The organism is Natronincola ferrireducens (genome assembly GCF_900100845.1).
GTDB classification, from domain to species: Bacteria; Bacillota; Clostridia; order Peptostreptococcales; family Natronincolaceae; genus Natronincola_B; species Natronincola_B ferrireducens.
Window position 1 is genome coordinate 1 of sequence record NZ_FNFP01000008.1, and the last position, 85,303, is coordinate 85,303.

General features: G+C 35.5%; 79 protein-coding genes, 1 pseudogene and 1 riboswitch. Of the genes and pseudogenes, 9 read left to right on the forward strand and 71 right to left on the reverse strand.

Features of this window, described 5'->3' with window-relative positions; genetic code table 11:
• Window positions 1-728: IS1634 family transposase (locus BLS22_RS12520; protein ID WP_330386521.1), on the reverse strand; the 728-nt coding region annotated here is incomplete at its 3' end.
• Window positions 729-1,264: 536 nt separating this feature from the next.
• Here BLS22_RS12520 and BLS22_RS12525 point away from each other — a divergent pair.
• Window positions 1,265-2,401, forward strand: a complete 1,137-nt coding sequence (locus BLS22_RS12525; RefSeq protein WP_090554241.1) for a DNA cytosine methyltransferase — start codon at window positions 1,265-1,267, stop codon at window positions 2,399-2,401.
• Between the two features lie 68 nt (window positions 2,402-2,469).
• Here BLS22_RS12525 and BLS22_RS12530 read toward each other — a convergent pair whose 3' ends face one another.
• Window positions 2,470-4,080 (reverse strand): AlwI family type II restriction endonuclease, encoded by a 1,611-nt coding sequence (locus tag BLS22_RS12530; RefSeq protein WP_090554245.1) that lies wholly within the window; start codon window positions 4,078-4,080, stop codon window positions 2,470-2,472.
• A gap of 2 nt (window positions 4,081-4,082) precedes the next feature.
• Window positions 4,083-4,553 carry a hypothetical protein gene (locus tag BLS22_RS12535; protein ID WP_090554247.1) on the reverse strand — a complete coding sequence of 157 codons (471 nt, stop codon included), beginning with the start codon at window positions 4,551-4,553 and terminating at the stop codon, window positions 4,083-4,085.
• Between the two features lie 377 nt (window positions 4,554-4,930).
• Between BLS22_RS12535 and BLS22_RS12540 the strand changes: the two genes are divergently transcribed.
• Window positions 4,931-6,124, forward strand: a complete 1,194-nt coding sequence (locus BLS22_RS12540) for a hypothetical protein (RefSeq protein WP_090554250.1) — start codon at window positions 4,931-4,933, stop codon at window positions 6,122-6,124.
• A gap of 22 nt (window positions 6,125-6,146) precedes the next feature.
• Here the strand turns inward: BLS22_RS12540 and BLS22_RS12545 are convergent, their stop codons facing one another.
• The 19 genes from BLS22_RS12545 to BLS22_RS12625 form a co-directional block, all read right to left on the reverse strand.
• The gene (locus tag BLS22_RS12545) at window positions 6,147-7,214 is read right to left on the reverse strand and encodes a DNA cytosine methyltransferase (protein WP_176762178.1); all 1,068 of its coding nucleotides are present in this window, start codon (window positions 7,212-7,214) and stop codon (window positions 6,147-6,149) included.
• 63 nt (window positions 7,215-7,277) lie between these two features.
• Entirely contained in the window at window positions 7,278-7,796 is a 519-nt protein-coding gene (locus BLS22_RS12550) for a DNA cytosine methyltransferase (RefSeq protein ID WP_090554255.1), read from the reverse strand.
• Between the two features lie 933 nt (window positions 7,797-8,729).
• Window positions 8,730-9,428: a hypothetical protein gene (locus tag BLS22_RS12555; protein WP_090554257.1), complete on the reverse strand. Its 699-nt coding sequence runs from the start codon at window positions 9,426-9,428 to the stop codon at window positions 8,730-8,732.
• 2 nt (window positions 9,429-9,430) lie between these two features.
• On the reverse strand, window positions 9,431-9,835 hold the full coding sequence (locus BLS22_RS12560) for a hypothetical protein (protein WP_090554260.1): 405 nt from the start codon (window positions 9,833-9,835) through the stop codon (window positions 9,431-9,433).
• Window positions 9,832-10,680, reverse strand: a complete 849-nt coding sequence (locus BLS22_RS12565; RefSeq protein WP_090554263.1) for a ParA family protein — start codon at window positions 10,678-10,680, stop codon at window positions 9,832-9,834. Before BLS22_RS12565 ends, BLS22_RS12560 begins: the two co-directional genes overlap by 4 nt.
• Window positions 10,681-10,828: 148 nt before the next feature.
• Entirely contained in the window at window positions 10,829-11,086 is a 258-nt protein-coding gene (locus BLS22_RS12570) for a helix-turn-helix domain-containing protein (protein ID WP_090554266.1), read from the reverse strand.
• Window position 11,087: 1 nt separating this feature from the next.
• The gene (locus BLS22_RS12575; RefSeq protein ID WP_090554269.1) at window positions 11,088-11,381 is read right to left on the reverse strand and encodes a VRR-NUC domain-containing protein; all 294 of its coding nucleotides are present in this window, start codon (window positions 11,379-11,381) and stop codon (window positions 11,088-11,090) included.
• Complete coding sequence (locus BLS22_RS12580; protein ID WP_090554271.1) at window positions 11,381-11,566, reverse strand: hypothetical protein; 186 nt, start codon at window positions 11,564-11,566, stop codon at window positions 11,381-11,383. The genes BLS22_RS12575 and BLS22_RS12580 overlap by 1 nt, the downstream gene beginning before the upstream one ends.
• Before the next feature lie 29 nt (window positions 11,567-11,595).
• Window positions 11,596-12,063 carry a hypothetical protein gene (locus tag BLS22_RS12585; protein ID WP_090554274.1) on the reverse strand — a complete coding sequence of 156 codons (468 nt, stop codon included), beginning with the start codon at window positions 12,061-12,063 and terminating at the stop codon, window positions 11,596-11,598.
• A 284-nt stretch (window positions 12,064-12,347) separates the two neighbouring features.
• Window positions 12,348-15,155 (reverse strand): DUF927 domain-containing protein, encoded by a 2,808-nt coding sequence (locus tag BLS22_RS12590; protein WP_244269551.1) that lies wholly within the window; start codon window positions 15,153-15,155, stop codon window positions 12,348-12,350.
• 56 nt (window positions 15,156-15,211) lie between these two features.
• Window positions 15,212-15,955, reverse strand: coding sequence for a hypothetical protein (locus BLS22_RS12595; protein ID WP_090554276.1), 744 nt, complete (start codon window positions 15,953-15,955; stop codon window positions 15,212-15,214).
• Window position 15,956: 1 nt separating this feature from the next.
• Window positions 15,957-16,112 carry a hypothetical protein gene (locus BLS22_RS15195; protein WP_176762179.1) on the reverse strand — a complete coding sequence of 52 codons (156 nt, stop codon included), beginning with the start codon at window positions 16,110-16,112 and terminating at the stop codon, window positions 15,957-15,959.
• Window positions 16,113-16,127: 15 nt separating this feature from the next.
• On the reverse strand, window positions 16,128-16,535 hold the full coding sequence (locus BLS22_RS12600) for a gp33 family protein (RefSeq protein ID WP_090554279.1): 408 nt from the start codon (window positions 16,533-16,535) through the stop codon (window positions 16,128-16,130).
• Entirely contained in the window at window positions 16,507-16,722 is a 216-nt protein-coding gene (locus BLS22_RS12605) for a hypothetical protein (protein WP_090554284.1), read from the reverse strand. Before BLS22_RS12605 ends, BLS22_RS12600 begins: the two co-directional genes overlap by 29 nt.
• Window positions 16,715-17,995 carry a DEAD/DEAH box helicase gene (locus BLS22_RS12610; protein WP_090554286.1) on the reverse strand — a complete coding sequence of 427 codons (1,281 nt, stop codon included), beginning with the start codon at window positions 17,993-17,995 and terminating at the stop codon, window positions 16,715-16,717. Before BLS22_RS12610 ends, BLS22_RS12605 begins: the two co-directional genes overlap by 8 nt.
• Window positions 17,996-18,044: 49 nt before the next feature.
• Window positions 18,045-18,386 (reverse strand): hypothetical protein, encoded by a 342-nt coding sequence (locus BLS22_RS12615; protein ID WP_090554289.1) that lies wholly within the window; start codon window positions 18,384-18,386, stop codon window positions 18,045-18,047.
• On the reverse strand, window positions 18,383-18,529 hold the full coding sequence (locus BLS22_RS15200) for a hypothetical protein (protein ID WP_176762180.1): 147 nt from the start codon (window positions 18,527-18,529) through the stop codon (window positions 18,383-18,385). The genes BLS22_RS12615 and BLS22_RS15200 overlap by 4 nt, the downstream gene beginning before the upstream one ends.
• 23 nt (window positions 18,530-18,552) lie before the next feature.
• The gene (locus tag BLS22_RS12620; RefSeq protein ID WP_090554293.1) at window positions 18,553-18,765 is read right to left on the reverse strand and encodes a helix-turn-helix domain-containing protein; all 213 of its coding nucleotides are present in this window, start codon (window positions 18,763-18,765) and stop codon (window positions 18,553-18,555) included.
• A 66-nt stretch (window positions 18,766-18,831) separates the two neighbouring features.
• The gene (locus BLS22_RS12625) at window positions 18,832-19,041 is read right to left on the reverse strand and encodes a helix-turn-helix transcriptional regulator (protein WP_090554296.1); all 210 of its coding nucleotides are present in this window, start codon (window positions 19,039-19,041) and stop codon (window positions 18,832-18,834) included.
• A gap of 206 nt (window positions 19,042-19,247) precedes the next feature.
• Here BLS22_RS12625 and BLS22_RS12630 point away from each other — a divergent pair, with 206 nt between their 5' ends.
• From BLS22_RS12630 to BLS22_RS12640, 3 genes are all read left to right on the forward strand, one after another.
• Window positions 19,248-19,640, forward strand: coding sequence for a helix-turn-helix domain-containing protein (locus BLS22_RS12630; RefSeq protein WP_090554299.1), 393 nt, complete (start codon window positions 19,248-19,250; stop codon window positions 19,638-19,640).
• A gap of 19 nt (window positions 19,641-19,659) precedes the next feature.
• The gene (locus tag BLS22_RS12635; RefSeq protein WP_244269552.1) at window positions 19,660-20,124 is read left to right on the forward strand and encodes an ImmA/IrrE family metallo-endopeptidase; all 465 of its coding nucleotides are present in this window, start codon (window positions 19,660-19,662) and stop codon (window positions 20,122-20,124) included.
• 83 nt (window positions 20,125-20,207) lie between these two features.
• The gene (locus BLS22_RS12640) at window positions 20,208-21,347 is read left to right on the forward strand and encodes a tyrosine-type recombinase/integrase (RefSeq protein WP_330386522.1); all 1,140 of its coding nucleotides are present in this window, start codon (window positions 20,208-20,210) and stop codon (window positions 21,345-21,347) included.
• Window positions 21,348-21,427: 80 nt separating this feature from the next.
• Here BLS22_RS12640 and rlmD read toward each other — a convergent pair whose 3' ends face one another.
• The gene (gene rlmD, locus BLS22_RS12645; RefSeq protein WP_090554305.1) at window positions 21,428-22,780 is read right to left on the reverse strand and encodes a 23S rRNA (uracil(1939)-C(5))-methyltransferase RlmD; all 1,353 of its coding nucleotides are present in this window, start codon (window positions 22,778-22,780) and stop codon (window positions 21,428-21,430) included.
• A gap of 186 nt (window positions 22,781-22,966) precedes the next feature.
• Between rlmD and BLS22_RS12650 the strand changes: the two genes are divergently transcribed.
• Window positions 22,967-24,283, forward strand: coding sequence for a GerMN domain-containing protein (locus BLS22_RS12650; RefSeq protein ID WP_090554308.1), 1,317 nt, complete (start codon window positions 22,967-22,969; stop codon window positions 24,281-24,283).
• A 185-nt stretch (window positions 24,284-24,468) separates the two neighbouring features.
• Here BLS22_RS12650 and BLS22_RS12655 read toward each other — a convergent pair whose 3' ends face one another.
• From BLS22_RS12655 to BLS22_RS15535, 26 genes are all read right to left on the reverse strand, one after another.
• Window positions 24,469-24,864, reverse strand: coding sequence for an FxsA family protein (locus BLS22_RS12655; protein ID WP_090554311.1), 396 nt, complete (start codon window positions 24,862-24,864; stop codon window positions 24,469-24,471).
• A 12-nt stretch (window positions 24,865-24,876) separates the two neighbouring features.
• Window positions 24,877-25,290: an acyl-CoA thioesterase gene (locus BLS22_RS12660; RefSeq protein ID WP_244269553.1), complete on the reverse strand. Its 414-nt coding sequence runs from the start codon at window positions 25,288-25,290 to the stop codon at window positions 24,877-24,879.
• A 112-nt stretch (window positions 25,291-25,402) separates the two neighbouring features.
• A complete protein-coding gene (locus BLS22_RS12665; RefSeq protein ID WP_090554314.1) occupies window positions 25,403-26,110 on the reverse strand; it encodes an ABC transporter ATP-binding protein in 708 nt (235 codons plus the stop codon).
• Window positions 26,104-26,880, reverse strand: coding sequence for an ABC transporter ATP-binding protein (locus BLS22_RS12670; RefSeq protein WP_176762181.1), 777 nt, complete (start codon window positions 26,878-26,880; stop codon window positions 26,104-26,106). Before BLS22_RS12670 ends, BLS22_RS12665 begins: the two co-directional genes overlap by 7 nt.
• Window positions 26,877-27,773 (reverse strand): branched-chain amino acid ABC transporter permease, encoded by an 897-nt coding sequence (locus tag BLS22_RS12675; protein WP_090554317.1) that lies wholly within the window; start codon window positions 27,771-27,773, stop codon window positions 26,877-26,879. Before BLS22_RS12675 ends, BLS22_RS12670 begins: the two co-directional genes overlap by 4 nt.
• An 11-nt stretch (window positions 27,774-27,784) precedes the next feature.
• On the reverse strand, window positions 27,785-28,663 hold the full coding sequence (locus BLS22_RS12680; protein ID WP_090554320.1) for a branched-chain amino acid ABC transporter permease: 879 nt from the start codon (window positions 28,661-28,663) through the stop codon (window positions 27,785-27,787).
• Between the two features lie 111 nt (window positions 28,664-28,774).
• A complete protein-coding gene (locus BLS22_RS12685; protein WP_090554323.1) occupies window positions 28,775-29,980 on the reverse strand; it encodes an ABC transporter substrate-binding protein in 1,206 nt (401 codons plus the stop codon).
• A 406-nt stretch (window positions 29,981-30,386) separates the two neighbouring features.
• A complete protein-coding gene (gene pyk, locus BLS22_RS12690) occupies window positions 30,387-32,144 on the reverse strand; it encodes a pyruvate kinase (RefSeq protein WP_090554326.1) in 1,758 nt (585 codons plus the stop codon).
• A 15-nt stretch (window positions 32,145-32,159) separates the two neighbouring features.
• Window positions 32,160-33,119 (reverse strand): 6-phosphofructokinase, encoded by a 960-nt coding sequence (gene pfkA / locus BLS22_RS12695; protein ID WP_090554329.1) that lies wholly within the window; start codon window positions 33,117-33,119, stop codon window positions 32,160-32,162.
• A gap of 103 nt (window positions 33,120-33,222) precedes the next feature.
• Entirely contained in the window at window positions 33,223-33,414 is a 192-nt protein-coding gene (locus tag BLS22_RS12700; RefSeq protein ID WP_090554331.1) for a hypothetical protein, read from the reverse strand.
• Between the two features lie 126 nt (window positions 33,415-33,540).
• Window positions 33,541-37,041 carry a DNA polymerase III subunit alpha gene (locus BLS22_RS12705; protein WP_090554335.1) on the reverse strand — a complete coding sequence of 1,167 codons (3,501 nt, stop codon included), beginning with the start codon at window positions 37,039-37,041 and terminating at the stop codon, window positions 33,541-33,543.
• Window positions 37,042-37,227: 186 nt separating this feature from the next.
• The gene (locus BLS22_RS12710; protein ID WP_090554433.1) at window positions 37,228-37,965 is read right to left on the reverse strand and encodes a nucleoside phosphorylase; all 738 of its coding nucleotides are present in this window, start codon (window positions 37,963-37,965) and stop codon (window positions 37,228-37,230) included.
• A gap of 16 nt (window positions 37,966-37,981) precedes the next feature.
• Complete coding sequence (locus tag BLS22_RS12715) at window positions 37,982-39,316, reverse strand: dihydrolipoyl dehydrogenase family protein (protein ID WP_090554337.1); 1,335 nt, start codon at window positions 39,314-39,316, stop codon at window positions 37,982-37,984.
• Entirely contained in the window at window positions 39,313-40,251 is a 939-nt protein-coding gene (locus tag BLS22_RS12720) for an ABC transporter permease (RefSeq protein ID WP_090554339.1), read from the reverse strand. Before BLS22_RS12720 ends, BLS22_RS12715 begins: the two co-directional genes overlap by 4 nt.
• Complete coding sequence (locus BLS22_RS12725; RefSeq protein WP_090554341.1) at window positions 40,232-41,329, reverse strand: ABC transporter permease; 1,098 nt, start codon at window positions 41,327-41,329, stop codon at window positions 40,232-40,234. Before BLS22_RS12725 ends, BLS22_RS12720 begins: the two co-directional genes overlap by 20 nt.
• Window positions 41,330-41,333: 4 nt before the next feature.
• Window positions 41,334-42,875: an ABC transporter ATP-binding protein gene (locus BLS22_RS12730; RefSeq protein ID WP_090554344.1), complete on the reverse strand. Its 1,542-nt coding sequence runs from the start codon at window positions 42,873-42,875 to the stop codon at window positions 41,334-41,336.
• 144 nt (window positions 42,876-43,019) lie between these two features.
• Window positions 43,020-44,063, reverse strand: a complete 1,044-nt coding sequence (locus BLS22_RS12735) for a BMP family lipoprotein (RefSeq protein ID WP_090554347.1) — start codon at window positions 44,061-44,063, stop codon at window positions 43,020-43,022.
• Between the two features lie 97 nt (window positions 44,064-44,160).
• The gene (locus BLS22_RS12740; protein WP_090554348.1) at window positions 44,161-44,847 is read right to left on the reverse strand and encodes a Crp/Fnr family transcriptional regulator; all 687 of its coding nucleotides are present in this window, start codon (window positions 44,845-44,847) and stop codon (window positions 44,161-44,163) included.
• Window positions 44,848-45,078: 231 nt separating this feature from the next.
• Entirely contained in the window at window positions 45,079-45,882 is an 804-nt protein-coding gene (locus tag BLS22_RS12745; RefSeq protein ID WP_090554350.1) for an XdhC family protein, read from the reverse strand.
• 12 nt (window positions 45,883-45,894) lie between these two features.
• Entirely contained in the window at window positions 45,895-46,704 is an 810-nt protein-coding gene (gene yqeB / locus BLS22_RS12750; RefSeq protein WP_090554352.1) for a selenium-dependent molybdenum cofactor biosynthesis protein YqeB, read from the reverse strand.
• Window positions 46,679-47,302, reverse strand: a complete 624-nt coding sequence (gene mocA, locus BLS22_RS12755; RefSeq protein WP_090554354.1) for a molybdenum cofactor cytidylyltransferase — start codon at window positions 47,300-47,302, stop codon at window positions 46,679-46,681. Before mocA ends, yqeB begins: the two co-directional genes overlap by 26 nt.
• A complete protein-coding gene (gene yqeC, locus BLS22_RS12760) occupies window positions 47,284-48,054 on the reverse strand; it encodes a selenium cofactor biosynthesis protein YqeC (RefSeq protein WP_090554356.1) in 771 nt (256 codons plus the stop codon). Before yqeC ends, mocA begins: the two co-directional genes overlap by 19 nt.
• A gap of 7 nt (window positions 48,055-48,061) precedes the next feature.
• Entirely contained in the window at window positions 48,062-49,081 is a 1,020-nt protein-coding gene (locus BLS22_RS12765) for a molybdopterin-binding protein (RefSeq protein WP_090554358.1), read from the reverse strand.
• A 51-nt stretch (window positions 49,082-49,132) separates the two neighbouring features.
• Window positions 49,133-50,659 (reverse strand): HAL/PAL/TAL family ammonia-lyase, encoded by a 1,527-nt coding sequence (locus tag BLS22_RS12770; RefSeq protein WP_090554360.1) that lies wholly within the window; start codon window positions 50,657-50,659, stop codon window positions 49,133-49,135.
• Window positions 50,660-50,930: 271 nt separating this feature from the next.
• Window positions 50,931-51,092 (reverse strand): hypothetical protein, encoded by a 162-nt coding sequence (locus tag BLS22_RS15205; protein ID WP_176762182.1) that lies wholly within the window; start codon window positions 51,090-51,092, stop codon window positions 50,931-50,933.
• On the reverse strand, window positions 51,092-51,217 hold the full coding sequence (locus BLS22_RS15535; protein ID WP_143011290.1) for a glycine betaine ABC transporter substrate-binding protein: 126 nt from the start codon (window positions 51,215-51,217) through the stop codon (window positions 51,092-51,094). Before BLS22_RS15535 ends, BLS22_RS15205 begins: the two co-directional genes overlap by 1 nt.
• A gap of 120 nt (window positions 51,218-51,337) precedes the next feature.
• On the opposite strand from BLS22_RS15535, the gene BLS22_RS15210 reads away from it, so the two are divergent.
• Window positions 51,338-51,502: a hypothetical protein gene (locus BLS22_RS15210; protein ID WP_176762183.1), complete on the forward strand. Its 165-nt coding sequence runs from the start codon at window positions 51,338-51,340 to the stop codon at window positions 51,500-51,502.
• 57 nt (window positions 51,503-51,559) lie between these two features.
• Here the strand turns inward: BLS22_RS15210 and BLS22_RS12775 are convergent, their stop codons facing one another.
• The 12 genes from BLS22_RS12775 to whiA all read right to left on the reverse strand — a co-directional run bounded on the left by BLS22_RS12775 (window position 51,560) and on the right by whiA (window position 72,323).
• The gene (locus tag BLS22_RS12775; RefSeq protein WP_176762184.1) at window positions 51,560-53,173 is read right to left on the reverse strand and encodes a BCCT family transporter; all 1,614 of its coding nucleotides are present in this window, start codon (window positions 53,171-53,173) and stop codon (window positions 51,560-51,562) included.
• 230 nt (window positions 53,174-53,403) lie between these two features.
• Window positions 53,404-56,469, reverse strand: coding sequence for a tetratricopeptide repeat protein (locus BLS22_RS12780; RefSeq protein ID WP_090554365.1), 3,066 nt, complete (start codon window positions 56,467-56,469; stop codon window positions 53,404-53,406).
• 44 nt (window positions 56,470-56,513) lie between these two features.
• Window positions 56,514-59,576 carry an ATP-binding protein gene (locus BLS22_RS12785; RefSeq protein ID WP_090554367.1) on the reverse strand — a complete coding sequence of 1,021 codons (3,063 nt, stop codon included), beginning with the start codon at window positions 59,574-59,576 and terminating at the stop codon, window positions 56,514-56,516.
• A 217-nt stretch (window positions 59,577-59,793) separates the two neighbouring features.
• On the reverse strand, window positions 59,794-60,630 hold the full coding sequence (locus BLS22_RS12790) for a methyl-accepting chemotaxis protein (protein ID WP_090554370.1): 837 nt from the start codon (window positions 60,628-60,630) through the stop codon (window positions 59,794-59,796).
• A gap of 606 nt (window positions 60,631-61,236) precedes the next feature.
• Entirely contained in the window at window positions 61,237-62,547 is a 1,311-nt protein-coding gene (locus BLS22_RS12795) for a YjiH family protein (protein ID WP_090554373.1), read from the reverse strand.
• 701 nt (window positions 62,548-63,248) lie between these two features.
• Complete coding sequence (locus tag BLS22_RS12800) at window positions 63,249-63,866, reverse strand: cyclodeaminase/cyclohydrolase family protein (protein ID WP_090554376.1); 618 nt, start codon at window positions 63,864-63,866, stop codon at window positions 63,249-63,251.
• Window positions 63,867-63,889: 23 nt separating this feature from the next.
• Window positions 63,890-65,566 carry a formate--tetrahydrofolate ligase gene (locus tag BLS22_RS12805; RefSeq protein WP_090554379.1) on the reverse strand — a complete coding sequence of 559 codons (1,677 nt, stop codon included), beginning with the start codon at window positions 65,564-65,566 and terminating at the stop codon, window positions 63,890-63,892.
• Window positions 65,567-65,584: 18 nt separating this feature from the next.
• Complete coding sequence (gene hutI / locus BLS22_RS12810; RefSeq protein WP_330386523.1) at window positions 65,585-66,847, reverse strand: imidazolonepropionase; 1,263 nt, start codon at window positions 66,845-66,847, stop codon at window positions 65,585-65,587.
• Between the two features lie 5 nt (window positions 66,848-66,852).
• Window positions 66,853-67,758, reverse strand: a complete 906-nt coding sequence (gene ftcD / locus BLS22_RS12815; RefSeq protein ID WP_090554381.1) for a glutamate formimidoyltransferase — start codon at window positions 67,756-67,758, stop codon at window positions 66,853-66,855.
• A 174-nt stretch (window positions 67,759-67,932) separates the two neighbouring features.
• Window positions 67,933-69,966: a urocanate hydratase gene (locus BLS22_RS12820; protein WP_090554384.1), complete on the reverse strand. Its 2,034-nt coding sequence runs from the start codon at window positions 69,964-69,966 to the stop codon at window positions 67,933-67,935.
• Between the two features lie 154 nt (window positions 69,967-70,120).
• Window positions 70,121-71,188, reverse strand: a complete 1,068-nt coding sequence (locus BLS22_RS12825; protein WP_176762185.1) for an HD-GYP domain-containing protein — start codon at window positions 71,186-71,188, stop codon at window positions 70,121-70,123.
• 169 nt (window positions 71,189-71,357) lie between these two features.
• Complete coding sequence (whiA, locus tag BLS22_RS12830) at window positions 71,358-72,323, reverse strand: DNA-binding protein WhiA (protein WP_090554389.1); 966 nt, start codon at window positions 72,321-72,323, stop codon at window positions 71,358-71,360.
• A gap of 125 nt (window positions 72,324-72,448) precedes the next feature.
• On the opposite strand from whiA, the gene BLS22_RS12835 reads away from it, so the two are divergent.
• Complete coding sequence (locus BLS22_RS12835; RefSeq protein ID WP_090554392.1) at window positions 72,449-72,613, forward strand: DUF1540 domain-containing protein; 165 nt, start codon at window positions 72,449-72,451, stop codon at window positions 72,611-72,613.
• Between the two features lie 30 nt (window positions 72,614-72,643).
• On the opposite strand, the gene BLS22_RS12840 is transcribed toward BLS22_RS12835, so the two are convergent.
• From BLS22_RS12840 to fdhD, 8 genes are all read right to left on the reverse strand, one after another.
• Window positions 72,644-73,066, reverse strand: a complete 423-nt coding sequence (locus tag BLS22_RS12840) for an NUDIX hydrolase (protein WP_090554394.1) — start codon at window positions 73,064-73,066, stop codon at window positions 72,644-72,646.
• 382 nt (window positions 73,067-73,448) lie between these two features.
• Window positions 73,449-74,765 carry a gluconeogenesis factor YvcK family protein gene (locus tag BLS22_RS12845; RefSeq protein WP_090554399.1) on the reverse strand — a complete coding sequence of 439 codons (1,317 nt, stop codon included), beginning with the start codon at window positions 74,763-74,765 and terminating at the stop codon, window positions 73,449-73,451.
• Complete coding sequence (gene rapZ, locus BLS22_RS12850) at window positions 74,766-75,638, reverse strand: RNase adapter RapZ (protein WP_090554402.1); 873 nt, start codon at window positions 75,636-75,638, stop codon at window positions 74,766-74,768.
• A 37-nt stretch (window positions 75,639-75,675) separates the two neighbouring features.
• Window positions 75,676-76,590, reverse strand: coding sequence for a UDP-N-acetylmuramate dehydrogenase (gene murB, locus BLS22_RS12855; protein ID WP_090554405.1), 915 nt, complete (start codon window positions 76,588-76,590; stop codon window positions 75,676-75,678).
• 100 nt (window positions 76,591-76,690) lie between these two features.
• The gene (locus tag BLS22_RS12860) at window positions 76,691-78,043 is read right to left on the reverse strand and encodes an ABC transporter substrate-binding protein (protein WP_090554408.1); all 1,353 of its coding nucleotides are present in this window, start codon (window positions 78,041-78,043) and stop codon (window positions 76,691-76,693) included.
• Window positions 78,044-78,316: 273 nt separating this feature from the next.
• A complete protein-coding gene (locus BLS22_RS12865) occupies window positions 78,317-78,706 on the reverse strand; it encodes an MOSC domain-containing protein (RefSeq protein ID WP_090554410.1) in 390 nt (129 codons plus the stop codon).
• Between the two features lie 5 nt (window positions 78,707-78,711).
• Window positions 78,712-79,674, reverse strand: a complete 963-nt coding sequence (gene moaA / locus BLS22_RS12870; protein WP_090554413.1) for a GTP 3',8-cyclase MoaA — start codon at window positions 79,672-79,674, stop codon at window positions 78,712-78,714.
• 61 nt (window positions 79,675-79,735) lie between these two features.
• Window positions 79,736-79,855: riboswitch (molybdenum cofactor riboswitch) on the reverse strand.
• Between the two features lie 32 nt (window positions 79,856-79,887).
• Window positions 79,888-80,676, reverse strand: a complete 789-nt coding sequence (gene fdhD / locus BLS22_RS12875) for a formate dehydrogenase accessory sulfurtransferase FdhD (RefSeq protein ID WP_090554415.1) — start codon at window positions 80,674-80,676, stop codon at window positions 79,888-79,890.
• Window positions 80,677-81,111: 435 nt separating this feature from the next.
• Here fdhD and BLS22_RS12880 point away from each other — a divergent pair.
• A pseudogene (locus BLS22_RS12880) lies at window positions 81,112-81,636 on the forward strand (ferritin-like domain-containing protein); the annotation flags it as partial.
• Window positions 81,637-81,679: 43 nt separating this feature from the next.
• On the opposite strand, the gene fdhF reads toward BLS22_RS12880, so the two are convergent.
• Both fdhF and BLS22_RS12890 read right to left on the reverse strand, forming a co-directional pair.
• Window positions 81,680-84,355, reverse strand: coding sequence for a formate dehydrogenase subunit alpha (gene fdhF, locus BLS22_RS12885; protein WP_090554421.1), 2,676 nt, complete (start codon window positions 84,353-84,355; stop codon window positions 81,680-81,682).
• A gap of 50 nt (window positions 84,356-84,405) precedes the next feature.
• Window positions 84,406-85,303: NADH-ubiquinone oxidoreductase-F iron-sulfur binding region domain-containing protein (locus tag BLS22_RS12890; RefSeq protein ID WP_143011291.1), on the reverse strand; the 898-nt coding region annotated here is incomplete at its 5' end.

Below are 85,303 nucleotides of genomic sequence, written 5' to 3' on the forward strand. Positions count from 1 at the left end.
ATGCTAAATGCCAGTGGAATGCCATCACCATCCATAAAGAGTCCCATTTGAACGATAGGATTCGGTTTGTGTTCCTTAGAATAGCCATACTGCTTTAGACCTTGTTCTTCCTCAATCTCAAAGAAATAATTTGTACAGTCATAATAAAGAATGCCTGAATTCCTCTTAGACAGTTTTTGACTGCTTTTATAGAGCTCAGCTTGAATAAAGTCCGTTTCCTTTGTAATAACTTCAAGTGCCCTATAAATGTGCTGAATATCAAAATCAGGCTTTTCTAGGAACCTAGAAGACAGGTTATAGGTGGAAAGTTTAGAACTTGGAAAAATAACTCTACCGTATAAAAGTCTTGAAAGGATTGAATCAAGATTAAAGCTATATCTATGGCGATTAGAAATCTCCTTGCAAATTTTATGTAACCCTAGCTCATGATAAATTTTTTGAAGAAATAGATAGCCCCCATTAAAAGAACGTTGCTTTTCTTTTTCAATAAGTTTTGTAGGCGAGTATTGAACCATAATTTTACTATTTTCTTCTTTTTCCTTTTCATTAAGTTCTGAAATATATTTTTTAGCCCACTCCATAGGATCTTCTCCATTTAAATTTTCTAAGAGTTCATCGTATGTACCAAGTTTTTCAACAATTTTAGATGTGCGTTTGCCATTAACAAAAATAGATTTGATGACATACAGAGATCGAGCATTTTTGGATTTAGAAACCATAAGCCTCAAATAAAACACCTCCCAATACTTATATTATAACACAATACCATAAAATACTCACTATAAAAATATAAAATTTCACAAAAAAATAAGCCCCATCATGGCTTTCAGAGATTTTTTCTTTATGAAACTGTCAAAGACCCGTAAAGTATAGTAACCTACAAGAAATTAGGGATTTAATAGAAGACATCCAAAGAATAAGAAAATATATGAATAAAGATAAAGGGTAGAACTCTTAGCTAAAGATATATCCTTTATTTTTTTGATCTTGCTTTCAATTCTTATCAATTAATAAGTCCTTATAGTTGTGTGCACTTGTAAAATGTATTATAATTAAAAATTGCAAACAAACCTAAATTTTATTATATATAGTAATTCTATTATAAAATTATGTAATTCTTGAACATTTGTTCGTACAATGTTATAATTTTAATATATTAATATATTATAGTGATTAAAAAGTCTTTTAAATGCAATACTTTTGAAATGATAATTTATCTATTATCCTTTTATTATTAATAAAAGGTAATGTAAGGAGAATACTTATGATTTTTAGAAAAGGTGAACTTTTTAATGGTCCTGGAGGTTTTGCACTAGGCGCACAGTGGGCAAAAGTATTAGATAGTAAGGATCTATCTTATGGTGTTTCTCATACTTGGTCAAACGATATTTGTCCTGATGCTAGTAAAACTTATATTCAAAACATATGCCCTCACCAACCAGATTCTGTTATAACTGGAGACGTTAGAACTATTGATACCTCTAAACTAGATGCTATTGATGCTTTTATCTTTGGATTTCCTTGTAACGACTTCAGTAATGTAGGTAAAAAGAAGGGGGTAAATGGCACCTATGGTCCTCTATATACATATGGTATTAAAGTTTTAGAACAATTTAAACCTTTGTGGTTTATTGCAGAAAATGTTGGTGGATTAAAAAGTTCTAACGATGGAAAAGCATTTGCCACAATCCTGGAGGATATGATTGGTGCTGGTTATAATATTACACCACATCTTTATAACTTTGCTGATTATGGGGTCCCACAAACAAGACAACGTATTATTATAGTGGGAATAAGAAATGACTTGGACTGTGTATTTAAAGTTCCTAAACCTACCCATGGTATTAATGGTATTTATCCTTATAAAACTTCTTATGAAGCTATTATGGATCCTCCAATTCCTTCTGAGGCCCCTAACCATGAATTTACTCATCACACTAAGAAAGTAGTTGAAATGTTGGAACATATTCCACCAGGAGAAAATGCATGGTATGAAGGTATTCCAGAGCATTTGAGACTGAATGTAAAGGGAGCTAGAATGAGTCAAATATATAGACGTCTACACCCAGAACAGCCTGCTTATACTGTGACTGGTAGTGGCGGTGGTGGTACCCATGTATATCATTGGGAAGAACCTAGAGCTTTGACTAACAGGGAAAGAGCGAGACTGCAAACATTCCCTGATAACTTTGAGTTTTACGGTGGTAAAGAAAAAGTGCGGCAACAAATTGGTATGGCTGTACCTCCCCAATTTGCTAAAATTATCGTAGAATCGGTATTAAAGACATTTGCTGGAATCTCCTATGAATCTGTTGAGCCTAAATGGAGTTTAGATGAATTATTATCAACAAAGCACACTAAAGTTTTAGAAGAAGTGGCTGTCGCAGCACATTCTGCATAATATGGTGAAAATAATATTAAAAGATCATTAATATTTAATACTTAATGATCTTTTTTGCTTTCTATAGGTTAAGTTATAGCATTTAGCATCTCACCAAACGTTGAATATCCAGTATTATTTACTGCATTTATAAATAATTCTACACGTTCCTCTTTTGGGATATCTTCCTCAATACAGTAATCAAGAAAAGCTAATAGGACAGATGCCGTTATAATAATTCCCTTGATCTCCCTATCAGGAATCACCCTTTGAGTCAATTCACTTATTTTACCTAAGTTTTTTTCACCGCTGAAGTCCGCTGCCGTAACATAACCAAAGAATTGTATTTGTCTATTATCATACCCTTCATAATTTGGAATGTATTCCGATGCCATATGGGATGCTAATCCAGCAGATAATGGAAATTTTTTCTTATAGTTTTTAGCATCTATTAAACCACATTCTTTTTCTCCATACTTTAATACTATTTCAATTTCAGTATCTGCTATATCCTTCACATTAGGCCTCATTTCAACATCAAACCCAATTAATCTAAAGATATCTCCTGTTTTATCTTCAAACTTAAGATTATCCTTTTCATTTAAATATGCTTCTACAAATTCAGGATTTAAAGTATTTATAGAATGCGCATTAATATCAAAAGCTATTTTTCTTGCTTCATGTGGGGGGAATTCATTTTTTAGAACATCTGTAATTTCTTCAACAGACATGGCTTGCAAGTTTGGAATAGATTTTAATATGTTTTTTACTATCATATCAGTTTTTTTCCTATTGGAAGCAGGTTTTATCTCACCAAAGCTACTTGCTTTATAGCGGCTAATATCTAGCCCATTACTTTCTGCCATTCTTTGGAGGGAGATTAAATATCTTTTGTTAAAAGGATACCTTTCATCAAACATTTCAACTTCTTCTTTTACTTTACTACTGTTAACTGGTTGTACCCGTAAAGCTTCGCCTCTAATATATTCTGCTAACCCAGTATAATCACATAACATCATAAACGTATGGGCTACATCGGAGTGGGCATTTTGGTAGTCCCTAGCACCACTATCGCTTCTTTCTCTATGATCGTAAACTTCTGCAACTTCTCGTATAATTAAGTCTTTATGTGACGTGTCCGTTCCTCTATATTGAAGAATTTTTTCAGTAATGGTAGGCAGTTCACTATCTCTTTTAGCAGTCAAGGCAAAACAGGCTATTTCCTCTTTGGTGATATAATAATCCAACTCCTTTTGATTAACTAACTTAATCAGAAACCTTGCTGGCCTAATACTAAAATTACTTTCAAACTTTGGTCTAAAGCCAGGTTCTAAAAAGTAAGCATTAGGGATTTGAAGGGTCAAAATTTGCTTTTTTGTGTTTTCAAAAACCTCTACTCCGTTTATTAAACTAGCTCCTACTTTCGTGGGAACTAAATATCCATCATCATTAACATAGCAATATGCAAAGGTCTTAAGCATTGCTACCCACGTTCTTCCGCCTGAACCATCGTTACTTATATTTTCTCTTTTAAGTCCATGTTCACTTAATACTTTTTCATAATGCTTATGCACTTCTCTATTCCTAGCCCATTTATCGGCAAAATTGTTCGTTGCTTCCTGGAGGGCTACAAGGGCTGCTTTATGGAATTTGGGGTCACGTTCAGGCCTAGTAATAAACCAAATTTTTCTTTCTGCCATGATTATGCCTCCTTTATATAGTCTAAAATTTCACTAAATATCTCCATTTCTTCTTGAGTAAGAGCCTTTGATTTCTTTAATTCCTTCACATAAATTTTAATTCCCATAAAGAATTCTTTATTATTATTGACTACATATTCTAATTCATCATCTGCTATCTGAACGGCAATTTCCACAACCTCTCTCATTTCATCATCTAACATTGAATCAAATTTAATAGGTTCTTTTTCTTCACGTTCTATAATTTTCATAATAGAAAACCAATATCTTAAGAACGTTGACATTCTAAGATCTTCTGCTTCAGAAAAAGTTTTATTAAAGGTAGTTGGTCCCCGAGCTGCTTCTTCACTTACTTTGGATCGAGGTATTTTTCTTTCCTGTAGTTCTTTGTCTAATTTATCCATTAACTTAAAGGTTAAGATTTTGTGTAATAGTTTTTGTATTAATTTAACTTTAGAAATATTATTTTGCAAAATTTAATGACCTCCTTTATGCCAAGGTATCTAGTTTGTGCAATACTAATTCTACTTAAAATAATAATCGATATAGTAAATTGAATTCTATACTTATAAGTATAGAATCTATTTTTATTTTATTTTATTGAATATTCATCTAATAATTCTTAATTTGAATAATAAAAATGCCTTTAAGCATCTCAGCTATTTACTGCAGCTTATTTAAAAATAAGTTCAACCGATAACAGACCTAGGATAATTTCAAACTTCAAGCAAATAATAATGATACATCTATAAAGCTTTAAATGTTTTCCCAAATTTTTCAACTAGATTGCGAATGTTTGTTCTGATAATATTCTATTGAACTACTTATAGTTGCAGAGAGGCAGGTATATATGACTCAATCAAAGGAAATAACAAAAATCTCCAAACAATTAAATGATTATCAATTTGAAACCTTTATGGCAGATATAATGCTAAAGTATTATTTACAAAGCTCACAATATGAATTTGAGGATGGCCGCTGTATACTAATTACACAAATAAATAATGATGGAGGAATAGATGCAGTTTTAGAATTTAAAAAGCCTAATGCTGAATCTACCTATATGATTTTGCAAATTAGTAAATCTAACAAAACAAGAAGAAGTTTAGAAAAGTTTAATTCTACTAAATCTATAGATTTATATAGGGATTTAATTTTAACTAAAAACGTTAAAAGAGTTGTAGTTACATTAAAACCCTCGGAAATATTTAACACTAATGTGGAGTGTATCTCCGGAAATAAACTTAGTGATATAATTCTCAAGATTTGTACGGATTTTAATTTACTTAATAATGAAGGCCTGCTTCAAGAGGAATTTATTGAGTATATACAAGAAAAAACAGAGTTTTGGAGCATTGCTAATAAGTTTAGAGTTAATAAAGATTACAAAGGTTTATTAACCATTGAAAGCAAGCTTAATTCAGCAAGTTGGAGCTTTGAAAATTATAAAAATTATTATATAGATAAGGAATTTATAGAACTTATTCTTCATCAGGCTTCCGAACGTAGAATAATTGAAAGTGGTTTAGAGAAGGACACAAAAAACTTAGAAATAGAAATGTTTTTAGACAAAATACACTTGAGAAGTAGCCTTAAATTAAAACAAAATGATTACTTTCACTTGAGGAAATTATTATTAGATTTAGTTGAAATAGTTTATGAAGAAAATTTTAAACTTACAAAGTTAAATCATAATTATAAGTTGATAATCGATCCTACTTCTACCTATATGGCGATAAAGCTAGTAAATAGAACCTATCAAAGCAATTTTAAGGTAGTTGGATATTTCAATTATTTATTTAGTCGCCACAGGGACTCTTATCATTTTAATTTCTTATGTAATTGGGATAAAACATTACAAGCTCTATCAAAAAATGAAGTTAAAATTATAAGTGCCACAGAAAATGTAGTATCAGATAACTTGCATTTCAGAGGTAAAACTTACCTAATTAAACCAGCGATTACTGAGGCTACAGTTAAAGCAATTAAAAAGCTAATAGACCTATCGGTCCAAGAAGCATTAAGTACTAAAAAAAGCTCGTAATAAATATCGAGCTTTTTTGTTATTACTTAATAAGTTTATCTAATAAGCACTCTCCTATTGTTTTTGCCAGTAAAGGAGGTACTGCATCTCCTATTTGTGTAGTAATAGACTCTTTATCTCCTATGAACAAAAATTTATCATCAAATGACTGTAATCTTGCTGCCTCTCTTGGTGAAAAACAACGGTTTCTTACAGGATGAATGGGGGAGTTTGATATATTAAGACGAGTTGTTATAGTGCTTGCTGGCTCATTATACATAGCCCTTACATATGCATTTGAAAATTTAGAGCTCTTTTTTGTATAACGTTCTCCTTGTTTTAAATTTTTTATTATTTCTAATATTGTCTGTGTATGAATAGGAGTTTTATGATTATATAGTTTAGTACTCCCTTGCCTCATTAGCTTCTGATATTCACTTAATTCATTTTGGTTTGCTTCTCTATAGTCAGCTTCTTGACATGAACTTTCGTATGCTAAGTCACTAATGGCATCTTTAATTGATATTTTATGTTTTTGTTTATATTTATCTAAGCTTATATGTGTAGCTAATTTATTTCCAATAAAGAAAGTTCTTTCTCTATTTTGAGGTATTCCAAAATCAACAGCATTTAGTTTTATTTGTTGTATTGTATAACCTTGGCTTTCCAAAATAAAATAAAAATAATCAGTAAAAAATGTTTTAGAAGAGGTAAAAAAGCTTGGAACATTTTCCATTACAAAAAATATCGGATCAATCGATACTACTAGTCTAACAAATTCTTTTGCCAAAGTATCTGGTATAACATTTCTATCTGAGTTTTGTTTGCTGTGATTTTTACATGGAGGACTGCCTAATAATACATGTACTTTATTATTACCTATTATTTTTTGCATTTTATTATAAGTTACATCGAAAATATCGTGCTTTAAATCATTAATAGATAATTTCTTAATTGAACAATTATTAAGCCTCGATAGATTATAATGGTATGTTTCAAGTTTATTTATATCACTATCTACACCTAATATAATATCAAATCCGGCTTTGTGAAAACCATATGAAAATCCTCCGGCACTACAAAATAAATCCACAACATTATATTTACTCATAAGGAACTCTCCCCATATTATAGGTGTTGTTACTGATGTAATCATTTATAACTACTTATTTATCTAGCTATTTGTAAATATTTTATCGAATAATAGTTTCATATCTTTTTCTTTTGTTATCTTTTCTGGTATAAGTGTTTTAAAATTAACTTTATCAGTATTAATACCAATAATTAAATGCTGTGGTTGTTCAGCAAAATCTAGCATTACTTCATATATCTCATAATTGAATGGCTTTACCATGAGTTCAAATTCCTCATAATGCCTTGAGTATATGTATTGGGAATTATCTGTTATTAAAAAAGCTTTAGGCACAATATTACCAATAAATCTTACTATATGAGGAAATATATTGTAGGAAGATGTGCAATAAAAATCCGTGAAATAACTTATATTTTCAAAAGTTACTATGTCGCAAACTATAATATCTGTCTCAGTAAAGGATTTTTTCGTATGTCTTGGATAATGGGTATATACTTTTTCAAACACAGGTTCAGTAAGAGATAGTATTTGAAAGTCCTTTTTTTCTTCAAAATATTTTATTAATTTGTCTTTTTTGATGGATAAGTCTAAAATTTTCATAGCAACTACCTCGTACATAATATATTTTTATAATATATATTAAATACACTTTGAAATTATGCTCAATATAAGGGGTTGGATGCTAGGTATCAGCAATAGATTTAATGTTATAACTCCCTCTCTCCACAGCCTACCTCCCCCCCAGCAAAAAATAAAAGAAGAGGTAGCCTGTTCCGATTACAGGTCCACCTCTAGGGTCCTCTCCCCCAACTACCGCCCCATAGCAATAGGATTCAAGTGAAGTCTATCTCCCAGGTTAATCCTATCCCTATGGCCCTTTCCCTAAATGTACATTTAAGAAATAGTTGCTCCTATAGGGCAATTCCTCCGAGGTCAGCAACTACCGCTCCACTTTCCTGAAATCGACATTTAGTGAATAGTTGGGCGATACCGGGGCAGAGCTTCGAAGTCTTTTGCTGAAGTATGTTTATGAGGTCTTATCTTAGTGATGCTTCCAGGTCTTTTGAGAGATATTCTTTGGAGTCTGGTATCCTTTATTTTATCTTCTACCGCAGACTTTCCTACTTTTAGACCAATCCATCGGACGGGAAGACTGTTTCCAAAGATACTGCTAGTTGACAAATTCTTTAAGCAAGAGAAGAAAACCACTTCACTTGCAACCCCTCGGGTCCTGCAATGCTATTACCTACGTCCATAGATTGCAAACTTTGGGAGTCTTTGTGTAGATCCTGCTTAAAAAATTTGTCTTTTAAATAAATTCTCTGTTGGTCTTTATCTTATAGGCTGTCAAGCTATTCTTAGATCTTCATAAGTAGCTAGCTGTAGGTCTATTGAAGGTATGTATTTGAGGTTATTTATACTCTAGGTTTACAACCTTCCTCCCGCTCTATCTTATAAAATAATAATGCAACAAAACCATTATTAGGATTTTGTTGCAAGCTCTTTGCTACCTTTTTCTTCTAGAGAAGATATTTAATATTTTACACCGTACTTTTGGTAGTATATTTCTTTCAGGGTGCTCTTAGAGCAAAAAAAATGAATTAGTTGCTTTTCCTCTGGGACAAACTTTTCTTCATAAATATCCTCAAACATAAATATAAAAATATAATTTATATATTTAATCAAATTACAGAAGTCAGTTACACTCTTATTTAATGCCTTATAATTATCGATGTTATAATTTCTGATTCCTTCATTAAAACTCATAAATTTTTCACCTTGTGAATGCACATATCCACATGATTCTTTATACAAATGTAATATTTTTCTGAAAGAACCGTCCAATACACTATTATTCTTTACATCTTCAATCTTAAGTATATCTTCAAAAGATTGTAAAGTATATTGGCTGTCTATTTTCCACTCTTTCTTGCAAATTTTAATGAAGTTATCAATTATGTTTCTGTACAGCATATACAATATTTTAACATCTTTATATACTGTGGTGTATATAATCTGAATAAAAGTCGATACTATTTCATCTAGATTATTATAATCAATGCCTTCTTTCTGAAAATTAATTTTCCATATATAAAAGATGTATGAAGCTTTATGTATAGACTTTAGATACCCCTCAATTAAAGGATCAGATATTTTTTCTTTATAATCATAATTCAGTAAGAAATCATGCACTTGAGCAAAATCCTCTTGTATTTCTTTTTTTGCTAACATCTTTACCCCCTATTTAAATCTAACAGTTTTATGGCGTCATGCCATGATAAGTTGTCAGGATTATAATTATCATTATTAAGCTTGGATATCACTTCATATAATTTATTAATAATTGCTTTGAGACTTTCTGAGTCGTCTATCTCCGATACATATCGTATTGTACGCCCTAGTATTAGTGCCCTGTTTTTGTTTACATAATCTGGATACTTTATATTAAATACTTTGTCTAAAAATTCAACTATATCCTTATTTCTTTTAAAAAGTTTTTTACATAAAATCAACTGCGTAAGGCCTGAAATCATCGCATTGTAAAATATCGTATAGTTATTTTCATCACAATTAAATACATTAAATTTTTCATCAAACTCATTTAGTGAATAAAACACTTCTTCAATATTCTTGTTCACTGTTTGCTCCCCCCCACTTCATTATTATAAGCATTTAAAAATTCTGTTGTTAAATCCACTATATTTTTCCTAAAATCTTCCCCCATATCATATAGACAAGTATTATTTTCTGCGTGTTCTGGTACTTTTATAGAATGCTTCATATAATTATCAAAAGTATAAAGTTTATACTTTTCTCTAATTTCATTCATTTTAGCACTTCCATGGTTTGTCCTCTCTTGCGCTAAAGTGAAAATCATTCCTAAACACTTAATCTTATGTGGCAATTCCTCGTTATATTCCTTTATAGCGTTTTGAAATAAACTTATTCCCAAAACTGATAAGAAATCTGGTTTTACTGGCATTAAGTAGAAATTACTAGCGTAAAATGCAGCCAATGTATATATTGATTGAGTTGGTGGACAATCAATAAAGATAAAATCAAAATTCTCTTTGGAACCATTCTTTTCAATATATTTTGTTAGCTTGTGCTCTCTTCCAGTAGCGCTACTTTTCTCTACGTTAACCATTCTCAAATCACCTGGAATTAACGATAAATTATCATTAATGTCATATTCTAATCCACTTAATTCCTGAATATCTGTTTCAACAACGCCATCTACAAGGCTAGGTTTTAAATTTCTTTCTTGAAAAATCTTATGTATAGTTTGATTCTGTCCGTATACATCTTCTATATATTTATGTTGAGGTAATAAATATTGGGTTGCATTAAATTGCGGATCTATATCTATTAATAAAACTTTTTTATTAAAATGCATAGATAAGCAATGTGCAATATTCACACAAAGAGTAGACTTTCCCACTCCACCCTTCATATTCATAAACGAAATTACATTTTTCTTCATGCCGATTCCCCTTTTAAGCACTGAATTTTATTTAATTACTACGTTTATTTATTCTACATAATATTCCACATTCCTCCAATAACACAAAAAAAGCTTTAAGTCCTTATAGTATGTCACTAGACTTAAAACTTTTCTCCCCACCCTCAATTTATTCTATTCCCTGTCCCCCAAACCTCTTCATCCTCCGATAAACCCCACTATCACTCATGTGAAACCTTTTAGCAATTTCTCTATAGGTCCACTTTTGCTTATAAAGCCTTTTCATCTCCATAGCCTCTAGCTCCTTAAGTTCCTTAGGACTTAGCTCCAACAATCCGTACTTATATAAAATAAGGTCTGGCAATACTTCTTCTGGAGACAGAATAGCTTCAAGGAGGGCCATATAGTTGTAATTCAGATCATCCATCCTACCCCTCCTCTGTAGGTACTTGCTGGATCACCCTTTTCACATCTTCTACACCATATACTACAGCTGTGACGCCTCCTGCCTTAGCAATATCTCTTAGCACTTTTTCCTGTAGTTTGGTAGCCTTTCCCCTAGGTCTTTTTATTTCTAAAGCTATAAAGTTTCCTTTATAGCAAAGGATAATGTCAGGGATCCCTGCCACCTGATACATCCCTCCGTGGGTTTTAAAAAACCATACCTCCGGAAGCTGCTTTAAATACTGAATGATCTTCTCTTGGATTACCTTTTCCTTCATTAATAGCCCCCTTCCACTGCTTGATAGCTTGTCCTTTTGTCGTATGCTAGGCTTTCTTCTATCTTCTCGTCCTTGGATTTTCCGTATGTTCGTGTAATCCCCATGGCCTGTAAGGCCTTGTCTGGGCTATATCTCTTTGTGATTGATAAATAAAGTGCTAAATAATTCTCCATCATTGGTTGCATCTCGTATCCCCCTCGTTTTCTTATGATCTCTATCCCCAATGGCTCTTTTCCTTGGTTTCCTTGAATCCTAGTTGCTTATGTTCCCCTACCTCTTTTCTCTTGCAATTTTGATAGATAGTATCTAGGAGAACATGATTTAAGGTCTTGGCCTTGTTTAATGCCTCCTTGTCCTTGGTTTCAAAGTAGTCATAGATGGCTGCCAGCATTTCTTCCATAAACTCCTCTATAATACTGTTATTTATATCAACAAAGCTTTCATAAAGGTACAGGGTAGCAGTACTATTTAAGGCCAGCAGGTCTAGGACCATGGATTCTCCCTCTGTCATTTGCTTTGCTTGCTGTAGCTTCCCTTCTTCCTCCAGCTCTTCCTTCAGAGCTTTAATTTTCTTTTCCAGCTTTATAATCTCATCCTTCCACTTTATCTTTGTTTGAGCTGGAAGGGTATCAGCCCTTTCCTTTCGCCTTAATAGCTGCTGAAGTTTTTCTTTTTTATCCATTTTCCCCTCCAGTTCTACTTGGGTACCAATATACTTTGGCAACCTTTTCTATTTTAAAGTGTTGAAATTACTAGGTTTTTATTTTAATTACCAGTTACACCTGTATTTTGGAAATAGTCATCTATTATTTTTGTTATGTTGATTGTAAAGGGACTTTACAGCTATATATATACTATATATATAGGTAACTATGGTAATAGTGGTAATGCAATAGACAAGCCCTTGCAAATGCTATATTATTTTGTTACATCTAAGGTTACAATTTAAAATGTCTGTGTAACAGTTTAAAAGGGCGGAGTTTCTTCTAAATTAGCCATTTCAGATAAATCAAAGCTCACCATTCTGCAGGCCTTCCCCTCTATTTTCTTTACTACTGATCGCCGTTTTGTTCCGTCCTTTTCATAGGTGACATCAATATAGCCTCGGTCTCCAAAGCCCTGCATGATTTTTCTGTAAGAATAGCCCTGCTTGTCTAGGGCCTCCTGCAGGATTTGCGGGAAGACGTAAAACCGATTGTCCTCCATCACTCCGTAGCTCTCCCTCTTGGGATTGCCTTTGAATTGTTCTATATTAGAAATCAACCATCCCTGTATAAATTCGTAGGCCTTCTCCACCATATCGGTATTGATCATATCTTCAAGGTTAGATAAAATTTCATTCCCCATTGCTATGGAGGTATCAGCTTCATCAAATAACCATTTGCTAATCAATTCCTCAGCCAAAATCACCACAGCAACAGAGGATACATGACTGCCTATCTTTTTATGATTTTCATTCATAGCCATCAGTGTTTCTTGTATCTCCTTATGTCTATCCTGCAATTGGTGAGGCTTCAGGTCCTCCATCAGTTTTCCTATAAAGAAGGGTCCTGCCACACCGTAGTTTATGGTGACGATATTATGCATACTTCTGGCGTTATCCTCCTCTTCAAAAGGACTGCCATGGATCTCTAAGGCTCTAGTGTGAACTCCCGTTTGGGATCCCATGGTGGTTAAGGGTTCCTCTCCCGTTGTTAGAACAATACTTCTCCATGATCTTTGATTTTCAAGTCCTCCTGTTTTGGTGCCCCTCACCTTGCTATAACCCATGGAGAGCATATAAACCAAAGTTTCTATGTACTCTTGCTTGCCTCCAGCAACCTGTCTTTCATCAATGCCTAAGGGTAAGTCATTGAAGAAGCTGGCCAGTCTCTCTAACCCTACGTTGGTGGCATTAAAGCTGGTCATTAGCTCATCAGGATTACCCCATACGCTTAGGGCTGCCTTGAGGGCTGCCGTCTTGCCTCCCCTGGAATCCCCCCAATTATGTACAAAGAAGATCCGATGGTTTAGGAGCTTTAATAAGGGTGCTGCAAAGCTACTGGCTAGGATAAAGCGAAAGATGGTGTTTTTTCTAAAGGGTTTTATGGTTTTTACCCAATCCTGTAGCTCCCCTTTTTTACTATAGGCCTCCACCCATTTCCTCTCACTTCTCTCCACATCCAGTACCAAATCCCCTTCCTTCCCTGGAAGAAAGTCCTCACCATGCCAGCCCAGTTGGTTCACCGACTGTTGGGTTTCAATGATATCAAAATTCTCGGCCTCTAGGTTTTCTAGAAACCTTACTAGAAACTTGGCATTTTCTGAAGTGACAGTGACACCTACATCCGCCAGCTTAATGATGGTTCTTGCTTGGAATATGGTGCTTCTCTGCTCCCTTACAAAGTGCCACTTTTTATCTCTATAGAAGGCGATTTCCACCTTTTCCTCCTCCATCCCTAGGGCCTTAATTCTTCTGGCAATCAAGATGGGAGTTCTGCAAACTAAATAGGGTAGCCCTGTTTTAGAGTGAATCATTTCAACGCCCTTTTCTGTCACCCTCCATCCTGCAGGTTGTCTGAGCTTTACCGGGGCGTTAGGAATAAGGTTTTCCTCCTCCTCTTGTAGTTTCGCAAGAAAAATCTCCTCTGGATTCTCCATAACTCTTTTCCAGTTTTCTTGAAAGCTAGCAGGGTCTTTTATATGGAGGTCTGATGGGTCCTTTACTCCTTGAGAGGTGCATTGGATTTTATAAACCCTACCTCGAAAGTGTTTTTCTTCAAGGGTTTTACAAATCTTATCTAAGAAGGTATCCCCTCCAACATCCCCCTCATGGTGGATATATACATCCAGTCCTTGTAATTTCTCTACCCAATCCCTATGGAAGGTGGTGGCCCCTGGGACCCCTAAGGCCTCATCTATGCCATGATGCCATAGGGTGTGACAGTCACTTTCACCCTCCATAAGAAAGACCCTGCCAACCCTCCTAACCTTGCCTAGCTGCCATAAACCATAGAGGCTTACCTTACTACCCCTAGCCCAAGAAAACCGTGTAGGGCTGTCTCTATGGTATCTCTGGCGATTGGAGAGGACCTTGCCTTCCTCATCTTTATAGGGAATAGTGATACCTATTTTTCCGTCTCTTATCCCTAGAGATCTTATAAACTCCTCTGGTAGTTTCTTTTCTCTACAATAGTCCTTGACTGTATATTTCGTTGTTTTCTTATTAGAAAAAGTGTTGGTAGTTACAGGCTCTGAATGGTGGTGGTCCTGTTTATTGTCTTGGTGTTTGTTTGGGTAATTGTCATTGTAGTGGTTTTGGTGAAGCCCTTGGCTTTCCTCCTTCCTCTTTTTGCTTTTATCCTTGGGGAGTTGGTTGGCTTTTCCTCCTTGATTTGCCTTGATTGCCTTGGTGAGGAGAAACTTCTCTCTTTCCTCCTCTTGCTCCCATCCCTGGCCTCTAGCAATAGTGGATTTTCTTCCTTTTCCCTCATCCTTCTTTCCTCTCTTTTTTCTCTTTCCTTCATCCTCTTCATAAATCCCTTCCTCCTTAAGTAACAGCCTATAGGCCTCTTTATTATCAATCCCATGGAGCTTTGCTATAAAGGTAATGACATTTCCCTTCTCACCACAGGCTAAACAATTATATACTCCGGTTTTGATATTGGCACCGAAGCTGGGCTTTGTATCATCATGAAATGGGCATAGCCCTACCAGATTATCACCACTGATTTTTCCTTTTTTGATGTGTCCCTCGTAGAATTTTTTATAATCTATTTTCTCCTCCAAGTTCATCTCTTACCTTGCCTCCCCTACTGCTTTTTCTATTGGGGGCTATAGCCCCCACCCTTCTACAAGGGAAGATTTTCATCCTCTTCTTCTACCTCAATAATGTAGTCATCCATCACCTTAATTTGTCTGGTGATTCTCTTAATTCCCTCAGCAAAAGCTGCCATCTGCTGGGCTGTCTCCTTTTCTAAGACCTCAGCTACAGCAAATTGTACCTGGCTATAGGTAATACCACTGCTACTTTGGGCCTTCTTTAAAGTAATCCTTGTGACCACACTGTAGGATCTATGGCCCTTGGTGATGATACGCTTTGCCATGTAGTTACTGAGATTCTTTAGGCTAGTGGGCGGCAGGGTTAATAAAATTGGTAGCACCTCACCACTTCTTAGGAGATAAATTCTATGCATGTTTTTACAGGCCTTACCCCTACCGTCTTCATCACTACCAAATTGGTTCAGGGGACAGGTTTTACAATCCCCGCCGGGAGTACTTTCTCCCCTTTTTCCATCCATGCTGGAGCAATTGGGAGGATTATTACCTCCACTGTATTTTTCCTGCCAGTAACCATTGACGGGATGATGGTCCACCATCACACCCACAAGCTCCTGTACTAGCTGGGGCTGATCGTCATCCTCACCGGGGATCTCGAAGGCTAGGCCTCCACCGGAGGGAATCTTTGCCCTGTCAAAGAAAATTTCCAATCCCTCCATATCCTCCACCATTGCTTCTTTTATTGCCTCCTCTATTATTGGAGCTTGAAATTCTACCTTTGCTACAGCCTTTTTAGCTCCAGATTTCTTTGCCATATTACTTCTCCTCCTCTTCTTTAAAATACATATAAAGTCTGTCCTCTTCTTCCTGATACTCAATACTGCTAAGGTAATACTTTGGATTATCTGAATCATAGAGTCTATGTTCTTTGCTATAGCTCTTTAAAATTTCCATGAGTTCTCCTATCTTCATCCCAACTACTCCCTCCTATTTTCCCTTCCGCATCCCTAAAGAAGTTTTTTCATAGGTATTGACTAACCCCTCCAGCCATTGTGGCAGTTCATCCTCATTCTCCTCCACCTGCTCCCTTACAAAGGCTGCTAGGCTATTGGCGTTCACTGTTTCATAGACTAAATCTCCGTAACCCTCTTCCTTTAAGGCTGAGAATAGGGCTTCCTTTCTTTCGGGTATGGCACTGGCATAGAGTTTGGTGTTTAAGTAATACATCATGCCTCCCCGGTTAAAGCTTTGCATCTCTTCTTCAATCATGACTTGGGACAGACTTTCCTCTACTGCTTCGATTTTACTGCTAACCTCCTTACGTTCCTCATCCACCTGTTTTTTCCACTCCTTTAGGTCCTTTAAGCTATCTGCCAATTGAAATAGATCCTTCATCTCCCTCTACTCCTTCCCTTGTGATTTTGTTGTTTTCTTCCCCTTCTGCCTCCAGTAGCTTAGCTAAGTGATCCATACATCGGTTTACCTGTAATATAGCTATATCTCGATAGGCCTCCTCTGCATAGTTGAAATTTTGCCAGGCTTGCTCCAGGGCCTCCTGGGCTTCTTTAATCCCTTTATTCAAAATACTCCCTCCAATTGTCCACCACTTCCTTGGCGATGTTTTTCTTTTTCTCTAGGGCTGCCATAATCCTTTCATCCACCGTATTAGGTGCCATCAGATGAATATAGGTGCAGGTGTTCCTCTGGCCAATTCGATGGATCCGTGCCTTGGCTTGGGCGTAGTTGGCATAGTTAAAGTCTAGGCTATAGAAGACGGCTGTATCGGCTGCATGGAGGGTAATTCCCAAGCCTGCCGTTTGGATCTGGGCGATGAAGACTCTGCATTCTTCCTCCTCTTGGAATCGCCTTACCTCCTCCCCTCGGTCCTTTACTACTCCAGTAATGCAGCTATACTCCAGTCCCATCTTCTCCAGCATTTTTCCTATGGCTTTAATCTCCGGCAGGAACCGTGCAAAGATCACCAGCTTTTTCCCTGCAGCCATCAAATCCTCCACAATTTCCTTTAAAACCTCCAGCTTGGCAGTGGATATCTCCTTGGTTATCCCCTCATCTGTGTGGATATAGCCTCCCGTCAGCTGGCTGAGTCTCAATAGTCTTGTTAGAACGTTTTGGGCGGTGATCTCACCCTTTTCCAGTTGTATGTAGCTGTCTTTGACTAGCTTTTTATAAAGGCTTTCTGCCTTTGGCTCCAGCTGGCAGTACCTGATTTCATCGGTGGTTTCTGGAAGATCTAAGGCCTCATCCTTCGTCACCCTGAGGGCAACGCCATGGGCCTTTCTAATAAGTTCATCCATATGTCTATAGCCTATGACCTGATGCTTTCCATAGCCCCCCATAATGGCGTGTCGGGCTTTAAAGGCATAATAGCTTGTCCCAAAGATGCTCTTATCTAAGAAACGATACTGACTCCAAAGATCCAGTGGTGCATTTTGTACCGGGGTTCCCGATAAAATCAGCTTGTATTTTCCTGCATCCCCCAAACGATGGAGGGCTTTGGATTGTTTGGCTGCTGGTGATTTAATCCGTTGGGACTCATCGGCGATGATGATGTCTGGCTGCCACTGGAGAAGCTCCTCTAGGATTCGCCAGGTACCTTCATAATTAATGATTGCGATTTGTAGAGCTTCTTTTGATCTAAAGCTGTTTAACATCTTTATGCGATTTTTACTACTTCCCTCTAGGGCCTTCACTTCATAGGGAAAGGCTCCATACTCCCCTAGCTCCTTAGGCCATACAGAAACTACTGAGGCTGGGGCTATAATTAATGCTTTTCTTGCCTTCCCCTCTAGGTAAATTCGCCCGATAATTGAAATGGCTGTTAAGGTTTTGCTCAACCACAGCCCATTTCAAAGAGGAGGCCAAAGCCTTCCTGCTGGGCTATCATCATTCCATCACCCCCATCATCCGTAGTGCCATATTATAGCCCTTGATTTGATGCTGAAAAGCCTTCACTTTAATGGGCATTGGTGCTATAGGCTCCACATGAAGGGCTGTTTTCTCATCCTCCGTCTTTTTCTTCAAGTCCCTATGGGCTAGGTATAGGTCCTCAAGGCTAGAATCCAGCTTGATAACAGATCTTAATATTTCTATACTCTCTAGGGTGGCAGGAACTCGCCAAACCCTTCCTAAGCCGTCCCATTTTCTTCCTGGTATTTCTTTAATCAATTCTTTGTAGGGATAGCTATCTACAAGAATAATCTCCTTCCCCTTTAGGATCGCCTTCATGCTACCTCCACCCCGAAGGTCAGGTCCTTCCCGTCATTTACCTCTACAAAGCATGCTGTAGCCTCCATAAAAGCTATGGCCTCTCCAATGGTGATTTGATCCCCGCTATTTCTCCATTGAACTGTAATAAATTTTCTCTCCATTTCCTTCCCCCTTTACTTCTCCTTCAATTTAATTCCCTTATTTCATCAAGGTTTGATAAATCCTTCCCAGTGTATTCCTTTAGAAACCTTAGTAGCTCAAATTTAGTAATTTTTAATCGCCCTAGCTTTAGAGCCCTCAAGACCCTGGCATTGATTAGATCATAGACGGCATTTTTGTTGACCTTTAAAATTTGAGCCACCTCCTCTACGGTATATAGATAATCTCCGTGGTTCATTCCATCCCCTCCCTTCTTGTGCTTCTTTACCTACTCCCCCTGTTTAGATGTGATGAAGTTTATTTCTTACTCCTTCTTTGAAAGCTTTTCTACCGGAAAAAGTTCGTCTAAAGGAACCTCTATTGCCTCTGCAATTTTTCTAGCGTTCATCAGACTGGGTACCGTCTTTCCCTTCATCACATCGTAAAAATAGGACTTAGAAAAACCAGTTACTGAAAGAACATAGGATACCTTAATACCTCTACCCTTCAACACTTCTTTGATTTTGTTTTTCATCCCCTCACCTCCTATATATAATTTACCAATTTATCGAACAAATCATAAACCATTAAATTCCCGTTTAATCGAACGTTATTTACGATTAAAGCGAACTTTTCTTTAGTTATCTAAATTTTCCTTATTTTTTTACATTTGTTGTTTCACTTTATCGAACTATTTGGTATAATAAAAGTAGGTTATATCGCACATAGGGAGGTGTCAATTTGACAATAGGTGAACGCATTCGAAAAATGAGGAAGGAAAAAAGATATTCCATCATGGATATTCGAGATCTTACGGGTTTGTCTAAGTCCACCATCAGTGAAGTGGAGAATGATAAAAGTAATCCAACCACAGAAACCCTGCAAAAGATTGCTAAGGCCCTTGGGGTTTCAGTGGATACTTTTTTCAAGGAAGAAACTGATCAGGAAGAGACCCCTGCTTTACCAGTGGAATTTACCACCCCACAGGAGGCTATGGAGTTTATCTTAAAACAGCCGGCCATCATGGGATTTGGGGGATTTGATGCCAATAAGCTAGGGGATGATGAGATTGTAGAGTTTGCAAATGAGCTACTAAGACAGCTGGAGCTTCTATCCTATAAATATAAAAAGTAACGCTTAGGGGTGATGTCTTGTGGAATGGATCGATGAGGTTATTATGGGGTTATTAGATCTTTACGGTACTAGAAATGTTTATGAGCTCTATGATGCTTTAGAAATTTCTATGGTGAAGTTGCCTGAGGATAATGTGATGCTGCAGGGGAATGAAGGCATTTATTTAAGAGACTATCTTGATGGGGAATCCGTCTACATCCGTGATGATTTGGATCCTGAGTATGAGGAGTTTGTCCTAGCCCATGAACTAGGTCATGCCCTACTGCATACCGACATACATACCAATTTTTTTAATGGTATACCTAATCGGGACAAGCTTGACAGGCAAGCCAATTACTTTGCCATTAAGCTTCTAGATTTTGAAGGTAGATTAGACAGTATTGCCCTCGAGGGCTTTACGATAGAACAAATTGCAAGCACCTTAAGTCTTCCTATGATGGGGCTTGCCATGATTAAAGAAATGCAGGAAATCTATAGTGCTTAGCTTTTAAGGAGGTGGTTACAGGAGGAAAAGTAGGATCTATTACAAAGCTGAATATTAGTTGGAAAAGGAAAACTGTAAGGTAGGTGAAGAAAGTGCAAGGTGGTGTAAGAAAAAGAGGTGACAGCTGGTATTATTACTTTGAAGTTGGCAAGGTAAATGGGAAAAGAAAGAAAATCGAAAGGAAGGCTGGCAATACAAAGAAGGAGGCCCAGGAGGCCTTAAGGCAAGCCCTCAATGAATTTGAAAAGGCTGGCTCCATTATTGATGAAAGTGACATTTCCGTAGCAGATTACTTTGACTACTGGCATAAGGAATATGTCATGATCAACTGTAAGCACAACACCCAGATAGGCTATAAGAGTATCATTGAAAACCATATTAAGCCGGCATTGGGGATCTATAGGGTCAGATCCTTATCTCCAGCAGTATTGCAGGAATTCCTAAATAAGAAGTATCGAAATGGCCTGTCGAAGAATACTTTATCTGGTTTTTATGGGGTACTTTCGGGAGCATTAAAAATGGCGGTCTATCCCTATGGGTTTAGGAAGGAAAATCCCATGCAATATGTCTCTATGCCTAAGTACAATGGTGTCAAGAAGGATAAGAATGATCTGAAGGTGATTCCCTTGGATGATTTTAAACGGATAATCGATCGTTTCCCAGAGGGCAGTAGCTTTTATATTCCCCTACAGATTGCCTTTCATACTGGATTACGGGCTGCTGAGGTTTGTGGTCTCACCTGGGATTGTGTGAACCTTGAGAAAAGGTCTATTAAGGTGGAGAAAATCATCATAAAAAAAGACAGGGAATGGGTATTTGGCACCCCTAAGACCCTATCTTCTAATCGTGAGATTTTTATTGGGAATACCCTCATCAACATCCTAAAAAAGCATCGTAAAAATCAAATGGAAAACAAATTGGAGTATGGTAAGCATTACATTGATAGTCACTTTGTATGTACTAAGGAAAATGGAGAATTAGTTTCTCCCGACAGCTTAAAGTATTTAAGTCGTGTGGTGAACTATGAGCTGATGATTCCATTTAACTTCCACTCCCTAAGACATACCCATGCTACGATGCTACTAGAGGCTGGAGCAAATATCAAAGAGATCCAGGAACGATTGGGCCATAGTAAACTTGCCACCACGATGGATACTTATTCCCATATTACCAGCAAACTAAAGCAGGATAGTGTAGATCGTTTTGAAAGCATGATCAAATGATTTGCCACCCATTTAGAAAAAGCGGTGGCAAATGGGTGGCAGGGTGGCAAATTTTAAGATGTTTTAACTCTGAAACCCTTCTAAATCTTAGATAGTTTAGCGACGGTTTCCACATGCGCCGTATGCGGAAACATATCCACTGGCTGGACTTCTACCGTCTTATAGCCTTTTTCTTCTAAATAAGCTAAATCTCTGGCTAACGTGGCTGGGTTGCAGGAAACATAAACCACTCTTTCGGGCTTCATAGTCACAATAGTCTCGAGTACTTTTTCATCACATCCCTTTCGTGGAGGATCTACCACCACTACATCCCCCTTCATTCCTTTTGCATATAATTGGGGAATAACTTCCTCTGCTTTGCCTACATAAAACTCAGTATTATCTAGATTATTAATATCAGCATTTTCCTCAGCATCCCTGATAGCAGTTTCGATTACTTCTACACCGATAACTTTTTTAGCTCTTTGCGCTAAAAATAGGGAGATGGTTCCTATACCACAGTATATATCAAAGACATTTTCCTTCCCCGTCAGCTCTGCATATTCTAAAGCCTTTTCATACAGTACTTTTGTTTGAATAGGGTTTACCTGAAAAAAGGATTGGGCTGAGATGTGGAATTTTAAATCCCCTATGTAATCCACTATCTTATCCTCCCCGTAAAGGGTGATGGTCTCCCTACCAAAAATAACATTAGTGCTTTTGTCATTAATATTTTGAACAATACTCTTTAAGCCCTTCACATTTTTCTGAAGCATTTCTATTAATTGATTTTTTAAGGGTAGGTCTTTCCCGTTGGTAATAATAACCACCATCACTTCGCCTGTAGCAAAACCAACCTTTGTTACCACATGTCGTATAAGCCCTTTCCTAGTTTTTTCATCATATACGGTTATTTTATACTTTTCAATATATTCCCTCATAGTCTTTACAACATCTTTATTGATAGGAGATTGTATATGACAATAGTTTGTATCTACAATATCATGACTGCCTTTTTTATAAAATCCAAGTATCGCCTTACCCTTTATCATCCCTACTGGAAATTGAGCTTTGTTACGATATTCATAGGGATTTTCCATGCCCAAGGTAGGGTGTATAGTTGTGTTAATTTTCCCTATTCTTTCAAGAATTTGTTCTACTCGTTTCTTTTTGATATCCAGTTGAGCTGAATAATCCATATGCATAATTTGGCAACCTCCACATGTGTTGGCCAAATGACATATAGGGTTAATTCTATCTTTGGAGGGTTTTATCATTTGTATGATTCTTCCCTCTCCATAGTTTTTTTTAAGGGACTTAATTTTTACCCTTACCTGATCCCCTGGAATACCTCCCTCAACAAAAACCGTAAAGCCTTCTATTCTACCTATACCTTCACCACTATGGCCTATATCTTCTATTTCAATGGGATATATACTATTTTTTTGTAACATGATGTAACCAGCCTCCTTCTTCCTATCCTTCTTTTGTCGAAATGAATAAGTTCTATATTATTTTACACTATTTTGCCCTTTTCTTGCCAACTTTTGTTTAATGGTTTTTGTTTACCCTAGCATATTGTTATATTATAATATAAGGTAATTACATAAGTTGGACAAGCTTAGAAGGGAGTTGAGTCAATGTCACGTCCTATTAGGGCAATTTTATTGTTAATTATGCTTTTTATAAGTGCTTCAGGTATACCCCTATATGCTGATACACCCACATTGAGCTTTGATTTTTCTCTACCCTTTAAACCATCTACTGATGAGATAATTGCTGTTGACAGTAGTATAACCATGGTTTCCTCATCTGACCCAGAATTGCAGCTAAGTTTAACAGGAGATACTACAATTTTTCCACTAGAATTTAATCAAGAAAAACCTGTAGAGTTATCCTTATATTTTCAAGATAGACTTATCACTACTATTGATACTCCAGAAATAACTATCAGCCATGGTATGCCTACAGTCATTCATATGAAACTTCCTCAAAATCTTTTTGATGTACCCAATGGTAATTACGAGTTGGCAGTAAAGTTACATATAGACAATATAAAAAATCCTACCCTCTCCAGTAGGGTTGCTATAACCTATGATACAGAAACTACTTACCTTCCAGCTTTAAATGCTATTGACAGAAATGAAACTGCATTAACCTTGTATTTCCCAGACAATAATATAAATCATTTAATTCCTATTACACGAGTTATTCCATTTACTAGAACTCCTTTGAGAAGTACCATCGATAACCTCGAAAAAGGTCCTAGAGAAAGCCTAGGTTTACCTACAGGTTCTCCAATTCCTACTGTTCAAAGACTTAACTTAAGTAGAGGCATAGCTAACGTGTATTTACCAATGGATATTGGCACCTATGATACTTATGCTACTTCTGCTAGAGTAGCAGTGGAAAGTTTGTTGAACTCACTCACCTCCATCCACGAGGTTCAAGGTATCCAATTTTACTTTGACAATAAAATATTGGAGGCTAAGTTTCATGGTAGAGTTGTAAGCGAGCCCCTTTATCCATCTAAAAATCCTATGTTTTATATTGGTTATCTAACCGATACAAGTCGTATCCTATTAGTACCTATGTCCATGGATTTACAACAGTCTTCTATCGAAGCAATTTTTGAAGGGCTAAAATATAGTAGTGGGACTCTTCCCTACGAGTATCGTTTATTGCCTACAGTTCCAGAAGATGTTGCTCTGTTGGGTTATAGCATAGAAGATAAAGGGCTGAAATTAAAATTTAATGATGCATTTTTAAAGATTTATGAAAATAGCTGTAACAAAATATCTCTCATGGTGGATTCTATTGTCTATACCTTTACTTCCTTAGAAGATATAGACTATGTAGAGCTTCAAGTAGAGGTTGAAAATAGTAGTGCTATAACAGGAGATTCAATTTTCAATAAACCTTTAAGTCCTTCTCCTTATATTAATCCAGAAGAATAAACCTAAAACCTAGACGGCAGCTTAGCCGTCTTTTTTTTGCAAAAAAAGAGCACAATACGTGCTCAACAAAAGATTAGAATCAGTCTACCTCTTACTTTTCAATTGTTTTTGAAATAAACCTGTTAAGGATTATTCACCAATAAATTGAAAATTATACCTTTTACAAGGGATTAAAAGCTTTATGATTACTTTCTATAGTAAAGCATAAAGGTACCTTCATCAATCATCCTTTTAATTTTTTTCTTAACAATTGTCTTTATGGCCCCTCTTATGACGGGGATAACTAAAGAAAAACCCATTACATCCGTGAAAACTCCAGGGGTTAACAGTAGAGCTCCCCCCACAATAATACACATGCCATTGATTAACTCATCTCCCGGCATTCGACCTTGACTCATCTCTAACTTGATTCTTCTAAGTACACCCTTACCTTCGCTTTTAGCTAAATAAGCGCCTACTATCCCTGTTAGAAAAACAATCAGTAGGGTGTACCAAATCCCTATGTAACCGCTTAGCTTTAATAATAATGCTAATTCAACAATGGGAACAATTGTAAATAACAAAATAAGTTTTAATAGCATATAAACACCTCATTAGAAATTTTTTATAAGAGCTTCGTACATTGCAGGATGAAGCTTTTTAAAATTCACGGGTCGTAAATCCTTATTTACAAAGGCATGGGTTGTTGTCCCCATTGCCAGTATTTTTTCATCTATTTTTCGTATAATGGTATATTCAAAGGTAATTCGAATTCCTTGTAGATCTTTTATGGATGTTTCTATAATAATTTCATCATCATATTTAGCAGGTTCCTTATAGCGACAATTTACTTCCACCACCGGTAGCATTATGTTTTCCTTCTCCAATTGTTTATAGGAATAACCCATTTCTTTTAAAAATGTAGTTCTGCCTACTTCAAACCATGTAAAGTAATTGCCATGATATACTACACCCATTTGGTCAGTTTCTTGATATCTTACTTGAATTATACTATGACTTTTCCTCAATTATACTACCTCCTATACTATCATTATGCTCTATTTATAAATTCTATATAAAAAATTTTTTTCCTTTTTATTTTCTCAATAGCAAAGGAGAGAATTTCTTCTCTCCCTTAATTTAGTGGGTTTTGCCCAGATAAGCCTCTAAAATAGACTTATCCTGTAAAATCTCCTGTGCATCCCCTTCTTTCTTTATGATACCCTGTTCTAAAACATAGGCTGTATCAGCAACAGAAAGGGCCTTATAGGCATTTTGCTCTACCAATAGAATGGTTTTGTTCATCTTTTTAATATCTTCAATAATTTCAAAAATAGTTTTTACCAATAATGGTGCCAAGCCTAGGGATGGTTCGTCCAGAAGAATTAAATCAGGGTTTCCCATTAAACCCCTACCCATAGCCAACATTTGTTGCTCACCACCACTAAGGGTTCCTGCCATTTGATTGATTCTCTCTTGTAGTCTAGGAAATAATTGGTATACCTTTTCTAAATCCTCGTTTATTTTTTTCTTGTCATTTCTCAGATAAGCACCCATCATCAAGTTATCTTTTACAGTTAGGTTTGCAAAGATCAACCGTCCCTCAGGCACTTGGCAAATACCTAGGTCCACAATCTTATGGGGAGTTTTAGGAAGTTCCTTTCCTTTATAGGTTATAATTCCTTCCTTTGGCTTTACCATTCCGGATATGGCATTTAATAAAGTAGACTTCCCGGCACCGTTTGATCCAATAATAGAGACAATTTGTCCCTCCTGTACTTCTATATTGATCCCTCGCAAGGCATGAATTCCACCATAATACACATTTAAATTTTTTACCCTTAGCAAATGACATCCTCCTCCCCAAGATAAGCCTCGATAACCTTTGGGTTTGTTTGTATTTCTTGGGTAGTTCCCTCCGCCAGCTTTTTACCAAAGTTTAAAACCACAATTTTATCACAGATCCCCATAATTAGGTCCATATGATGCTCTATGACCAACACCGTAAGATCAAATCTTTCTCTGATTTCTTTAATAAGATGCATTAGTTTTATTGTTTCATCGGGATTCATTCCCGCTGCTGGCTCATCCAACAATAATAGTTTGGGTTTTAAGGCTAATGCCCTAGCAATCTCCAGTCGCCGCTGCAGACCATAGGGTAAATTGGCAGCAACAACATCCCTTCTATCCTTAAGTTCCATAATGTCCAACAGGTCATCCACTTGTTGAAACAGATTTTTTTCACCTCTTCTAAATTTTTTATTTCTAATAACTGCGTCTAAAATACTATAATCTGTATTATAATGACAAGCTGTTAGTATATTTTCATAGGTTGTAAGCTTTTTAAACAGACGAATATTTTGAAAGGTTCTGGTTATACCTGTATCAGCAATTTCATAGGGCTGTAGACCATTGATTCTTTTTCCTTCAAAGATAATTTCTCCTTCTGTAACATTATAAATGCCTGTAATTAAGTTGAATATTGTGGTTTTCCCAGCACCATTGGGTCCTATTAATCCTGAAATGCTTTCTTTTTCCACTTGAAACCTCATATTACCAACAGCCGTTAGACCTCCAAACTGCTTTGTTACATTTTTTAATTCTAATATTACTGTCATTTGCCATCTCCCCCCACCGTATGTTTTTTCTTTCCAAAGGATGTTATACGAGAGAACAGTTTTTTAATATTAGTTATAGTAATTTCATAACCACCCATTAGACCTTGAGGTCTTGTAATCATAATGAATATTACTGCTGCTCCATAAACCACCAAACGCCATCTATGAAAGGTTCTTAAAACCTCTGGTAAAGCGGTTAAGGTTATGGCTCCAATGATACTGCCGGATATACTTCCCAGCCCACCAAAAATTACCATGATGGTTAATTCTGTAGATTTTATCAACTGAAACATCCTTGGTTGTATGAAACCAGTATAATGGGCCAACATACCACCGGCCACCCCTGCATAGGCGGCACTAATAACTAAGGAAATCATTTTGTATTTAAACACATTGATACCTATAATCTGAGACGCCATTTCTTCTTCTCTGATTGCCTGCATATTTCTACCATGTCTTGACTTAATTAAATTTACTAAAATGATAACGGCAATAATATTAATAATAACTACATTGGTCAAACTTGTTTTTAAATCTATACCAGGCCATCCTCTAGCTCCTCCAAAGTACTGGACATTATCTAAAATCAACCTTATGGCTTCTCCAAACCCTAATGTTGCTATGCAAAAATAGTCCCCCTTGAGGTTTAATGTGAGCTTTCCAATAATAAGACTTACCAATGCTGCTGCCAAACCACCTAAAGCCAATCCTAAAAGAAAGGGAACATTAAACTTCATTGTTGCTACAGCAGTTGCATATGCCCCTACTGCCATAAATCCAGCATGTCCAAAGGAGAAAAGTCCTGTGAAACCTGTTAATAATGATAAGCCTAATACGGCTAATAGATAAATACCTGATAAAATTAAAATTCCTTGAATATAATACCAACCCATTATGCCACCTCCTATGCTTTGTCCTCTGTTATTTTTCCCATTAAGCCACTGGGGCGGAAAATCAATACAGCAATTAACAATATAAAAGCTATAAGATCCCTATATTGTGATGATATATAACCTGCTGTTAAGGTTTCTATCACACCCAACAGCACTGATCCTATTACTGCTCCAGGAAGACTTCCTAGACCACCAAATACAGCAGCAATAAAGGATTTCATGGTGATAAAGCCAATTTGAGGATATACAGTATATTTCATACCAAACAATACCCCTGCAATTCCTGCCAACAATCCACCTAAAGCAAAAACAATGAAAATAATTTTATCGGTATTAACCCCCATTAAAGTACTGGCACGAATACTGTAGGCTGTTGATTTAATAGCCATACCGGTTTTAGTTTTTTCAATAATATAGATTAAGATAAGTAAGCTTATTCCTGAAATTACAAACATGATAGCATCCAATCTACCTATAGAAATACCCCCTAATTTAAATGGGGTTGTAGAAAAAACCCTAGGATAGGTTCTAAAGGTAGGACCTATTGTCGCAATAACAATGTTTTCTAAAAATATAGAGGCTCCCATTGCAGAAATAATAAAATATAAAAAGGGGGCATTTCTTTTTCTTAGGGGTCTGTAGGCAATCCTTTCTATCGTAACAGCTAAAAGGCCAGCCCCTGTGGCAGCTAAAGCAAAGGCCATCATAAAGGGTAACTGAAAGATAGTCATTAAGAAAAAACCCATATAGGCTCCCATCATAATAACCCCTCCATGGGCAAAATTACTGAAATTCATAATACTATAAACTAGGGAATAACCTACTGCCATCAACGCATATACACTGCCAATAGACAATCCATTGATGATTTGCTGAAAAAAAGCAGACATAGTTTACCTCCTTTACGATAATCCTCATTAGCTAATTAAAAGTACCTGTATCTTTAAAAATTTATTAGTAGTATTATGTAGAATAGAGAGGGTAAAACCCTCTCTATAAAACTAGTCTGCAGAGTATTTTTGTTGGAAGATATAATCACTATCTACAATTTTTATAATAGCTGCATCTTTTCCTTCAGGATTGTGGGTCTCTGGACTAATATTAATTTGTCCTGTTATTCCCTTAACACTTACACCTTTTAGCGCATCCCTTATAGCAACAGAGTCAAAGCTGTCAGCATCTAGAATAGCTTTTTCCAATACTCTAACTGCATCATAGGCAAGATATCCATTTAATTCTACTGGTAAATTGTACTTTGCTGTATATGTAGCTTTAAAATCTTGAACCTCTGGATCAGCAAAGTCTAAGTGGTTTACAAAATAACTTCCTTCAACAGCTTCTGCTGCCATTTCCAACAATACTTCTGATGGCCAGCCGTCACCACCCATTAATACAGCATCAATTCCCAATTCCCTTGCTTGATTAGCACTCAGTGCAACTTCCTTAAAGAAGTAAGGCATAAATAATACTTCTGGATTGGTTCCTTTAATTGTACTTAGCTGAGGTCTAAAGTCTACATCACCGAATTTAAAAGCTTCCTTTGCAACGATTTCTCCACCTTTTTCTACAAAAGTCTTTTCAAAAAATTCTGTCAAACCTTGGGAGTAGTCGTCAGCCACGTCATATAAAATAGCTGCCTTTGTAAATCCAAGTACATCTATGGCATAGCCAGCAGCTACAGCCCCCTGATATGGATCGATAAAGCATACTCTGAAATTAAATGGCTTTACGTTTCCATCATCATCTATTGTTACCTTTGGATTTGTAGCAACAGTGGCAATGCCAGGCACCTGCATATCTTCTAGTACAGAGGATATAGCAATAGCTTGACCACTGGCATTAGGACCAATAACCGCTACAACATTATCTTGAGAGGTTAATCTTCTTACAGCATTAACAGCCTCCATAGCATCCCCACGGGTATCATAACCTATAACATTGATTTGTTTGCCTAGTAAACCACCCTTTTCATTAATTTCTTCAAACAGCATTTTTACAGTATTAAACTCACAGTTACCCCACACTGCCTGGTCTCCAGTTAAAGAGCCAATCCAACCAACATTTACAACCTCAACATCACCACTGACTTCCTCACTATCTTCATCTGTACCTACAGGCTCTGCCGGTGGTTTCTGGGCACATCCTGTAACAACTAAACTTAAAATAAGTAACGTAGAAACTAATAAAAAGAATAATCTTTTTTTCACTTTTTCTCCCCCTTATTTCTTTTTTATAATTTTTTTATGTTTCCTTGTAATCCTTTTTTTCTAATAAACAGCATCACCCCTCACTGGGAATTTAAAGTTATATTTGTTAATGCTTTAAAAATGTTATAACTTTTTAAAATTATATTTTCTACATTTGCAATGTTTTTTTATAAATTTTTCAGCATTTTATTTTTTATATATGAATAAATGTTATAAAACATGTCTTTTATTTTTCTAAACACTGATAATCTACAAAAAAAGAGCCTACAATTTTTGTAAGCTCGAGAAAAAATTTTCCTTTATACAATTTATATGAATAAAGGGGGAGAATGTTTACTTTATAATATCAGTATATGATAAGTGTTTATTTATTGTGTTATTATTAGGTAAATTTTAAGTTATAAAATTATAACACTCTTGTTTTTCCACTGTAAATTAACCCTGTATTGGCATCTACCGTTACAATGTCTCCATTTTTTAGCTTCCTAGTAGCGTTGTCAGCACCAACTACCGTTGGCTTTCCAAGGTTTAATCCTACAATGGCTGCGTGACTGGTAAGTCCTCCTTCTTCTGTTACCACAGCTCCAGCTTTTTGCATAAGGGGCATTAGATGTTTATCGCTAAACTGTGTAACTAAGATATCTCCTTCCTCTATTTGAGTAGCTTCATCTATAGCGGCATCTACGATAACTACTTTCCCAGTAGCAGCCTTCTTGCCAATACCAGTTCCACTTAATAGGATATCTCCAACAATATGGGCTTTAATTAAATTGGTAGTTCCCGCTACCCCAACAGGAACACCAGCAGTAATTACTACCAATTCACCCCTATGAATCAACCCTTGTCCTAATGCCCTTTGAACAGAAATATCAATAATATCGTCTGTTGATTGAAGTTCTTCAGTCAGTATAGAATAAATCCCCCACATTAGACTTAATCTTCTTGTTACCCTTTCAGATGTGGTAGCAGCAATAATTGGTGCTTTGGGACGGAACTTTGAAACCATTCTAGCCGTGTAGCCTGATGAAGTAGCAGTAATGATAGCCGATGCCTGTAAATCCATAGCAGTAACACATGTAGCATTACTAATAGCATCGGTAATCGTCATTTCTTTTTCAATGGCTTTGTTTCTAAGTAACCTTCTATAATCTATGGATGCTTCAGTTCTTCTAGCAATATTGGTCATAGTTTTTACAGCTTCAACAGGATATTTGCCAGCGGCGGTTTCTCCCGATAGCATAATGGCATCTGTACCATCTAAAATAGCATTAGCCACATCGGTTACCTCTGCTCTAGTGGGCCTAGGATTTCTCATCATAGAATCCAACATTTGTGTAGCTGTAATAACAGGCTTTCCTACTTTATTGCATTTTTTAATCATCATCTTTTGTACTAAGGGGATTTCTTCAGTAGGGATTTCTACACCTAAATCTCCTCTAGCCACCATGATTCCATCGGAAACCTCTATAATCTCATCTAGGTTATCTACTCCCTCTTGATTTTCAATTTTAGAAATAATTTGAATATGTTCCGCCCTGTTATCTTCTAATATTTTCCTAATAGCCAACACATCTTCAGCCTTTCTAACAAAGGATGCTGCAATAAAATCAATGTCCTGATGAATACCAAACTTAATATCCGCCTCATCCTTTTCAGTAATAGCTGGAAGATTAATTTTGACTCCGGGAACATTTACCCCCTTATGATTTTTTACTACCCCTGCATTCTCAACAACACACTCGATGTCTGTATCATTAAAGATCCTTCGTACCCTTAATCCAATTAAACCGTCATCTATTAAAATAGTGTCCCCTACTTTTATATCTTTGGCTAATCCTTCGTAGCTCACACTACAAATAGTGTTATCTCCTAAAACTTCTCTAGTGGTAATTGTAAAGGTTTGACCCTCCTCCAAATATACTTCTGGATCTTTAAATTTTCCTGTTCTTATTTCAGGGCCCTTGGTATCTAAAAGAATAGCTACAGGTACATTAATGGCTGTTCTTATTTTCTTGATAGTTTCTATTCTTTTACCGTGTTCTTCATGGTTTCCATGAGAAAAGTTTAATCTTGCAACATTTAATCCATTTTCCACTAATTCCTGAAAGATTTCAGGGTTTTCACTGGCTGGGCCTAAGGTACATACTATTTTAGTTTTTTTCATAATTTTCTTCCTCCCCTATATTGATAGTATATCTGCTAATTCATAAGTGCCTTTGTCCAATTGTTTTTTTATCTCTAATGCTTCTTGAATATCGATACTTATAATATCACTACCCTTTATACCTATGGCTAAGCTTCCTTTTCCCTCCAACAACAGGTCTACTGCTTTAGCCCCCATTTTGCTTGCTAAAACCCTATCAAAGGCTGTAGGACTACCGCCCCTCTGTATATGTCCCAAAATAGTGGCTCTAGTTTCAATTCCCGTTTTTTCTTCAATAGTAGCACCTAATTCAATGGCTCCACCAACTCCTTCTGCTAGAAGGATAATACTATGTAGTTTTCCTCTATTTTTTCCTTTTATAAGCTTTCTACAAACCTGATCAATGTTCAAGCCTACCTCGGGAATAATAATACTTTCTGCTCCCCCTGCCAAACCAGCATGTAGGGCGATGTCCCCACAGTGTCTTCCCATTACCTCTATTATATTGGCTCTACCATGGGAAGTGGAGGTGTCTCTAATTTTACTTATAGCATCTACCACTGTATTTACAGCGGTATCAAAGCCTATAGTATAATCCGTATATTCTAAATCATTGTCGATGGTTCCTGGTACACCGATAGTTGGAATCCCTAGCTTACTTAAGGCTTCAGCCCCCTTTAAGGAGCCATCTCCACCAATAACCACCATTCCTTCAATACCAAATATCCTCATGACATTTAGAGCTTTTTTTCTTCCCTCTTCAGTTCTAAATTCATCACTTCGAGCTGTTCGCAGCATAGTCCCCCCACGATGAATAATGTCTGCAACAGAGGACAAATTCATTTCTTCCAGCTGTCCATGAATCAAACCATCATAACCTCTTTTTACCCCTATGACCTTACACCCTTTTGAGATTGCATTTCTTACAACTGCTCTTATGGCAGCATTCATTCCAGGAGAGTCTCCTCCACTGGTTAATACCCCTATTGTTTTCATGATATTACCTCCATTTCATCCTACGGGGACTGATTTTGTCCCACGGAACAAATATTGTCCCATTAGTTTTTATTTCAAAATACATACCAGGCCTATAGATTAACTATAGGGCCTGATGTAATAAAATCGTATGGGCTTCCTCCACTTCAGATCTAGGAACCAGTACTTCGCATGTTCCATTTTCATTGTTTTTGCTAATTGGTTTTATTTTCACTAAGAAGCCTTCTTTTACTAATATTTTTTCAATATATTCCGCGTCTTCTTTAGTATTTGTCATGTATACAACTGTCCACATTTTATTTAAGGCCTCCTTTATCATCATTATCCTTCAGCAATATTGTTTTTATGCACAATTTCTTATTATCAATTATATATAATTTATCACCTATTTTCAAATGTATTTGATAGATACTTGCAAATTTTATTTAATCCCCTTTTTTACTTTTACAGCTTCTTCACCAAAAATACTGATTAACTCCTTGATTAACTCCTCACTTAATTTTACCCATAGGTCTCTATCAGCCCTCAGAGTTTTATGATCCTTTTCTATATAAACATAGACTGGAACATTACCATGGTATTTTTTAAAAATATGTTTTGCTTTTTTTACTAGAACGATATCTTCTTCATCTTTGATTTTAACATATAATTTGTTGGTTTCCATCTTTATAAGGGGTTTTATTTTATTGGTTAAAAGCTTTGGTTTTTCTTCATCCTTCAAATTTAATGTTCCTTCCATAAGAAGAAAATTACCTTCTTGTAATAAATGATCATGATTATCAAATATTTTAGGAAAAACAATGCACTCCATAGTACCAAATAAATCCTCTAACGTGATAAAAGCCATCAGTTGATTATTTCTAGTGGTTTTTGTCGTCTTTTCTAAAATCATTCCACCAATTCTTACCTGTTGTCCATCCTTATATTCACTTTCTTCAGGATTTTCCATGATTTCTATAAAATCATGACTATTAGCAGTTGTCAAACACTTTAACTCCTGTTGAAATTCCAACAAGGGATGCCCACTAATGTAAAGACCTAATACATCCTTTTCCATGTTCAATTTTATTTTATCGGTAAACTCCTTGATATTAGGTAGAGGATCTGTTTTGAAGGATGTATTGGAATCTCCTGTCATATCAAAAATCCCAATCTGTCCCTGTATATTTCTTCTCTTATCTTGATTGACGCTATCCAATATTCTTTCATATACCGCCATTAGCTGAGCCCGTAGGATATTTAAATTGTCGAAGGCTCCACATTTTATTAAGCTTTCCACTGCTCTTTTATTTAAATCCTTAGCATCCACCTTTTGACAGAAGTCTGTAAAACTTGTAAACCTGCCTTTTTCTCCTCGGGTTTTCACCATAATCTCAATCATACTCACACCTACATTTTTTACAGCCGCCAATCCAAATCTTATTTTCTTTCCCTCTACTGTAAAGGTGCCAAAGCTTTTGTTAATATCTGGGGGGAGAATGTCTATTCCCATACGTTTGCAATCCTGAATATATTGGGCTACCTTTGAAGTATTTCCCATAACACTGGTAATCAAGGCTGCCATAAATTCCACAGGATAATGGGCTTTTAAATAGGCTGTCTGATAACCTAAAACTGCATAGGAGGCACCATGGCTTTTATTGAAGGCATAGTTGGCAAAATCAATCATATCATCATATATTTTATTACCAATATCTTCTGGCACACCATTTCTTATACATCCCTGGATCTCTATATTCCCCTCATCATCTTCCTTACCATAAATGAAGTATTGTCTTTCTTCCTCCATCACATCCATTTTCTTTTTACTCATTGCCCGACGTACTAAATCACTTCTTCCGTAACTATATCCAGCCAATTCCCTTACAATCTGCATGACCTGCTCCTGATATATAAGACAGCCATAGGTAACCTCTAGGATAGGCTTCAGCTTTTCATGTAAATATTCTATTTTTGAAGGATCATTTTTATAGGCGATATATTTAGGTATGGAGTCCATTGGGCCTGGACGAAATAGAGAAATACCGGCAATAATATCTTCAATGGAGGTAGGTTTTAAATCCTTCATAAATTGTATCATGCCAGCACTTTCCAACTGGAATAACCCCAAAGTATCTCCTCTGCTAATGAGCTGATATACCTTTTTATCATCATAACTGCAATTTGAAAAATCAATTTTTATACCATGATTTTCTTCAATAAGCTTCTTAGCATCTTTTATCACTGTTAAAGTTCTAAGGCCGAGAAAATCCATTTTCAATAAACCTAATTCCTCTAGAGTTCCCATGGGGAATTGAGTGGTTACACTGTTATCATGCATATATAAAGGTACATATTCATCCAACGCCTTTTTAGAAATCACAACACCGGCAGCGTGGGTAGAAGCGTGTCGGGGCATACCCTCTAGCTTTTTTGCCATTTCTATTAAATACTGGGCTTCTTGATCCTCATCATATAGCTTCTTTAGTTGGGGATTGATTTGGAGGGCTTTATTGATGGTCATGCCTATGGCAAAGGGAACCTCCTTAGCAATCCTATCTACTACGTTATAGGGTAAATTCACTACCCTCCCTACATCTCTAATGGCAGCCCTTGCCGCCATCGTTCCAAAGGTAATAATTTGTGCTACCTTTTCCTCACCGTACTTTCTTTTTACATATTCAATAACCTCTTCACGGCGCTCATAACAAAAATCTATGTCAATGTCTGGCATAGATACCCTTTCAGGATTTAAAAACCGTTCAAAAATAAGATTATATTTAATAGAGTCAACATCAGTTATCTCCAATGTGTAGGCAACAATACTTCCAGCAGCACTTCCCCGCCCAGGACCTACTGGTATATTATGGTTTTTAGCATATTGGATAAAGTCCCAAACGATAAGGAAGTATTCAGCATAGCCCATCTCCTCAATTACCCTTAACTCGTACTCTAGACGTTCTTCAATTTCTGGAGAGGGAGAACCATACCTCTTTTTTAACCCCTTGTAGCATTGTTCCCTGAAATACTGTTGAACATTGTACCCCTGTGGTGTATGATACTGGGGAAGATGTATTGTATTAAAGTCAAAATCTACATTGCACCTTTCAGCAATTTTAACTGTGTTTTCCAACGCCTCCTTGGCGTAGGGAAACAGTGCCTCCATTTCTTCAGTAGATTTTAGGTAAAATTCATCATTGGGAAACTTCATTCTATCTTTATCTTCTAATATCTTACCTGTCTGGATACAAAGTAAAATATCATGGGCCTCTGCATCCTCCTTATTGATATAGTGAACATCATTGGTTGCCACTAAAGGTATTCCTGTTTCTTTACTGAGTCTCAGCAGTTGCTGGTTTACTTCTTTTTGTTCCTTTAAATGATGATCCTGTAGCTCTAGATAAAAATTATCTTCTCCATAAATTCCTCGTAGCCTAATTGCCAGTTCTTTGGCTTTTTCATAGCTTCCCTTCAACAAGTACTGTTGGATATCCCCTGCTAGACAAGAGCTTAGAACAATCAATCCCTTACTATATTTTTCAAGTTCATTATAATCTACCCTAGGTTTATAGTAAAAGCCATATAAATAGGATTTAGACACCAGTTTAATTAGGTTTTGATATCCCTCCATATCCTTTGCCAGCAAAACCAAATGACCTTGGTGTTTATCTCGGTTAGGATCCTTATCCTTCATGGTACGAGAAGCTGTATAGACCTCACACCCTATAATAGGTTTAATACCTTTTTTGATAGCTGCCTTATAAAAATCTATCACACCAAACATGCTGCCATGATCAGTAATAGCCAAGGCCTTCATGCCCAATTCCTTGATCCTATCCATAACCTTATCGATGGTTGTAAAACCATCTAATAGACTGTACTCTGTATGGACATGGAGATGAACAAAATCCCCAGCAAATCCCTCCTTAGATCCTTCTTTCATTTTTTATCACATCCTTTCTCTATATTAGCCATCTTATTTTGATAAACTAAATGTACCATATTCTCCTTGATATTGAAAGGGATTAGACCAGGAAAACCTTTCTTATACAGCAAAAGTCCTAAAGGGTATTCTAGTATTTTATAGGCTGTATACTTAGAAATTACTTTAGGACTTACTTGATTTAATTTAACTGTTGTGATGCAAGCTATATATAGTCTCTAGGGCCAATAAAATCTCTCTTTTTTCTCCCTCTGCAGCAGCGGCTTCATTTTCAACATAATCATTTATGCCATCCTTAACATTTCCTTCATACTTAACGACATTGTTCAATATGCTGGCGGCATGTACCCCCCGCAGTTGAGCAAGGGTAAAGAGTGTAGCCGTCTCCATATCGGAAGCTATTACCTTCTTTGAATTCCAAAATGCCATAATCTCCTCTTCATTATCAATATAAAAGGAATCATGACTTCGTATAATACCACAGTGATTTTTATATTTTAGACGGCTGCAGGTTTCTAAAATCCTATAGGTTAATTGAATATCCGCTACGGCAGGATAGTTTTCCAAAACATACATTTTGGAGGCGCCATCCTCTCTGACGGCTGCTGTGGCTATAATTAGATCCCCAATCTCAATATTCCACTGTATTGCTCCACCACTACCTATTCGTATAAAATATTTAGCCCCACAGTCAATTAACTCTTCTACTGCAATAGCTGTAGAAGGACCTCCTATACCGGTAGAGGTAATGGTCACAGCAACTCCTTTATAATAACCCTTTATGGTTCTAAACTCTCTATTAAAAGCTACTTCCTGACAGTCCTCTAGGTATGCCGCTGCCCTTACAACCCTCTGGGGATCCCCTGGTAAAATTACATATTTTCCTACATCATTAGCATCACACAGAATGTGAGGTTGCTTCATTTCATTCACCTTCCCATTATTCAACATTTAACAATGCTTCTAATATTGCCTCCGATAAGCTTGGATGTATAATTAAATTTTGTTTGATTTCTTCACAGGTTACTCCTTTTTGTATTAAAAGCCCCATCAAACCTATATATTCCGATACATCCTGACCTACCATCCATAAACCTAGTACCTTATCATCTTCTGCTACCAATACTTTAACGAAGCCTTCCTTAATGTCTTTAGAAAATCCCCGCCAAGTATCTGCAAAATTATAATAGCCCTTCCTATAAGGGATCTTTTTTTCTATCAACTCCCACTCTTGAAAACCTACACCAGCAATTTCAGGTATGGTAAAAACAGCTCTAGGTAGTTCTTTATAATTCATGATTACATTTTTATTGTTTAAGATATTATCTGCTACAGCAATTCCCTGCTGTATTGCTACATGAGCCATACCCAATATGCCATTGATATCCCCTATTGCATAAATTGAGGTGATATTGGTTTTTAGGTTATTATCTACAACAATTTTATCCTTTTCTAAATGAACTCCTAATTTTTCCATACCTTTAGGGAAGTTAGGTATTCTTCCCACCGTAACCAGTACCTTATCTCCTTTAATTTTTTCACCGTTATTTAAGGACACCACCTGCTTACCCTCTTCTTCTTGGATTGCTGTGGCCCTTAATCCTTTATATATTTTGATACCACGCTTTTTAAAGTAGGTTTCTAAAGGCTTTACTAAATCATCATCGTTTCCCTCTAGGAGTTTTGTGGTTTTTTCCACTAAAACCACTTTTACACCAAGTTCAGCAAAAAGTGAAGCGAATTCACACCCCTCCACATTTCCACCAATAATAATGATGGTTCCAGGTAACTTTTCTAAAGCAACAGCCTCTTTGTGGGTAATGATTGTCTGTTGATTTGCTTGAAGGTTTTCTAACCCCCAAGGCTTTGTTCCAGTGGCAATTACCACATATTTAGCCTTTATTGTGTTATTATCTATTTCATAAGTATTTTTATCAATAAAACTACCCTCGCCAAAGTATACATCAATATTGGCTTTTAGAAGCTTCTTTTTCATCTTTTCTTCTATGACCAGCATTTCTTTTTCATAGTGTTGCAATCCTTCTTCTGGTATAAGTGGATATCTATTATGACGATATGTTTTTCCATTTATGACAGATCGTAAATCATCTAATATATTTTTCACAGGTAAACAGCCCCATCGAAGACCTGTACCTCCTAGTTCTTCTTTTTCCACTAAGGCAACCCTCAGGCCACCTCTAGCACAGTGTAATCCGCAATAATAGCCAGCAGGACCTCCCCCAATTATTAATACATCGTATGTCTCCCTTTTCATGGTTGCTGTAAAGCTCCTTCCTCTGCTTGTGTTTTTTTTCTTTTTGCTATATGTCTCTTGGTTACAATAAATAAGGCAATTACTGTTACTAAGTAAGGAATCATTTGGGTAAATTGAGAAGGTATTCCTACTACCTGCAGCCTAATACCCAATGCATCAAAGAAACCAAACAACAAGGCCGCTCCAAAGGTTTTAATGGGATTAGAGGCTCCAAATATAATAGCCGCCAATGCAATAAAACCTCTATTGGCACTCATATTTTCAGTAAAGAGTGTTAAATATCCCAATGAAAGATGGGCTCCTGCAAAACCACATAAAACACCGCAGGCAATGGAACTAATATACTTCATTTTCCTAGGGCTAACCCCATTAGTTTCTAAGGCTTCAGGATATTCTCCAGCAGCTCTAATCCACATACCATAAGGGGTTTTATATAAAAACAAATAAGCTATAATCACTAAAATCCAACTAATATATACAAAAATTGAATGATTATTAAACATAATATCTAACATTGGAATTCCTCGAAGGAAGGGAAAGTTCAATCTAGGTAATGGGATGATATCCGGGGATGAAAAGGCTCCCTTTACACCAAAAATACTTCTTAATAAAAAGATAGTTAGTCCACCCGCAAATATATTGATAGCTATCCCTATAATAAATTCATCGGATTTTAGTTCTATAACAAAGAAGCCAAATATAAGACCTATAATCATACCTACCACCACTGCCAGCATAACCCCCATAAATGAACTTGCAAAAAAGTAACTACCTACAACACCGAAGAAAGCCCCTAGAAGAATCATCCCCTCCATACCAATATTCAACATGCCAGCATGCATGGTTAATAATCCTCCTAATGCTGCTAAAATAAGAGGTGTGGCTGTTCTTATAGTATTCTGTATTAATGTGAGATTAAATACTTGTCCTAGCATTTTGCTTTTCACCAGCCTTTTGTTGTAGATTTTTTTTCATTTTATACTCTTTAAACATTCTTTTAAAACCTGTTTCCCCAGCAATAAATAGAATGATAATGGATTGAATTACTAACACCAGCTCTGAAGGTATAGAGGTGGTATTTTCCATTGCAACAGATCCGGTTTTTAAAGCCCCAAAAAATATTGACATTAGGATAACACCTATAGGATTGTTCTTTACGATTAAAGCAACCAGCATACCATCAAAAGCAAAGCCTGGAGAAATATTTTGTAAAAATCTATAGTGACTACCTAGTACTTCAAAAACCCCTGCAATCCCACATAGGCCTCCAGAGATAAGCATAGCCACAATCATTTGCTTCTTTACATTAATCCCTCCATATTTAGCAAAGGTAGCATTTTCTCCTACCATTTTAAAGTTATAACCAGCAGAGGTTTTTTGCATCATATAATAAATAATTAGGGCTATAAAGCCCATTATAAAAATACTTGTGTTTAGCGTAGAGAGTCTTACAAGTCGTGTTAGTCGATAACCCTCTGCCACCATGTCCGTTCCCCCCATCTTCCCTTGGCTAGCGGCAAAGGGGTAGTTAACTAAATAATCGGTAAAGAGGACAGCCACACTATTTAGCATAATGGTGGTTATTACTTCATCAATTTGATAATATACCTTTAGTAGTGCTGGAACTAATGCATATAAACCTCCTACAATAGCTCCTGCAATAATAGCTAATAAAATTCCTAGGGCCGGTGGTAGGTTGGTAAAGGTAAAGCCTACATAAGCAGCTGCAAAGGCTCCTAAGTATAACTGTCCTTCACCACCGATATTAAAAATACCACTTCTAAAGGAAACTGCAGTAGCTAACCCTGTTAAAATTAAAGGAACAGTTTTGGCAAAGGTAGTAGCTAAATTATATTTAGAGCCAAAGGCTCCTGTAATTAATGCACTATAGCCTACAATAGGACTTCTACCATTTGCCATCATAATAAGACCACCAATCAGCAAAGCCGCTGCTATAGAAAGGAATAAGGAAACTAAGTACTCTAGATTCTTCTTCATGAATAGCTTTTTCATTATTTTATGCTCCCCCTTCCTGATTCATTTTTTGTTTACCCGTCATATATAAGCCGATTTCTTTTTTAGTTATTCTACCCGTCTTAAATTCTCCTGTAATCTCCCCTTCATAGATGGTCAGAATTCTATCTGACAATCTAAAGAGTTCATCTAATTCAGCAGAAACCAGTAAAATAGCACTTCCTTCATTTCGCTTGTCAATAATTTGTTGATGTATAAATTCTATTGCCCCTATATCTACTCCTCGGGTTGGTTGAGATATAATAAGTAGAGGGGTGTTAAAGGAAAACTCCCGGGCTATAACGATCTTCTGCATATTTCCCCCCGACAGACTTTCCACTAAAACATCCTGACTAGGGGTTCTGACATCAAATTCTTCAATAAGTCTATCGCTCAGCTGGCGTATAGGCTTTTCATTTATGTGTATCCCTTTTATGGCATAGGGTTCCTTATCCTGTATACCCATCATCATATTTTCTGTGATGGTGGCCTTTTTACTTAAACCTGTCATCAATCTATCTTCAGGAACATGTGCCATTCCTAATTTTCTAATTTCCTTAGGATTTTTACCTCTAGTACTTTTTTCATTTATAAGTACTTCACCAGCTTCTATTTCCCGCAAACCTGTTAATGCTTCCAACAATTCCGATTGTCCATTTCCTTCTACTCCTGCTATTCCAAGTATTTCTCCTGCCTTTACATCAAAGCTAACACCCCTTAAGGCCATAAGTCCCCTCTGTCCCCTAACCTTCAGTTCCTTTACCTCTAATACCTTCTGTCGGTTGACTTCCTTTTTTTCTAAAGCATCAAACAATACTTCTCTACCCACCATCATCTCTGCCAATATTTGTTCCGTAGCATCCTTAGTATCTATCGTTCCCACAAGCTTACCTTGTCTCATAACACTGACACGATGGGATAATGCCAGTACCTCCTGTAGTTTATGGGTAATAATAATGACTGTCTTATTTAACTCCTTTACTAATCGTCTAATTACTGAAAAAAGTTCCTCTGTTTCCTGGGGAGTAAGCACTGCCGTAGGCTCATCTAAAATCAAGATATCAGCTCCCTTATGAAGGACCTTCAAAATTTCAATCCTTTGCTGTATCCCTACAGAAACCTCCTGGACCTTTAGCCTAGGGTTTACTTTTAAACCATAGGCCTCTACTAATTCCTCTGTTACCCTTATAGCTTTTGTGAAATCAACAAATATTTTGTTTTTTCTAAACTCCCTACCCAATACGATGTTTTCTGCTACTGTCAAAGAAGGCAGTAACATAAAATGCTGGTGCACCATTCCAATACCATGGTCAATAGCGATAGAAGGGTTAGTGATTTTGGTAGCTTTTCCTTCAAAAAATATTTCACCAGCAGTAGGTGCCTCTAGTCCATAGAGGATCTTCATTAATGTGGATTTGCCTGCACCATTTTCCCCTACAATAGCATGAACTTCTCCCTTCCTGATAGAAAGATTGATATTGTCATTTGCTAATACCCCTGGGAACTGTTTTGTAATACCCTTGAGCTCTATAATATTTTCTACCATTGTTTTCACCTCTTTATAGGTTCTTTAGATTTCCTGTTAAGACGATATTTCTTTCCCGGCCTTAAAGGCTAATTTCCCATTGGTTAGAAATAGGGAGAAGTAGTTTACCCTACTCCTCCCCGTCTCTGCTATAAAATCTCTACCTTATTTTCCTCCTGGCACTTCAATTTCTCCACTTATAATTTTTCCTTTGATTTCTTCTATTTGTACCTTCATTTCTTCGGTAACAAATTGCGGCATATCTTCTCCACCAAAGGATAAATTTACACCATTTTCTTCTATACCATAATAATAAACTTTTCCTGCTTCAAAGCTTCCATTTTGAATTCTTTCAATAGATTCAAAAATAGATAGACCTACACCCTTAATCATACTGGCAACAATCACGTCTGGGTTGATATATCTTTGATCAGAATCCACGCCAATAGCAAACCTTTGAGACTCAGCAGCAGCTTCAAATACACCTTCTCCTGTCTTACCTGCTACTTGGAATATAATATCAACACCTCTTGAATAAAGGGCTAAAGCACTTTCTTTTCCCTTTGCTGGATCTTCAAAGTCTCCTGCAAAGATTGTTTCTACTTTAACTTCTGGATCAATATAAGCTGCTCCAGCTTCATAACCTGCTTTAAAGTTTCTAATTACTGGAATGTCCATGCCACCTACCATACCAATAACTTTCCCCTCTTGAATACCTTCAATAGAGGTTTCCTGAGTTAATATAGCTGCCATAGCTCCTACCAAGAAGGAGCCTTCGTTTTCTTGGTAGCTGATGGTTGTAAGATTAGGAATCCCTTCAATCTCATTGTCAACATAAATATAGTTTACTTCAGGGAATGCTTCTGCTATTTCTTGAACTACATCATAAAACTCAAAGCCTACTACAGCTACTACAGAGGCGTATTGGGAAGCCTGTACTAATTGATCGTTATATAAGGATGGGTCATTTCTACACTCAAATACCCTTGCTTCTACCCCTAGTTCCACCTTGGCTCTTTCAACCCCTTCGTTGGAAGAATCATAGAAGGAACGATCTCCTAATCCTCCCGCTACCACCAGTGCTACCTTCATAGCCTCTTCGCCATTGGCTTCATCAGTACCGACTGGCTCATTGGTTTGAGAACAACCAGTCAATGCAACAGTAGTTAATAATACAATAACCATCATAAATGTAATCATTTTTTTCATGCATTTTCCCCCTTAATTCATTCATTTTTTATGAATAAAATATATTAAACCTTCAACCCTTATTCTATTTATTAATGAGGATTGAAAAATTTACTGATTATTCACTGCGACTTATAATTTCTTCTTCCTTTAACTTATCCACATCGATAATCAAAATAGATTTATTATTAACCCTTATGATGTCCTGTTCCTTTAGGTATTTTAAGGTTCTATTGATACTTCTTTGGGTCACTACAAATCGTTCGCTGAGGTGATCCTTCTCTATCTTTACTTCGATGCCATTTTCTCTTTTTATACCTTTATCTAGGCAGTATATTAAATAATTACATACTCTGTATTTTAAAGAATATAATGTATCTTCTCCTGCCTTCTTAGAAAGTTCATAAAAGCTTCTACAGAGGGTTCTTGTAATATATAGTAAGAAGTTTTTATCCTTTTCTATCCATGCTAAAAAAGCTTCTCTATTGATTCTTAAAATTTGTAAATCTGTTAATGCCTCCACAGAACAAATATAAGGCTTTTGTTCAAAAATCTCTAATTCCCCAAAAAAGTATCCTTTTTTATAAATAGATTGAGAATACTTTTTTCCATTCTCCGCCATAATATAAATATTGGCATAGCCCTTTACAATAATATAAAAATACTCATAATACATGTTTTGGTGACAAATAATCTGTCCTTTAGGGTATTCCTTAACCTCCCAGCACTTTAATACATCATAGGGACAATCCTTGAGCATTTCTTTAATGGAAGGGTTTTCTTCAATTATATCCTGTACCTCCATAAAACTCCCTCTTTTCCTCCATTATACATTATGATAACGTTGTCATAAAGGACATGTGTCCCATTTTAAAAACATTTTTACATAACTCCTAAATAAAAAGATATAAAACGAGGAACTTTGTCTTATATCTTTTCTTGGAACTTATTGGTTACAACGTAAACCATCATATTGTTGCTATCACACCCTTGTAATAAATTCCCCTAGGCTATAATGAATTTATATAATATCAACTTATTTTCTAGCTTCCTTCATATGTAAAAGTCTACCCTTATTTTTTACAAGAATGATCTCCGATAGAATACTCAATGCTATTTCCTCTGGAGTATTTCCTCCTAAATCGATTCCTATAGGAGCAAAAACCTTGTTCATCACTTCCTCTGATACCCCCTCTTTCCTTAAATTTTCCATAGTATTTTGAACCTTATTTTTACTGCCTATCATTCCTATATAGGCTGCATTGGTATTGATGACAGATTTTAATGCGATTTCATCATGGGAATGACCTCGAGTCACTATAACAACATAACAATTTTCATCAATGTCATAGTTGTTTAAATTTCCTTCTATATCCCCCAAAATAATTTCCTGTGCTTTAGGAAATCGATCTTTATTACAATAATCTTCACGATCTTCAAATATTACAGTATCAAAGTTTATTGTTGCTGCAATTTCATATAATTTTAATGCAATATGTCCTCCCCCTACAATCAGTAGCTTAAGGGTTGGAACAAACACTTTAATATAAACATCTATCTCCCCGCCGCATTGCATTTGAATGCCTCCTATACCATCATTGAGCTGAAAATGGAAGCTTTCACTCCTGCAATTTTCAAGGCATTTAACAGCTGCAGTTGTTATAATGTTTTCTGCCTTGCCACCTCCTACGGTACCATAGGTTTCACCACCTTCTAATACCAGCATCATCGCTCCTTCTCTTCCTGGTGTAGAACCTTCAGACCTAGTAATCGTAGCCAATGCCACTTTTCTATTGGCTTTTACTTCTTTAGTTATTTTTTCTAATAATTTAACTTCCATTCTTTTCACCCTTTATAACTCAATATTTTTCTTGTGTTTTATATGTAAGATAGCTTCTAACACACCACCAGCTATAGCTCTAGCTTTATCAGACATGGTATAACAATGGTCTAATTTTCCCCTTGGATCAATATCTGCTATTTTAAGTCCTGTTTTTATGGAGGTGAATTCCTTTATCATTCCCCTTACCACACCATCTATCGTGGCTTTTATAGGGGTTTTATCGATATACGCTATCACTTCCTCCTTACATACAGTTTCTCCTATATCCTTTATAATTTTAATTTTACCATCGCAGGGGGCTTTGATAACCCTTTCCTTGCCAAAGCCCATAATAACCCCTGGTATTCCTGTATCAGCTTCAGCAGAACCTTGGAAAATTAACCTTCCCAAATCATGACCTCTATTTGTCTCAATGACCACATCTACATCTATCCCTGCTTGAAATCCAGGACCTACACCGATGGTTATGGGGGCCATCCCCCTATAGGTACCTAGATTTTTTTTAGCCAAAATAGCATCAACAACAATGTCCACTGGTATTTCTTTTATAATACTACCGGTTTCATCCACCATAATAGGAACATTGTTATCTGCCCAAGCCCCTATAATCCCATCTATTTCATGTACCTTCACAGCCTTTATACCCTCTACCTCTGTCTCACCATCAAATATTGCTTCGGAAAAGGACACGGTTCGTCTTATGGCCAAAGGTGATGCCTTCTCTAATATTAACACCTTAAAACCACAGCGAAGCAACTTATGGGCTATTGCTGTACCTATATCTCCACCACTTCTAATCACCGCAATGTTTTTCAGCATTAACTTCCACTCCCCCATGTATCTTTTCATATTGCTGCCATGTATCAATATCCTTGCCAATATTGGCATCTCCTATGACTACAAATCTTACTTTTTCTATAGCTTCTTGAATAAGTCCTCTACCACCTTGATCTCCTTCGATTTTTAATAAACTATTTTTATATTTCTCTGGAAAAATAATTGGATTCCCCCTTTGTCCATTATATAAAGGAACAACAATATGACAAGGGTTTTCCTTAAAGCAGTCTATAAGATGGTTAATGATGTTTTTGTTTAGAAAAGGCTGGTCTCCTACAAAAAACATATACCCCTTTGTTTCATCAGAAGAAGCCTTTACACCTAATTTCATGGCTTGACTTTGACCCCTATGGGCATCGGGATTATAGATGGTATTGATGTCATAGATTTCTGAAATTTTTTTGATTTCAGGATGTTGATAGATAACTATTATTTCATCTATACTGGAGGCCTTAACAGCCTTTATTACTCTTTCAATAATAGGAATGTCTTCAATTGGTAATAAAAGCTTTTGTCTTTTCATTCTTTTGGAAAAGCCTGAAGCCATAATAATTCCCGTTATCAAAATCCACCCCTCCATTTAATATATTCCTCTTCAGCCTCCATAGCTGCTATAATCCCAGCAGTTAAAGGAGTTTCCCATTTTTTAAATTCTTCCATGATTGCTTTTCCTAAATTTTCCCTTTTGGTATTATCTGCTTTATTTAATATTAAATACTTTTCAGAGGAAGGTGACGTGTTTTTAAATAATCCTTGACTATCAATGATTAACTTTACTATTGTTTTTATATCAATTCTATCTCCTATTGCCTTTCCCGTCAATTCGGAGAATAGTTTTTCCCTGTGGACCCAATCATTATTTATAGGTTTATTCAAGGCATCTAAACCTATAATGCCAATAGTTTTTGCAGTATTACTTGGTATGACTGGTTCATGATCCGCTGGGGCTTTGATAGGTTTCCTCTTAGAGCCATCGGCTTCTACTAAAATATAGTCAAATTCCTTTTCTTCATAAAGCATAGTAACATCCTCAGGCTGTAGTCCTAAAAGCTTATTTTCTTGGGTTATTTCTCTACCTAAAATATAAATATTTGCATCCTTTGTTTTTTTTAAAACCTTTAAAGGATGTTCGTTATTGGTTAGACTAAAATAATCATAAATCCCTTTATGGGGGCAGAAGATAGCTGTAGTAGTGGTAACAAGGACTTTCTTACCAGCTTCCCTCAGTTCTTCTGCTAGTTTAAACATGGTGGTGGTCTTTCCCCCTCCACCTACAAAGGAAATTACCTCTCTTTTATTTAAATCTATATTTATAGCTTGAAAAGCCTTCATTTTTCCTCTACCTTCCTAGGGAACAAATAGGATAATGACAAACTTTACAGTTTTGACAAAGTCCTCCATGGGCTAAGGAGGATATATCTTTTCTAGTAAGAATTTCTCCCGCCAGTACTCGAGGAAACACCAAATCAAACACTGTGATTCTATGATACATGCCGCAGGCTGGTATACCTAATATAGTAGCTTTACCTTTGTAGGCCAGCATAAACATGGCTCCAGGTAATACCGGTGAGCCATAGGTGATTACTTTATCAGCCACATTTCTTATGGCGCTTGGGGTTACATCATCTGCATCTACCGACATCCCCCCTGAGGTTAATATAACCTCTGCTCCCTTATCAATCAATTCATTAATTGCCCCTTCTATTTTCACAACATCGTCTGGAGCATATTTGGTTTCTAATAGTTCACCGCCGTATTGTTCTACTTTTTTCTTTAATACTGGTCCAAATCTATCTACAATTGTGCCCTCATAAACCTCTGAACCCGTAACAAGAATACCTATCTTCAAGCTCTTTAATTCTTTGATTGTAATGATTTTTCCTACCTCTTTACAAATTGCTTCTACTTTTTCAATTGCTTCTTTTTTTATGGTTAAGGGGATGATTCGTGTGCCTGCCACCACCTTATCCTCTTCTATGACTGTATTGCTGTGGAGGGTAGCCAGCATGATTAAATCTATTTCATGAATCCTCTCTAATAGTTCTACATTTATTTTTAGTAATCCTCTTCCGGAGGATTTAATATTAACCTTCCCTTCTGAAGGTCCTTCTAAAATAAAACCTCCTCCAGTCACTGCCTTTGCTATCCTTAGGGCAGCCTCATCTTCATGGAGATCATCTTCCCTTAATTCTAATATGTTTATATGGTTCTTCCCCATTTTTTTCAATTCAAGAATATCTTCTTCGCCAATAATATGCCCCTTTTTAAAGGCAGCTCCTTTAAATTCACCAGGAACTATTTTTGTTAAATCATGGGCCAGCACCATCCCTATAGCATCTTCTACTTTAACCTTCCTCATTTTACCATCCCTTCTTCTATACAACAAAAGCGACTATCGTCGCTTTTGTTTTTATTCTTTATTTACTGCTTCCTTTACCGCCTGTAACATTTTTTTAGATTTAATTATATTATACGCTTTTTTGATGTCAATGGAAAGATTTCTATCTTCATCCAAGAAAGGTATTTCCGAACGAATCATCTCATAAGCCACCTTCGTTCCTTTTCCTAGTCGAGTTGCCTTTCTTAGGTCAATAGCCTGAGCAGCGTGCATTGCCTCAATTCCTAATATATAGTATAAATTATCTATAATTTTAGCAGTTTTTCTTACAACAAAGGGTGAGTTATTAGCATGATCTTCTATCTCTCCTGCTACAGAAAAATAATCTGCTGTTGCTGGATTCGATAGATGTCTTATCTCCGTATCTAAGGATGTAAAGGTTTTTTGTATTGTACCATAGGCAATTACTCTACCATCTGCTGGTGTTAAAAATCTAGATAAGCCTGTGAACTTAGGTGTAGCTAGTTTTATCGTTCTATGGCATGCAATTCTAGAAAGATGACTCAGTGCAATTCCTAGCATCTCGAATCCCAAAACCCAAGTAGTTACTTCATAATTGGAGCATGCTATCATTCGTTTTTCATCCACTAGAACACAGGGGTTATCCTCAGTAGTGTTTAATTGAATATCCATATACTTTTTCACATACTCCAGTGCATCTCTAACTGACCCATGGACTTGACTAGCCCCCCTAAGGCTTAGTGGATCCTGTAGGGACTCACTTACTCCGGGAAGCCACAGATAGCTTCCTTCTAAATATTTCCTTACCCCCTCTGCACTAACTGCCTGACCTGGTAATGGTCTTATGGGATAGAGACTAGGATCTAGAGGCGTAACGTTTCCTTTAAACCCTTCCATCGTTAAGGCATAGACAATATCTGCCATATCAATTAGGTCTTCTACATCCTTTAAAACGACAGCCCCAGGGCCCGCTGCCAGTGCATTGGAGGATACAATCGCTAAACCATCCTTTGGACCTAAAACGATGGGCTTTAGTCCAGCCTTCTCTAGAGCTTCGGCAGCAGGTATTTTGAAGCCCTTATAATATACATCTCCTTCACCAATCATGGCAAGACCTATATGAGAAAGACAAGTAATATCTCCTTCTCCAATGGAGCCCCTCTCAGGTATAACAGGGTGAATATTATGGTTTAAGAAGTCTTTATACATGGTTACAATGGCTGGTTGGATTCCTGTATATCCTAGCAATAGTGTGTTTAACCGAGCTAAAAGAATAGCTCTTACGTCCTCTTCACTGGCAGCTGGATCTACAGCTACACAATGGGATAAAATCAAGCTCCGATTATATTCTTCATAATATCTATCCACTACTTGTCTATCCTTGTTTAATCCAACGCCTCTATTGAAGCCATAGACAGGGGTGTCACTATTGATCATCTCAAATACAAATGCTCTAGCCTTCTCTACCTTTGCCATTGCCTCTTGGCTGATTTCCACCTGAGCACCTCTTCTGGCTACCTTATCAACATCCTCTATGGTAAGACTTTTACCGTCGAGAATTATGTTTGTTTTTTCCATAAGTATACCCTCCCCTATTGATTCTTTTTCTGTGTAAGTGCTGCTAATATTTTTTCTGGTGTTGCTGGTAAATAAGAATATCCTCTTCAGCTGCCTTCATAATCTCTACAGAATCACTTATAAACTTTTGTCTTAATATGTCTAGTAATCTTTCTCTTGGATCTCATCTAACTTATGTTTTACACCATTAACAGTAAATTCTAGAAGCATATACTGTTCCTCCCGGAACTAATAAACTATGCCTTTTTATATAAAAGTCTGTCTTCTTAAATTATATATTCACATCGTCAAAAAAAGGTCGACCAATTTTGCTTTTTATGGGTTTTATAACATTTTCTATTTGCTCTATGGGGGCTTCCTGATAAGACATACCATCATGCACCTTGTTTAGAGCAAGTTTTATATCCTTCATATCCAATCTAAAATTTTTCATCAATAGATATACCCTTTAGGGTTTGCTTTGTTTAATGTTGTTTTTACCAATGGGGTGCAATACTCTTCATCACCAAACACCCCACAGCTATCTTCAAGATACTTTAAATGATACTTGCCAAACATCCAGTGGGACTGTCATCCTGTTATTACAACCCATTCATTGTTCTTCATCTTATTTTCAAGGCTATTTAACATTGCCTCCTCATTCCCATAAACAACCTCAAACTCTGCAGTGGGTATTGATTGACTGCATCAGCAGCCAAGGACTCTAAGCTGATGAGGTATGGTATAGATGTTTTAATACTTACTGAAAATCAGATAAAGACAGAAGAAGAGGTAGGTATTCCAGAGAAACACCCACCCCAACTACTGCCATTCAGCCTTCATCATATCACCGAATGTTTATGAATTTAATGGGACATTTATATACATGAAGTAAGCAGTTGTTTTACTTTACAATATATATTATTGTTCATTAAGCTCTGTTATTAATTCAGAATCAACTTTAGCTTTATCTGGGAAATAAACTACATCGTAATTTTCTCTCTGTACAAACATCTTAACCATAGATATTCCTACTAGGACAAATATGAATAATACAGGTAAAGCTGCTGTCATAGGTAATAGTTTTGTAGACTGTATAACATCTATTGCCCCTTCAGTAGATTGTGTAGTAGCTATAATACTTAAAAATGCAACAGAAGACATTACTAATCCCCAAAATATCTTAATGCTATTTGGCGGCTCCACTTCCGTTGCATTAGAAGCATTTATTGATAATGATGCCACCGTTGAAGTCATAGAGTCACATAATGTAACTACTGATAAGAATAATGTTATCATAAAGGCAATACTAGTTAAAAAAGCTAATGGGAAGTTTTGTAGAAAACTAAATACTGATGCCTCAAGTCCCTGAGTCTGAATTACATTCCAAATCTCTCCACCTTGAGTCATTTCTAAGTGAATTGCGTTAGATCCAAATACACCAAACCATAAAACTGCAAATGATGCAGGAACGATTAAGTTCATAATAATAAATTCTCTAATCGTTCTTCCTTTAGCTATTCTACCTAGGAATAGTCCAACCATTGGTGCATAAACAATCATCCATATCCAATAAATTACTGTCCACCACATTGGCCATTTGTCGTCTTCTATAGCACCGAGATAAGTCATTCTTGTAAAAAATGTACTTATAGATTCACCAATTGCTTCAACAGTAAAGAACATGGAAAATCTAGTAGCGCCAAATATGAAAATAAACACTAACAACCCAATAAATACTTTAGCATTTAAGTCAGATAATTGCCGGATACCTTTTTGTAATCCTGTATAACTTGAAATGATAAAAGTTGCTACTATTACAATAAGTGTTATACCTCTAACAAGGTTATTCGGCTCAAGCCCAAATACAGCATTAAATCCAGCTCCAAATTGTAATGATGCAACTGCTAGTATAGCTGACACAGAAACAGCAATAGCAAATAGGCAAACGTTATCAACTATATCTCCAACTGTCTCAAAGCTCTTCTTACCGAAAATAGGGTATAATACAGAAGAAATTCTAAATGGTAGCTTCATATTATAGATAGCAAAGCCTACTGCAACCCCAAATAAACAATAATGTGCATATGCCGGTATTCCCCAGTGAATCATACTTACTGACAATGCTGATAATGCAGCTTCTGCACTTCCTGCAACCTGATTTAATCCAGGTATAGGACTGTTCAAATGAAAAATGGGCTCAGCTATTCCCCAAAATACGATACCTGTTCCAATTCCACCACAGAGAGATATAGCAAACCAGCTCCATCTACTAAGTATAGGTTTAGCATCCTCTCCACCTAATTTAACGCTTCCATATTTAGATACAAAAAGCCATGCTAATATTGCAAGATTTGCAAGGGCCATCAGGGAGTAAAGCCACCCAAACCAATTGTATTGAAAATCTGAAATGGCAACTTCAAGATTGTAAAAAGCTGTTGGACTAATAATTCCCATTAATATAATTGCTATAAAAATAATACTCATTGGAACAAAGATAACTTTTCTGACCACATTTTTTGTTTCACTTTTCATATTTTCCATACCTCCCATAACTAGTGTAGTTACTTCTTTTAAATGGGTGTAACCTTTTATTTATTAGTTAGTCAGTTCTTCACCACTCCCTTCATATATATTCTTACTTTTGGATATATTCTTACTTCTGTATAACTTGATTAAATTTTAACAGTTTAGCGTCCATAAAAGGTCAAAATCCAGCATCGCAAATAATGCTAGATTTTGACCTTTTTCACTGTTATATTTTTTTAAAAACCTTCACAATTTTTCTTTAGCTCTTCAAAAACACTTCTTTCATAGTAGCCTTTTATATCCTTCATAATATTAATACCTTCATTGCAGTAGGCTATAGTATCTTCATCAATATAGGCATCAAAAACTCTTTTCACTTCTTTATTTACCGACATTTCTCTAGATATTTCTGCCTTAACTCTTAGCACCAAAGCAATCTCGTAGGGACTTTTTAGCTTTTCAGCATTGATTTCAGCCTTTAATAAATACTGAAGAGCCTCTTCATATTGTTTTTCCTTTATGAGGAGAAGGGCTAGGTGTCCATAGGCAATGGATCTACCCCATAAAAAGTCTAATTTCTTATAAATTTTTAAGGCTTTATTAAAATATTCCTTTGCCTTTTGGTTTTCTTCCATAGCTAGATAGGCTAACCCTGCATTGATTTGAAAGATTGCCAAACCTCGAACAATCTTCTTCTCTTGACATATGGCTATGGCTTTTTTATAATACTCAACGGCTTCCTCAAATCTTTGACTATGTCTTTTGCTTTCACCTATAAAGTTATAGGCAGCGGCTATATTAAGAAGATATTTGTAAGAATCAGAAAGGCTATTAAATATGATAATAGCTTCCTTTAATAATTCTTCTCCTTCTTCATAGAAACCCTCCATAATCTTTAATAGTCCCTTAAGTCTATAGAGAATAGCTATCTCTTCATGGATATGGTGTTCTCCAGCAGTTTGCAAGGCCTTTTCTATTAGGCCTTCCATAAGTGTGAGGTTCTGAGTATTAACGCAGTAATAAATCATTTGTCTGTAGCTTTTTAATGCCAAAGGAATCTCTTCTTCCTCTAAAGCCTTAACAATTACCTCTCTTATAGTTTGAAGTCCCTTATCATAATTTCCATTTTTTATACTCAGTCGTCCCATCATATAAAGATAATCAATTTCTAGCTTCTTTAGTTCTTTATCTCCTGATTTTTCCGTTTTTATCTTTTCTAAGAGACTTTTTATTCCCTCTAATTTTGTTTTGGCTTCTTTTTGCTTTAAATAATAATAAGCTTCTGTATCATGGTCTTTAGTATCTACAATAGGAAAAATCTCATGATTAAAGTCCAGATAGGTTTCAAGGTTTTTGATATTATATTTTAATACCGCCATCCAATTACTACTATGGGTAAAATGATAAATAAGTTTGGAGTACAAAAGAATATCCTTTTTATTCCTTGTAAGCTGTCCTTCAATAAAACACCCTACTTTATGATGCAAAAGCTTTTTTCGAGAAAGGGATAGGTTTTTATATAAATACTCCCTTAGTTTTTGATGAGTAAAAACCAGTTCAATACCTTGGTTTCCCTCTTCCTCCATTAAAATATTTTTGTCCTGTAGTTCTTCAATAATCTCCATTAATTCTATTTGGGTTTTGCCGCTCAATCCCTCCAAATAATCTAAAGACACAGCATCAAAAAATACAGATAAAATATTTAGTATTTTTTTCCCTTCCTCTGATATATTCAAAAACCTACTTTTAATAATATCCTCCATCTTGCCAGTTATTTCAATGCCTTGTCTGTTTTCTTGAATATTATTTAAAAACTCAGTGAGAAAAAAGGCATTACCCTCTGTTTCTTTGTAAATCAAATCCTTTAATTGAGGATGAAAGGAATACTTAGGCAGTAACTGTTTTGCAAAATTAATAGTTTCTTGTTTATTAAACCTAGATAAATCGATTTTTTCTATCAACTGACAACTACTTAGTTCCGTTATAAATCTATCAATCTTTACTTTATACTCATTTCTACAAGTGGTAATTACCATAATAGAAGAACTTCTGTTTTTCAGGATAACACTTTTAATTAAGTCCATTGTCATTGCATCTGCCCACTGCAAATCCTCAAAAACCAGAATAATCTTTTTATATTTTGCGACTCTCTCTAATATATCTATGATGGCATTTTCTATTATAGGGTATTTTAAGGAATCTAGGTTCTCTACAGGATTTATTGCTGTTACCTCTAAGCTTGTAGAAAAACTTGGAAATACATAACCTACTATATTTCTTAACAAGATAGGCAGGTCCAGCTTGCTTTCATCAATAATATTAGAAACTTTGGAAAAAATTCTATTCCAGGGTTTTAATGAATAGTTTTCCTCCGCTTGGTAGCAGTGGGTAAAAAGCACTGTCTCCTCTTCACAAACACTGGATTTAATAAAATAATCCAACAGTTTACTCTTTCCTATACCTGCCTCACCAGTAATTATAATAGATCTACTATTAGGTTTTTTTACAAACTCTCCGTAAATTTTTTTAAATATCTGTAACTCCTTTTCTCTTCCATAAAAGAATTCCTTATGCTGTTTTTTATCTAGAGCATCTCTTATAGATTTTTCCTTTATTATTTCTTCCAATAGTTTCGTAGTCTGTGTGTCCGGTGCTATAGATAATTCTTCGTTAAGGATATGTGCCAATTCATGATAAACTTCTATGGCCTGATTATATTTTCTTTGAGATTTATAAACCATCATAAGGATTCTATAGGCTCTTTCATCAAACTCATCCCTCTGTATAAGGATTTTACAGTACTTCTCAGCATTTTTAAATTGATTATTTCCATAGGAATCCTTTGCACCCTGATACAACTTATGGATGTAGCTATCCCTATACTTGTTTCTATGATCAAACATCCAGTCTTCGAAATCAGTAGCATCCCTTACAAAAAAACCCTCTAAAAATTCACCGTTATACTCTTCTAAAGATAATATTTTTCTATCCTTCACCATGTCTTCTATATCAATTTCATAGTGAATATGGGGACTTAAGGTGATAATTGACCTTTGAGGTGATACTAAAACCTCCTCATTAAAAGCTTTTTTTATCATATATACTGCATTTCTTAAATTTTTTTTAGCCATATCTTCCGGCGCTGTTCCCCAAAAAAGATTAACTAAAATTTCTCTTGAGGCCCTTTTTTCTATTAAAAGATAGTAAAATAAAGCCTCTGCCTTCTTATAGGGAAAAATGATCTGTTGGTTATCTTTATAAATAATAGGATTTCCCAATAGTTTTCCTGTTATAGTAGTCATGATGCTTTCCTCCCTATACGAATTATCATTAGATTAACATACCATCAATTAAGCTGCTCTTTAATGAAAACCTTTAAAATTTCTCTTTCGTAGCTATGATTTACTTCCTCTAATAACCTGATTCCCTTCTTACAATAGGTTTCTAAATCCTCATTTATATAGGCATGAAACACCTTATGAAGAGGATCGTTATTTTTCATCATAACCTTTATTTCTGCTTTAACCCTATATAACAAACCCAACTGGTAGGGACTTTTTAGCTTTTTAGCATAGGCCTCTGCTCTTTTAAGGTGACTTAAAGCCTCCTTATACCGTCCTTCTCGGACCAACAGCAACGACATATATCCTTCTGCTACAGATCGTCCCCATATGATTTCTAGTTGACGATAAAAGGTCATAGCCCTCTTAAAATACGTCTTAGCCCTATCATAATCCCCCATATCCAAGGCAGCTTGACCGGCATTGGTGTTAAACATCATTAAACCTTTTATCATCCTATTTTCTTCACATATGGCCATAGCCCTATCATAATACCTTAGGGCACTGGAAAATCTCATGTTATACCTTCTTATTTCTCCAATATAATTATAGGCAGCGGCAATGTTTAAAAGATACTTGCTTTCATATTTGCTAATTTCGTTAAATATTTTTATAGATTGCTTTAAAAATTCCTCTGCCTCTGTATATTTTCCTGCCATTATTTTATTAAGCCCCTTCAGTCTTAATAAAACCCCGATTTCTTTTTGATGGTTATGCCTATGGGCTAGCTTTAATCCTACCTCTACATAATGGGTCATTTCTTCGATATTATGGGTTTGTATACAATAATTAATCATTTGTCTATAACCCTTTAATGTATAGTCATACTTTTCAATATTTAGAGATTCTTTTATCATTTCTTGAATACAAGCAACGCCTTTGTCGTATTCTCCTTCTCTAATGCAGTATCTCCCTTTTACATGTAAAAACTCCATTTGTAATTGTCTTATTTCCTCCGATACTGTGTAATGCTTTTTAAATTCATCCAACTGTTTTTCTATATCTTGGAGATATTTTGTCAATTCCTTTTCTGCAACATGAAAATCCCCTTCTCTTTCTATATAACTATCACTTAATGAAGGGAAAATTTCATTGCTAAAGTCTAAATAACTATTAATATGCTTTATACTATACTTTAAGCTTTTAATTTTATTTCCACCACTAGAAAAATGATAGATGAGCTTAGAATAGTTTTTAAAGTTCCGTTTATCATTCTTTAATTCATTTTCTAAAATACTTCCCACCTTATTGTGAAGTACTTTCCTCATAGCCGAGGACTGTTGTAGATATATAAATTCTCTTAGCTTTAAATGAGTAAATTCAAAGCTTATATAATGACCTTCTTCTATTTCTTTAATAATATTTTTATGTCTTATCTCATCTACAATCTCCATCACTTCTAAATCATCTCTATCCATCAAAATCTTTATAATGTCTAATGGTGCTTTATCAAAAAATAGAGAGATAATATTAAGAAGTTTTTTCCCTTCTCGAGATATATCTAAAAATCTACTTTTAAGAATGTCCTGCATTTTTGGGGTTATTTTTTCAAAATTGTTATTCTCCTTAATGGAATTGAGGTACTCCATAATAAAAAATGTATTACCCTCTGTTTCTTTGTATATTTTATTTATTATAGTGTCCTTTGTGTTTTTGGAGGGAATTGCCTTTTTAATAAAATCTGCCACTTCTAATGGAGTAAACCTAGGTATATGGATTTCTTCAATCCCTTGATATTTTTTCACCTTAGTTATAAAAGTGTCTATTTTCTCAGCAAATTCATCTCTACAGGTTGCTATAAACAATAGATTTTTTCCTTGTTCCTGAGTCAAGATGCTACTTAACAGAGATAAACTCATAGTATCTATCCACTGTAAATCTTCGAAAACAATAACTATTTTTTTCTTGTCAGCTACCTTCTTTAAAAGACCTAAGACAGCATCCTCTACAACCCTATATTTAAAATGGTTTAACTCTTCAATCACATTGACAGAAGTTGTGGTGTTTTCCACTACAAAACTAGGAAATATAGATGCAAATATGTTATTCCACATAGAAGGAATTTCTATTTTTTCCTTTTGCAAAATTTGTGATAATCTAGTAAAGATACTGTTCCAAGGTTTAAGGAAGTATTCCTCCTCCGCTTGATAGCAGTTGGTTTCCAGTAAATGCACCTCTTCTTTGTCAATAGATTTCAACAAATGGTCCTTTAATCTAGTTTTACCTATTCCAGCTTCTCCTGTTATAAGAATGGAGTTATAGGCCTTTTTATCTAAAAAATTTCTATAATTATTTTCAAGTAATTGTACTTCTTTATTTCTTCCATAGAAGAAATCTTCTAAGGTTCCTGGTTTATTTGTTTCACTATTATCCCTGTTGGCCAATATATTCCTGAACATGTCTTTTGTTTGATTATCAGGGGTAACGCCTAATTCTTGATCTAATATTTCACATAATCGATTATAGGTGTCTATTGCCTTATTGTTGGCTCCTTGATAGGTATATATCTCCATTAATGTTCGATATGCCCGCTCATCAAAAATATCTACAGCAACTAATTTCTTTCCATATTGTTCCGCAGTATTATAATCCTTTTTTTCTAACAATAGACGTATTTTTTTATATAGTTTTTTAATATACATATCTTTAAAGGATTCTCTGGTTGTAAACATCCAATTCTCAAAAGTCTCTCCATCCTTCACAGAAAACCCTTGAAGAAAATCCCCAGTATAGGCTTGGATCCCTTTGTCAGAATCCTCTAGAAAATCCTTTAAATCACTTATTATTTCAATATCAGGATTTAGCATGACAATGGATTTTTGAGGAGATATAATAATATCCAAATCAAAGGCTTTTCTAATTTTATACATAGCATTACGTAAATTTTTCTTGGCGGTTTCTTCTTCAATTTCTCCCCATAAAAGGTTAACCAAGACCTCTCTAGTAGCCTCCTTATGGACCATTAAATAATAGAATAGTGCTTCTGCCTTTCGAAAGGGCAAAAATATTTTTTCGTTATCTTTATGTAGACTAGGTGTATTAAATAACTTCACATAAATTTCCGCCATATAATCTCCCTCTTCTTGGATAATTAATATTATAATGTTAACTATTTTTAATAAAACATTTCTTATTTTGTAATATACATTCTTATTATAAACTATAAAGAAAAATAAAACAAAGCCTTCCTCCTTAAAATTAGAATGTTAGCTTTGTTAGAATCAATAATATTATGTATACTTTTGCTGTAATTGTTAGTCATATATTGTTGCTGATTATAGCCTTTTATTTCTCTATAGCTTGAATATTTTGGGATAAGTGCAAAAGTTCTTCTGCTATTGAGCTTAAGGATTGAATAGATGCACTTATTTCTTGGGTAGATGCTGCCAACTGCTGTAATATGTAGGAAATATTTCTACTTTGATCCCACATGTTTGTATTTTCTGTTTTAATAGACTGTAATATATCATTAATTTTTTTAGTAGACTCTGCACTACTTTCTGCTAATTTACTGACTTCTCCCGCAACAATTTTAAAACTACTTCCAGCTGCCCCTGCTCTAGCAGCTTCTATACTGGCATTTAGTCCTAAAAGCTTTGTTTGCTTAGCGATTGTGTATACAAATTTCAGTACATCATCAGTCTGCTTGACATTTTCCAGGTTTTTTCCCGATAGATTTTCTATATTCCCACCTAAATCAGCAACCTGTTGTGTAGAAGCAGTTATCTCTTCCACCGTGGCAGTTATCTCCTCCATTGTAGAAGAAAGGGTATTTGCCATATCCACAAGCTTTTCTTTTTTGTCAATAGATTCAGCTGCTGTGATGACACCGATTACTGTTCCAGCTTCATCTATAATAGGTATACTAGTGGCTATATAGGGTATACCCAAAACCTCTTTTGGAATCTCTTTAATAATTTTTTCTCCTGTTCTTATGGCCTCAGCAGTTGCACCTCCAGCAGGAATTTTATCTCCTTCCCTCACACCTAAATCAAAGTTTTCAGTATAAAAACTACCAATACATATTTCTTTATTATATATACCTATATTCATATCTGCAGAAACCAATTGTATGAAATAGGGTATATATTTCTTTAATTCTTCTAGGCTGCTATGTTGCATCTATGATTCCTCCTTTCCTTTCTTATCTTATGCTAATGTTTTAATACCTTTTTTGCTAATTCATTAGTGCTGTCTAAGACAATGATTTGAATTGAGCCTATATACATTCTAACATTTTTAAATAATTTCTTAAAGTATATATAATCCATAAGAGAAATTACCTTTACACACAGAATCTATTTATCACCATCTCAGGTGTTTCATTAAACTGATTTCTTAAGATTACTATTATACATAACTACTCCTCTAACAATCCTACTATTTAAACATAATAGGATCGTTAGAGGAGATACTTGAATTAAAATTTAAACCAATAGTACAATTATTTATGCGTTATATATAGTTGAGAGTAATTTGATGTTAGTAGTAAAATGGAATTTTAAAAATGAAAATTTATGGTGAAGAATTTATAATAATTAGTCCTATTTATTATATAGGCTCTGTTAAAGGCTATTGTTGATTTTCCCATTCTATGAATTCTTGAATGCTGTCATCCTGAGGAAACAGAAGGATCTAACACTCTTCCCCATACTCAGAGGAACAATCCCTCAATATCTTGTCATAGTTTTATTTATACAATGTCAACATCTATCTTTAACATAGCCCTTATACAATAAACAAATGAACAAAAGGCGTTGCCAAAAGTAATGATAAAATGATTCTTTCTACCCATATAATTATAAGGTCTTTAATATCAATATCAATTTCTGTTGACAAAATACAAGGAATAGAAGCTGAGAAAAAGAGTATTTCAGAAACACATACTATAGCTATAACCCCTTGAACAGCTGGAGAAGCAGAAGCAACTATGCTGGCGGGAAGGAACATTTCTGCAAGACTTATTGCACAGGCCTTAGCCAGCAATGTAGCTTCAGCTCCAAACCCTAAAAGCATTGTAAAGGGGAGAAAGATATATCCCATGATATCAAATACAGGAGTAAACTCAGCCAGTACAAGGCCGAAAAATCCAATGGACATCAATGTAGGGCCTATAGCAAGAGCAAGACCTATTCCGTCTTTAAAATTCTTTACAATTCCTTCTACTACCCCAGGAGCCTCTTCACAAGCTTCGAGTCCTTCTTCCAACGCAGTAGAAAACAGCTTTCCTCGTTGAGCGATGGGTTCAGATATAATTTTCTTATCATTATAACCCTTATCTGATTTTTTTGCCAAAGGATAAATTCTTGTGGTTATTGCTGTTACAATAAAGGTTATTACAAGAGTACCCCAAAAATATGTATTCCATTTGTCCATTAACCCTAATGTATTAGCTACAACTATCATGAAGGTTGCAGAAACCGTGGAAAATCCAGTTGCTATAATACTGGCTTCCTTAGTGGAATAATAACCTTCTTTATATACTCTATTGGTAATAAGAAGTCCTACGGAATAACTGCCTACAAAAGACGCCACTGCATCGACAGCAGAACGACCTGGTGTCTTCCATATAGGACGCATAATAGGCTGCATAAAAACACCAACAAATTCCATAAAACCATAATTCATTAAAAACGCTAAAAATACTGCTCCCACAGGAACCAGCATTGTCACCGGAATAACTACTCTATTAAAGACAAACGGTAACATTCCTGGAGTCTGTATGCTGTCTGGTCCCAGATTAAATACCGCTGCAATATATACAAATATTGCTAACACTTTAAAAATTGAAAAAATAGTATTGACAGTATCCTTATTCCAGGTTTTTTTAACAAATGGCAATATTGCCCCTATGGTAATTACTATTCCAGCATAAACTATCCCAAAGTAAGGAATTTGGCGAATAAAGGTCACAATATGGTCAATTGCTATAGAGTTCCTCCCACCAATGGTTATTGGTACAAAAAACATAAAAATTCCCAAAAGATTTAACAAAATAAACTTAGCCATGGTTTCAGATCGTCTCGTTTTCTCTATCATACTTGAACCCCTCCTAAAATTAATTTAGTTTTTAGTTACTACCAAATTCAACCATAAGCTTATATAGCTCATATTTCAGAGAATAAAATAATTCTGTCAAGCATTTTTAAAGGTTTTTTCAATAGAATTTAGATAATATATTTTTAATAATACATATTTCACCATATATTGTGGATACGTTTCTTTATTAGTTGATTAATTCATTAGTTAATTTAATTCTATATATAACGCATAAATGATTTTACATTGGTTTAAATTTTAATTTAAGTATTTACTTTAATAATTCCTAGGTTTTGTGGATAGTAATTATTCTACATGATAAATAGGCCTCCTTTTATTCCATTTTGCTTTAAAACAATATTTTTTTGTGTATAATTTCCCTATGTATCCCCCTTTCTTTTATACAAATTTTCTACGGGATTTAAAATAACGTTTTCCTAATGCCAAATTACTTATCCAATAATCTATAATGTAAAGTATATAAGAAAAGGGAGTTGTAAAAAGATTTTTTATGATTTTTATAGAAAATAGACATCAAAAAGTCATAAAAGTATTTTGGTATTACCCCTATCATGTTTACATAATATGATCGCCAAAGAAGTCGTCTTTCATAATAGTGCTATTAACAACAGTATAATTTTTATTAGGCATAAAAAAACTAGAAGGAAATTATTACCTTCTAGTTTTTAAAAATTGATTTTTTATAGAACTACTTTAGAAAGAATGCTCTTTTCTGTAGTTTCTACTTTAGCCTCTAATTCTGCTACTTCTCCAGAAACCTTTTCTACAAAAGCTGTATCTTTTATAGAACCTAGATTGATTTTGACATTGTATAAAGCTGAAAGAACAGCAGTTCTTGCCATCATGGCTGCTACAGCACCATCGGTAACAGCATTTTGATTGCCTTTCACAACAACCTTTTCAATATTCTCCATTAAATCAAAGGCTTTTTTAGCTACTTCTAAAGGTACTAGGGCCGCAGTTTTTGTAGCTTCTTGAATAGCATCTTTTCTTGCAGCTATCTCTTCTTCTGTCTCCTTAGGTAACTTGAAGGCATCCATTACCTTGTTATAAGCATCTGAATCTCTATCAATATCCCCAATAAGCTCTTCTCTTGCTGCAATGTTAGTCTTAGCAATTTCCTTCATTTCTTCTTCTACTTCTACATACTTCTTTTTACCTATTGTTAAATTAGCCACCATTTCTGTTAAGGCAGCAGCTGTAGCTGCACTTAGGGCTGCTATACTTCCCCCACCAGGAACTGGATCACTGGAGGCTGTTTTCTCTAAAAAATCTTTTACTGACATATTCCCTAACATTTATTTTCGCCTCTTTTCTCTATTTAGAATAATCCACTAATTGTTCCTTTTTCATCAACATCAATTCTTTCAGCAGATGGTACCTTAGGTAATCCTGGCATAGTCATTACTTCACCTGTTAGAACTACAATGAAGCCTGCCCCTGCTGATACTTTAATTTGTCTTACAGTGATATTAAAGCCTTCTGGTCTTCCCAATAAACTTGCGTTATCACTTAAAGAGTATTGGGTTTTAGCCATACAGATTGGCAAATTGCCAAAACCTAACTTTTCTAATTTGTCTATTTCCTTTGATGCTGCAGGTGTGAAATCTACCCCATCAGCACCATAAATTTTTGTTACAATTGCATTAATTTTATCTTTGATTGGCATATCCAGGGGATATACATACTCAAGTTGACTTTCTTCCTCTGTCAATCTTAATACTTCTTTTGCTAATTCTTCTCCACCTTCTCCACCTTTTGCCCATACTTCTGATAATGCTACATTTACACCTAGCTCTTTACACTTGCTTCTTACTAACTCTAATTCTGCTTCAGTGTCTAGTGGGAATCTATTTATGGCTACCACTGCTGGTAACTTGAATACTTTTGTAACGTTTTCTACGTGCTTTAATAGGTTTGGTAATCCCTTTTCTAGGGCCTCTAGGTTCTCTTGGTTTAATTGATCCTTTGGAACACCACCATTGTATTTTAGTGCTCTTACTGTTGCTACGATGATTACTGCATCTGGCTTGATATCTGCTTTTCTACATTTGATGTCTAGGAATTTTTCTGCTCCAAGATCTGCTCCAAAACCTGCTTCTGTTACAACATAGTCAGCAAAATGCATTGCCATCTTTGTTGCTATTACAGAGTTACAACCATGGGCGATATTTGCAAAAGGTCCTCCATGTATAAAGGCCGGTGTTCCTTCTAGGGTTTGTACTAGGTTAGGCTTCAATGCATCCTTTAATAGGGCTGCCATGGCGCCATGGGCATTTAAGTCTTTAGCTGTAATTGGTCTATCATCTCTTGTATAGGCTACAATGATATTGCCTAATCTTTCTTTTAAGTCTATGATATCGTTAGCTAAACAAAAGGCTGCCATAACCTCAGATGCAACAGTAATATCGAATCCATCTTCTCTTACGACACCATTGCCTCTACCACCCATACCGTTAACGATATTTCTAAGCTGACGATCGTTCATATCTACAACTCTACGCCATGTAATTTTTCTATTGTCTATTCCTAATTGGTTGCCATGGTTGATATGGTTATCTAATATAGCCGCCAATAGGTTGTTGGCTGCACCTATTGCATGGAAGTCTCCTGTAAAGTGAAGGTTAATGTCTTCCATTGGAACCACTTGCGCATAACCACCACCTGCTGCACCACCCTTTACCCCAAATACTGGACCTAAGGATGGCTCTCTTAATGCTACAATCGTCTTTTTCCCTAAACGAGATAATGCATCAGAAGTACCGATAGTAGTAGTAGTTTTACCTTCTCCTGCTGGAGTAGGGTTAATAGCTGATACTAAAATAAGCTTTGCTTTTTTACCAGCCTTGTCCTTCTTTAACAGGTTGTAGTCCACCTTTGCCTTATGCTTTCCATAAAGCTCAATATCCTCTTCTGTTAGGTCTAATTTCTTTGCTATTTCTCTTATGTCTTGCAATTTAGCCTCTTGAGCAATTTCAATATCACTTTTAAAACTCATTTGTGATCCTCCTGACCTTTATTTTTGTTTGTCGAAAACTAATTTACCTTCTTTTACTACCTTTTCTACTGTGCTTACACCAACATGATAAGGAATAAATTTGTAGGAAGGAAATTCCAAAATAATAATATCTCCTTTTTTTCCTACATCTATACTACCAATGGTATCAGCTCTATCCACAGCAGCTGCTCCATTAATTGTTAAAGCTGTAATGGCTTCCTCTGTAGACATACCCATATAAAGGGTGGCCAAAGCAAAGATTAGAGGAATAGATTCTGTAAAGCAACTCCCTGGGTTTAAGTCTGTGGCCAATGCTACAGCACAATTATGATCAATCATATATCTGGCTCTAGCAAAATCTTCTTTTAAACTAAAGGCTGTTCCAGGAAGTAGGGTGGTTATGACACCAGCCTCAGCCATGGCTTGAATCCCTTTATCTGAAGCCTGCAATAAATGATCTGCAGAAGTTGCACCTAGCTCTGCCGCCAGTTCAGCACCGCCTAATTGAACAATTTCATCTGCATGAAGCTTAATTTTAAAGCCCATTTCCTTTGCTTTTGTGAGCAATTTTCTAGAATCTTCAACAGAGAATACATTTTTTTCACAGAAAATATCACAGAACTCTGCTAAATCCCTTTCTACCACCTCTGGCATAACCTTCTCGATAAAAAAGTCTATAAAAGTATCTTCCTTACCCTTATATTCCTTTGGTACAGCATGGGCTCCTAAGAAGGTACTCACCACATCTACAGGATGATGTTCATTTACTTCCTTTGCTACTTCTAATTGTTTGATTTCTGTTTCATAGTCTAACCCATAACCACTTTTTGCCTCAACTGTGGTTACACCAAAGGATAGCATAGAATCCAAACGTTTTTTTGCACTTTCAAACAATTCTTCTTTTGTGGCTTCCTTAGTAGATTTTACACTACTTAGAATACCACCACCTCTTTCCATGATGGACATATAGTCATCACCACGAAGCCTCCATGAAAATTCTTCAGCTCTATATCCTCCAAAAACAAGGTGGGTATGGGAATCCACAAAGCCTGGTAATACTGCCTTACCGGTAGCATCGATTACTTCATAATTTTCTTCATTGTAAGCTTTTAGTATTTCCTCGGTAGTGCCCACAGCTTTGATGATGCCTTCCTCCACTACGACAGCGCCATTGGCAATGATATGTAGTTCAGACATTTCTTTGCCTTTTTTGGCTTGAAATCCTCTGCAGGTTACTAGTTCTGCAGCATTTTTTATCAATAAACTTCCTTTTTTCATCATCATCACTACTCCATTAACCTTGCTTCTAATACTTGTTCCATAGTAAAGTCTTCAAGTCCAAGATAGTAGGCTGCTGTATCCACTAGGGCCTCCATTGGTACAGAGCCAACAATTTCACTTCCTACTACATTTACACCATATCTCTTAGCTTCTATTCTAATTAACTCAAACACTCTATATAAAGCAGATTTTGTATAATCTGTCATATTCATAGAAACTTGAACAATACCTCTGTCCTTTAATTCTACACCCATACCTTTGCAGTATCTTAATCCACCACTAAGATGTCTTACGCTTTTTGCAATCTTGTCAGCAATTTCTAATTTATCAGTGTCTAGATTTACGTTATAGGCTACTAATGGCATTCTAGCCGCAACACCAGTAACACCAGCAGTTGGGTGGATTTCATGGGGTCCAAAATCTGGATACCATTCTGGTTGCTGTACCTTCTCCGCCATACCTTCAAATTGACCTTTTCTTACCTGAGCTAAGTTTTCTCTAGCTGGGGTTGAAGCAGCCTTTTCATATAAGTAAATAGGTAAATTATATTTTTCAGCAGCTTCTTTAGCTACTTCCTTAGCTAATTCAACCGCCTCTGTCATACTTACGTTTTTAATTGGAATAAAAGGAACAACGTCAGTAGCACCCATTCTTGGATGTTGTCCTTCATGCTTTGTCATATCGATTACTTGTATTGCAGTTCCTATAGCTTCTATCATGGCATTTTTAACAGCTTCTGGTTCTCCTATAACAGTTACAACCGATCTGTTATGATCTGCATCGCTGCTATAATCTAAAAGCTTTACTCCTTCTTTACCTCTAAAAGCATCTACAATTTTTTCTATCTTTTCTAAATCTCTACCTTCACTGAAGTTTGGAACACATTGAACAATTTTTTTCTTATTACTCATGATTCATCCACCTCTCTTTATTATATTAAAACATACTTTTCCTAAAGTTGTAAATTATTCTGTAATTTATTTTTCAGAGATTGTTAAAATTTTTTATTGTCTAAGATAGCTATGCAACTATCTATAAGATAAATTGTTGCATAGCTAATGTATTATTAATAGTTACCTGCTTTTTTACTTTCTATTTTCAAATACCTTTGCAACTAAACCTTTTACTAAATCCTCTTTAGGAATAAAAGGTAGTGTAATATGGTCTGTGTCACCAAACTCTTGGTTGTATTCCATACTAGTTGTAATAGAGTTTTCATTTCTTGCCCATGCACGGCGAGCAACACCACCCATTACGTCCCAAGGCATAGCTGACTTTAAGATGTTATCTACTCTTTCGCTGCCGTCTAATACCATACCAAATCCACCGTTGATAGATTTACCTATACCTACACCACCACCGTTGTGTAGTGCAATTAAGCTCATACCTCTTGCAGCATTTCCTGCAAAACATTGGGTAGCCATATCTGCCATAACATTACTACCATCTTTAATATTGGAGGTTTCTCTGAAAGGTGAATCTGTACCACTTACGTCATGATGATCTCTACCTAGCATAATTGGTCCTACTTCACCGTTTCTTACCATTTCATTGAATTTAAGTGCTATTCTTGTTCTACCCATAGCATCTTGGTATAGGATTCTGGCTTGTGTTCCAACAACCATTTGATTTTTCTCTGCATCTCTAATCCATACATAATTGTCTCTATCTTGACCTCTTCTATTTGGATCGATTAAGTCCATAGCTGCCTTATCGGTTTTCATTAAATCTTCATGCTTACCACTTAAGCATACCCATCTAAATGGTCCATAGCCATAGTCAAATAACTCTGGTCCCATAATATCTTCTACGTAGGATGGGAAGATAAAACCATCTTTATCATCGATACCATTTTTAGAAATTTCCATAACCCCTGCATCATAAACGGATTTCATGAAGGCATTACCATAATCAAAGAAATAAGTTCCCCTTGCTACTAAGGTCTTAATTAAATCAAAATGATTTCTTAATGTCTCATCAACTAATTCCTCGAATTTAGCTCTATTGTTTTTTAATAAATCTGTTCTTTCATCAAAGGTAACCCCTTGTGGACAGTATCCACCTTCGTATACCGCATGGCAGGAGGTTTGGTCAGAAAGTAATGGAATGTGTATATTGTTATCAACTGCATATTGTAGTAGGTCTACAACATTTCCATGATAAGCGATGGAAATAGGCTCTCTTTTTTCTATATATTCTTGAGCTACCCTAAATACTTCTGCTAAATCGCTAGAAACTAGGCTTACCCAACCTTGATCATGTCTTGTCTTAATTCTTGAGTAGTCCACTTCAGCAACAATTCCAACACCATTAGCAATTTCGATGGCCTTTGGTTGCGCACCACTCATACCACCAAGACCTGATGTTATAAATAAGACTCCTCTTAAGTCTTCATCTTGACCTAATCCTAAGATTTTTCTTCCTGCATTTAATAGGGTATTGAATGTACCATGCACAATTCCCTGTGGTCCAATATACATCCATCCACCAGCTGTCATTTGACCATAGTTAGCTACACCCATTTGTTCTGCAACATCCCAATCCTTTGGATTGTCAAACATACCTATCATTAGGGCATTTGTAATAATTACTCTTGGTGCATCTGGCTTAGATTTAAATAAACCTAATGGATGTCCTGATTCAATAACTAATGTTTGTTCATTTGTCATAATTTCAAGATATTTTTTGATTAGTCTATACTGCATCCAGTTTTGGCATACTTTACCTGTTTCTCCATAGGTAACTAATTCATATGGATAAAGGGCGATATCAAAGTCTAGGTTGTTATCCATCATTACTTGGAAAGCTTTTCCTTCGATGCAATTTCCTTTATATTCGTCAATTGATTTTCCTTTAAGGTTTCCTTCTGGTCTAAAACGATAGCCATAAATTCTTCCTAGTGTTGTTAATTCTTCTAAAAATTCTGGTGCTACAACTTCATGTAGTTCTTCTGGGATGTATCTTAATGCATTTTTCAATGCAACCTCTGTTTGAGCTGGTGTTAGCTTAAAGCCCCTGTCCGGTGCTCTACGAATACCCTCAGCAAATTCGGGATATTCTGGTAAAACATTATCTAATTTGATTGTCATTGCTTTAGAAATATCTACATTGCTTATCATAATCAACACTCCTTTTTAAAATTTTTATTTATTATGCTCTTTAAAATTAATTATATAAATCCACCGTCACCAAAACGTCTAATTTTTTTAAAAATTTATTATTTACATTTATTTTTTGCAAATAAATAAGGCCCGATATGAATCAGACCTTATTTTATACTGCTTTTAAAATAGAAACGATACTATTACTTAAATGCTTTGTCAAATCAATTTCTTCTAACTCCTCAATAGGATGTTCTTCATTGTCACCTACTAGTTTAATGATGGGTCTTGTGGGCCAATCCTTATGGATATTGACTACAATTCCTTTTTCCCCAGATCTTAGTTTTACTAAAGTCCCTACGGGATAAATAGACAGATGCCTTAAAAAAACCTTTACTAACTCATAGTCAAATTGATGATTTCCCATAGCAATTAAGTACTCAATAGCTTCATGGAGTTCAATACCTTTTCTATAAACTCTGTTGGAGGTTAATGCATCATATACATCACAAATAGCAACAATTCGAGGAAAAATATGAATATTCTTACCCCAAAGCTTATTAGGATATCCTGTACCATCATACCTTTCATGGTGATCTCGAATAATCCAACGGATTTCATCTTTTAATCCCTTTATATTTTTTACAATTTCATAACCACAAACAGAATGTTTTTTCATCTCATTATATTCTTCATCTGTTAACATACCAGGTTTATTTAAAATAGTATTAGGGACATGAAGCTTTCCTATATCATGTAATAGTGCCCCTATGCCTAACACCTCTAAGTCTTCTTTTGTAAAGTCCAAAGCAAGTCCAGTAATTAATGAAAAAATACACACATTCACACTGTGACCAAAGGTATAGTCATCAAGGGTTTTTATATCGGTTAAATAAATAAGAATATCTTCATTATCTATTAATTTTTCAATAATTTTTATTATAGCCTGCTGCAACTTCTCAATATTAATTGTTCTACATATTTGTATACCCTCAACAGTATTCTTAATTGTGTTTAAAGCTTCTCTTCTTGTTTCCTCTATAATGGCTTTTTCTACCTCAGAAGAATGATTTCCTCTCCAATCTATATAAACAGTTTCAATTCTATGGTTCTTTAACCTCTCTATATAAAATTCCTTAATCGATGTTCCTTCATCGATTAATAATCTTCCTTCTTTATCAAAAATAGGTTTTCTCAATATCATACCAGCTACTAATGCAGAAGTATTAATTTTCAACATTAACCCCCCCCCTCTCATATTAATGTTCAGTTTTTAATTTTAAAAACGATATTTAAATATGTATATTTTATCAATTTATCCCTAAATAAAACAAATTCTACAAAAAAAAATAAAATCCTACCATTTTTCTACAAATGATAAGATTTTATTGTTAATTAGTACTTTTTTCCTAGTTACCCTTATGGTCCCATTTTTTTTGTAATCTCTGGGCTATTTCTTCTATCTTTCTTAAACGATGATTTACTCCTGATTTACCGATGGATGGATTTAACATTTGGCCCAGTTCCTTTAGACTGGCATCCTGATATTTTAGTCGAAGCTCTGCAATTTCCCTTAATCCTAAGGGTAATTCCCTAATTCCTATTGTATCTTTTATATATTGTATATTTTCTATTTGTCTCATAGAAGCATTGACTGTTTTACTTAAGTTGGCAGTTTCACAATTAACAATTCTATTGATATCATTACGCATTTGTTTATAAATACGAATGTTTTCTAAATCCAACAAAGCTTTATGGGCCCCAATAATATTAAGGGTATCCACCACCTGGTCCCCCTCTTTAATATAAACCACATAACTTCCTTTTCTTTCAACAATTTTAGCATTAAGCTGGAATTCATTGATAAGATTTTTCAAATCCTCACTGTGCTCTGGACTATTGGTGACAAACTCTAAATGATAGGTTTTTTCAGGAGCACTTATAGAGCCTCCACCTAAAAAGGCTCCTCTTAAATAAGCCCTTTTACAGCAGGGTTTTGTAAGAATCTGGCTGGGGATCTCATAGGTTATATCAAAGGAGTTATTATAGTCTTTAAATATCCCTACTTTTTCTAAGATGATAGCACTTCCCATAGAATGGGTAATCAACATCATATAATGGTTATTCTTCTTTAATCTAGCATTTTTCCTTATCAATACCTCTACATGAATTTGAAACAATTCTTTAATATATTTAAATATTTTTCTTGCAGTAGAAGGATTTTCAGTATTAATTCTTACATTAAATTTTTTTAATCCTGTTAACTGAAGGACCCCACTCATTCTAATTAATGCTGCCAATTCCGCCAATTTACAACAATCTTCTTGGGGAATAATTCTTGCTAATTCTGATTTCGTGTTTCCTGAAAAGGACATATTATCACAACCTTCAATAATCTTTTTATGTAGTATTTTCCAAAAACAAATTACCTATAATTTTTTTACAAATGTACAAAATATATATGAGCCTATTTATCCTATATTTTAAGGAGGTGCGCAAGATGAAACAACATCCAAGAATGGAAGTAATGTGCCATGTACAAAACTGTAAGTTCAACGAAACAGATTATTGCTTTGCTCCAAAGCTTGAAGTAAATGCTAAAGGAAACAGCGAAATGGCTAATTCTTCAGACGAAGCTCTTTGTACAACTTTTCAGCCTCAATAACTTAATATTTTATAACGAAGACCTCACCACTTATTTTTGTGAGGTCTTCTTAATATGTCGAATAGCTTTTTGTATAATTTCCTTTTCATCATCATATTTCGCTAAATCTACGGCACGATTAATATGAATGAACTTAGCATCAATAAATCCTTCTTCCTTTAATGGTATACAATGAATGGATCTAGATTGCATTAAGAACCAATGTACCGTTTTATTAATCATATCATTATCTTCCCAACTATTTTTAAAAGTATAGTGGATTTCTCCTAAATACTTTAGCACTTCCACCTTCACTCCAGCTTCTTCATATACCTCTCTTATAGCAGTTTCTTGAATGGTTTCACAAGACTCTATTTTTCCCTTTGGCAGTACCCAATCTCCATTATATTTTTTTAATAATAGTATAGCATTGCCAAAAACCACTACACCTCCAGCACTAGTTTCCTCTCTCACACTTTCCACTCCTTTAACCTTTGTGACCTCAAATCTGCATGAAATACATTATTATGTCTATTATCTATCCTTTTGTATGAATTATGATAACAAAGTCTTCCTTTAAGGATATTTACCAATAGACTTTAGATAAAATAACAAATAATCGAATTTATATCTTATTAATAACTTTGTAAGGCTAATAACTTTCCATTTATTATAATAATAAATTACCACATTCAACTATTTATTTCAATCATTAAGGAATTAAAGGAATAAAAAAAGGCAAATCATTCTCCATAGGATGAGTTACCTTTTAAAATAACATTAATTTAAGCCATTGTTATAATTCAATAACAGCACTAGCTTCTTCTGAATTAAGTCTTATTTTGCACTGTAGCTTTTAATCTTGAAATTTTCTATCTAAATGTTTTAAAGTTGCTATTTTTTTAGAAGGTGAGGAGCCTTTGGTTTCTTCAAGGCCTATATCTACAATAATTTTTGATAACTTAACGGCATCATGTCTTACATAATCTCTTTTGATTTCTACTAGGTTATCTTCTATTAAACTGATTTCATATTCTTTTAATTTCCCTCTATCCTCTTGGGTTATCTTTACTAAACTTGCACCTTCTTGCTGATACTTTTCGTAGGCATTTTCTACTATCTCTCCGTTATTAGCTATAACAAAGTCTACCTCTATTTTAGGACAGTGTTTCATAATTGCTTCCAAATGACCAATGACAGAATAGCCATCCGTCTCCCCAGGCTGCGTCATCATATTAGAAATGTAAACCTTCTTAGCAAAAGACTGGGCTATAGCTTCTTCAATATTTTTTACTAATAAATTAGGTAGAATACTGGTATAAAGACTGCCGGGACCTAAAACAACCACATCCGCATTCCCAATAGCCTCTATAGCCTCCTTTAATCCTTCTGCTACTTTAGGTTTGATAAAAACCCTTTCAATAGGACTATTCTCTTCTATACTTTTTTTAGGAATATTTGACTCTCCCTTAACTACTGTACCACTATTCAATACACCATAAAGGGTGATATTTTCTAAGGTAACAGGATATACTTTTCCTGTCACAGCCAATACTTCACTCATTTTTTTAATAGCTTCCTCAAAATTGCCGCTAATACCATTCATTGAGGCAATAAATAGATTGCCAAAGCTTTGACCCTTTAAAGTTCCCTCCTGAAAGCGATATTGTAAAAGTTTTTCCATAGTTGGTTCCATCTCTGCTAAAGCAATAATACAATTCCGTATATCTCCAGGGGGAAGCATACCTAAATCCTCTCTGAGCTTACCAGACCCTCCCCCATCATCTGCTACCGTAACGATAGCTGTAATGTTGGAGGTAAATAGTTTTAAGCCCCTTAGAAGGATGGATAACCCAGTTCCTCCCCCTATAACTACAATTTTGGGTCCCTTGGCTAAAACCTTCTTATCGTAAATCATTTTGTTGATTTTTCCTTTATCTAGATTACCACCTATTTTATGGATATCCTTTAATAAAGATCTTAATCCAAAATACAATGCAATATAAATCAATAGTACACCTAATAGACCCCCTATAATTTGAAGACCTACATTAACCGTCATCCCTACAAAATAATAAGAAAGGGAGTAGGCTAATAAAAGCACACCTATTAAACCCAATATAATCCATCGCTTAATTTGAAGCCCTGGTTTCAACCAATCAACAGCCTTCATTTAATCTCTTTTCCTTTCCCTTAGCGTATCATCCCTATGGGTTAAAATACTGCGGTAACCCTTCTCTTTTAATTTATGATACAGTACATGGGCTATTGTGACAGAACGGTGTCTACCCCCAGTGCATCCAATAGAAATAACCAATTGATTTTTTCCTTCCTTTATATAATGGGGAATTAAAAAATCAACTAAATCAAAAAGCTTGTTAGAAAATTCTATACTGATGGGAGAATTCATCACATACTCCCTTACCTTTATATCCTTTCCAGTAAAATCCCTTAGCTCTTCAACATAATAGGGATTGGGCAAAAACCGAACATCAAATACTAGGTCAGAGTCTAAAGGAATACCATGTTTAAACCCAAAGGAGGTGATATAGATGATTAAATTATTGGTTTGATTTCCTTCAAGATAAATATTTCTTATTTCTTCCTTTAATTGCCCCGGCGTCATTCTCGTAGTATCGATAATATTTGTTGCCATAGCCTTCAGCTTTTTAAGACGATCCCGCTCCTTGTCAATCCCCTCACCAATACTACTATTTACTGATAATGGATGCTTTCTCCGGGTTTCCTTAAATCTTTTAATAAGGGTTTCATTGCTGGCATCTAAAAACATAATTTCATAGGAATAACCTAGTTCCTCTAAATCCTCTAAACTAGCGAATAAATCATCAAAAAACATACCCCCGCGAATATCAATTACCAATGCCACCTTATCTATATCTCCTTGGGATTGACGACATAGCTCTATGAATTTTGGAATTAACGTAGGAGGAATATTATCTACACAATAAAAACCTAAGTCCTCCATATATTTAACCCCTTCACTTTTACCTGCGCCAGACATTCCAGTAACAATAACAAATCGCATCTTATCAAACTCCTCTTTCGTAGAATAGCATTGATTTCTATTCTTCCCCTACAATACGAACCTCAGGATGAAGCTCAACACCAAACTTTTGTAATACAGTTTTTTGAACTAAAGCAATCAATCCTAATACATCATCAGCTGTAGCATTCCCTATATTGACAATGAATCCAGAATGAAGTTCTGAAACTTGAGCATCCCCTACCCTAACACCCTTTAAATCAGCGTCTTCAATTAGTTTTCCTGCAAAATATCCTGGTGGTCTTTTAAAGGTACTCCCGGCACTTGGGAGGTGAAGGGGTTGTTTTGTTGTGCGTTTTTGAGTTAAATCGTCAGTAATAGCTTTAATTTCTTCATATTGTCCCTCTTCAAGCTCCATAGTTACCTCCAGGACAATATAGTTTTTCTTTTGGATTATGCTGGTCCTGTATCCCAGCTGCAGCTCCTCTAAGGAGAACTCCATTACTTCACCTGCTTCATTTAACACTTTACAGCTTTTCACTACATCCTTCATTTCGCCACCATAGGCCCCTGCATTCATGGTAATAGCTCCCCCTAGGGTGCCTGGAATGCCGCTGGCAAACTCAAAACCCTTTAGGCTTTTTTGTAGAATTTTTTTAGATAGGGTTGATAGCAAAACACCAGCCTCAGCTACTACCTTGCTACCATTAATTACTATATTACTTAGGTTTTCTGCAATTTTTATTACAACACATCGCATCCCCTTATCTCTAACCAAAACATTTGATCCATTCCCCATGATAAAATAAGGAGCCTTAGCTTCTTTACAGATTTCCATAGCCTTCTGAATCTCTTGTATATTTTGAGGGATAAGTAATATGTCTGCTGGGCCACCTATTTTAAAAGAGGTATGGTTTTTCATAGGCTCATCCAACAATATATGTTCTTCCTGCATAACTATTGAAAACTGTTGATACAATTTATTTTTATCCACTATTTTCACTCCTAAGCCTTGAAGGTTAATTATTTTTTCTTCTCTATTTCCTTTAAAGTATATCTCTTTTTTTATCCTTGGTCAATTCATCCTATTGACTTCACTTTGTAATCGAATGTAGAAAAATATGTATTTTTTCCTCTGCATCTTTTAATACTTCTTCGGAATTTTTTTTCCCCAATACTCCTAAACGAATTTCATTCTGCAATATTTTGTCAATTTCATTCCAATGGGGATGGGGAGGAATGATTAGAACATTATCTAGATTATCATAAAGTGTAGTCATTAAAGGGTTTCCTTCATAAATGTTTCCTACAGTTTCTTTAACCGGGAATACCCCTAATCGATTTAATTCCTTTTGATATTTTTCATCAGCTAAATGTTTTATAAAGGCTACGCACATTTCTAGCTTTTTTTCATCCTGCTGTTTAGAAATTCCATAGGCACCTATACCGCTATTCATGGTAATTGGAACTCCTTCTTTGCCTATAGGATACGTAGCTATGTCATACTCAAATCCCACACCTTCATTTTTTAAATTCTCTAAAGCATTTAAAGCCCAAGTTCCTACAGGATATACGGCAATTTTTTGTTCTTTATAAAATGAAGTCCACGCTGCGTTGGAAGTATTTTCACCAAAATTAGGAGGAGTTACTTCATATTTTTGTTTTAAATCTATAACTTTTTGTAGACCGGATAATGCCTTCTTGTCAGAAAAGCTATAATTAAAATTTTTATCGATTACTGTTCCTCCATCACTTAACAAAATTCCCCATATATTATAATAACCAGATTGTATAAAACTATGAAATCCAAAGTGGTCTATTTCCCCGTTGGGACTGCTGGAATAAGTCAGCTGTTGAAGCTTCTCTACAAACTCTTCATAGGTCCAGCTTCCATCCACTGGTGGTTCTACACCCCTTTCATAAAAGATATCTAGATTTAATACCATCGTATAGCTAGTCATCATCCATGGCATTGCCCATATCCTATCCTTGTAGGATACCCCCCTAATAGCACTTTCTCTAAAACTATTTATTTCCTCTCCCGTTAAGTAGGGATCTATAGGTTCTAATACATCTTTACTTAAAATACTATAATCACTGCCTATTGGAACAATATCAGGCAATTGCCCCATTTTCACAGCAGTATCTACCTTTATTGGTCCTTTTTCCCAATCCAACGGCTTAAAGTCCACATATACTCCAGGATTTTTCTTTTCAAACTCCTGTATCTTTTCATAAATCCATTGGAAGCTGGTGCCAGTTTTTTTGTCTAGTCGGGGATAATCCCAAAAGGAAATAACTCCTGTCCATTCTTGCTGGCTTTGGTCAAGGTTGTAATCAATTTTTGTGGGGGGAAACCTAAGTAAATAAATAGGGCCTCCAATAATAAATACCAAAAGTAATATATATATAAATATACGAATCAATCTTTTATAAGCTTTTCTCATAAGAATCCCTCCTTATCTTCGGTGTATTCCCAAAACTCCCTCCGTCCCTTTATATGAGTAGGAATCTTAGGAATACATCATTGAAATAAATTGAGATATAATTCAAACAGAATCAAAATACCCTCTGGGTAAACAAACTAAGTGACTAACACGAAATCAAAGATTTCGGTTATCTACTTATGAATTAAGTCTCATTTTATGTCTATTCCTACCTATTATTTGTTATTCCTAGAGACAAAGCAGTAAAGTAAAAAAAGAGTACACTAAGTACTCTTATATGTTAACTTTAGCTCCCTTTTTTACTAGACCTTCTTGTACTACCTTTCCAAAAAATATTTGTTGTCCAAGCGTACAGGAATGGTTTTTAGTAAAAGCTGGGCATTGTTGGTGGCATTTTTTTTCAATTTCTGTAATCTTAATCACTGCATCCCCTATGGTCAGTAAAGTATTTATAGTTATTTTTTCTAAGTCTATTCCTTTAATAACAAAGTTTGCTTTAAATTTAAAATGACAAAATCCTTTGATTATATCCTGGGTTAAGCTGTCATATCCCTTAGAAGTTATCAAGCTAATGTTTTCATCCTTAGAAGTTTGTAAAAATATTTCTTGATGATTTTTCCAGACATCATCTTTCTTTTTTGAAATTCCTTGGACAATCCACAAAGCGCCTACCCTCCAATTTCCGACATATTTCTTGTGCCTAATTGGAAATCCTCTGTATACAAATAATGCTGTTGGGGTTTGGCTAAAATGGATTCCTCTATAACCTTTGTTAGTTTATGGGGTTGATTTCTTATAATATTGAGGATGTCTATCTCTTGATTGCTGTGGAGACATGGCTTTAGTTTGCCATCACTGGTCATTCTAATCCTATTACATTCTTCACAAAAATGACTACTAATGGGGTTAATAAAGCCTATCTTTCCTTTAGCTCCAGGTATTTTATAATATTTTGCTGGACTGGAGGTTTGATGGGCTAAAGGGATTAAATTGCCAATTTTCTTTTTAATGGCTTCATTTGAAATAAATCTTTCCGTTGCCCAATTACCGGCCTGCCCTACTGGCATCAGTTCAATAAATCTTACTTCTATATTATCATCTGCTGTAAGTGCCACAAAGTCCTGTACATCCTCTTCATTGTAGCCACCTATAATAACAGTATTTAATTTTACAGGGGTCATACCCAGTCTTAGAACTTCTTGTATGCCATCTAACACCATATTGACATCCCCACCTCTGGTAATTTCTCTATACTTTTCTGGTTTTAAAGAGTCAATACTGATGTTTACTCGTTTTAGCCCTGCCTCCTTTAAGTCCTTTGCATATTCTTTTAATAGTACTCCATTGGTGGTCATAGCAATATCATTGATTCCTTCAATTTTTGATAAAGAGGCGATAAAATCTACAATCCCTTTTTTTACCAAAGGTTCACCTCCGGTAATCCTAATCTTGTTTATACCTAAAGATGCAGCAACCTTAGCTATTTCTGTAATCTCTTCAAAGGTCAACATATCTCTATGATTCTTTTTACAGACACCCTCCTCAGGCATGCAGTAGAGACACCTTAAATTGCATAGATCCGTAATAGATATTCGCATATAATTAATCCTTCGATTGTAATTATCTCTCATTATCTCACCCCTATATATAGTCAAAATATTTAAAAAGCTAGTCCCAAAAGGACTAGCTTTTATAAGTTCTAGTTAGTTTCCTTTTCAAATACGGGAGGCATGGAAATTTCTTTTCATACCCATAGGCTCCTTCTCCTAGACCTTTGCCCTTAGAGATAGTAGCTCGGAAAATCTATTGTTTTTTATTGATATTTATTAATTATTATAGCATTTTCATTGGTCAATTAAAACATTTTTTTTATTATTGTAAATATTTAATCTTTTTCCTCTTGCAAATCCGATTAAAGTTATGTTTAGAGCTTTTGCAATATTAACTGAAAGGTCTGTAGGAGCTGATCTAGATATAATAAAAGGAATTTTTCTTTTACTAGTTTTAATAATCATTTCAGAAGAGATTCTACCAGTTGTTATCAGGAGTTTATCAACTAAATCCATATCCTTTAGAAAGGCTTCCCCAATTACTTTATCTAAGGCATTATGTCTGCCTACATCTTCATGAAATAGCAGCACTTCATGTCTATTACAAAGAGCACAGGCGTGTACCCCCCCTGTTTCTTTAAATAAATTTGACATTTCATTTAGCTGACTAGATAAATCCCAAATTTCTTCTGCCTTTACCTTTATTTCATTTTTTATGGCTTCAGATCCTAAAGAATCCAGTACATTATAAAATACCGTTCCCTTTCCACAACCAGTTGTTACTGTTCTTTTACCAAATAGTTTTTCTGCAAAAGGAGATTTATTTTTAACCACTACATAACCATGTCCTTTTTCTTCATTTATATATATGCTTTCGATTTGTTCCTTAGACTTAATAATTCCCTCTGAGATTAAAAAGCCCACTGCTAAATAATCCAATCCTTTAGGGGAACATAACAAAGTAATAAACTCTTCGCCATTTATAAATATGGTAAAGGGATATTCTGTAATAACTACATCTTCAACTGTCTCCCTTGTATATCCTTTTATTCTATCGATGACTATTTCTTTTGTATAGGACATCTTACCCCTCCTAAAGCTATAATTTTATTTTTAATTCCTTGGATTATTCATAGTATAATTATATCATATTATTCATTCCATCATTAAGGTTTGTAACAAATCTCTATAATATTTGCTTTTATTCCCTACTTTATTTATTTTTCTCCCAGTAGTAAGTTTGTTATTTTTTATATTTTTACTATTCCCATGCTGTTATTTAATCTATTTATCCATGGTAAATAGTATAGGTTATTACTAGAAATGTTTTATTGAAAAAGCTCCCTATGACAATTTTATAATTTAGGATAACAAAAATCTATAAAGAAATTGTTTAAATTCCATATGTTTGGGTGTTAAAGCCTTATATTGATATTTTCTATTACTTAATATTTATTTTGTTCATTTTCTTTACAGTTTTTCAAAAACATGGTATCTTAAAAGTATGTTAAAACTTTATTAAAGATTAAGGAGGAGTTTTGTCTTATGAAAAACACATTAAGCATATTAAAGTATGCTATGGAAATGGAAAAACAAGGCTATGAATTTTTTAAAAGCAATGCCTCAAAGATGTCTTTAGCAAGTGCCAAACAGATGTTTGAAAAGCTAGCTGATGTAGAAATGGATCACTATAACTATTTAAAAGAACAGGTTGAGTACATAGAGGCAAACAACGAAGTTAAAGAAGTGGAGTTTGACTTAGATAGAGAAAGAGATTTATTTGATGAAAGAGCTGAAAAGGAATTGCTAGATAAAACTATTGGTGAGTCTATGACTCCTGATTTAACAGTTCTAAGAACTGCTTATCTAATAGAAAAGGATTATGCAGAATTCTATAGAAAGGCCGCTAAGGAAACAGATGATCCTAAGGCTAAAAAGCTTTTTGAAGCACTAGCCCAATGGGAGGATGGTCATGAAAAGCTATTTAAACAGGAATACGACCGGCATATGGAAGAATACATGAATCAACCTTGGGGCGGTTAAAGGATTTCAAAAAACGAAGAGGTCATTTTGACCTCTTCATTTTTTATGCCAGCTTTTCTACTTTAACACCAGTTACCTTTAGTCCAGGTATTTTACAGTATTTATCTAGGTCTTCATCATTGGTGAGCACATTAGCACCCTCTCCCCAATGGAATGGTATAAATAGTACATTTTCATCTACAATGTCTGTTACTTTAGCTTTTATTGTAATCTCTCCTCTTCGGGAGGCTACTTTGATAGTTTCTCCATCTTCTATGCTTTTAGCCGCTGCAAGCTTTGAATTTATTTCTACATAGGCTTCTGGAGCAATATTATTAATTCCTTCTGTTTTACCAGTCATAGTTCTGGTATGGTATTGATATAAAATACGTCCTGTTGTTAGGACCAATGGATACTCTTCACTATTTAACTCATTGGATTCTACAAATTCAACTGGTTTCAATAATCCAGCACCCCTAGCAGGCTTACCACCATGTAGGAACTTAGTTCCTGGATGATCTTCTGTTGGACATGGCCATTGAATACCTACCTCTTCGATTCTTTCATAGGTAATTCCAGCATATTGTGGTGTAACGGTTCTAATTTCTTGGAATACTTCTTCTACATTATTGTATTTCTTATCATACCCTAGCTTATTCATTAGCTCCATAAAGATTACCCAGTCGGGCTTAGCTTCTCCTACAGGTTCCACCGCTTTTCTTACCCTTTGGACTCTTCTTTCAGTATTAACAAAGGTACCATCCTTTTCAGCAAATACAGCAGCTGGTAATACAACATCTGCTAACTCTGCTGTTTCTGTTAGGAAAATATCCTGTACTACGACAAAGGCTTTTTCCAGTGCCTTTTTAACATGCTTTGTATTTGGATCCGATACCATTGGATTTTCTCCAAAGATATAAAGCATCTTAACGTCCCCAGCTTCAGCTCCATGCATGATTTCTGGAATTGTTAAACCAGGCTTATCGGAAAGCTTCACTTCCCAAGCAGCTTCAAATTTTTCTAATACAGCTGGGTTATTTACTGGTTGATATCCTGTCATTACATTTGGTAAAGCCCCCATATCACAGGCACCCTGAACATTATTTTGACCCCTTAATGGATTCACACCAGTACCTTCTCTACCTAGATTGCCGGTTACTAAAGCTAAATTCGATAAACTTATTACATTTTCTGTTCCATTATGATGTTGGGTAACCCCCATACAGTATAAAATGCTCCCTTTATTGGCTTCAGCATAAAGTCTTGCGGCTTTACGAATATCCTCAGCATCAACCCCACAGATTTCTGCAACCTTTTCTGGAGTGTATTTAGCCACAACCTCTTTTAATGCCTCAAAGCCTTCTGTATTTTCTTCAATGTATTTTTTGTTTTCTAAGCCCTCTTGTAAAATAACATTTACCATAGCATTAGATAATGCTATCGTTGTACCAGGCTTAATTTTAAGGAATACGTCAGCATCCTTTGCAAGCTCAATTTCTCTAGGATCTGCTACGATTAGTTTTGCTCCCTTATGTCTTACCGCCTGCTTAATTTGAGCACCTATAACAGGATGACTTTCTGTTGTATTTGAACCCGTTACAAAGATTGTATCGGCTTCTTTAATTTCTGCTACACTATTTGTCATAGCTCCACTACCTAATGTAGTTGCAAGACCTGCAACTGTAGAGCTGTGTCAGAGGCGGGCACAATGGTCAATATTATTGGTACCAATAACTCCCCTCATAAGCTTCATCATTAAATAGTTTTCTTCTGTTAAACCTCTAGCCGATGAAAATCCAGCTATGGCATCAGGACCATTCTCTTCTTTTACTTCTTTAACTTTACTGGTAATTACTTCATAGGCTTCTTCCCATGTAGCTTCTTCTAGCTTCCCATTTTTTCTAACCAGTGGCTTCTTTAAACGATCTGGATGACCTACAAAGTTGTAAGAAAATCTTCCCTTTACACAAAGTAGTCCATCGTTGGAAGGTCCATCAGCTGGTAAAACCTCCACAATTTTGTTGTCCTTTACTAATAAATCCATTTGACAGCCAACACCACAATAGGAACAAGTAGTTCTTGTGGATTTTGTTTCCCAATATCTAAATTTTTCTTTACTCTTAGGCATCAATGCTCCCACAGGACAAACGGATACACAATTACCACAGGATACACATGTAGAATGCTCAAGTCCTCTTTCAAAGGGTGTTGCAATATGGGTATCAAAACCTCTTACAGCAAATCCTATAGCATCTGTATTTTGTAATTGAGAGCATACATAAACACATTTCCCACAAAGAATACATTTTTCTTGGTCACTATAGTAAAATTGATTACTTTTATCTATTTCAAAAGTCTTTCTATCTCCCTCAAAGGAAGATTCTTTAATATCATATTTATAGCATAAATCCTGTAAAGTACATCTACCTGCCTTCTCACAGGTTAAACAATCTAATGGATGGTTTGCCAATAATAGGTCTAAAATTTCCTTCCTAGCTGTAACAACTGGTTCACTTTCTGTATAAACCTCCATACCTTCCCCTGCCGGAGTACAGCAAGCTGTTGGCAGATTTCTTGCCCCCTTCACTTCTACTACACAAATCCTACAGGAACCATGGGGTTTAAGTCTTTCATCATGACAAAAGGTTGGTATATCTACGCCAATTTTTTTCGCTGCCTGAAGTATAGTTGAGCCTTCTTCAACCTGTACTTCAAAGCCATTTATTTTTAAGGTGATCATCCTTCATCCTCCTTTAGCTTTTTGGTGTCCAACGGTTGATATATAATATATTAACCCTTTATAATAGCTTTAAATGGACAGGCCGACAAACACGCCCCACACTTAATACATGTATCTGTATCAATAACATATACTTCTTTACCCTTCACACCACTAATACAATTAACAGGACATTTTGTTGCACAAATACCACATTTCTTACATAGCTCAGGTATAACCTTATATTGTAAGAGGGCTTGGCACACCCCTGCAGGACATTTCTTTTCATTAACATGGGCTTCATATTCATGTTTAAAGTACTTTAAGGTTGATAATACTGGATTTGGTGCCGTCTGACCTAAGCCGCATAGGGAAGCAGATTTAATTGTAGTTGCTAAGGTTTGTAGCTTATCTATGTCGTCTATAGTACCTTTGCCCTCCGTTATTTTGTCTAGTAGTTCCAGCATTCTCTTTGTACCTTCACGACATGGTGTACATTTCCCACAGGATTCTTCAACGGTGAAATCCAAGAAAAATCTTGCAATATCCACCATACAGTTATCCTCATCCATTACAATCATACCTCCAGAACCCATCATAGATCCCAAGGCAATTAAATTTTCATAATCAATGGGTGTATCAATATACTCTGCTGGAATACATCCTCCTGAAGGTCCTCCTGTTTGGACTGCTTTGAAGGCCTTTCCATCTGGAATTCCTCCACCTATTTCATAAATAGCCTCCCTTAGGGTAGTTCCCATAGGAATTTCTAGTAATCCTGTATTGTTAATTTTACCTCCTAAAGCAAACACCTTAGTTCCTTTAGATTTTTCTGTTCCTATACTGGCAAACCACTCTGCTCCCTTTAGGATAATCTGAGGGATGTTTGCATAGGTTTCTACGTTATTTAATAGGGTTGGTTTATCCCAGATTCCTTTATGGGCAGGGAATGGCGGTCTTGGTCTAGGC

Excerpts from the sequence above, each read along its gene's own strand:
- BLS22_RS12525 (WP_090554241.1), top strand. The coding sequence starts at position 1,265 with ATGATTTTTAGAAAAGGTGAACTTTTTAATGGTCCTGGAGGTTTTGCA.
- BLS22_RS12530 (WP_090554245.1), bottom strand. The coding sequence starts at position 4,080 with ATGGCAGAAAGAAAAATTTGGTTTATTACTAGGCCTGAACGTGACCCC.
- BLS22_RS12540 (WP_090554250.1), top strand. The coding sequence starts at position 4,931 with ATGACTCAATCAAAGGAAATAACAAAAATCTCCAAACAATTAAATGAT.
- BLS22_RS12545 (WP_176762178.1), bottom strand. The coding sequence starts at position 7,214 with ATGAGTAAATATAATGTTGTGGATTTATTTTGTAGTGCCGGAGGATTT.
- BLS22_RS12550 (WP_090554255.1), bottom strand. The coding sequence starts at position 7,796 with ATGAAAATTTTAGACTTATCCATCAAAAAAGACAAATTAATAAAATAT.
- BLS22_RS12555 (WP_090554257.1), bottom strand. The coding sequence starts at position 9,428 with ATGTTAGCAAAAAAAGAAATACAAGAGGATTTTGCTCAAGTGCATGAT.
- BLS22_RS12565 (WP_090554263.1), bottom strand. The coding sequence starts at position 10,680 with ATGAAGAAAAATGTAATTTCGTTTATGAATATGAAGGGTGGAGTGGGA.
- BLS22_RS12570 (WP_090554266.1), bottom strand. The coding sequence starts at position 11,086 with ATGGATGATCTGAATTACAACTATATGGCCCTCCTTGAAGCTATTCTG.
- BLS22_RS12575 (WP_090554269.1), bottom strand. The coding sequence starts at position 11,381 with ATGAAGGAAAAGGTAATCCAAGAGAAGATCATTCAGTATTTAAAGCAG.
- BLS22_RS12580 (WP_090554271.1), bottom strand. The coding sequence starts at position 11,566 with ATGCAACCAATGATGGAGAATTATTTAGCACTTTATTTATCAATCACA.
- BLS22_RS12585 (WP_090554274.1), bottom strand. The coding sequence starts at position 12,063 with ATGGATAAAAAAGAAAAACTTCAGCAGCTATTAAGGCGAAAGGAAAGG.
- BLS22_RS12590 (WP_244269551.1), bottom strand. The coding sequence starts at position 15,155 with ATGAACTTGGAGGAGAAAATAGATTATAAAAAATTCTACGAGGGACAC.
- BLS22_RS12595 (WP_090554276.1), bottom strand. The coding sequence starts at position 15,955 with ATGGCAAAGAAATCTGGAGCTAAAAAGGCTGTAGCAAAGGTAGAATTT.
- BLS22_RS15195 (WP_176762179.1), bottom strand. The coding sequence starts at position 16,112 with ATGAAGATAGGAGAACTCATGGAAATTTTAAAGAGCTATAGCAAAGAA.
- BLS22_RS12600 (WP_090554279.1), bottom strand. The coding sequence starts at position 16,535 with ATGAAGGATCTATTTCAATTGGCAGATAGCTTAAAGGACCTAAAGGAG.
- BLS22_RS12615 (WP_090554289.1), bottom strand. The coding sequence starts at position 18,386 with ATGAAGGCGATCCTAAAGGGGAAGGAGATTATTCTTGTAGATAGCTAT.
- BLS22_RS15200 (WP_176762180.1), bottom strand. The coding sequence starts at position 18,529 with ATGGAGAGAAAATTTATTACAGTTCAATGGAGAAATAGCGGGGATCAA.
- BLS22_RS12620 (WP_090554293.1), bottom strand. The coding sequence starts at position 18,765 with ATGAACCACGGAGATTATCTATATACCGTAGAGGAGGTGGCTCAAATT.
- BLS22_RS12625 (WP_090554296.1), bottom strand. The coding sequence starts at position 19,041 with ATGAAAAACAAAATCAAAGAAGTGTTGAAGGGTAGAGGTATTAAGGTA.
- rlmD (WP_090554305.1), bottom strand. The coding sequence starts at position 22,780 with ATGTTACAAAAAAATAGTATATATCCCATTGAAATAGAAGATATAGGC.
- BLS22_RS12650 (WP_090554308.1), top strand. The coding sequence starts at position 22,967 with ATGTCACGTCCTATTAGGGCAATTTTATTGTTAATTATGCTTTTTATA.
- BLS22_RS12655 (WP_090554311.1), bottom strand. The coding sequence starts at position 24,864 with ATGCTATTAAAACTTATTTTGTTATTTACAATTGTTCCCATTGTTGAA.
- BLS22_RS12670 (WP_176762181.1), bottom strand. The coding sequence starts at position 26,880 with ATGACAGTAATATTAGAATTAAAAAATGTAACAAAGCAGTTTGGAGGT.
- BLS22_RS12675 (WP_090554317.1), bottom strand. The coding sequence starts at position 27,773 with ATGGGTTGGTATTATATTCAAGGAATTTTAATTTTATCAGGTATTTAT.
- BLS22_RS12680 (WP_090554320.1), bottom strand. The coding sequence starts at position 28,663 with ATGTCTGCTTTTTTTCAGCAAATCATCAATGGATTGTCTATTGGCAGT.
- pyk (WP_090554326.1), bottom strand. The coding sequence starts at position 32,144 with ATGAAAAAAACTAAAATAGTATGTACCTTAGGCCCAGCCAGTGAAAAC.
- pfkA (WP_090554329.1), bottom strand. The coding sequence starts at position 33,119 with ATGAAAACAATAGGGGTATTAACCAGTGGAGGAGACTCTCCTGGAATG.
- BLS22_RS12700 (WP_090554331.1), bottom strand. The coding sequence starts at position 33,414 with ATGTGGACAGTTGTATACATGACAAATACTAAAGAAGACGCGGAATAT.
- BLS22_RS12705 (WP_090554335.1), bottom strand. The coding sequence starts at position 37,041 with ATGAAAGAAGGATCTAAGGAGGGATTTGCTGGGGATTTTGTTCATCTC.
- BLS22_RS12710 (WP_090554433.1), bottom strand. The coding sequence starts at position 37,965 with ATGAAGCAACCTCACATTCTGTGTGATGCTAATGATGTAGGAAAATAT.
- BLS22_RS12715 (WP_090554337.1), bottom strand. The coding sequence starts at position 39,316 with ATGAAAAGGGAGACATACGATGTATTAATAATTGGGGGAGGTCCTGCT.
- BLS22_RS12720 (WP_090554339.1), bottom strand. The coding sequence starts at position 40,251 with ATGCTAGGACAAGTATTTAATCTCACATTAATACAGAATACTATAAGA.
- BLS22_RS12725 (WP_090554341.1), bottom strand. The coding sequence starts at position 41,329 with ATGAAAAAGCTATTCATGAAGAAGAATCTAGAGTACTTAGTTTCCTTA.
- BLS22_RS12730 (WP_090554344.1), bottom strand. The coding sequence starts at position 42,875 with ATGGTAGAAAATATTATAGAGCTCAAGGGTATTACAAAACAGTTCCCA.
- BLS22_RS12735 (WP_090554347.1), bottom strand. The coding sequence starts at position 44,063 with ATGAAAAAAATGATTACATTTATGATGGTTATTGTATTATTAACTACT.
- BLS22_RS12740 (WP_090554348.1), bottom strand. The coding sequence starts at position 44,847 with ATGGAGGTACAGGATATAATTGAAGAAAACCCTTCCATTAAAGAAATG.
- BLS22_RS12745 (WP_090554350.1), bottom strand. The coding sequence starts at position 45,882 with ATGGAAGTTAAATTATTAGAAAAAATAACTAAAGAAGTAAAAGCCAAT.
- yqeB (WP_090554352.1), bottom strand. The coding sequence starts at position 46,704 with ATGCTGAAAAACATTGCGGTGATTAGAAGTGGTGGAGATATAGGTACA.
- mocA (WP_090554354.1), bottom strand. The coding sequence starts at position 47,302 with ATGGAGGGGTGGATTTTGATAACGGGAATTATTATGGCTTCAGGCTTT.
- yqeC (WP_090554356.1), bottom strand. The coding sequence starts at position 48,054 with ATGAAGGCTTTTCAAGCTATAAATATAGATTTAAATAAAAGAGAGGTA.
- BLS22_RS12765 (WP_090554358.1), bottom strand. The coding sequence starts at position 49,081 with ATGAGGAAGGTTAAAGTAGAAGATGCTATAGGGATGGTGCTGGCCCAT.
- BLS22_RS12770 (WP_090554360.1), bottom strand. The coding sequence starts at position 50,659 with ATGGAAAAAACAAACATAATTCTCGACGGTAAAAGTCTTACCATAGAG.
- BLS22_RS15205 (WP_176762182.1), bottom strand. The coding sequence starts at position 51,092 with ATGAAAAATTTTAGATTGGATATGAAGGATATAAAACTTGCTCTAAAC.
- BLS22_RS15535 (WP_143011290.1), bottom strand. The coding sequence starts at position 51,217 with ATGTTTGGCAAGTATCATTTAAAGTATCTTGAAGATAGCTGTGGGGTG.
- BLS22_RS12775 (WP_176762184.1), bottom strand. The coding sequence starts at position 53,173 with ATGAAAAGTGAAACAAAAAATGTGGTCAGAAAAGTTATCTTTGTTCCA.
- BLS22_RS12780 (WP_090554365.1), bottom strand. The coding sequence starts at position 56,469 with ATGACTACTATAACAGGAAAACTATTGGGAAATCCTATTATTTATAAA.
- BLS22_RS12785 (WP_090554367.1), bottom strand. The coding sequence starts at position 59,576 with ATGGCGGAAATTTATGTGAAGTTATTTAATACACCTAGTCTACATAAA.
- BLS22_RS12790 (WP_090554370.1), bottom strand. The coding sequence starts at position 60,630 with ATGCAACATAGCAGCCTAGAAGAATTAAAGAAATATATACCCTATTTC.
- BLS22_RS12795 (WP_090554373.1), bottom strand. The coding sequence starts at position 62,547 with ATGATAGAGAAAACGAGACGATCTGAAACCATGGCTAAGTTTATTTTG.
- BLS22_RS12800 (WP_090554376.1), bottom strand. The coding sequence starts at position 63,866 with ATGTTAGGGAATATGTCAGTAAAAGATTTTTTAGAGAAAACAGCCTCC.
- BLS22_RS12805 (WP_090554379.1), bottom strand. The coding sequence starts at position 65,566 with ATGAGTTTTAAAAGTGATATTGAAATTGCTCAAGAGGCTAAATTGCAA.
- hutI (WP_330386523.1), bottom strand. The coding sequence starts at position 66,847 with ATGATGAAAAAAGGAAGTTTATTGATAAAAAATGCTGCAGAACTAGTA.
- ftcD (WP_090554381.1), bottom strand. The coding sequence starts at position 67,758 with ATGAGTAATAAGAAAAAAATTGTTCAATGTGTTCCAAACTTCAGTGAA.
- BLS22_RS12820 (WP_090554384.1), bottom strand. The coding sequence starts at position 69,966 with ATGATAAGCAATGTAGATATTTCTAAAGCAATGACAATCAAATTAGAT.
- BLS22_RS12825 (WP_176762185.1), bottom strand. The coding sequence starts at position 71,188 with ATGTTGAAAATTAATACTTCTGCATTAGTAGCTGGTATGATATTGAGA.
- whiA (WP_090554389.1), bottom strand. The coding sequence starts at position 72,323 with ATGTCCTTTTCAGGAAACACGAAATCAGAATTAGCAAGAATTATTCCC.
- BLS22_RS12835 (WP_090554392.1), top strand. The coding sequence starts at position 72,449 with ATGAAACAACATCCAAGAATGGAAGTAATGTGCCATGTACAAAACTGT.
- BLS22_RS12845 (WP_090554399.1), bottom strand. The coding sequence starts at position 74,765 with ATGAAGGCTGTTGATTGGTTGAAACCAGGGCTTCAAATTAAGCGATGG.
- rapZ (WP_090554402.1), bottom strand. The coding sequence starts at position 75,638 with ATGCGATTTGTTATTGTTACTGGAATGTCTGGCGCAGGTAAAAGTGAA.
- BLS22_RS12860 (WP_090554408.1), bottom strand. The coding sequence starts at position 78,043 with ATGAGAAAAGCTTATAAAAGATTGATTCGTATATTTATATATATATTA.
- moaA (WP_090554413.1), bottom strand. The coding sequence starts at position 79,674 with ATGAGAGATAATTACAATCGAAGGATTAATTATATGCGAATATCTATT.
- fdhD (WP_090554415.1), bottom strand. The coding sequence starts at position 80,676 with ATGTCCTATACAAAAGAAATAGTCATCGATAGAATAAAAGGATATACA.